Origin of the sequence: Wolbachia endosymbiont of Onchocerca ochengi, from assembly GCF_000306885.1 — a bacterium.
Classification (GTDB): domain Bacteria; phylum Pseudomonadota; class Alphaproteobacteria; order Rickettsiales; family Anaplasmataceae; genus Wolbachia.
The window spans coordinates 230,685-346,027 of the sequence record NC_018267.1 but is presented as its reverse complement, the minus strand read 5'-3'; the positions used below and the strand labels follow the sequence as shown (position 1 = coordinate 346,027).

85 protein-coding genes, 5 tRNA genes and 4 pseudogenes are annotated in these 115,343 nt (G+C 31.8%); 37 read left to right on the top strand and 57 right to left on the bottom strand.

What is annotated here, in order from left to right; all coding sequences use genetic code 11:
- The first annotated feature begins 2,378 nt into the window (after positions 1-2,378).
- Positions 2,379-2,451 (top strand) — tRNA-Val (locus WOO_RS01315).
- A 24-nt stretch (positions 2,452-2,475) separates the two neighbouring features.
- Positions 2,476-3,372: a cation diffusion facilitator family transporter gene (locus tag WOO_RS01310; protein ID WP_014868895.1), complete on the top strand. Its 897-nt coding sequence runs from the start codon at positions 2,476-2,478 to the stop codon at positions 3,370-3,372.
- Between the two features lie 1,755 nt (positions 3,373-5,127).
- On the opposite strand, the gene WOO_RS01305 is transcribed toward WOO_RS01310, so the two are convergent.
- The 7 genes from WOO_RS01305 to yajC form a co-directional block, all read right to left on the bottom strand.
- On the bottom strand, positions 5,128-5,937 hold the full coding sequence (locus WOO_RS01305; protein WP_014868894.1) for a P44/Msp2 family outer membrane protein: 810 nt from the start codon (positions 5,935-5,937) through the stop codon (positions 5,128-5,130).
- Between the two features lie 52 nt (positions 5,938-5,989).
- On the bottom strand, positions 5,990-7,216 hold the full coding sequence (mtaB, locus tag WOO_RS01300; protein WP_014868893.1) for a tRNA (N(6)-L-threonylcarbamoyladenosine(37)-C(2))-methylthiotransferase MtaB: 1,227 nt from the start codon (positions 7,214-7,216) through the stop codon (positions 5,990-5,992).
- 182 nt (positions 7,217-7,398) lie between these two features.
- Positions 7,399-7,752 carry an Asp-tRNA(Asn)/Glu-tRNA(Gln) amidotransferase subunit GatC gene (locus tag WOO_RS01295; protein WP_014868892.1) on the bottom strand — a complete coding sequence of 118 codons (354 nt, stop codon included), beginning with the start codon at positions 7,750-7,752 and terminating at the stop codon, positions 7,399-7,401.
- Positions 7,742-8,668 carry a ribose-phosphate diphosphokinase gene (locus WOO_RS01290; RefSeq protein ID WP_044135396.1) on the bottom strand — a complete coding sequence of 309 codons (927 nt, stop codon included), beginning with the start codon at positions 8,666-8,668 and terminating at the stop codon, positions 7,742-7,744. Before WOO_RS01290 ends, WOO_RS01295 begins: the two co-directional genes overlap by 11 nt.
- Positions 8,669-9,234: 566 nt before the next feature.
- Entirely contained in the window at positions 9,235-10,059 is an 825-nt protein-coding gene (locus WOO_RS01285; protein ID WP_014868889.1) for a 3'-5' exonuclease, read from the bottom strand.
- Entirely contained in the window at positions 10,052-10,936 is an 885-nt protein-coding gene (gene era / locus WOO_RS01280; protein ID WP_014868888.1) for a GTPase Era, read from the bottom strand. Before era ends, WOO_RS01285 begins: the two co-directional genes overlap by 8 nt.
- Before the next feature lie 2,087 nt (positions 10,937-13,023).
- Entirely contained in the window at positions 13,024-13,449 is a 426-nt protein-coding gene (gene yajC / locus WOO_RS01275) for a preprotein translocase subunit YajC (protein WP_014868887.1), read from the bottom strand.
- A 165-nt stretch (positions 13,450-13,614) separates the two neighbouring features.
- On the opposite strand from yajC, the gene WOO_RS01270 reads away from it, so the two are divergent.
- The 3 genes from WOO_RS01270 (at position 13,615) to WOO_RS01255 (ending at position 16,644) form a co-directional block, all read left to right on the top strand.
- On the top strand, positions 13,615-14,199 hold the full coding sequence (locus WOO_RS01270) for an L-threonylcarbamoyladenylate synthase (protein WP_014868886.1): 585 nt from the start codon (positions 13,615-13,617) through the stop codon (positions 14,197-14,199).
- Between the two features lie 22 nt (positions 14,200-14,221).
- Positions 14,222-15,052, top strand: a complete 831-nt coding sequence (locus tag WOO_RS01265; protein ID WP_014868885.1) for a DNA polymerase III subunit delta' — start codon at positions 14,222-14,224, stop codon at positions 15,050-15,052.
- A 911-nt stretch (positions 15,053-15,963) separates the two neighbouring features.
- Positions 15,964-16,644, top strand: a complete 681-nt coding sequence (locus tag WOO_RS01255) for a VirB8/TrbF family protein (RefSeq protein ID WP_014868884.1) — start codon at positions 15,964-15,966, stop codon at positions 16,642-16,644.
- Between the two features lies 1 nt (position 16,645).
- Here the strand turns inward: WOO_RS01255 and WOO_RS01250 are convergent, their stop codons facing one another.
- From WOO_RS01250 to WOO_RS03785, 4 genes are all read right to left on the bottom strand, one after another.
- Positions 16,646-17,242 (bottom strand): ribonuclease HII, encoded by a 597-nt coding sequence (locus tag WOO_RS01250; protein ID WP_014868883.1) that lies wholly within the window; start codon positions 17,240-17,242, stop codon positions 16,646-16,648.
- A gap of 6 nt (positions 17,243-17,248) precedes the next feature.
- Positions 17,249-18,229 carry a phospho-N-acetylmuramoyl-pentapeptide-transferase gene (mraY, locus tag WOO_RS01245; protein WP_014868882.1) on the bottom strand — a complete coding sequence of 327 codons (981 nt, stop codon included), beginning with the start codon at positions 18,227-18,229 and terminating at the stop codon, positions 17,249-17,251.
- A gap of 68 nt (positions 18,230-18,297) precedes the next feature.
- The gene (locus tag WOO_RS01240) at positions 18,298-20,421 is read right to left on the bottom strand and encodes an FtsK/SpoIIIE family DNA translocase (protein WP_014868881.1); all 2,124 of its coding nucleotides are present in this window, start codon (positions 20,419-20,421) and stop codon (positions 18,298-18,300) included.
- 4 nt (positions 20,422-20,425) lie between these two features.
- Positions 20,426-20,701, bottom strand: coding sequence for a YggT family protein (locus WOO_RS03785; protein ID WP_014868880.1), 276 nt, complete (start codon positions 20,699-20,701; stop codon positions 20,426-20,428).
- A 310-nt stretch (positions 20,702-21,011) separates the two neighbouring features.
- Between WOO_RS03785 and dnaN the strand changes: the two genes are divergently transcribed.
- Positions 21,012-22,169, top strand: a complete 1,158-nt coding sequence (gene dnaN, locus WOO_RS01235; RefSeq protein ID WP_014868879.1) for a DNA polymerase III subunit beta — start codon at positions 21,012-21,014, stop codon at positions 22,167-22,169.
- Position 22,170: 1 nt separating this feature from the next.
- On the opposite strand, the gene truA is transcribed toward dnaN, so the two are convergent.
- A complete protein-coding gene (truA, locus tag WOO_RS01230) occupies positions 22,171-22,908 on the bottom strand; it encodes a tRNA pseudouridine(38-40) synthase TruA (protein ID WP_014868878.1) in 738 nt (245 codons plus the stop codon).
- A 200-nt stretch (positions 22,909-23,108) separates the two neighbouring features.
- Here truA and WOO_RS01225 point away from each other — a divergent pair.
- Positions 23,109-24,119, top strand: a pseudogene (locus WOO_RS01225) (recombinase RecA family protein).
- A 2,052-nt stretch (positions 24,120-26,171) separates the two neighbouring features.
- On the opposite strand, the gene WOO_RS01220 reads toward WOO_RS01225, so the two are convergent.
- Entirely contained in the window at positions 26,172-26,384 is a 213-nt protein-coding gene (locus WOO_RS01220; protein WP_014868877.1) for a hypothetical protein, read from the bottom strand.
- A gap of 973 nt (positions 26,385-27,357) precedes the next feature.
- Positions 27,358-27,430 (bottom strand) — tRNA-Lys (locus WOO_RS01215).
- 161 nt (positions 27,431-27,591) lie between these two features.
- Here WOO_RS01215 and WOO_RS01210 point away from each other — a divergent pair.
- Positions 27,592-27,665 (top strand) — tRNA-Ala (locus WOO_RS01210).
- Positions 27,666-27,842: 177 nt separating this feature from the next.
- The gene (locus WOO_RS01205) at positions 27,843-29,495 is read left to right on the top strand and encodes a 30S ribosomal protein S1 (protein ID WP_014868876.1); all 1,653 of its coding nucleotides are present in this window, start codon (positions 27,843-27,845) and stop codon (positions 29,493-29,495) included.
- A gap of 489 nt (positions 29,496-29,984) precedes the next feature.
- Here the strand turns inward: WOO_RS01205 and WOO_RS01200 are convergent, their stop codons facing one another.
- Complete coding sequence (locus WOO_RS01200) at positions 29,985-30,257, bottom strand: succinate dehydrogenase assembly factor 2 (protein ID WP_014868875.1); 273 nt, start codon at positions 30,255-30,257, stop codon at positions 29,985-29,987.
- Positions 30,258-30,355: 98 nt separating this feature from the next.
- Between WOO_RS01200 and rseP the strand changes: the two genes are divergently transcribed.
- The 12 genes and pseudogenes from rseP to WOO_RS01140 all read left to right on the top strand — a co-directional run bounded on the left by rseP (position 30,356) and on the right by WOO_RS01140 (position 48,347).
- The gene (rseP, locus tag WOO_RS01195; protein WP_044135476.1) at positions 30,356-31,480 is read left to right on the top strand and encodes an RIP metalloprotease RseP; all 1,125 of its coding nucleotides are present in this window, start codon (positions 30,356-30,358) and stop codon (positions 31,478-31,480) included.
- A gap of 7 nt (positions 31,481-31,487) precedes the next feature.
- Positions 31,488-33,833 (top strand): outer membrane protein assembly factor BamA, encoded by a 2,346-nt coding sequence (gene bamA / locus WOO_RS01190; protein WP_044135394.1) that lies wholly within the window; start codon positions 31,488-31,490, stop codon positions 33,831-33,833.
- On the top strand, positions 33,834-34,394 hold the full coding sequence (locus WOO_RS01185) for an OmpH/Skp family outer membrane protein (protein WP_014868872.1): 561 nt from the start codon (positions 33,834-33,836) through the stop codon (positions 34,392-34,394).
- 17 nt (positions 34,395-34,411) lie between these two features.
- Complete coding sequence (gene fabZ / locus WOO_RS01180) at positions 34,412-34,852, top strand: 3-hydroxyacyl-ACP dehydratase FabZ (RefSeq protein ID WP_014868871.1); 441 nt, start codon at positions 34,412-34,414, stop codon at positions 34,850-34,852.
- A 46-nt stretch (positions 34,853-34,898) separates the two neighbouring features.
- Positions 34,899-37,838: an FAD-dependent oxidoreductase gene (locus WOO_RS01175; protein WP_014868870.1), complete on the top strand. Its 2,940-nt coding sequence runs from the start codon at positions 34,899-34,901 to the stop codon at positions 37,836-37,838.
- A gap of 891 nt (positions 37,839-38,729) precedes the next feature.
- Positions 38,730-40,277, top strand: coding sequence for a proton-conducting transporter transmembrane domain-containing protein (locus tag WOO_RS01170; protein ID WP_044135393.1), 1,548 nt, complete (start codon positions 38,730-38,732; stop codon positions 40,275-40,277).
- A complete protein-coding gene (gene ffh / locus WOO_RS01165; protein WP_014868868.1) occupies positions 40,262-41,605 on the top strand; it encodes a signal recognition particle protein in 1,344 nt (447 codons plus the stop codon). Before WOO_RS01170 ends, ffh begins: the two co-directional genes overlap by 16 nt.
- A 1,056-nt stretch (positions 41,606-42,661) precedes the next feature.
- Positions 42,662-43,357, top strand: coding sequence for an isoprenoid biosynthesis glyoxalase ElbB (gene elbB, locus WOO_RS01160; RefSeq protein ID WP_044135391.1), 696 nt, complete (start codon positions 42,662-42,664; stop codon positions 43,355-43,357).
- A gap of 120 nt (positions 43,358-43,477) precedes the next feature.
- Entirely contained in the window at positions 43,478-43,843 is a 366-nt protein-coding gene (locus WOO_RS01155) for a hypothetical protein (RefSeq protein ID WP_014868866.1), read from the top strand.
- Positions 43,844-44,711: 868 nt separating this feature from the next.
- Positions 44,712-45,445, top strand: a pseudogene (locus WOO_RS04145) (4-hydroxy-3-methylbut-2-enyl diphosphate reductase).
- A gap of 313 nt (positions 45,446-45,758) precedes the next feature.
- Positions 45,759-47,033, top strand: a complete 1,275-nt coding sequence (locus WOO_RS01145; protein WP_044135474.1) for an APC family permease — start codon at positions 45,759-45,761, stop codon at positions 47,031-47,033.
- Positions 47,034-47,060: 27 nt separating this feature from the next.
- Entirely contained in the window at positions 47,061-48,347 is a 1,287-nt protein-coding gene (locus WOO_RS01140; RefSeq protein ID WP_044135473.1) for an APC family permease, read from the top strand.
- A 40-nt stretch (positions 48,348-48,387) separates the two neighbouring features.
- On the opposite strand, the gene WOO_RS01135 is transcribed toward WOO_RS01140, so the two are convergent.
- Positions 48,388-48,774 carry a hypothetical protein gene (locus WOO_RS01135; protein ID WP_014868863.1) on the bottom strand — a complete coding sequence of 129 codons (387 nt, stop codon included), beginning with the start codon at positions 48,772-48,774 and terminating at the stop codon, positions 48,388-48,390.
- Positions 48,775-48,914: 140 nt separating this feature from the next.
- Here WOO_RS01135 and WOO_RS01130 point away from each other — a divergent pair, with 140 nt between their 5' ends.
- Positions 48,915-49,943: an aspartate-semialdehyde dehydrogenase gene (locus tag WOO_RS01130; RefSeq protein WP_014868862.1), complete on the top strand. Its 1,029-nt coding sequence runs from the start codon at positions 48,915-48,917 to the stop codon at positions 49,941-49,943.
- Position 49,944: 1 nt separating this feature from the next.
- On the opposite strand, the gene WOO_RS01125 is transcribed toward WOO_RS01130, so the two are convergent.
- Complete coding sequence (locus WOO_RS01125; protein WP_014868861.1) at positions 49,945-51,006, bottom strand: 5-(carboxyamino)imidazole ribonucleotide synthase; 1,062 nt, start codon at positions 51,004-51,006, stop codon at positions 49,945-49,947.
- Between the two features lie 96 nt (positions 51,007-51,102).
- Here WOO_RS01125 and apaG point away from each other — a divergent pair, with 96 nt between their 5' ends.
- A complete protein-coding gene (gene apaG / locus WOO_RS01120; RefSeq protein WP_014868860.1) occupies positions 51,103-51,507 on the top strand; it encodes a Co2+/Mg2+ efflux protein ApaG in 405 nt (134 codons plus the stop codon).
- 26 nt (positions 51,508-51,533) lie between these two features.
- On the opposite strand, the gene WOO_RS01115 is transcribed toward apaG, so the two are convergent.
- Positions 51,534-53,132: an ABC transporter permease gene (locus WOO_RS01115; RefSeq protein ID WP_014868859.1), complete on the bottom strand. Its 1,599-nt coding sequence runs from the start codon at positions 53,130-53,132 to the stop codon at positions 51,534-51,536.
- Positions 53,133-53,253: 121 nt separating this feature from the next.
- Here WOO_RS01115 and trhO point away from each other — a divergent pair, with 121 nt between their 5' ends.
- Positions 53,254-54,066: an oxygen-dependent tRNA uridine(34) hydroxylase TrhO gene (gene trhO, locus WOO_RS01110; protein WP_014868858.1), complete on the top strand. Its 813-nt coding sequence runs from the start codon at positions 53,254-53,256 to the stop codon at positions 54,064-54,066.
- A gap of 294 nt (positions 54,067-54,360) precedes the next feature.
- On the opposite strand, the pseudogene WOO_RS04325 reads toward trhO, so the two are convergent.
- The 4 genes and pseudogenes from WOO_RS04325 to WOO_RS01095 all read right to left on the bottom strand — a co-directional run.
- Positions 54,361-54,435: pseudogene (locus WOO_RS04325) on the bottom strand (hypothetical protein); the annotation flags it as partial.
- Between the two features lie 733 nt (positions 54,436-55,168).
- On the bottom strand, positions 55,169-57,619 hold the full coding sequence (gene topA / locus WOO_RS01105) for a type I DNA topoisomerase (protein ID WP_014868857.1): 2,451 nt from the start codon (positions 57,617-57,619) through the stop codon (positions 55,169-55,171).
- Between the two features lie 2,100 nt (positions 57,620-59,719).
- Positions 59,720-61,438 (bottom strand): monovalent cation:proton antiporter-2 (CPA2) family protein, encoded by a 1,719-nt coding sequence (locus WOO_RS01100; RefSeq protein WP_014868856.1) that lies wholly within the window; start codon positions 61,436-61,438, stop codon positions 59,720-59,722.
- A 12-nt stretch (positions 61,439-61,450) separates the two neighbouring features.
- A complete protein-coding gene (locus WOO_RS01095) occupies positions 61,451-62,014 on the bottom strand; it encodes a thioredoxin family protein (protein WP_014868855.1) in 564 nt (187 codons plus the stop codon).
- Between the two features lie 112 nt (positions 62,015-62,126).
- On the opposite strand from WOO_RS01095, the gene tmk reads away from it, so the two are divergent.
- Entirely contained in the window at positions 62,127-62,741 is a 615-nt protein-coding gene (tmk, locus tag WOO_RS01090; protein WP_014868854.1) for a dTMP kinase, read from the top strand.
- A 34-nt stretch (positions 62,742-62,775) separates the two neighbouring features.
- Here tmk and WOO_RS01085 read toward each other — a convergent pair.
- Together WOO_RS01085 and mnmE are read right to left on the bottom strand one after the other, a co-directional pair.
- Positions 62,776-62,863, bottom strand: a tRNA-Ser gene (locus WOO_RS01085).
- Positions 62,864-62,910: 47 nt separating this feature from the next.
- Complete coding sequence (mnmE, locus tag WOO_RS01080) at positions 62,911-64,275, bottom strand: tRNA uridine-5-carboxymethylaminomethyl(34) synthesis GTPase MnmE (protein ID WP_014868853.1); 1,365 nt, start codon at positions 64,273-64,275, stop codon at positions 62,911-62,913.
- A 232-nt stretch (positions 64,276-64,507) separates the two neighbouring features.
- On the opposite strand from mnmE, the gene WOO_RS01075 reads away from it, so the two are divergent.
- Positions 64,508-65,656: a SurA N-terminal domain-containing protein gene (locus tag WOO_RS01075; protein ID WP_014868852.1), complete on the top strand. Its 1,149-nt coding sequence runs from the start codon at positions 64,508-64,510 to the stop codon at positions 65,654-65,656.
- 50 nt (positions 65,657-65,706) lie between these two features.
- Here the strand turns inward: WOO_RS01075 and petA are convergent, their stop codons facing one another.
- Together petA and gyrA are read right to left on the bottom strand one after the other, a co-directional pair.
- Positions 65,707-66,306 carry a ubiquinol-cytochrome c reductase iron-sulfur subunit gene (petA, locus tag WOO_RS01070; RefSeq protein WP_014868851.1) on the bottom strand — a complete coding sequence of 200 codons (600 nt, stop codon included), beginning with the start codon at positions 66,304-66,306 and terminating at the stop codon, positions 65,707-65,709.
- A 108-nt stretch (positions 66,307-66,414) separates the two neighbouring features.
- Complete coding sequence (gene gyrA / locus WOO_RS01065; protein WP_014868850.1) at positions 66,415-69,120, bottom strand: DNA gyrase subunit A; 2,706 nt, start codon at positions 69,118-69,120, stop codon at positions 66,415-66,417.
- Positions 69,121-69,265: 145 nt separating this feature from the next.
- Here gyrA and WOO_RS01060 point away from each other — a divergent pair.
- The 4 genes from WOO_RS01060 (at position 69,266) to WOO_RS01050 (ending at position 71,038) form a co-directional block, all read left to right on the top strand.
- Positions 69,266-69,338 (top strand) — tRNA-Val (locus WOO_RS01060).
- Between the two features lie 586 nt (positions 69,339-69,924).
- Positions 69,925-70,098 carry a hypothetical protein gene (locus WOO_RS04010; RefSeq protein ID WP_155981154.1) on the top strand — a complete coding sequence of 58 codons (174 nt, stop codon included), beginning with the start codon at positions 69,925-69,927 and terminating at the stop codon, positions 70,096-70,098.
- Positions 70,099-70,407: 309 nt separating this feature from the next.
- Entirely contained in the window at positions 70,408-70,722 is a 315-nt protein-coding gene (locus WOO_RS03675) for a hypothetical protein (protein ID WP_052307033.1), read from the top strand.
- Between the two features lie 127 nt (positions 70,723-70,849).
- Positions 70,850-71,038, top strand: a complete 189-nt coding sequence (locus WOO_RS01050) for a hypothetical protein (RefSeq protein WP_044135390.1) — start codon at positions 70,850-70,852, stop codon at positions 71,036-71,038.
- Between the two features lie 90 nt (positions 71,039-71,128).
- On the opposite strand, the gene thyX is transcribed toward WOO_RS01050, so the two are convergent.
- The 13 genes and pseudogenes from thyX to WOO_RS04245 all read right to left on the bottom strand — a co-directional run bounded on the left by thyX (position 71,129) and on the right by WOO_RS04245 (position 83,919).
- The gene (gene thyX / locus WOO_RS01045) at positions 71,129-71,992 is read right to left on the bottom strand and encodes an FAD-dependent thymidylate synthase (RefSeq protein WP_014868849.1); all 864 of its coding nucleotides are present in this window, start codon (positions 71,990-71,992) and stop codon (positions 71,129-71,131) included.
- A gap of 9 nt (positions 71,993-72,001) precedes the next feature.
- Positions 72,002-73,282, bottom strand: coding sequence for a UDP-N-acetylglucosamine 1-carboxyvinyltransferase (murA, locus tag WOO_RS01040; protein ID WP_014868848.1), 1,281 nt, complete (start codon positions 73,280-73,282; stop codon positions 72,002-72,004).
- Positions 73,283-73,339: 57 nt separating this feature from the next.
- Positions 73,340-73,717, bottom strand: a complete 378-nt coding sequence (locus WOO_RS01035) for a holo-[acyl-carrier-protein] synthase (protein ID WP_014868847.1) — start codon at positions 73,715-73,717, stop codon at positions 73,340-73,342.
- The gene (gene proS / locus WOO_RS01030) at positions 73,714-74,991 is read right to left on the bottom strand and encodes a proline--tRNA ligase (protein WP_014868846.1); all 1,278 of its coding nucleotides are present in this window, start codon (positions 74,989-74,991) and stop codon (positions 73,714-73,716) included. The genes WOO_RS01035 and proS overlap by 4 nt, the downstream gene beginning before the upstream one ends.
- Positions 74,992-75,091: 100 nt before the next feature.
- Positions 75,092-76,282 (bottom strand): hypothetical protein, encoded by a 1,191-nt coding sequence (locus WOO_RS03670; RefSeq protein ID WP_014868845.1) that lies wholly within the window; start codon positions 76,280-76,282, stop codon positions 75,092-75,094.
- A 95-nt stretch (positions 76,283-76,377) separates the two neighbouring features.
- Entirely contained in the window at positions 76,378-77,952 is a 1,575-nt protein-coding gene (locus WOO_RS01020) for a penicillin-binding transpeptidase domain-containing protein (RefSeq protein WP_014868844.1), read from the bottom strand.
- Positions 77,953-79,500: 1,548 nt separating this feature from the next.
- Entirely contained in the window at positions 79,501-80,397 is an 897-nt protein-coding gene (gene folD / locus WOO_RS01015) for a bifunctional methylenetetrahydrofolate dehydrogenase/methenyltetrahydrofolate cyclohydrolase FolD (protein ID WP_014868843.1), read from the bottom strand.
- Positions 80,398-80,400: 3 nt separating this feature from the next.
- On the bottom strand, positions 80,401-81,027 hold the full coding sequence (locus WOO_RS01010; protein ID WP_014868842.1) for a UbiX family flavin prenyltransferase: 627 nt from the start codon (positions 81,025-81,027) through the stop codon (positions 80,401-80,403).
- Between the two features lie 80 nt (positions 81,028-81,107).
- Positions 81,108-81,284, bottom strand: a pseudogene (locus tag WOO_RS04320) (GapR family DNA-binding domain-containing protein).
- A 9-nt stretch (positions 81,285-81,293) separates the two neighbouring features.
- Positions 81,294-82,580 (bottom strand): HlyC/CorC family transporter, encoded by a 1,287-nt coding sequence (locus WOO_RS01000; protein WP_014868841.1) that lies wholly within the window; start codon positions 82,578-82,580, stop codon positions 81,294-81,296.
- Positions 82,581-83,043: 463 nt separating this feature from the next.
- Complete coding sequence (locus WOO_RS04250) at positions 83,044-83,340, bottom strand: aminotransferase class III-fold pyridoxal phosphate-dependent enzyme (RefSeq protein ID WP_255325507.1); 297 nt, start codon at positions 83,338-83,340, stop codon at positions 83,044-83,046.
- A gap of 13 nt (positions 83,341-83,353) precedes the next feature.
- A complete protein-coding gene (locus tag WOO_RS04315) occupies positions 83,354-83,554 on the bottom strand; it encodes a hypothetical protein (protein WP_369336059.1) in 201 nt (66 codons plus the stop codon).
- Between the two features lie 128 nt (positions 83,555-83,682).
- Positions 83,683-83,919, bottom strand: coding sequence for an aminotransferase class III-fold pyridoxal phosphate-dependent enzyme (locus tag WOO_RS04245; protein ID WP_255325506.1), 237 nt, complete (start codon positions 83,917-83,919; stop codon positions 83,683-83,685).
- Positions 83,920-87,231: 3,312 nt separating this feature from the next.
- Between WOO_RS04245 and lepB the strand changes: the two genes are divergently transcribed.
- On the top strand, positions 87,232-87,987 hold the full coding sequence (gene lepB, locus WOO_RS00990) for a signal peptidase I (protein WP_014868840.1): 756 nt from the start codon (positions 87,232-87,234) through the stop codon (positions 87,985-87,987).
- A 4-nt stretch (positions 87,988-87,991) separates the two neighbouring features.
- Here the strand turns inward: lepB and hscA are convergent, their stop codons facing one another.
- Genes hscA through iscU form a run of 4 tightly spaced genes read right to left on the bottom strand, consistent with a single transcriptional unit; the run spans position 87,992 to position 91,000 of the window.
- Entirely contained in the window at positions 87,992-89,767 is a 1,776-nt protein-coding gene (hscA, locus tag WOO_RS00985; protein ID WP_014868839.1) for a Fe-S protein assembly chaperone HscA, read from the bottom strand.
- Positions 89,745-90,203: an iron-sulfur cluster co-chaperone HscB C-terminal domain-containing protein gene (locus WOO_RS00980; RefSeq protein WP_044135388.1), complete on the bottom strand. Its 459-nt coding sequence runs from the start codon at positions 90,201-90,203 to the stop codon at positions 89,745-89,747. The genes hscA and WOO_RS00980 overlap by 23 nt, the downstream gene beginning before the upstream one ends.
- Positions 90,196-90,600: a HesB/IscA family protein gene (locus WOO_RS00975; protein ID WP_044135472.1), complete on the bottom strand. Its 405-nt coding sequence runs from the start codon at positions 90,598-90,600 to the stop codon at positions 90,196-90,198. Before WOO_RS00975 ends, WOO_RS00980 begins: the two co-directional genes overlap by 8 nt.
- 7 nt (positions 90,601-90,607) lie before the next feature.
- Complete coding sequence (gene iscU, locus WOO_RS00970) at positions 90,608-91,000, bottom strand: Fe-S cluster assembly scaffold IscU (protein ID WP_014868836.1); 393 nt, start codon at positions 90,998-91,000, stop codon at positions 90,608-90,610.
- A gap of 186 nt (positions 91,001-91,186) precedes the next feature.
- Between iscU and ftsY the strand changes: the two genes are divergently transcribed.
- Positions 91,187-92,101, top strand: coding sequence for a signal recognition particle-docking protein FtsY (gene ftsY, locus WOO_RS00965; protein ID WP_014868835.1), 915 nt, complete (start codon positions 91,187-91,189; stop codon positions 92,099-92,101).
- Positions 92,102-92,354: 253 nt separating this feature from the next.
- On the opposite strand, the gene WOO_RS00960 is transcribed toward ftsY, so the two are convergent.
- Positions 92,355-92,741 carry a hypothetical protein gene (locus tag WOO_RS00960; RefSeq protein WP_025264333.1) on the bottom strand — a complete coding sequence of 129 codons (387 nt, stop codon included), beginning with the start codon at positions 92,739-92,741 and terminating at the stop codon, positions 92,355-92,357.
- Between the two features lie 933 nt (positions 92,742-93,674).
- Here WOO_RS00960 and rpsP point away from each other — a divergent pair.
- Genes rpsP through trpS form a run of 4 tightly spaced genes read left to right on the top strand, consistent with a single transcriptional unit; the run spans position 93,675 to position 96,627 of the window.
- Entirely contained in the window at positions 93,675-93,995 is a 321-nt protein-coding gene (gene rpsP / locus WOO_RS00955; protein ID WP_014868834.1) for a 30S ribosomal protein S16, read from the top strand.
- Positions 93,996-94,004: 9 nt separating this feature from the next.
- On the top strand, positions 94,005-95,036 hold the full coding sequence (locus tag WOO_RS00950; protein WP_014868833.1) for a polyprenyl synthetase family protein: 1,032 nt from the start codon (positions 94,005-94,007) through the stop codon (positions 95,034-95,036).
- A 10-nt stretch (positions 95,037-95,046) separates the two neighbouring features.
- A complete protein-coding gene (locus WOO_RS00945) occupies positions 95,047-95,616 on the top strand; it encodes a nucleotide exchange factor GrpE (protein WP_014868832.1) in 570 nt (189 codons plus the stop codon).
- A 12-nt stretch (positions 95,617-95,628) separates the two neighbouring features.
- Positions 95,629-96,627, top strand: coding sequence for a tryptophan--tRNA ligase (gene trpS, locus WOO_RS00940; RefSeq protein ID WP_014868831.1), 999 nt, complete (start codon positions 95,629-95,631; stop codon positions 96,625-96,627).
- A gap of 988 nt (positions 96,628-97,615) precedes the next feature.
- Here the strand turns inward: trpS and WOO_RS00935 are convergent.
- From WOO_RS00935 to WOO_RS00895, 13 genes are all read right to left on the bottom strand, one after another.
- Positions 97,616-98,866, bottom strand: coding sequence for a pyruvate dehydrogenase complex dihydrolipoamide acetyltransferase (locus WOO_RS00935; protein ID WP_014868830.1), 1,251 nt, complete (start codon positions 98,864-98,866; stop codon positions 97,616-97,618).
- An 856-nt stretch (positions 98,867-99,722) separates the two neighbouring features.
- A complete protein-coding gene (locus tag WOO_RS04135) occupies positions 99,723-100,061 on the bottom strand; it encodes a hypothetical protein (RefSeq protein WP_232500387.1) in 339 nt (112 codons plus the stop codon).
- A gap of 49 nt (positions 100,062-100,110) precedes the next feature.
- Positions 100,111-100,350 carry a hypothetical protein gene (locus WOO_RS04130; protein ID WP_232500386.1) on the bottom strand — a complete coding sequence of 80 codons (240 nt, stop codon included), beginning with the start codon at positions 100,348-100,350 and terminating at the stop codon, positions 100,111-100,113.
- Positions 100,351-100,502: 152 nt separating this feature from the next.
- Positions 100,503-100,664 carry a hypothetical protein gene (locus WOO_RS04125; protein ID WP_232500385.1) on the bottom strand — a complete coding sequence of 54 codons (162 nt, stop codon included), beginning with the start codon at positions 100,662-100,664 and terminating at the stop codon, positions 100,503-100,505.
- Positions 100,665-100,746: 82 nt separating this feature from the next.
- Positions 100,747-101,085 carry a hypothetical protein gene (locus WOO_RS04120; protein WP_232500384.1) on the bottom strand — a complete coding sequence of 113 codons (339 nt, stop codon included), beginning with the start codon at positions 101,083-101,085 and terminating at the stop codon, positions 100,747-100,749.
- Positions 101,086-101,124: 39 nt separating this feature from the next.
- Entirely contained in the window at positions 101,125-101,535 is a 411-nt protein-coding gene (locus WOO_RS04115; protein WP_232500383.1) for a hypothetical protein, read from the bottom strand.
- A gap of 204 nt (positions 101,536-101,739) precedes the next feature.
- Positions 101,740-101,997, bottom strand: coding sequence for a hypothetical protein (locus WOO_RS04110; RefSeq protein WP_232500382.1), 258 nt, complete (start codon positions 101,995-101,997; stop codon positions 101,740-101,742).
- A 543-nt stretch (positions 101,998-102,540) separates the two neighbouring features.
- Entirely contained in the window at positions 102,541-104,898 is a 2,358-nt protein-coding gene (locus WOO_RS00920) for a VirB4 family type IV secretion/conjugal transfer ATPase (protein WP_014868829.1), read from the bottom strand.
- A gap of 55 nt (positions 104,899-104,953) precedes the next feature.
- The gene (locus WOO_RS00915) at positions 104,954-105,331 is read right to left on the bottom strand and encodes a hypothetical protein (RefSeq protein ID WP_014868828.1); all 378 of its coding nucleotides are present in this window, start codon (positions 105,329-105,331) and stop codon (positions 104,954-104,956) included.
- Between the two features lie 917 nt (positions 105,332-106,248).
- Entirely contained in the window at positions 106,249-107,289 is a 1,041-nt protein-coding gene (locus WOO_RS00910) for an NAD(P)H-dependent flavin oxidoreductase (protein WP_014868826.1), read from the bottom strand.
- A 6-nt stretch (positions 107,290-107,295) separates the two neighbouring features.
- Entirely contained in the window at positions 107,296-107,817 is a 522-nt protein-coding gene (locus tag WOO_RS00905) for a cytochrome b (RefSeq protein ID WP_044135385.1), read from the bottom strand.
- A 195-nt stretch (positions 107,818-108,012) separates the two neighbouring features.
- Positions 108,013-109,284, bottom strand: a complete 1,272-nt coding sequence (locus WOO_RS00900) for a M16 family metallopeptidase (RefSeq protein WP_014868824.1) — start codon at positions 109,282-109,284, stop codon at positions 108,013-108,015.
- A gap of 1 nt (position 109,285) precedes the next feature.
- Positions 109,286-109,885, bottom strand: coding sequence for a superoxide dismutase (locus tag WOO_RS00895; protein ID WP_014868823.1), 600 nt, complete (start codon positions 109,883-109,885; stop codon positions 109,286-109,288).
- 3,444 nt (positions 109,886-113,329) lie between these two features.
- Here WOO_RS00895 and tsaB point away from each other — a divergent pair.
- Positions 113,330-113,923, top strand: a complete 594-nt coding sequence (gene tsaB, locus WOO_RS00875; protein WP_014868822.1) for a tRNA (adenosine(37)-N6)-threonylcarbamoyltransferase complex dimerization subunit type 1 TsaB — start codon at positions 113,330-113,332, stop codon at positions 113,921-113,923.
- Positions 113,924-115,343 lie beyond the last annotated feature (1,420 nt).

Genomic DNA, 115,343 nt, shown 5'->3' with positions numbered 1-115,343 from the left:
TAAACTTTTTATATTCATCATTATAAATTACAAATTTACTGTTTTCAGAACAATATTTGTCCTCTGACAAAGTACCAAAACTTTAACACAAATTGCTTCTCCGCTTCTTTAGCTCATCATACAAGGCTTTTGTATCATTATAAAATCTATTATAATACTTACCTTATACTTTCCTTCTAAGACTTAATCAGTATTTTTTTTCTCTTTTCAAGATTGTGTCTTTTAACACTATTTGTTTTTGCTCTTCATCTTATTTTAATATTGCTGGTTTTTAAGTGATTTTGAACCATGAACTGAATCAGTAAATAAACTTTAACTCTATCCTCAACTTGCCTTTTTAAAATATAAAACTGCACTTTGTCCTCTTCATTAGCTATTTCTATTGCTCAAATTAAGCATAGTTTAGTCTGATAGACTAATCTTCGGCGTTTAAGTTGGTTTTGGCCAAGTTAGAACCACCTTTTCCTTTTTAGTTTTTCTCTACTTTAATTTGATAAACCTTTTGCATCATTTTCTCGAAACAAAAATGACCATTCAGAGTTTCTTATCTTCCGCTGCCGCACAAAGCAAATTATCAATGAAATTTAAATACGTTTCTTCGATATATGCAACAACTGCTGCACTTACTGTAATGATTAATAGTTTTTTAATTATCTCCTCTGGAGCAAGACTTTTGTATTTATTTATCACTAGCTAATTTTGCAAAATCAGTAAGTCCTTTTCCTTCTATTAGTTGTGTAGCATACTCTGCTAAACAGCTTCCATTAATATTTTACCGAGACCTAAGTTAGAAGTCAAATAGAATGTTAACGGATGGATAAATTCATACTTAATAACATAATTATAATATAATGGTTAACTTCTCCGTCATAGAATAAAATCGCTATTATTTCTGCCGTTTTCAGCGTAGGAATATATGCTGCTAATATAATTCGTTATTAGAAGATTGTGTGATACCACCACCTGATATATGAACATCATACTAGCACTTGAGTACTTTTAGTAGCTTTCCTTATCTCAAACAGGAATAGTATAAAGTTAGCAACGTTCTTATGTACTAAAAATGGATTGTTATCTTTCTTCTTTATTCTAAAGATTTCATTGAAAGTTTTTATAGTATCCTCTAATTCCTTGAGAAGATTTTCGTTATTGATAATGCCATCATTATTTTGATCAGTAGGACCTTCAAAACTTTTGTTCTAGAGTAAATCAATGTTCAGATTAAACTCAGTGTCAATATTGCTCTCAGTAACTTTTAGATTTATTCTACCCTGAAATGTTAACCATATTTTTTGTTCATGATACTTGCTGAATTTCGTTTTTTTCTGAGCTTTTCTCATTTTTCCGAATTCATTTTCTGTTGAAATATTATATCATATTAGTTGTACGTTCTCTTAATTTGGTCAATATTCATGCTGGTATAGACAAATTTTTCGAAGATCTTTTCGTATAATACATTATATTCTACATCTGGATATTCTTTTATTTGTTGGATCACTAAATCACTTTTTCATTCTTCTTGAGAAGCTTCTTTAATAATTTCTTAATTTCTTTTCTATTAATATTACTCAGACTTTTTCTTGTCTGTTCTTCAGTTTGACCTCTCTTAAGCCTTTGAAAAGCATGCAATATAATAAGTTTCTTATATATGAATCTATGATATGTGTCAGAGTCTACTATGTAGTCTTGATAACTTTGGTAGTTGACTGAGACTGCCTTCATATATGAAGCTGTAATATTAATTTTATCAGACGTGTATTTATAATTATGGTTCCTTACTAAGTTTATTTATAATTTACATAACATTTTGTATTGTCCTTTGGTCAAAAGGAAGTAACTCATTTATTGTAGATAAAGGAATGCCTTTCTCTTTGTAAAAGTTATTTATTTTCTTAGTAGTGAAAGTTTCTTTATTGTCTTTTTAGAGATGTATTTATATAATAATTTAAACTGCTTTGTTAAAAAATCACTGTAAGCTTATTTACGCAGATTGGTTTGTAAAAAGCATGGTCATTTATGATCTTTACATTTTCAGAAGTTGATAGTTGTTTGCTTTAACTTTGTTTATTATCTATAATTTGTTTTTTATGACTCTAGTCCAACTGTTTTACTTTGATATGTAATTAAACATTTTATTATCCGTTTCATATTTAATTTTCGAATATATATTTCGATCTTAGCGTAATCTTCCTAGAAAAAGAATAAATTTTTATTTTGGAAAAAAGATATAAATAATTAATTAATTCTATAAAATTATAGAGTATAGTTAAGGTTTTATACAGCTAGATTTCTGAATCATGTTAGGTAGAGCGACAAGCACAATAATTTAAAAGCAAATTGACTTTTATTTTGCTGAAGCACTATACTGAAGCAACAATGGGTAACTAGCTCAGTTGGTAGAGCATTTGCTTGACGTGCAAAAGGTCACTGGTTCGAGTCCAGTGTTACCTACTTTTATCCATGAGAAGGTTTTATATGACAGCGGTGCACAACGGTAAACATTCAGCAGCAGAGTCCAGGCGTTTAATTCATTCCATAATAATAGTAGCAATAACCATGTTTATGGAGGTAGTAGGTGGAATAATTTCACATTCGCTTGCTCTATTATCAGATGCAGGGCATATGTTTATTGATTTCTTTGCCTTAATTTTAAGTTGGATAGCACACAAATTTTCAGCTAAGAAATCTGATCTGCAAAGATCATACGGATATCACAGGTTGCAGATAATTGCAGCATTCATCAATGGTTTAACTTTATTCTTTATTTCAGTAATTATTATTATTGAATCAATAAAGAGATTTATTTTCCCAGTCAACATTGAATGGAGAATAATGTTAATTATTGCTATACTTGGGTTGATTGCTAATGTTATAGTCTTTTTTATATTGCATAGTAAATGTGAAAGCAATATAAATATAAAAAGTGCCGTATTGCACGTTATAGGGGATATTTTAAGCTCTGTAGGTGCTATATTTGCATCTATAATTATTATGTTAACTAAATGGCAAATAGTAGATCCTGTTTTATCGATATTTGTTAGCGTAGTAACCTTAAATAGTGGCTATAAGATTCTTAAAAATTCTTGTCATATCCTTCTTGAAGGTACCCCTGAAGGAGTATCTGCTGAAGGGATAAAGAGCGGGATTGTGTCTAAGCTACCTGAAGTTGTTGATGTGCATCACATACATACATGGTCACTGTCTGATAATTATTTTATAATTACCATGCATGCTAAGGTAAGGCAAGATGCACATCATACTGATATTTTGTATGGGATAAAAAAAATACTATTAAGTGAGTTCGAAATTGCACATTCTACAGTTGAGATCGAGTACGATGAATGTGCGGATGATAAGATATTGAAGATGTAGTTTGATATGCTGCTGATATCAGCTGTAAAGCTTAAAGCAAAAAAGGTTTATGTAGCTTCTCAAGAAAGGTTTTTCAAGTAGTGAAAACAGAATCAATAGTTGAGTTAATATTGGATCAAAGGCTTAGCAAAGCTTTTCTTGTGATTCTGCCAAGTGGGAACAAAGTTAAATCATTTTTAATATTTTTATAGAAATCCATTAGAGTGGTTTTTGTACGCTTTTTTCTAGTGGTTATTTCTTGGCATTTAGTGCTTCTTTTTATTGTTTCTTGTACATGCTCAAGGACGTAATTAAGAAAAGACCTTACCAAGATAAACTACAAAGAAAGATTATTATAATGCAAGTAAGCATGGCCACTTAATGAGTTTGCGCAAAGACAAAATGCCTATTTTGGAGAATGTTAAACTAGCAGTACTAGAAATTGTGCCTTACCAATAAAATTCCCTGATCTTACGCTAGTAGTTAGCTTATTTGGATCAACGTTAGTAAAAAAGCCCTGCAAGGGTTTGCTGATTGAGATAGGAAATTTTCTGACATTAACTTGAATGTAGGTCTGAAAATGTCAGGTAATATTGTTTTAAAACTAGAAGATAAAAATATAAATGAAGTAAATGTAGTTGACAGCAATAAACTGAGCTGTCAAAGAATAATAGTTCAGTTAAAATTGAGCAGACTCACTATATGCACAGAATTATTATGCTAACTTTGTTAATAGTCAACACTTTGCTCGAGGTAGCTTTGTTGTTGATAGCAGCATTACTAGTAGTGATGGGAGAGCAATGTTGATGAGGATTACAATAGTGTTATTGAAATCTCTCAATATAGCAGTGATTTGTAGAATTCATTGGAAAATAATTTGAATACAATAATAAATGTCAATGGCGTAGATGATGGAAAATTACTTTGTTCAATAGAGAAGAAGCAGTAGTATTATTTTGAATGTTAGAAAAGTAGACGCAAAATTGTTGAAGAGTACCTTAATAAGGTTAAGGAGTTAGTATTTTCAGGTAATGATAGAAGTAAAAATAGTTGAATTTATGCTAAACAATAAATATCTTTTTGATATCAACTTCAGTGATTTGCTTAATGGAACCAGATCTATAATGGATTAGGATAGACTTTATTGTTAATTTAGCAATAAGTTTGGTGTAAGTGATCTAGAAAATTTAGTAAAAAGTTTAGACAAACTTGATCTCCAAGTATGCTTCTCAAATTCTAGAATATATATTACAAATAATCAATAAGCAATGATTTCTTTCACTGAAAATCATGTTTATTTTATTTCTGATATACAAAAAGATACTAAAAATTTAACTATGCCTTAGTTACCGAAATAAACAGTGTTCCAATAGATGTTGTGTTAATAGCTCAAGTATCAATGTTGATGCTAGCGAAATATTTATGGATATATATCCAACTTTATTAAGAGTTAATAGTTACATCAAAAATTCAAATATGAAGTATATAACACAGTAGAGTAAATAAAATTAAAAGTGATGTTAATTATTGAAATCGGGAGAATGAACTCTATATTAAAGGTTAAAAACGGTAAGGTTATAGTAATTAAGTCGACTTATAGGATATAGAGAAGATAAACAGAGCTTTAATGCTTTTAAGGATATATTTATCAAAAATCGAAAAGAATAGCGGATAACGTGAAGGTGGCAGAAGCTGTCATCTTTCTAAAAGAAACAATTGTGTCACTGTTTGGTTTATTAGGTAAAAAAGGCAATATGTGTATATATTAAATTATAATTAAAAATTGAACATCAGGCCGACCTCAATACTATGGGTTGATATATCATCTGCAATAGGTATTGGGATGCTGAAGTAACGATAACCAAGGGAGGGCTTAATTTCTGGGATTATTGAATAATCAACACCAAGTTTCACTTGATAAGCAAACCAAGGAACATTTAGTGGCATTGAATTTTGTGACAATCCATTGATCTTTCTTAGCTTAAAAACTGCTGGTCCTATACCAAGACCAATGTATGGAGCGATTTGTGTATCTTGGATACTAGGGTTATAATAAACATTTAACAAAAATGCAAATATACCAGCCGATCTATAAAATATTGGAGGAGAATTACCGTTTTTAATATCAAACTTAGAGTATGTAGCTTCAAAATCAACTCGGCCGTTTCTTCCAGCATAGTAACCTAAAGATAGGCTGTGTAACCACTGAAAATCGATTTCACCATTAAATTTTTTTACACTTTCAATTTCATCTGCAACTATATTTTTTATTATAGCATCATAACGGCTTTCAACTAATGTGGAGACTCTCTCTCCAATTGCTTTTATGCCGTTCACAAATGGCTTTGAATTATCAAAATATATCTTACCGCTATTAGCGCTGACATAAAAATTAAGTTTTCTGTCTTTAACTAATGTAGGCTCTTTTTCATTATATTTTCTCGATTCATGGCATATAGATTTTTCTATAAGAATTAAATTTTCTATGAATTGTTCATTATTTGAACAACTTTTATTAGCCTGAGCAGAAAAAAAGCCAGTACATAAGATTAGCAATACATCAAGAATAACAGATTTTCTAATCATGAATAAGCTTATAATTTTTGATATTACTACACATTTCTCTTGTATTAAAAAGTCAAGAAAGAATACTTCCGATTAAATGATTTTTTTCTATTCCTATAACATTAGCTTCCACAATACTTTTGACCTGAGCCTTTGATAAGAGCTTTACTGGTGCAAAATTTTCTGCTCTGCCAATATTATTTTGTTCAACCAGAACACTTTGTTTAGTACCTATCAAAGATTGATAAAAATTGTCTATCATTTCTTTATTCGTTCTTCTCAAGTTCTTTATTCGCTCTTTACGCACATTCTCTGGCACTTGTGGCATCCGTGCTGCAGGTGTGTTTTTCCGCTTTGAATATGGAAAAGCATGCAAGTAAACTATGTTTGCTTCCTTTAAGAGATTCACTGTATCCTGAAACATTTCATCAGTTTCTGTTGGGAACCCAGCGATAATATCAGCACCAAATGCCATGTCAGATCTTAAGTTTTTTACTTTATGGCAAAATTCTATCACTTGTTCCCTGCTGTGACGACGTTTCATTCTTTTTAGGATTAAGTTATTGCCAGATTGTAAGCTTAAGTGCAAATGTGGTGTAAACCTTGGTTCGTTGACTATTAAGTCCATTAATTCATCGTCGACTTCAGCAACATCAATAGAAGAAAGTCTAAGCCTTCTTAATTCTGGAACATCCTTTAAAACTTTCTTGATCATTGAACCAAGCGAAGGTTTGCCAAATAGATCTGTACCAAAATCAGTAATATCAACTCCTGTGAACACTACTTCCTGATAATCATTTGCTACAAAAATCTTGATTTGCTCAATAATACTGCTTACTGGCATAGATCGGTTATTTCCTCTTGCTTTAGTGATTGAGCAAAATGTGCAACTATGATTACAGCCGTTTTGGATTTTAATAAATGCTCTTGACTTATCTTCAAATTTATTGATTAAAAGAGTACTTGGTTGGTCACCATTGACTAATATCTTATCATTATTTAGCAAATAACTTGAAGCTTTTAGCTTATCTTGATTGTTCAATACTTTGCTTACACCAGGGATATTACTATACGATTCAGGATCTAATTGAACGGCACAACCAACTACAATAATCTCTTTGTTTGGATTATTTTTATGAATCTTACGTATTTTTTGCTTTACCTGACGTTCTGCTTCATTTGTTACTGCACAGCTATGTACTACAATGATATTTTCTCTTTTTGCTTTTCTTAGTTCTTCTTTGATTAGTTCGCTTTCATAAAAATTTAGACGACAACCAAACGTTATTACCTCATTCATGCTAGACTTTAATAGACTTTATAATTTTATTATATCAAATGTTCAAGCAAAGTCATTGAACCTTTCAATTATAATAAACAACTCTATATTTTCATTGACTAAGTTATATTTTTGGTTGAGATTATATTCAAGGCCGTATAGATTTTTACTGTTTTTTTAGAAAGTTTAGTGCCGGCCTTATTTTAATCGTTTATAGCCTTTGGCACTACAAAATATCCATGTTCAGATTTTGTGTTGGATAATATTTCTTCTTTAATATTTTGAGAATCGACAACATCATCGTGCACGTGAATGACCTTGTCTATAGCACCATAGCGTACAGGGGAAACACCTTCAGTATTAACTTGCAATAAAGTATCATGTATCCAATTCAACATTGTTAACTCCTTGGAGTAATGCTCAATTTCATCATTTGATAATTTAATTCTTACAAGTTGTGCAATTTTAAGCATTTCTTCCTGTGTAATTGTTACTTTTCTCTTATTTACAAATTCTATTAGTGAAGTGATTACATCCTCTGTTGACTTAATTGGCATCTTTATCTCCTTGAATGAAACGAGTTAAAACATTTGCGATCGAAACAACTTTTATTTTACCAGTTTTTTCGAGTTTATGAAGTATAGTATCTGTAATTACTAATTTATCTAGAGAAGAGGAATAGATTTTTTCAACTGCATTTCCTGAAAGGACGCTATGTGTTACGCATGAAATTACAGATCTTGCTCCGTAACTTTTTAAAGCAGAAGCTGCATTACATAATGTTCCACCAGAATCAACTATATCGTCAACAATAACACAATTTTTACTTGTCACCTCTCCTATTATGTTCATTACTTGAGATGTGCCTGCTTTCTCTCTATATTTATCTATTATAATGATCTCATCACTCAATTTTATCTTATGCTCTTTCTCTAAAGTCTTTGCAAAAGCACGTGCTCTACCGATTGCTCCAACATCAGGTGCAACTATTGCTAAATTTTCTGTGTGTGTAGATTCAACAAATACTTCAAAGCAGCTCAAATTGGTTATTGGTACATCGAAAAACCCTTCGATTTGATTTGAATGCAAATCGATAACTGCGACACTGCTTGTACCTGCAGTTTGAATAAGGTTTGCGGCTAATTTAGCACCTAAAGCAGATTGCATATTATTATTTTTAATAGTCCTATCTTGTCTACTATATCCATAATAAGGAATGATTGTTGTTATTCTTTTAGCTCCTAATCTTTTTACTGTATCAATTGTAAGCAGAAGCTCCATAAGATTATCATTTGCAGGAGAAGAAATTGACTGTATTATATATACCTCTTGATTATAGACATCGTCTTTTACGTGTACGTTCATCTCACCATCTGCAAATCTTGATACCTGAACAATGGATGATTGAATATTTAGCTTGTTAACTATTGATTTTCCTAATTCTTTACTAGCACTACCTATTATTATCTTCATAATTTGCCGATCGAACTTATAGATTATACAAAAATTGTAAGATAATAGAAATATGATTAAGTGCAAAATCCTCTTAACAAAATTTCCTCTAATGATAGAAATATTCATTTTCCTTCAATCTGTGCAGAATTCAGTGAAGTGACTATTGTATAGCAATTAGGGTTTCTTTTCCCTTTTTTCTCTATTTGATAAATTTTTTGGGTGTTTATAAGTTAATTTCAATTATGAATGAACATTTGCTATTTATAATAGGAGACGCTATTTTGACGCGTAGCACTGAAATCTAATCTTTATTATACAACCACTTAATTGAAAGTGAGTTTCCTAAGTTCTGGGAACAAGGAAGTACTTGGAGATGCTATTATAAAGTGGCATTGAATTTCCAGCATCACGTACTAGGACGTCATCATAGGTGGCTACTTTCATTACGTCAATCGTAAAAAGTGTTAGTGCTTGGACTATATTCTCCTGGTAGACTTAAATTATGGTATTCATACAATTGCAGTTTTTGTGTATAGAATAAAGCTATAGTAAGAATAACATATAATTTGAATCTACTAGTTACTTTAGAATTTAATATAAAACTTTCCATCACAGATCATTTTCCATTCTTCTTTAAATTTTTTTAAGTGTGCCTTTTTTTCACATTCCGAGAGCAGCTCTTCTACACTTTTGTTATAACTTTCAGTAGTGATTCTTCCTTGATGATGCATAAATCGTAGGTAAATCAGGTAAGTGTTAACTACATCTGTTTCACAATAATTTCGAATTTTTTGTATCTTACCATTGTCATATAAGTCCATAACTTGTGATCCATCAACTCCAGTTTTACCAGGGAGATTAAGTACTGCACAAACTTCATTCATTTTTACTTTCGCAGAAGCTCCGAAATCAGAGAGAGACTCAAGTAGATCACAGTGCCAATCACTACTATATCTTTGATTGTAGCTATTCCACTTGTCGCCAGCTTTATAAAAGTATTCTGCTTGAATGCCATGGACCATGGCACGGTATTTTAGCACCGGCATATCAAAAGTACGTCCATTAAATGAGATCAATCTCGGTCTTTTCTTTGATATGTAACTGAAAAATTCTTTCACTAGTTCTTTTTCACTGGAATTTAGTGTACCACCAGAACTAATTTCTTGTAGTTTGAATGTCTCATAGCCATTCCTGTAGCTTATACTGCAGGATAAAAAACTGATAACTACAATATGATGAAGAAGCTGATGAAGAAAAGGATTGTGTCCATTTGTTATTTCGAGATGATACTTTGTCAATGCATCTCTTTTTTCTTTCACACTACTACCATCACTGATATTAAGGAGATTCTTGCAGGAGTTTACATCTGGTATAGTTTCAATGTCAAACACCAGTAAGGAATTAAGCATTACTTATATATTCCTCAGGGTGGTCAGTCCAAGACCGTACTTTTACAAATAAAAATAAATGGACTTTGCGCTCAAATAATTTTTCTAGTTCAGCGCGTGCATCGATGCCAATTTTTTTAATACAACTACCATTTTTTCCTAGCACTATTTTTTTATGACTGTTCTTTAGCACAAATATGATCTGTTTTATGACTAAACTCTTATCTTTTTTTTCTTGAAATTGTTCAGTTATGATAGCTATAGAATATGGTAATTCCTCACGTAAATTCAGGGATAATTTTTCTCTTGTGGTTTCTGCTGATAAGAAATTTGCAGAAGAATCAGTTACTTGATCTTTCCTATAAAACCAAGGGCTCACTGGTGCAATTTCGGATAAGTAATTCATCAAATTAGAAAGTCCATTACTTTTTAGTGCTGATATTACAAAAATCTTTTCAAATCTATAAAGCAAACTCAAATCTTTACAGGCCATCTTTATCTCAGGCTTTTTTACCAGATCAACCTTATTGATAACCAAAATGCATCTTGCTTTTGTGTGCTGTAATTGTGTGAATATGATTTTGATTCTCTCCATACTTTTAAAGTAATTGCTTACATCAACGAGTAACAAAGTAATATCATCACTTTTGATTGCTGACCATGCAGATTTAACTAAAGCTTTTTCAAGTTTTGTTCCTGCTAAAAAGATTCCTGGAGAATCAGTAAAGATAATTTGTGTTTCATTAAATATTGTAATACCCTTTATTTGTGTCCTGGTTGTTTGCACTTTTGGAGTAACAATTGCGATCTTTCTGCCTACAATGCTGTTAATTAGTGTAGACTTTCCAGCATTCGGTAACCCGGCTATAGTAACAAATAAACATTTTTGTTTTTTCACGAAACAGATTGTAAAGAAAACTGGAGTTTAGTGTCAAGCATACAACAGTATAGATTTTCTATAAGGAGTTGACCATGGAATGAATGGGGTTCACTAACTGACTTAAGTAGTATTATTTTTTTGTTTATTAGAACCTTTTGACTTAATTATAAAGGTATAATTCAGAAGAGTTTATTTATGACAGAATAATTTGATGGATATGAAAGTATTGTATTATAGCTAACACTGGATGAATTGTTCGGCAATAACAGACTTAGTTAAATTTCTTGAATAATCAGCATCTAATACTTTTTTTATTGCAGTTGAGTAAACAAGGAATTATATAGCTATACTATATAGATTACTTAGGGATAAAACAACTATCAGTACCTAGGAGTTTTTGGACCACTATCTATACAAGCTTCTCTTTAAAATGGTGCTTCTTGCTTGTCGCTTAAGCAATCACTTTACTTTTTATTGTAGTAATTTCTTGTATATTGGATAATATCTTAAAAAATAAATTATCGTGTAGGATGCTTATTATAACAAATACAGATGAATCTGTTAAAGCAATTGACTGTGTTTATCTTTCCTGCTGTGATGCAGGTGATATTAATATGTGAAAGATCTTTTATCTTTAACGTATCTTCCATTGTAACTCCGTATGAGCTTTTCTGTAGATTAAAATAATGCTGCTGTGCTCTAGTATACTGCCTGATACAGGTTGTACTTTTGCTATGTTTAAAACATGCTTAATATATTTGGGGATAGAGTTAATAGTATTACTTAACTGCTTTATTCTCTTCTTACTTAAATGTACCTTTTGTTTTTGTAAACTTTAAAACAAAGCATGCTAAAACCAAAACCGTGAATTGTGCAGAAAGAGTTTTTGTTGAAGCGACATCAATTTCTGGTCTAGTACGAGTATGTAATACAACATCTAAAATTTTTTAGCGTTACTGTTTAATGTATTAGTTATGCTAATGGTTATTTATTCTGTGATTTTCCATAGCGTAGCGCTTCTATGATATCTGTAGTTTTGCAGATTAAGATAAATAACCTTAGACTTCTTTCTTCTAATCTTATGTTGCTATGTCTAAATTTTGATATGAAATTTCTAAGTATACCAGGACTTGAGCAACACCTTTCAGGTAATACTTCGCTATTAATATAGCGAAATAAGATGATTCACGTTCGACTATAGTAATATGACTCAGCTTAGAAAATAGTTTTTCGTTGGCAAATATTGATTCTGTATACTTTTTATAAAATTGATTTTGTTGTTTTATTTAATGTGCGAGGTTGCTTGAAAATTTCTTTTAACGTGAAGCTAGGGGTAACCATTTTTGCTAATTAAAAAATTGCTCGAACTATTACTTTCTGTGTTACGTTCAAACCGTACATCGTTATTATATATGACAACTATGCTGGAATTTATTACTGCAATGTCACCATCTTCCGGATGGGATATTCTTTTTAAGTGTGCTTAAAGTATTAGAATCTGACGTAGTAAATAAAGTATTATAGTTATAGCTTATTGTTAAAGGTAGATTTCTTTTTGCAACAAGTAAAGCATCTGGGTATTCTACAAATAATAAGACTAAAGCGAATGAGCTATGCAAATTGCTTGAGCTCTTAGATAGAGAATCAATAGGCAAAAGCCCATTATTAAGATATATAGTTAATATATTTAGTATAACTTCCGTATCAGTGTCAATATGAAACTGTATTTCCTTTTTTCTAAGTTATTTTTTAGCAAGTTACAATTTTCAGTTATGCCGTTATGGAAATAACAATATTATTTGTATAGATAGGATGAACCTTTTTAAGGTCTGAACTCTGTGCCCAGCGAGCATGTACTATGCTAACTGTGTATCGCTGGACATTTTGCTATTATCAATAACCTCAATAACTTTTCAACTCTGTCTTTTGATTTTTAACTTCCATCTTGCTTTATTGTTTATATTACTATGCTTGAAAAAGAATACTTGCCATATTCAAATCTCCGCAATCCGATTAGCAAAGTTGGTATTATCAAATTGTCATCACTTACTACACTAAATATCCCACACATAACAAAGTTTTAGAGTTACAAAGCGTTTTTACTTTTACTTTGTTTTATCCCTTTTTACTTTTATCTGACTGACTTTTATTTTTTTGTCTTCCTTCTCGATTTTATTCTTTTCAGTTGGTTTGACTACTACTTTTCGAACTTCTTTATTTAAAACTTCAGATATAGCAGATTTTAGAACTTTTATTTCGACCTTTGGCGCTATTTCTATTACAAACTGTGCATTTGCTTCGTCAAGCTTGTTGACTTCGCCTATTATTCCACCGGAAGTAACAACAGTATCACCACGCTTTACTTGATCTATCATTTTTTTAAGTTCTTTTAATTTTTTGTAGTGTGGGCGAATAATAAAAAAATAAAACACTACAACTATTAAAATCAGTGGGATAAGATTAGCAAAAGATGCACCAATGCTTGATGCATTGCTAGCTTTATCTGCTGCAAAAACTTTAGAAATGAACATATTTAATCCTAGTTTATTAGTGGTAAATTTAAGTAAGCCTGCTTGAGTATTAACTATAATATCATTTCGTGTCAAGTTTGGTAGAAGAAAGTAATATTGTAAAAGTTACGTAAAATTGTTTACTTCATATAAAAAATAATTACTGTGGATGTAAGTTTTAACTATATGATACCTAGAATAGTGAATGCTGTACGGAATAACTTGTTGGTATGTTTTCCAACAGAAACGATTTATGCTCTTGCTTGCAATGCACTAGATAGCAGAGCTATAAAAAAAATATACCAAGTGAAGAAGCGTTCTCAAAATAAACCACTATCTATATTCGTTAATGATATTTCCAGTTTGGCGAGAATAGCAAAGCTAGAGGAAAAGTATACTAATTTAGTAAATCATTTTTCTCCTGGGCCAATTACCTATATTTTACCGCTTAAAAATAACAACATATTGCCAAATGAATTCTTTAAAGGTAGCGTAGGTATAAGAATTCCTGATCATCCTATTGTAATTTCAATATTAAATGAACTGAAAACTCCACTAGTTGCAACTAGTGTAAATATTTCAGGAGAACAAGGTGCATATAAAGCTAGCGGTATACCTAAATCTATTAAACAACATTTATCAGCAGTAGCTGAAGATGATAAATTAGTTTCTGGTATAGAGTCTACTATTATTGACTTAACTCAAGATAAGATTGAGGTTATAAGGGAGGGTATGATTTCGCTTCAAATGATAAGTGAGATATACTTTTGAGTAGAAATATATTGAAAGAAGAATGAAAAAGGTAATAGGGCACGATCAAGCTAAGAAGAAGTTAATGAGTAACTTATCTGTTCAATCTTGGTTAATCTGCGGTAAAAAAGGTATAGGAAAAGCAACACTAGCAAAATCTTTTTCTAATTGGTTTCTTGTGGGAGATTGCAATGAGGTAGCGTTAGATTTGCACATTGTTGAGGGTGATATAATAGGGGTAGAAATGGTGAGAGAAATGAAAAATTTTCTGCACTTAAGCCCTATTCAATCGAAATACAAGGTTGCTGTAATAGATGGTTTAGAGGTGATGACAAAGAATGCTAGAAATGCAATATTAAAAATTCTAGAAGAACCGCCAGAAAACTCTAAGGTATTTATAGTGAGCCATAAGCCATACAATATACAAACTACTATTAAGTATAGGTGCTTTCAGCTAAATTTACTGCCACTGACCTACGATGAAACAAAGCAAATTGTTTCATCTCAATGTAAATTTGATGATCAAACGTTTAATGAAATTATTACTTTATTTCCTGGGATACCGGGAATGATAATAAGTGCAATAAGTAGCGATAATTATGAATCGTATAGGTCCTTTTATAAATTTCTTCCTAATTTAAATAATCCTGAATTGATTCATAAAGTAATTAATAGCAAAATTGAGCTGGAATTAGTATCATATATGATTCAAACCTTCATTTTAGAAAGTATAAAGAAAGGTGTGAGTGATGTTGGAGTTCTGCTAAGTCAATGGAAAAAAATAGATGAGCTTTTTGTTGCTGCTAAGCAACTACACTTAGATAGAAAGCATGTTTTAGCTAATGCAATTAATATCATAACATCAATTTTATGAAAATATAGTATAGTACTTTTAATTTGAATTTGTGGTTAAATCCTGTTAATTTGGTGTTTGAGGTGCCCAATTTAATTGGGAATAGATTAAGTATATGGTAATCAGTAGAATTTTTAGCGGGTGTTATGTTGGGGTATATGTAAAAAGAATCAAACTTGGTTAAAAATATAGTTGCAGGTTAAGGAGTAACATTAAATGAAAAAGGGGAAGTAGTTGTTAAATGGTATATTTACGAGGTTAGCTTTGAGCTAATACTGCAATCAGTGTATTTATCTTGCCCGAAGGGTGTTCGTTGTTATATACTCGGTGATAGGTTTGTTATACGTAATCATATTATAAAGAAAAAATAAAAATTCCTGATGGTTTCCATTATTTAAAGATTATTAAGTTAAATGATAGTAATTGATGTTTTGTAATATCATAAGTTATGAGTTTTTTGAATATAAAAAGTATGGTCCACAATGTTTCAATTTTTTAGATGAATATAAATTCGTAGATTTTAGTAATGTAAAAAAGATTGTAATTTAAATTTAAGGAATATTTTGGTTATGTACTTAAGTTTTTGCTACATGGGGGCTTATCAAACTTAGGTTACAAGATTGTATTATTGGTTTTATTTGAGTCAATCAAAGATAGATAGTAATAAAAGCTGGAATCCTTGTTAATGAGTTTGTTATTTTGATGATCAAGATAAGTTACGTTATTATAATTGCCACAAAAGAGTGTAGATGATAATATCTCTGATCTTGGAAGTTTTGATGCAAAAATGATAAATATAGATATTAGCAGAATTGATAAATTTTATCTTATCGCAGAACGAGGTAATATAATCATTTATTTTTTAAAAAAATTAGATATGATTCAAATTTTTTGAATTTTATTATTGTAGTAATTAAACTTAATTCTTTATTATGGAAGACAGACTATTTAAATCAGTAAAAAACAAGAGTTATTTTAATAAAGCAGTTGAATGGTATTGTCATAGATATCTGTTTTGTGTAGTAGAAAGGTCTTGGATGGCGGTTATGGTATTATTTCTTTTGGTATGCTTATGTTTATTACTACTGAATATATACTTGTTGTTTCCTGTTAAAAAAGATTTAAACTTTGTTAGATATGCAACTCACACAGAAGGTGAGTTTTCTGTAATGCATAAGCTGAATTCTAATAAGAGGAAAGACGAATATATTTCTACGGCTAAGTACTTAATAAGTAAGTATATTAAGGTATATGAATCTAATAAAGATGTTGAACCAGAATACCAAAAAAATTTTATAAAAAACAATTCTACACATAGAATCTATCAAAGTTTTCAAGAAAAAGTGGATAATGAAGCTAGTGATTTGTCTTTGTCTAAAAGAAAAATTACTAATATAAATGTGATAAAATTATCTGTTAACCGATCAGTTGAAGATGTAGTAGTATTCTCAGGAAATGCTACTGTGGTTTTTATAATTGAGCAAAATAAAAAGGCGAGAAATCAAGTCGTTGATATCAGCTTTATTTTGTCCAACATAAAAGCAACTCTAGATGGTATAATTCCATTTAAATTTATTGTTGATGGTTATAAATATGAGGTAAACGCATATTAGTTTAGCGCAGTTTTAAAATGGGCATGAAGCTTTCTCTATGATGTTCTGTAATACCATATATCTTGATGGTTTCTATGTGCTCTTTTGTTCCATATCCTTTATTTTTATACCAATTATATTCTGGGTACTGATGATGCAATTCTTGCATCAGTTGATCTCTTGTAATTTTTGCAATGATCGATGCTGCCGCAATCGATATACTCAAATTATCACCGTTTACTATAGACTTTGTTTGCCATTTTATTTTAGGTGGTTGGTTACCGTCAACTAGCACGTAATCTAGTTCTAATCTTAAGTCCATCAACGCACGTTGCATTGAAAGTTTTGTTGCTTGCAAAATATTATATGAATTTATTTCCTTCACACTTGCTATCCCTATACCAAGTTTTGCAGTAGATGTTATTTTTTCATACAGAACTTGCCTACTTTTAGCAGTCAATTTTTTTGAGTCATTGATTCCTCTAATGATTGTATTTCTGTCGGTGAATACTACTGCTGCGGATATTACTGGACCAGCTAGTGATCCTCTTCCAACTTCGTCTACTCCTGCTACTATTCCTGATAACTCATTTTCTAATGTAAAGTCTGGGTATGTCATAAGCTTCTATAACAAGAAAGCTACAGTAAAGGTTGAACAAGTAATAGCAATTATCCAAAATTTTACAACTATTTCATTTTCTAACCACCCATTCTTTTCAAAATGGTGGTGTATTGGTGTCATGAGAAAAATTCTTTTCCCTTTTCCATACTTAAACTTTGTATATTTAAAGTATGATATCTGAATGATAACAGACAAAGTTTCCATAACAAAAATTGCTCCGATAATAGCGAAAAGCACTTCCCTTTTAATTAGAACACTAATCAATCCTAAGGCTGCACCGATTGATAAGCTGCCAACGTCACCCATAAATATTTTTGCTGGGTGGGTATTAAACCACAAGAAACTTAAAATTGCTCCTATAAAAGCAATACAGAATAAAATGATGCTCATACTTGCTTGAGTTATGTGCGCGATTAATCCCAAAGAAACAAAAGAAGTGATAGATTGAGTTGCAGCAAGGCCATCGAGGCCATCTGTGAGGTTTACAGCGTTAGCAGAACCGACAATTACAAATGTAGCGAATGGGACATATAGATAGCCAAAGTCAATTGTTATTTCCCTAAATAAAAACGTTTTTGTAGAACCTTCAGCAAGATATGGCTTAAATATAAACATAATAACAAGAACAACTATAAATTGGATAAATATTTTAGTTTTCGCTCTTAGACCTTGGTGGGTGTATGCTTTTAATTTTAAATAATCGTCAATAAATCCGATCAGAGCAAAAAAGAAAATCATAAATACCAGTAATAGAGTTTCTGGCGTTAATTGAGTCCAAAGTAAAACTGGTAATGAAGTAGAAATCAGTATTATTATCCCACCTATAGTAGGAGTGTTTCTCTTTGTGATTAAATGACTTTCTGGTCCGCATGACCTAATCGGTTGTCCACCTTTGCTAATTTTTTTTAGAAACTTTATAAAGTAAGGGTAGAAAATAAACCCAAAAATGAACGAGTTAAAAAATATTTTTGTAGGCAAACCCATTTATTTTGCTTCAATTAGGTATTATATCACCTACTTATAGGTCCCATAGTGGGATGGTTTGAAGGGAGTCATTCTGTTAATATTTCTCTTTTTCCTGAGTAATTTGGAGCGCTGACAACGCCCTCTTTTTCCATTCTTTCAACAATACTTGCAGCTCTATTATATCCTATTTTAAGCTGTCTCTGAATGTAACTAGTTGAGACTTTTCGATTCCTCTGGATGATAGCCACTGCTTGTTTGTATAGGTCATTTTCTTCATTATCTGTTTCACCATTAAATTCTGCAGAAGAATTTTCATCTTCTTTTATGATTTCCTCCATGTAACTTGGTTCACCTTGCTTTTTTAGATGATTGACTATATTTTGCACTTCATCATCGCTTACAAATGGACCGTGAACTCGAATAATCTTACCACCAGAGGCCATATAAAGCATATCACCCATACCGAGCAATTGTTCAGCTCCTTGTTCACCAAGTATTGTACGGCTATCTATTTTAGAGGTAACAGCAAAACTGATTCTCGTTGGAAAGTTTGCTTTTATCACACCTGTTATTACATCTACAGATGGACGTTGTGTTGCCATTATAATATGTATTCCTGCAGCACGAGCCATCTGAGCTAAGCGTTGAATAGAGCGTTCTATATCCTTACCAGCAATAAGCATTAAGTCTGCCATTTCATCTACAATCACTACAATGTATGGAAATGTTTCTATTTTAATCGGCATTTTTTCAAATAGAGGCTTACCTGTTGTTGAGTTGAAGCCAATTTGTACAACACGCTCTAGTTCTGTTCCACTATTCATTGCTTCTGTAATCTTTTTGTTATAGCTTATTATATTGCGCACGCTTAAATATGACATCATGAGATAGCGATTTTCCATTTCTTTTATTATCCACTTAAGAGCAATCACAGCTTTTTTTGGCTCTGTTACTACTGGTGTTATTAGATGCGGTATTTTATCGTATATTGAAAGTTCAAGCATTTTAGGGTCAATCATTATCATCTTACACTCATTAGGATTTAATCGATAAACGAGTGAAAGAACCATAGTATTAATCGCAACTGACTTACCTGATCCTGTGGTTCCAGCAATAAGCAAGTGTGGCATTTTTGCTAAATCGACAATAATTGGTTTCCCGCTTATTTCTTTACCGAGTGCAATTGGAAGATTTAAGTTTGTATTTTGATACTCTGGCGATTCAAGTAAGTCACGTAGCATTACAATCTCTCGTTTCTTGTTTGGTAATTCTATTCCCATGGCATTTTGTCCACGAACTATTGAAATTCGTGCAGAGACTGCACTCATTGAACGTGCAATATCATCTGCAAGACCAATTACTCTTGCAGATTTTGTACCAGCTCGTGGTTCAAGTTTATATAAAGTTATAACCGGTCCATAACACACATTGATAATTTTTCCTTGTACACCAAAATCATTAAGAACTTGTTTCAATAAAGATAAGTTCTTATTGCTCTCCGTTTCATTCAGCTGATTTCTCTGTAAAGATTTCTCTGCTTTGGAAAGTAAATGAACACTTGGAAATTCAAATTTACTGAGAGGTATAAAAATCTTTTTGGTGGCTTTGTTCTGTCTTCCTTTTAGTTGTTGTTTAGCAGTAATTTGAGATCTGTGTTTTTCTTCTATTACTGATGGAGTAATTAAATATTCAATAGTTTTATGTAATCTGAAAAATAAAACCTTTGCAGAGAGATATGCTACTTTTTTATATAAGAAGAGTAAAAAGTTAGTCATTCTCTTCCAGCCAATTAACCCTATTATACCTATTGATGCTGTTATTGTAAATATATAAAACGGACAACTACTAATTAAAGCATTTCCCACTATCCCACTGTGCATGTACTTTGCAGTAATGCTGAGTGAAAGTTGTGATAATGTAGCGCATATTCCTAGGTTGATTAATGTTAAGTAGAGAATTTTTGATAACTTTTTTGATGGCCTGAAGAGCAAAAAATAAACTACAGTTGTAACTACTGTAATACTAGCTAATCCAAGAAATTGAACTAGTATATCAGCTGAATATGAACCCACTACCCCACCCAAATTTGTTACTCCTTCATCTGTGACTGTGTTTAAAGATGAGTCTTTATAATTATAGCTAAGAACTGATATATATATATATATTAGCAACAATAGATATATTACTGACTTCAGGCATTTTTTTAGCATCTACTTAAAAGTAGTAATTTATTGTATATTTTACAAAGTGAATTGTTAACAGCAATATCATTACAGATAAATCTAATCCGTTAAACGGCCGTATGTATCTTCTGATAATCTTTAATGGTGTGTGGGTGAATCGGTTTAAGGTTTGCATCATGCTGTTTATGGTCTCATTATACATGTTGACTATATTAAACTTAATCAACCAGTTCAAGATAACCCAGCATATCAGAGTAAGACTGTAAAGATCAAGTAGCAAGTTAAGTAAATATATAATTGGATGCATACACCGCCTATCACACAAGAATTACATATAAAGATAAATATTTATGAATTCTAAATCAATTCCCTTTCTAAACTCAAAATTTTGTTTTCGTTGCTTTTATCTTTGGTATATTATAATCTGTTATATAACAAATTCGCCCATAGTTTTATACTTAAAAACGTTCATACAGTTGTATATAGCATTTAAAGTAGGTTTTTTTACTAATGAGTAGCAGAGTTCTAGTTTACCATCTTGCCATAAGTCTTGATAAATAGAACTTTACTTTAAGTAGAATGTGAATATCATTTAGAACATATTTTTGGGAATTAGTATGTCAGAGGTTGCAGGTATAAATGTAGAAATCAAAGAGCAGAGTTTTGTCTGTGGGCAAATACGTTTTAGCGTGGGTCGTACAGACCTTTTAAATACGTTATCCAGAATGAGTGGAGTAGTTGAAAAGCGCAATGCAATAGATGTTTTGGCGTGTATAAATATCAAAGCGCAACATAGCAGCATAAAATTAAAGGCCACTGATCTTGATATTTCAATATTTGCCTCACTTGCTGCAGATGTGTTAACGGAAGGAGAAGTAAAAATCTCAGCGCATACTTTACATAATATAGTAAAAAAGCTACCATCTAATTTAGATGTTCATTTTGAAATGAATGATCAGGAGAAATTATTGATATCTTGTGGAAATGCAAACTTTTCCTTACCGAATATAATTTCAAACAACTTTCCTATCCTTGAGGAAGGCAGTCATAAACATGATTTTACTTTACTAAATACGGATCTAGTAGATCTATTAACTAAAACAAAGTTTGCAGTATCACTAGATGATACAAGGTACAATTTAAATGGAGTATATCTGCATACAGATAAACAGTTTCTATGCTGTGTTGGAACTGATGGGCATCGATTGTCATGTGTGAGAAAACCAAAACCTGAAAATATTAATAGTGAACTTGGTGTAATCATTCCACGTAAGGCTGTTATGGAGCTGCTGAAAGTATTAGATGATTGCAATGAAGTTAACATAAAGCTTTCAGATAGAAAAATTAAATTTACGTGTGGTGAGTATATTCTAATATCAAAATTGATAGATGGAACTTTTCCAGATTATAAGGCTGTTATTCCGGCATCTCAAGATAAACAAATGATCGTTGAAAGCAGTAGGTTAGCTAGTGTCATAGATCGAATTTCTGTTGTCGTATCTGATAAAATAAAGTTTATTAAATTCTTGTTACAAGAAAAACTATTAACGTTGCACTCAAATTCTCAAGAATGTAGTGATGCAACTGAATCTATAGAGGTAGATTATAATGGAACCCCTGTAGAAATAGGGTTTAATTCGCGTTATTTGCTTGATGCTTTATCTTGTATAAAAAATAAATGTAAATTTAGCTTAGCTGATGGTAACAATGCTGCAATTATTACTGATGAAAATGATCCAAGTGCATTATATATAGTAATGCCAATAAGGACTTAAGCTAGTAATCTATCTTCACCAAGTATAAACCGCAAGGCGGTGCAGTAACGCCAGCAGCTTTTCTTTTGTGTTGGTTTAATATATTTAACATTTCTTGTGGATTAGTTTTATTTTTCCCAAATTCGACTAAAGTGCCGACAATGATCCTCACTTGTTTATGTAAGAAGGAAATAGCAGATATTTTAATGTATATATGACTTCCATTTTGGATTATCTCGATATCATCAATTGTTCTTATCGGATTTTTGGCTTGACAATCTTTTGAGCGAAAACTTGAAAGGTTATGCTTTCCGAGCAGGTGTTTAGCGGCCTTACGCATAATGTCTACGTCGAGTGGATTAAACACTTGCCACACATAACCAGCTTCTAAAGCTGCAGGGGCATAGCGATTAATTATTCTGTACTCATAATGTCTTTTTTTTGCTGAAAATCGTGAGTGAAATGCATCATTTACAGTTTCTACATTAAGAACAACTACAGGAACTGATTTCAGATGATAATTTATTGCAGTCCTTATTCTATGGAGCTTGAATTCTCTTTCCATATCAAAATGAGCAACTTGCTCTAAAGCATGAACTCCTGCATCAGTTCTTCCACCGCAATGTAAGGTGATTTTTTCGCCGCTGAAATTAAATATTGCGTTTTCTATGGTTTCCTGAATTGAGTTAGAAGAGTGCTGTTGTTTCTGCCAGCCAGAAAAACTGCTACCGTTGTATTCTGTTGTTATTTTGTATCGCACTATAAAGTCTATCTGATTTTCTATTTTAATATAATTTAAGGTAGCTAATTTTTCTATAATAATGTTTTTTCGTTATTAAAAAACCCTTGGTAGATCATTACTATTTAATTAGTATAGGAATTATATAAATTAATAAATGTTCTATGATAAGCGACTCATGAGAAAGAAATAATGATAAGCGAAGAGTATTAGACAATACGATAAGTCAAATTGAAAAAGTATTTAGTAGGGGTGTAATAATGAAACTGAAGCAAAACCTTGTGGAGGAAATAGATCAGTGTTATATAGGATCAATTTCACTTGATTTAGCTCTTTGGTATTAGGTTTACTAAAGGGAAGTATAATTGAGATACTTTGTTCTAAGAGTTCCGGTAAGGCCACTCTTGCTTTGCATGTAATTGCTGGATTCAAGAAGAAAGGAGGGTTATGTAAGTTTATTGATGCGAAGCATGTATCATGATCATGTATTTGAATGTCATATATGCTCGTAAACTTGGAATAAACGCTGGTAGTTTAGTGATTTTATAACTAAAAACTGGAGAACAAGCTCTATATGTTGTTGAATGTTTGGTGTGTTCTGTTGCAGCATTTACTTTAAGAAGTGAAATTAAAAGAGATATTGGTGATTAACGTATGGGGCTACAAACAAGAGTTTTAAAGTTATGGTCTGCAAAAATTTACCTCTGCAGTTTCAAAAGTAAACCGCATATTAATATTTATTAATCAAATTTATATGAAAATAGGAGTAGTGTATGGGAATCATGAAACTACCATAGGCGGAAATGTATTGAAGTTTTATCTTCTGTAATGCTTGATATCAGGAAGGTTGGTGTAATAAGGGATAAGGAAAATGTTACAGTAGGAAACGAGAGTTAAAATTATAAAGATAAAGTTGCTCCTCTATTTAGAGAAGCAAAATTTTACATAATATATGATGATAGCATATCAAGACTTAGGGAAATACTAGATGTAGGAGTGAAACTTAGTGTGTTCAAAAAACTGGTACTTATTATTCATACAATAATACGTGCCTTGGACAAAGGAAGGGAAATGTAAAAATTACCTCAAAATGAATAAAGGAGTTGTAAATGAAATAGAAATCAAAATCAGGGATTTATTTAGAAATTTAGGGTGACTCTGTTATAGTAAAAGAGGAAAGCGAGCAACTTTTAGAAAATCAGTATTCTAGTTTTACCTATTTACAGAAGTAAGTGGGTTTACAAAAGCAACAAAAAAGCGCGAAGATAAAGAAAGATAAATATAAATAGGTAAATGACTTTATCCGAAAAAACTCCTTTTTCTTCCTATTTTTAACTGATCTAAGTTTCTGTTTGTGCTTATCCTTTTTTTGCTTTATTCAATTAAGTACTAAGTTTTAATGTTAGTATATAATACTACAACTGTCAATGCAGAGATGTTATCGCTACACTAATTATTGCCTAAGATAGCTAACCTAGTTGTGAAATTGAACACAAAGTACTAATTGTGTCAACTTGCTAGCAAGACCAGCACAAATAATAGCAATGTACAGTGTTAATGTTCTTTTAGTAGATCATCTTTTCAGTAAATTTTTTGTTTTTTTTTACTTTTGTAAGATTAGCATTTTCGCGCATTAATCTATAAGATTTATTTTCTTATCGATTTTGTGTGCTTATTTATCTGATTTAAATTACTTTACTAATGGTTGTTTAATATTGCCTTGCAACTTTACTTATTAATTTTGTCTTTTTGTTTTAGAATTTTTTAATTTTTCTGGTATATGATATTTAGTTCTGCTTTCTTATATAACTATTGAATTTCTTTATCTTTTTCTTGTGACAACTTTTCTACTCAATTAATAAATTTTACTACTTTTTTCTTTTAACCTTGTTGTTGCTTTTCATATCACTTTTCTGAATGGTAGTAACGTTGTTAATTCTACTTTTACTTACTTTTTTTGATGTTATTATTGTATTTACTAGTTTTGGCTATGTTGATAATATAGCTTTTATATTTTCTAACGTTTTGATACTTTGCCTACTGATGTAGCTAATATATTATTAGGCTTTGTTGCGCTACTATTTAATACAACACCTTAAAAAACCTGAAATCAAGTAATATTTTTACTGTGGCACAAAAAAATTATGTTAGCACACTCACAAATAAAAGTTTTCAAATGAGTAAGAAGACTGCTTGATAGAACATTAGGTGTATGTTTTGCTTTAAATGGAATATAATGTTCTGTCTTTAAAGACTTACTAAAAGCTTTACTTTAAGTAACTTTGGATTTACCTTAACAGTACTTTAGCCTCACTACTGGCTTACCTTTTCTGTAGCGGATGTATTGCTTTACACAAGGCTCACTATTAGTAAAATTTAAACTTTCACTATTGCTTTGACTTTTTTGAAGCCTGTTTAGGTAGAATAATTTTTTCAGAAGGTTAGTGTAATTTTCCTATCTTCTAATTTTTTAGTTTTTCTTGATTTTTTACTTCTACTATTATTTGGTCTTTATTTAATCTACTGGGATATAATTTTGTCTTTCATTTCTTAAATTAGGGTAGAGGAGGAAGTTAATGTTATATTATTACCATTTGTATAAGGTCAGTATAGTGGCTTATGCACTGCTATTGTAATTTCTATTTTACTCTTGTCTATCTTTATTATGCTTCTACTATGGTTATGTTTCTTCTTGAGTTGATCTTTTTTACTCCATTAATAATCTTTATAACATGTATTGTACTACCTCTCATGAGTATTCCTGAGTAGATAGTAAAATATCATATTATGCATTTTTTATCCCTGCAGTAACTACATTTTTATAGCTTTTGCAAACTCTTTAATGTAATTCATATACTCTGAATGAACTTTCTTCATATTGTCTTTGTTGCCCTTGAACTTTAATTCTAGTTCATTGATTACATTTATACTATTTAATCCATAAAAGATTACTCCTCTTAGTACTAATTTATATATTATATATTAATAATTTTAGGATTTTTTTCTGATTTGAATTTGCTAATTTTTTTTGTTTTTTACTACATAATCCATGAAGTTATATCTACTTTTGTATACTACTTCATGTAAATGGTCATAAGTTAGAAAAATTAAATCTTGTTCTATATTCTATAGTTTTGATTATAATCTATTCTAATTTTATTTATATTTTGACTTTATTCATTTTACCTAAATACTTCTCTTCAGTCTTTTCTCTTGGTTTAGTACTAAATTAGTCTACAGAACTTCAAATTTAGTGAATAATCTCTTTTATCTAATCCTTTTTATTATGTTGATCCAACATCTAATAATAAGCTCTCTGTTCTTTTGCAAATGGTTCGATTATTGCACAAAACTTCTATAGAATGTTGATGAACCTTTGATTTTTCTTTATCCTCTAAAGAGCTAAACCCTTTTTTAGGATCCTGATTATTCTTATGTTTGTTCAACAACTCTTTCAATTTATTAGAATCTGTTAATGTATTATATAATTCTTCCATTAAATTCTCTTGTTCCTTACTTGAAAAGTGCACTTCAGCGTATAGTAGTTATGGTTGGTGAATTTATAACATCTAGTAAATTTTCCTGTTTCTGTCAGATGTATTAAAAATTCTTTACTTAGAAGAGTAATCTATAATATTATCACAACCGGAACGAGCAGCATGACGCAAAGGTGTTTTTCTGTATCAATCTCTTCCTATATGTTAGGATTAGCACATGTTCCTATAGGTGAACTTGTACATTCTCTTACTTCATAAACTAATCTATACCTGGTATTACATATAATATTATTAACTTAGATTCTTCTCTTTAAAATTTAAGAATTTTACAGATCTTAATTATTTTTGTTCTCACATAAAGAATTATTCAGTTTTTAAAATGTGGCCTTCGTGATCTCTGTAGGCAAGATCTTTGGATTTCTGAAAATTCCTAGTAATTTCTTACTCAACTCCTTTTGATCATCTGTTAAATCAGATATATCGGAAGACCATATATATTGATTATCAAATTTGTTCTCCTCCAATTTCTCATATATGTTTTAGCATTCTATTTTTAACTTCTAATTTTTCAATCATGTTGCTTTTGTTTAGATAATTTTTAGTGCTTGTTGTATGTGAAGTTTCTGATAACTGTTTATATTAGATGATTTTTATCATGCTATAATAAAAATATTAGTTCCATAAGAAGATAACATATCGTTACTAACTTAGTTAAGTTAATTGTATCATGCAGGAAATAGGTCCTCTTTGGCGCTACAAAAATTCATTTTGTTAACTTATTTACTTTTTTAAAATTATGAAAAAATATTCACCTTTTTGAGAAAAATACTCAAAATTAACAGATTATTAAGAAGTAAGAAGAAAGTGAGAATTTTAAGATAAATAATTAAAAGCAAAGTTAATGATTATAGGTAATTTATATATGCTGTTATGCTAGAACTTTCATAGAAGGAAGCCTATAAGATATATCTGATGATCCCGGCGCGGATTGAACGCGCGACCTACTGATTAAAAGTCAGTTGCTCTACCGGCTGAGCTACGGGATCGCTTCATTTTTTAGCTGTACCAAACGTCAATACATCTTTTGTCTATTTTAATCAAACTAAAATTTTCATACATAATATATGTACTATAATATAGCTTCTTGACAATAGCTTAGTACTTCTTGTACTCTAGAGTATAGGTTAGTTTATTCTCATAGACAACTGGGGGCATAGCTCAGCTGGGTAGAGCATCTGTTTTGCACGCAGAAGGTCAGCGGTTCAATCCCGCTTGCCTCCACATCAAAATGTTATTTGGGTGTATTGCAAGCTACTATAGTATCTTATTTGACTAGTTGTGTCTTGTGTAGCTCAGGTAATCCTTTACAATACATTAATGAGTTAATAAAAAACTGCTTGTAACTAATTATTAATATTATATAGTATATTATTTCTAATTAAATTTAAATGAAAAGGTATGAATAATAATGATCCAGCTGTAAATCTATCAACTAGTATTAAAAAATTATCGTCAAACAGGTTCGTAGAAGAGGTGTGTCAAAGTCAGTTTGAAGATCAAGGTAATATTTTATTTGAAGGTTTTTTTGTCAAGAAAGTTAAAGAAGGAGATGTAGTAGAAGGTGTAGTTACACAAATAAATCCTAACGACGTTGTAGTTGACGTTGGCTTAAAGTCTGATGGGAGAATTTCAATTAAAGAACTCGGTTGTAGAGATGAGGTTGGTGTTGGTTCTAAAATTAAGGTGTATGTAGAAAGAATCGAAGATTATTATGGTAACGTAGCTCTTAGTCGTGAGAAAGCAATTAGAGATGAAAAATGGCATAAGTTGGAAGAAGATGCAGCTACACAAACTGAGGTAAGTGGAATTATTAAACGTTCAATTAAATGCGGCTTTATTGTTGATCTTGGCGATGGAATAAGTGCTTTTTTACCGATGAGCCATGTGGACTTAAAGCAAGCGAGAGATGCTAAGCATCTTATTGATACTGAACAAAAATTTATTGTGCTTAAAGTGGATAAGAAACAGGGTAACATTGTAGTATCAAGAAAGCTGGTATTAGAAAAATTGCATGCTGGTGAAAAAATTAAATTTTTAGAATCCTTAAACGAAGGTGATATAATAGAGGGAAAAATAAAAAGCATTACTCATTACGGTGTATTTGTTGGTATTCATGAGTCAGACGTAGTTGGGGTTGTGGATGGGTTATTACATATTACAGATATTTCTTGGAGTAGAGTGAGCCATCCATCTGCAGTTTTTACCTGTGGTCAGACTATAAAAGTCAAAGTTATAAAAATAGATAAAGAAAATGCGAAAGTTTCTCTAGGTATAAAGCAATTAGAGGATAACCCTTGGCATGATATAGAATTAAGATATCCAGTTGGTAGTGTGTATAAAGGTCATATAACAAGTATAGAGGATTATGGAATATTTGTTGAACTTAAACCTGGAATTGAAGGTTTAGTACACTCGTCAGAAATAACTTGGGTTAAGAATAATTTACCAATTAGTAATCTTGTAACCAGAGGACAGGAAGTGTTTGTTAAGATTCTCAGTATTGACACTGTTAAAAATAGAATGAGTTTGAGTATTAAGAGGTGTGTAAGTAATCCTTGGCAAGTATTTATTGACAAATACCCTCCTGGCTCTATTGTTTCTGGTAAGATTAAGAATAATACTGGATTATATATATCTATTACCTTTGATGATTATGAAATAGATGAGAATGTGGAAGGGACAATTTATGCACAGGATATAAGTTGGTCTAAGAATGGTTTAGATCAAATAAAAAAGTATAGTGTTGGTGATATAATAGAAGCAAAAGTAATAAGGGCTAATGTAAATCGAGCAAAAATTTACCTTGGTATAAAGCAAATAGAGCATGATCCTCTTATAGAATTAATAAAAAAAGTAAAGGTAGGTGGCAAAATGCAGGCTATTGTGAGTAAGAGGGAAGATAGCGGGTTAGTTGTTAAAGTTGAGAATGATGTGACTCTCTTAATAGATCAAGAGCATCTACCAGAAAATAAAAAGTTTTCTATGTCAGAAGAAATAGAAGTGGAAGTGTTGGGCATTGAAGCCTATAATATAATACTATCTGCTAAATAATTAGAGTTTTAGCTTCGTATAAGTGGTAACGAAATCTAATCTAATAATAAAGATGGCAAAGATATATTCTTTCCTAGATGAGATAGTCATCAAGGCTTACACAGTTGATAGGTTTTTGAGGTACTTTTAAGTTCCATAGTAGAATTGAAATTATGGTATTTGTTTTTTTAATTAGGAGTTATAAGTCAAAAAAGGTAAACCATTTGGTGCATAGAAGTTTACAAAAAGTCAATATCTCAAAATATATTTTCTTAGCAGTAAAAAGTTGTTTAACTTGATAAGTGAGAAGAATTTATATTGTTAATAGAATAAAAATGATGGTTAAGTTATTGCTAGGGATTTTTATGTTATATGTAAGTATTAGAAGTAGTTATATGGATAGTACACAAAATATCTTATGAAAGTGAAGAGAAGAATCGATAGCGTGAAAAGCACAAAAATGAAAAAAAACAGGATATACTGAAGTACTAAATAGGGTAGATAAGATCGTTAAACGCATAGGGGATTAGCTTCAATAAAATAAATAATTAAATTCATTATCTTACTGCTTACATTAGAAGGGAAGTCTACTTTACGAGTCATGTAATAATATAATTCATAGTCATCAAGATCAACTATCCTCTCATATTCAATGAGTTCGTTTAGGGAGAATTTATCAAGATGCTTCAGTGCAAAATACCCCAAGAGTATATCAGTTTCTTTGCACCCTCTGTGCCAGCTTCTATACATCAATTTTCTTCTTAATAAAGAGATATCCGTCATTGGTATTAAATTTTCCTTGATTTAAAGGTAAAATTAAATGCTTGTCAAGCGAGCACGTTTTAATATACTTAATGTTTTGTTCAAGATCTGAGATACAAGTGGAGTTAGTTTCTAATCTTATTCATCAATTTAGTGATGGAATATATTATTTTGTGTCATTTTCCTTAATTATCTCTATTATAATATTTGTGCATGAGTATGGGCACTATATTATCGCTAAGGCGTGTAAAGTTAAGGTTGAATCTTTTTCCATAGGCTTTGGCCCTGAAATTTTTGGTTTTTATGATAAGTTTGGAACTAGATGGAAATTAAGTGCCATCCCACTGGGTGGGTATGTTAAAATGCTAGGAGATAATAATACAGCAAACGTTCCAGTTAGTCAACAAGAGCTAACTGAGGAAGAAAGGTTATATTCGCTTCATACAAAACCACGATATAAGAAAACAGCAGTAGTTTTTGCAGGGCCACTTGCAAACATGATACTAGCTGTTATAGCTTTTACGGTATTTTTTAGTATAACAGGCTATTATCGTACTCCACCAGTGATTGGGAGTGTAATCGAGGGTAGCGTAGCAGATCAGGCTGGTTTATTGCCAGGTGATATTATTACACAGATTAATGAATATGGAATAAAATATTTTGAAGATATTTCACGTGTGATGATGTTAAGCCCAGAAGCCAAAGTGGAAATTAGATATAGTCGAAATAACAAGGGACATAAAACTACCCTAACTCCATTAATAACTGAGGATAAAGATATTTTTGGTGATGAAATAAAAAGAAAGACTATAGGAATTACTTCAGTTAACATAGCGGGGCTAAAACGGTCATCTTTTCTTGGAGCTGTGAGTCTATCAGTAAGTGAAACTTACCACGTTATGTACTTGACAATTAAAGCTCTTTTTCAAATTGTTATTGGTAAGAGAAGTATAAATGAAATAGGTGGACCAATAAAAATTGCGAAGTACTCAGTACAATCAACTAAAAAGGGATTTGTTATGGTTTTATATTTTATGGCGGTCCTTTCAGCTACTTTAGCTGCAGTTAATTTGCTACCAATTCCACTACTAGATGGTGGACACTTATTTAATTATATTATAGAGGCAATTATACGTAGAGATTTAAGTCCGAGGTATCACAAATATGCAGCTACTTTTGGTGCTACCATATTATTTTTGCTGATGGTAATTGCAATATCGAATGATATAAGGCATCTTTTTTAAGATAAACATGAAAAGGCTGTTTTGCATGCTAATAGTAATTTTTATTTCTGTTCCTGTTCTACTCGTTGCTTTAGAAAACGATAACAAAACTAAAATAAATGATATTAAATGTATTGGTAATAAGCGAGTTGGTAATCAAACAATAAGGTTTTATACAAAATTAGAGCCTGGTAGTTATGTAAATGATAATAGCCTAGACTCGATTATAAAAGATTTATATAAAACAAAGTTGTTTGCTGGTGTTAACGCTTACATTGATGATGAAAAAAATTTAGTAATAAAAGTTCAAGAAAATCCACTGATCAATAGGATAACATTAAAAGGTAATAAGCTATTTAAAAGCAAAGAACTGCTAAATAATGTAATTCAGTCAAAACCTTTGACCATTTTTGCTGAAACAAAGTTACAAAATGATCTATTGAACTTAGCCACAACTTATAGAAATAGTGGTAAGATTGGTGCTAAAATTGAGTATGCACTAAACAAGCTTGATGGTAATAGAGTGAATTTAGTTTTTAAAATAAAAGAGGGTAAAACATCTAGAATTAGGGATATAAGATTTATAGGTAATAAAAACTTCTCTGAGAATGAGTTGAAGCAAGCTGTTAAAATGCAAAGTGATGATATATTTAGTAAGTTATTTATGGTCTTTTTTAAAGGTAAAAATCATTATTCACCACAATATTTGTTGATCAATGAAGAGTTGCTCGATAGTTTTTATTCCTCTAAAGGTTATATTAAAAATAACATACAGCCAATTGTTGAGATCGATAACAATGATCAAGTTGTTTTAACTTTTTTAATCGATGAAGGAGAGCAGTACTTGTTTGGAAACAATAAAATTAATATTAAAGCTAGAATCCAAGACTCGATCATAAAAGAGGAACTATTAGGGCTGATAACTAAAGAAGATAATAAAGTATTTGATAAGATTAAAGTTAATAGTGTAGTAGAGAAGATAAACAAATACTTAAGCGAGAGAGGGTACATATTTGCAGAGGTTAATCCAGAATATACACAGCGTGGTAATGTTATAGATGTAACTTACAAAGTACTGCCAGGCAAGAAGATTTATGTGAATCGAATCATAATTAGTGGTAATGACCGCACTTTAGATAAAGTAATCAGAAGTAAGCTTAGTATAGCGGAAGGTGATGCATATAATACATCTAAGATCCAAAAGTCATATAGAAAACTGGTTAGTAGTGATTTTTTTGAGACAGTAAAAATAGATAGCTATGCGATTAACGATAATGCGGTGAATCTTGACTTAAATGTTAAAGAAAAAAATACTACTTTGTTATACTTAGGAGGAGGAATATCTTTCCCTGGTGGAGCATTTTTAAAAACTGATTTTAAAGACCGTAATTTGTTTGGTGGTGGAAAAGAACTCTCTTTTGCCCTTGAGAAAGGCCAATATTCATTTTCAACTGATTTAGAAGTTATCGAAAGCAACTTTAACGACTCTGATACATCACTGGGTGTAGGTATATTTTATGAAAAGCAAGATAAACCAAACACTACTTTCAATAGTTGTGATATGGGTTTTTTTGCAAAGTTATCATATAAAGTTACAGAAAACTTAACTAATTTTCTCCGCTATTATTATAAATATAACCATATACGGATGGATAATAAGGGTGGAAAAGATAATAGCGGTATTTCTAAAATAATACTTGACCGAGAAGGCGAGCATCACATTTCATCACTGGGGTACACGTTAGCTTATAGTAAGCTGGATAACCTCTACTCTCCAAGAGATGGGTATTTATTAAGCTTAAGCCAGGATATTTCAGGGCTAGGAGGGAATGTAAATTTCCTCAAATCTGAGTTTTTGTCTTTTTATATACATCCTATATTAAGGAATATTGATGATGATACAATACTACGCTTTAAAATAGCTGCAGGTCATGTTTTTTCTTATGCTTCTAAAAAGCTAAGTATTGGCCAGCACTTTTTTAAAGGTGGTAATGAAATTAGAGGATTTGACCTCTCTGGTATTGGACCAAGGACAAAAGATAAAAATGAAAGCTTAGGAGGTAAAACTTATTTCAACTTAACACAGCAAGTGGATTTTCCACTGCTAAAATTATATGATTATGTTGCTATTAAAGGGTCATTATTTGTTGACTACGCAACGCTTTTTGGCCTAGATGATAAAAGTAAGGAATCTGGGTATGAGAAGGACTATTATGACAGTAAGCTTGTGAGGATATCACCTGGTTTTGGTTTTTCAATGCCTTCTCCTTTTGGTGGTAGATTTAGATTAGATTTTGGTTTCCCTCTAGTTAAAGAGCCATATGATATAGTACCATCGTCAAATATTAAGTTTTCTATTGAAGCGGGAGTTTAAATGAAGTACACACAATTGCTTATATCAGTTATTGCCTTAGTTATTTCATTGTTTGCAAGTTATAAAGCTGTAAAACAGCAACCTCAGAATGCATTCAATGCAAAAATTGTGATTGTTGATAGTGATAAAGTTATCAATGAATCTCTTGCTCTACAAAATATACAACAACAAATAAAAAAGCAAAGCTCTAAACTGCAGCAAGAGTTTGAGAGTGAGCTAGAAAAATTTAAATCCTCAAAAGAAGAATTTGAACTTTTATCGGAGGAAGCAAGAAAGGAAAAAGCCGATCAATTTAACAAGTATGCTGTAAGCGCTAGAGATAATTACGCTAAAAAAATGTCACATTTAGAAGAGAGCTATAGAGATGCAGTGGAGGATATTTTTAATAAGATGAAAGAAGTTGCTAGAAAAACTGCAGAAAAAAACAGCATAGATTTGGTATTCTTTCTCCCAAAGAAAAACCAAATTTTATACTCTATGGATAAAGTTGATTTATCAGATGTATTATTAAAAAACATAAACAAGGAAATGCGCGAGTTTACTTTGAAAGGCGTTAATTAAGCTTGCTTTCAGGTACCATGCAGTTTAATATCAGTGATATTATAAAAATACTGCCACATTCTTATCCATTTCTCTTAGTAGATAGAGTGATAGAGTGTAATCCTGGTAAAAGTATAAAAGCGATCAAAAATGTAACTTTCAATGAGCCATTTTTTGTTGGTCACTTTCCTGGTTATCCAATAATGCCAGGAGTCTTGATAATTGAATCTCTAGCTCAGGCATCTGCAATATGTGTTCTGAGTAAAGAAAGTCAAAGCACAGTGAAAAATAAAGTTGTTTACTTTATGTCCATTGAAAATGCAAAATTTAGGAAGCCAGTTACTCCAGGAGATGTATTGATTCTTCAGGCTACTATTAAAAATGCACGTTTAAATGCGTGTAAATTTGAGTGTGTTGCATATGTTAGTGAAAAAAAGGTTGCAGAAGCAATAATTTTAGCTATGTTGCAGAGTATATAAAGTTTTCGTCTGTAAAAAACAGTGTATACACTGCATAATATATGCAATGCAGCTAAATTTTAACATTTCGTTTTCAAATTTATATACCCGCGATGGGTTAATAAAATTAGATAAAATATTTTTAGATTACATCAAATCATGCAATGAAAATTTATTTTTTTCATTGATTGAAGCGAGAAAAAAAATAGCTTCTTCTTTGATGTCACTCAGATTGATTTCAGCTAACTCTCCAGTGTCATCCCAGTGCTCCTTGACACTAGAAACTAAGAGACAACTAGTATCAACTATACAAATGACTGATAGTCAACTAATTATAGACCTTTCGTATTTACTTGATGAATTTATCACAAAGCTTTTTAACATCGAGAAAGAAATAGAAGAGCTGAGAAAAAAGCATGATGACTTTAATGTAATATATAAATGCAAAAGATCATTTGTTCAGCGTTATGCATTGAATAGATATGCTGATATAGCGAGTATTGACATTGATTATGTTACTAGTGAACTAAATCGCTTTTTCACTTTGCCGATAACAGAGAAAAGCTTTGCCGAACAGGTGATATTCTGGTTAGAAGATAGAGAAAATCATGAAAAAGAAATAGAACTTGCGGCACAATATGCAGCGTGGAGAGTGAAAAATAAACAGAGTATACTTTTTAGTATTCATAGAAAAACTGACTACGAAAATCTTGTATCATTTTCTAGAAAAAAAGTAGAAGAAGTTGAGGTTCTGTATTCAAAAAAAATAAAAAGACGATATGGTTTTGACCTAACAAGTGAAAAGGTAAACTTGAGCAAAGGATTAGATAATGCTCACTATTGCATATTTTGTCATAAGCAGAATAAAGATAGCTGCTCTAAGGGGTTAATTAATGATGATAAAACATTCAAAACTTCTCCACTTAGAGTCGAACTGCACGGCTGTCCACTGGAGCAGAAAATATCAGAAATGAATCTGGTAAAAAGCAAGGGGTACAGCATAGCCAGCCTTGCAATTGTAATGATAGATAATCCACTATGTGCGGCTACTGGATATAGAATATGCAATGACTGTACAAATTCATGCATATATCAAGAAAAGCAAGAACCTGTGGATGTACCGGTGATCGAGACGAAAATTTTGGATGACGTGCTTAGTTTAACATTTGGTTTTGAAATATATTCTTTGCTTAGTCGTTGGAATCCTTTAAATTTTCAGCGGCCACTACCAAAAGAAAACACTAGCAAAAACATTCTGGTTGTAGGTCTTGGTCCTGCAGGATTTAGTTTAGCTCATCATTTGTTAAATGATGGGCATAACGTTATTGCTATTGATGGATTAAAGATTGAACCTTTGATGGATAGTTTTGAGCTGATTAAAGATTTTAAACATGAAAAATTAAGTAAGCGTTCTGCCGGTGGGTTTGGTGGAGTAGCAGAATATGGTATTACTTCTCGGTGGAATAAGAATTACTTAAAGGTTATCAGACTATTATTGGAAAGACATAAGAATTTTGCCATTTATGGAGGTATTCGCTTTGGTGGTACAGTAACTGTTGATGATGCATTCAGTTTAGGGTTTGATCACATTGCACTAGCGCTTGGCTCTGGTAAGCCAAGAATGATTAAAGTAAAAAATGTATTAGCTCGTGGAGTACGCATGGCGTCAGATTTTCTAATGTCATTACAGCTTACTGGTGCCCTTAAATTTGATTCCATAGCGAACCTGCAAGTTCGTATGCCGATAGTTGTTATAGGTGCAGGACTCACTGCAATTGATACTGCCACTGAAGCTTTATCATATTATCCAGTTCAAATAGAAAAGTTTCTTCTTCGCTATGAAACATTGGTTGATAGATACGGAAAAAGCTACATTGAAAGGGACTGGACAGAAGAGGAATATGAAATCGCAGATGAGTTTATATCGCATGCACAATTGATTCGAAAAGAGCAAAAATTAGCAAAAAAAGAAAATAGGGAAACAAAAATATTGGAGTTAATGCAGAACTTTGGGGGGATAAAAATTATATATAGAAAACATCTGAAAGATTCGCCAAGTTATCGACTAAATAGTAAGGAGGTGCAAAATGCATTATTAGAAGGGGTTTACTTTATTGAGAATTTAGAGCCGGTTGAAATTGTAACAGATAAATATAATCATGCAGAGTCGATAAGACTGAGAGATATAAAATCTGGAGAAATTAAGCATATAAAAGCGCGCTCTATCTTTATAGCAGCAGGTACTGAACCAAATATAGTTCTTGCAGAAGAAGATAAAAAAAACTTTAAATTGAGCAATGGATATTTTACTCATCTAAATTCATCAGGGAAAGAAGTAGATCAAATATTTTCTCCTAAGATGCAAGATAAAGATAGAATATTAGTATATAATCAAGGTGGTAAAACGATTAGTTTCTTTGGTGATCTTCACCCTTCGTATAGAGGTAGTGTTGTGAAAGCTATGGCAAGTGTTAAGAACGGCTATCCTATCATTTCTCAGCTTTTGAGTGGAGTTGATGCTCCTCTAGCTGAGGTTTCAGCTTCGTGGACACGATTGTATGAATGTTGTAATGTAAGAGTAACTCTTACAAAAAAAGGTATCATCCAAATGGCAGGTACTAAGATTCGGAAAAAATTTGGAGACCAGTCTCACGAAGAATTTTTCAACAAGATCAAAGAGCAATTTACTGCAAGGGTTATGAAAGTTCAATATTTAACTGATAAAGTGCTAGAAATAGTGATTAAAGCACCTCTTGCTGCAAAAAATTTTCAACCTGGACAGTTCTTTAGGCTGCAGAACTTTGAAACCAATAGTAGGAATAGTAGGAAAACTAACCTTGCTATGGAAGGCATAGCTGTAACTGGCACTGAAGTAGATAGGAAAAAGGGAATTATTTCTACGATTGTTCATGAAATCGGTGGTTCCACTAGTTTATGTAAATATCTCAAAGAAGGTGAACAAATAGTTCTTATGGGTCCAACTGGGTGTCCTACTGAAATTTATTAGATCTATCTAACATTAGTTGTACTGTGATGTGTGTTATTTATTAATAAATTTATGTTATGATAATCTTTTTATTAAGATAATATTATGATATATTACTTAGTACTTATCTTTCCAAAGTAACAATATTACTAAGCGAGGGTAATAGTGCATTTTCAGCAAGAGATAAAGAAGGTAATAGAATAGATATTATAGCTGAGAGTAGTGCAAAAAAGGAAATTTTCTTTCTGGCGTTGATAAGTGTTAACTGCGTAAATGTTGTTATGTGGAAGACTTATAGTAAGGCTATTTTTTCATAGTAGGGTATTAAGTATGTTAGATGAGTGTAATATGGTTATCTGTCTGGGTTGACGGTAGAAATGTAAAGAAACGTCAGTATTCTGTATAGTCCCTTAGAACATGACATAGAGGAATATCAACATTGCTGTACAGTTTTCTTCATTCTAGTGCTAGTTGGAATGGCACAATTATCAGACTTGCTATTACTCAGTACTTCTTCACCTATTATTTTAGCACACGTGTATTATTGGTAACTTTATATTGCAATAACCATTTTAATATAGATAACGTAAAGTTAAGAAAATAGTTGACTTTACGCTAGTGATAAAAGGGCAATACTAAACTTTGTTTTAGAAAGTAAATAATTTACTAATTCTCGTGCATAAATTTAAAATGAATTACGCACGAGTATAGTACTATAGAGTGAACATGTTATAGTGAAGCTTACCTCACTATTAAAACTGCCGGTTAGATTAGATCTAATCTGACCGGTTTTCTATAACTCTAATATAATTATATGATAGTTAGTTTAATTAGTAGTTAAAAGGTGATTGCATAAAGATTGGTTTTTGTCTATTCATTTAGATATAATAAACCATGTTAGCTTAGATCATCGTGCAGTTTTACAAACTTTCACTGTTACTTCTTCTAGCTATATTAATAAGTATAGTACTAATGCTACCTGAAAGGTTGGGTGCAACATTAAACTTGTCTCATCCAGTTCTAAATTTTAATTTATCTTTTCGCGTCATATTAATATCTTTTTTGTTAACTGCATTTCTAGTTGTTCTACCAGCAAGTAACTTGAGCTTTTCAGAGATGCTATCTTCATTTGCTTACACTGTTAGTTCATTGTGTGTAATATTATCTAAGCAGGTAATATTGGTTATCATATTTTGTGAATTAATGGCCATTAGTGGATCTTTTATTATTGCTGGTAGTAAAGATAATGAGCCTGCGGTAAGATATGCTTGTATACACTTTTTTGCTGGAGTTATGTTAACAGCAGGATTGGCAATTCAAAGTTCTAATCTAGTAATAATAGGTTTACTAATAAATTGTGCTTGTTTCCCTTTCTCGTTTTGGGTTGTTGATGCATACCCTGCTACATCGTTACATGGTACTGCATATCTTTCTTTATTTACTACTAAAGTTTCTTTTTTAGCTATGCTTTTGCACGCTTGTATCATGCATACTGAAACTTTGGCGTTTTTGGGTTCTATAACTGTAATTTATAGCATTATATTTGCCTCTCTCGAACAAAATATTCGTAGATTTTTATGTTACGGTGTTATAGGGCAGATGGGTTTACTTATTATTGCAGGAAGCTTGCTTAGCTCTTCGGAAAAAGCAGTACCGATTTTAACGCTGCACATAATCTTCTCTCTTGGTTACCAGTCATTACTATTTGTAGTTGCTAATTCAGTTATTTCACAAACAAAAATGGTTAGTTTCAGTGGATTGAGCAAACTTATATCAGCCGAAAGTATGTGTGCTTTAATTGCAGTACTTACAATGGCTGGATTTCCTGGAACTGCTGGGTTTATTAGTAAGTCATGTATTGTAGCTGAAATTGAAATGAATGGTACTAATTTAGAGTTGTACAAAAATTTGTACAAAGCTCTGAATTTATCACTTTATTTAAGTGTGGGGCTTAAGTTTCTCTATTATACATTTGTTGCTAAAAGCAAGTTGAAACTTTCGGGAAAAAGGGATAGTAAAATAGCAATGACTATTTTAGCGTTTATGTGTGTGATCACTGGTAATCCTTACTTGCCTATTTACAATAAACCTTTGATCTTTAACTTTGTATATAACACAGAGAATATTTGGTCGCAATTTAATTTACTATTATATACCACCTTGTTGTTTATTCCTTTGCATAAGTTCTTTTTGCCAAGAATGAATTTTAAAATGGATGTCGATTGGACTTTCAGAGCTCTTATGCCCTATATTGTTCTATTGCTTAATAAATTAGTTTTTAAGGTAAAGAAAACATCTGCTAGCATGCTGCAAAACTTGACTAATTCACTTATTGGTTTATGCTTTAATAGTGCTACTAAACTCAAAGAAGTGCTAAATTGTAACTCAGTGAGTTTTGTTTCTGCTTTTTCTCTTTTTTTAATGAGTGTTCTACTAATGCTATTATGTTTAAATCATTAACTGAAAATTTAAATTCTGTATTTAATAAGCTTAAAGGGAAATCAATCATTTCTGAGGATGATTTTAATCTTGCTATGCGTGAGGTACGCATAGCCCTAATTGAAGCTGATGTTTCTCTTGAAGTTATTAAAAGATTTATTAGTGATATTAAAGATAAAGTAGTAGGGGAGCAAGTTATAAAAAGTGTTTCTCCAGTGCAAATGATAATTAAAATTGTGAAAGATAATTTGGTTGCAATTCTTGGATCAAAGAAAAGCGAATTAAATCTAGCAGTTAAGCCTCCCGCTGTAATCATGATAGTAGGTTTACAGGGTGCAGGTAAGACAACTACTTCAGGGAAGCTTGCTTTAAAGCTAAAAAGACAAAAGAAAAAAATAATGCTTGTTTCTTTAGACGTTTACAGGCCTGCTGCCCAGAAACAGCTTGAAGTGCTTGGAAAACAAATAGACGTACAAACTTTGCCTACAGTAGTGGGTGAGGGGCCTATTGCAATTACAAAAAGAGCACTGGCGGCGGCAAAAAACGGTAATTATGATGTGTTGATATTAGATACTGCAGGTAGGCTTCATATCGACAACAATATGATGAATGAGTTGAAAGCTATAAAGGAAATAACTTCACCTACAGAAGTTATTTTAGTGGCTGATGCAATGATTGGCCAAGATGCAGTGAATATTGTCAAATCATTCAATGAGAGAATAGGTGTAACTGGTATTGTTCTTACACGTGTTGACGGTGATGCCCGTGGTGGTGCCGCCCTTTCTATGAGAATGATAACTAATTGCCCAATTAAGTTTATTGCTTGTGGTGAAAAATTAAGCGACCTTGACGACTTTTATCCTGATAGAATAGCAAGAAGAATACTTGACATGGGTGACGTTGTTTCGTTGGTTGAAAGAGCTGCTGAGATAGTTGGTCAGGAAGAAATTAATAAACTGCAAGAGAAAATAAAAAAAGGTAGATTTGACTTAAATGACTTGATAAGGATGCTAAAAACCCTAAAAAAAATGGATGGTATCAGCAATATAATTAGATTCATCCCAAGCTCGTTCACAAAAAAATTAGGCAGTGGAATACCAGATGATGGCAGAGTGAAAAAATACATAGCTATTATAAATTCGATGACTAAAAAAGAAAAACGAGATCCAGATATTTTAAATGGTAAGAGAAGACTTAGAATTGCCAAAGGTTCTGGAACGAATGTAATGGACATCAATCTTTTGATTAAGCAATATGATCAAATAAACGCAATAGTTAATAAATTTGGTAAAGTTGATTACAGTAAACTCAAAGAATCTGATTTAATAGACATGCTAGGTAGGAAGTAGAGCAACTTTTTTCAAAAAAATTGTATTATTAATAGCTTACGTAACAAGGTTATTTAAGGCTGATGCTTTTCGCTATATCTCTATACTTCCTCGGAACTTGGATACCTACCTAAGAAAATTTGGATGCACTTCATTTCACTTTTTCGTTAGCCTTTTCATATCCTTTTCTGAAGAACTTTGAATAGTTTCATCCTTTGTTAGCCCATTTTATAATTAACTGTTGCTTTTTATTTGAAACATGTCTATTATTTTTACCATTCTGACTACACATCTTTATATAATTGATTAAAATAATTCTCTCTTTTTTAAGTTTCAGCTTTAGGAATTTTATCAAGTATATTTTCTCTATAAAATGTTTAGTTTTTTTTCCTCTGTTAATTGCTTCTTCTTTTATTTCGTCTTTATGTTTATATGTAACTAACCTAATACAGTTCTATAGTGCTATTGTTAAAACAATCTTGCTAAATACTGTGTGCTTCACTATCTAAGTAATAACATCAGTTATTTTTTTCTTATTGCTAAAATAAACTATTAATGTGCTTATCAGTGTTATAAATGCTGCTTTATGTTGCTTTCTCAATAGTTTTTTTGAATTAACAATCATCGGTTATACTTTAAAATTTTGAGTTTTTCTAATCATTGTCTGATCTTTATCAACTTATTTAGCTAGTTTTTTGAGTTTTTCTTTTTCTGATGGTTCTTCTAATATAGTTTTTAAGAACCCATCACTTTTATTATTGCTTAATAAATTAATTATATCTTTCGCTTTAGTTAAAGCTAAATCTTTTAGGTCTGTATTCTATTCAGAAGTTTTTTTGTTTCTTCTTTTAAACTGTTATTTCTTTAAATTAATTTAATTGAATCTTGGGTGAAGTACTCATTGTTGCCAGTATCTGTTATGTCACCTTGTACCATATTTAGTTTCTGTTAGTTATAAATATAACTAATTATACATAATAATTATCAATTATATTTGAATTGATATAAAATAATTACCTCTTTCCAAATATAGAATTTGTATTACAATACCTAGATTATATGGAGATAAGGTATTCTATGAGTGAGAAAAAATTAAAAGCTGCTGTGGTTTTGTCAGGGTGTGGTCACCTTGACGGTACTGAAATAAGGGAAGGTGTCTTAAGTCTGCTGGTTCTTGATCAACAGGAAGTTGAGGTTAAATGTTTTGCGCCTGATATTGATGTTACACAGGTCATGGACCATAAAGCAAAAGAAGCAGTGAAAGAAAAAAGGAATGTACTTGTAGAAGCAGCAAGAATCACGAGAGGTGAAATATATGACCTAAAAGAAGCAAAAGCTGAAGATTTTGACATGTTAGTTGTACCTGGTGGATATGGGGTTGCGAGGAATTTGTCTAATTTGGGTGAAAACAGAGATGCGGTAACAGTACTACCTGAATTTGAAAGATTAGTTTCTGAGTTTTTTATTACAAAAAAACCAATAGGAGCAATATGTATATCTCCAGCAATAATTGTTTTTATTTTAAGTAGTAGGATTGGTAAGGAAAAGAATAGAATTAAGGTAACAATAGGAGATGACAGGGAGAAATTGATAGAAAAGCTAGGTGGTGAGCATATAAAGTGTGATACAGAATTATCAATAGAAGATGAAGAGCATAATGTATTTTCCTGCTCTGCTTATATACGTAGTGACGAAGGTACGTATTCTGTATATCAAGGAATAAAGCACATGATTGATGGTATGGTAAAAAAGTTAACAAAAGGAATTAAGTAGCTGCTTAGATTTCTTACGCAACAACTAGTTGTTGAATTTTATGTTTTGGGGTGTATTATAGCTAAATGTACTTAAAAATATACATAGTTTTTTTAAATAGTAAGTGTAAAGGTGGTCTATATGTCAGGTGATTTGTGGGATTTTCTTGTGGATGTTCCTAGTGAAGGTTATGTAGTTGAAAGTTCATACTGTACGAGCGGTAAGTGTAATTATTATACGGGAAATATAGATCCGAATAATATTTGGGAGTTTGATTTGATTTCTCTAGATGGAAAGGCAACAAGGAAAGTTGGAATTGACGTAATTAACTTTTCTGAGCCAAGAGTTCGTTTTAGTATGGACGAAAGTGGTAAAAAAATCAATTTAGATATTGCTCCTGAAAACTGCAAAATAACAGAAGATGGATTTCTTTGTATCAATAAGGATAAACAAGATTATAGACTGAATTTTTTGATAAAGAAAATACAGTTTACATCTCAGGTGTGATATTTAAATATAGGTGCTATTTTATTTATAGCATTTTTAGCTATATGTGCAAGCGGTCATTACTCCGATGTGTGTATATTATGAAGCTCATTAATGAAAATTAGTACTGTGTATCTTAAGTCAAGCATAGTTAACTCTTTTATAGATGGTGCTATATTTGCATCTTTGTTATGTTTACTTTGTTTTTCTGCTGATCAATCTTACTTTTTATCAAATATACTTTTATGTTTGCTTTTCTGTCTGTTCTAATCTGTTACTGTTGTACTTAGTAATTTTCTTATCTTACTACTGGAAGTAGCTTCTTGTAATAGTCTGTTCTCTAATACTTTTCCTTTATTCAATATTAAAATTACGTTGTAAAATATCCCATTGTTGTCTCTACTGTGGCTACGGTTTATACAATATGCGTAGGCAGTTACAGCTATTTTATAACTGTACGTAAGCACTGCGATTTAGTTTTATTTACATATGCTTTAACTCTAGCAATGTTTTTATCATCTATGCACATCGGTATTTTTTGTTATCAATACCTTCTTTGAGATTGAGTACCTTTTTATCTAGGTAAATTTTTTTTCGAAGTAAGTATTTTGTACAAACTTTCATATTCAAGGCCATTTAAAATGGAATACAGTTGTATTATTATAATCTCTGGTTTTCTTCTACTTTGGTATATATAATGTTGGTCTATCTGTTCGTTTTGGAGAGTGCTCTTTCTTAAATCTTCTGTAGTATCAAACTGATTAAACGTCAAAGAAAATATGCGAAAAATGACTATTATATAAAATACAAATGATGGTGCTATAAGATATGATGAGCGGAGCTTGTTTTTAAGCAATGTTTGCTTGCATACCAATCTAATTTGGAAAAAGTGAGAATTATTTTATCTGAACCGCGCGGGTTTTGTGCAGAAGTTAAAAGAGCTGTAGCTATATTAGGCTATTTTTTAAAAAAAATATAAAAACGAGCGCCGAGTTTATGTTCTACATTAAATTGTTCACAACAAATATATAGTAAAGAACTTTTTAAGAGACAAGGAGTAGTTTTTTATAAGTAGTGTTGAGGATATTGATAAATATAGTAGAATATTGATTTTCAGTGCATACTGAGTGCAAAAAATGTAGAAGAGGAGGCGAAAAAAAAGGGTATTTAAGTGATTGGCGCAACATGTCCCCTAGTTAATAAAGTGCACAAAGAAGTAAAAAGGTATGAGGATAATGTAAAGAATTAATTCTGATTAGGCATGAAACTTACCCAGAGGCTAAGGAAATTAGAGGAAGAGTAAAAATCCTATTGCTTTAGTGTAAACCATAGAAGATGTACGCGATTTAAAGGTTAATGATCTAGATAATTTATCTTACGTCACACAAACCGCTTATTAGATCTGTGTACTGCGAGAGGAAGGAGAGCTTGTTTGATTGATAACTACAGCTATGTGAATAAAAATTGGTTACAGGGCATAGAAAGAGGGTAGGAATTACCGTAGAGGGGGGTATCCTCTCTGCTCCCGCGAATATATTGGTTGATGAGCTAATAGACTACTTAAGAATAAGTAAAGGCACAAAGGTTTCAGTTATGTCAGGTGGTATTACTGAAAGTGTTTAGTTTAAAATATTAGATTTAATGTAAAGTACATCTTGCTTACTAAACTCTGATTATTGTGATAAGTGTAAAAGTTATTGATAGTCAGGTGGTTCTCAGCTGAAGAGCAAAAGTTGAGTATCTAGAATCCTAAACAATAAGATTTCCTACATGAAGATGAAATTAAGTGTGCACTTTTACACTGCTTGCAAATAAATTTTTTGCTGAGTTTGATTATTTAATAGAAAAGCATAAACATGAACCAGCTACTGAGCAACAGAATGACTTGCGCGGACGGCAGAAATTGTTAATCTATTTACTAAAATCAGAAAACATTGTGTCAGATAAAATGGGTTTTTTGGCTATCTTTGCCTTAGTTGTCAGTAGTCAAATTGGCTCGGGAATTTTCATGCTTCCAATTAGCCTAGCTCCATATGGCATGTATAGTCCTATAAGCTCGATAATATCGGGATTTGGCGCTATATCTCTTGCTTTGGTTTTTGCTTTGCTCTGTGCAAAATTTCCAAGAACTGGTGGTCCTCATGTTTATGTAAAACATGCCTTTGGTTCTACAGTGGCTTTTTTTGTTGGTTGGACGTATTGGATAAGCTCATGGATTAGTTCAACAGCTGTAACAATTGCAAGTGTCGGTTATCTAGCTCCTCTTTTTCATGATAATATACAAAATATACGTTTGCTTTTAGAGATGGCATTAGTTTTAGCTATTATGCTAATAAACTTGAGAGGGGTAAATACTGTTGGGCGTGTTGAACTTTTATTAACCGTCATTAAAATTGTTGTGCTGCTTGTAATACCTGTGGTAGCGTTGTTTTTTTTTGATAGAAATAACTTTATAATAAGTGAGGAGGTATCAAATTTTACAACATCGCAGATTCTTGCTCATTCTACACTTCTTGCTCTCTGGTGTTTCATTGGACTTGAATCAGCAACAGCATCTGCAGGATCTGTTGATAATCCAGCTAAGACAATACCAAGAGCCATAGTACTTGGTACAATCTGTGTTGCTATTATATATTTTATTAATAATTTTGCAATTATGGGACTAATAAGTGGTAGTGAACTAGCTGATTCAAGGGCACCATATGTTGATGCAGTAAAAATTATGTTTCCAGGTAATTGGCATGTAATAGCTTCTGTTGTTGCTTTTATTGTTTCTGTAAGTAACTTAAATACTTCGTTCTTGACTGATGGACAAGTTACCTTAGGTCTTGCAAAAGATAAGTTAATGCCAAAGCTCTTTGCTAAAAGAAATAAGTACAATGCTCCTTTTTATGGAATAATACTTAGTACTTTAGGAGTGCTAGTTTTGCTTGTTCTAACATCAAACAAAAATTTTGCTGAGCAAGTAACTTCAATGATTAATATCTCTATGGTTTCGTTCTTATTTATCTACTTGGTATCTAGTTTTGCCTTTCTTAAGATTGCTATGCAAGAGAAAATATATTACAAGTTACTGATTGGAAGCGTGACTATACTTTTTTGTTGTTGGATAATATATGAAATTCCTATCAGTACATTGTTAATGTCAAATTTATTCCCCTTAAGTGGCACACTTATTTATTTATTTTGGTACCGCAAGTCTATAAGGTGACCATTTTTAATGGAATCAAGGAGCATTGTGTCAAATAAAATAGGTTTCTTAACTGTTTTTGCTTTAGTTATTAGTAGTCAGATTGGCTCTGGAGTTTTTATGCTTCCGATTAGCATTGCACCATACGGTATTTATAGCCTCATAAGTTGGCTAATATCAGGAGCTGGTGCTGTGTCTCTCGCTTTAGTATTTGCTACACTATGTACAAAGTTTCCAGAGACTGGAGGTCCTCACGTTTATGTAAAACATGCTTTTGGTCCCACAGTAGCCTTTTTTGTTGGTTGGACTTATTGGTTAATCTCCTGGGTTAGTACAACAGCTCTAGTGATTGTAGGTGTCGGTTATCTTACACCACTTTTTTATAAGGATATTCAAAATATACGTTTGCTTTTAGAGTTGCTATTGCTCGCAATTATTACGTTAGTGAATTTAAGGGAAATAACTACTGCTGGATGTGTTGAGCTTCTGATTACAGTTATAAAAGTTTCTGTGTTGCTTGTAATACCTGTGGCAGCGTTATTTTTTTTCGATAGAAACAACTTTATAATAAGTGAAAAAATCTCAAATCTTACGATATCACAAATTCTTGCACGTTCTACACTTCTGACTTTATGGTGTTTTATTGGAGTTGAATTGGCAACAGCACCTGCAGGATCAGTAGATAATCCAGCTAAAACCATACCAAAAGCTGTAGTACTTGGTACAATCTGTGTTGCTATTATATATTTTATTAATTGTTTTACAATTATGGGATTAATTAATGGCAATGATTTAGCAAATTCAAAAGCGCCGTATGCTGATGCAATAAAAATTATGTTTTCTGGTAATTGGCATTTGATTATTTCTATAATTGCATTTATTTTCTGTGTCGGTAGTTTAAACGCATGGGTTTTATCCAGTGGACAAGTTGCTTTTGGTCTTGCAGAAGATAAACTTATGCCACAATTTTTTGCTAAAAAGAATAAGCATGGTTCTCCTTTTTTGGCAGTAATAATTAGCTCAGTTGGAACTGCAATTTTGCTAATTCTTACTTCAAGCAACGATTTTGCTAAGCAAATTACATCAATTATTGATTTTTCTGTAGTTTCGTTTTTACTTGTTTACCTTACATGCAGCCTTGCTTTTCTAAAGATTATTATAGAGAAAAGAAATTATTACAAACTTTTAATCGGCATCGTAGCAACAACTTTTTGTTGTTGGGTGATACATGAGACTCCTGTGAACACTTTGCTAATCTCAAGCTTATTTACTGTAAGTGGTATACCTCTTTACTTATTTTGGTATCGTAAAGTTTCTGTACAATTTGATAGCTAGAACTTTAAATGATCGATATTCATGTTTTTTTCTTCTTTGTTCACTTGTTTGGCATTACTCTTCTTAAGCTTGCTCTGCCTACTTCTTCTATGTATTTATTATTTATGTGAGTCTCATTTTTTGCTTTACTGAAGTGATCTGTTTGTAATCTTAGTTTGTATATTTTTCTTTTAGGTGTAGAAATTTTTGCTAAAAACTTTCTTATTACTGGTATTGATTTTGAGAAGCCTCTTGGTTTTGAAGGTTGTTGTTCTATTTTTGCAAGCTGTGTTTTAATAATTTTTATAGCATACTTTCTATCGTTAAAATTTGTCTTATATTTTTTTTGCAAAAGAGCGTTTTGGATTCTTGATTCATTAATTTTTTTAGTTTTTTGAGGTATAGCTGATATAGATTTTACCTTAGTTTCATTATATCCTTTATTCATCTCTCGCTTTATTGTGTAATATTATTAATATTGTGTAATAATAACTAAGTTATAGTTAGTTTCAAGGTAAAGATATTAAAATAATTGTAAACTTTATTAGTAAGAATGTAATATGCATTTAAAGTTAGAGGTTTATCTGTATGAAACATAAGATTGCTGTTGTTGGAGCAACCGGAAGAGTAGGACGTGAGGTACTAAGTATACTAGCTGAGTTTCAGGACAAAAAAAAATTTTCAATAGATTTTATTATTGCATTTGCGTCTAAAAAATCAGAAGGAAAAAAGGTAAGTTTTTGTGATGAAGAATTGACTGTTTCATGCCTTGAAGGCTATGACTTTGTTGGGGTTAATGTAGCTATTTTTTGCGCTGGATATTATGTTTCTGAAAAGTACGTACCAGTTGCAACAAAGGCAGGGTGCATTGTAATAGATAACGGCTCTCACTTTAGAATGAAGGAAGGCATACCACTGATCATTCCGGAGGTTAATAAGGAAAAAATCGCAGAATATAAAAATCACAACATAATATCTAATCCAAATTGTACTGTAATACAGATGCTGTTAGTATTACATCTATTACACCAAAAAGCAAAAATAAAAAGGATTGTTGCTTCAACTTATCAATCAACTTCTGGTGCAGGTAAGGCAGCAATGGATGAACTTTATAATCAGACAAAAAAAATATTCATGAACGAAACTAAAAAACCCGAGATATTTCCTAAGCAGATAGCATTTAATTGCATTCCTCAAATAGGAGAGTTTATGAAAAATGGTTCTACAAAAGAGGAATGGAAAATGCAAGAGGAGACAAAAAAAATTTTAGGTGAAGATATAAAAGTAACTGCAACTTGCGTCAGGGTGCCTGTTTTTATTGGTCATGCTATAGCAGCACATGTTGAGTTTAATCAACACATAACTGAGGAGCAAGCTCGTGAAATACTCAGTAAGGCTGAGAATAATGGAATTTTAGTGCACGATAGGCGTGAAGATGGCGAATATACAACTCAAATTGATGTAGTACAGGAAGATGCAGTATACATATCACGTATTAGGCAAGACAACACTGTCAGACATGGATTAAATATGTGGATAGTAGCTGACAACTTGCGCAAAGGTGCAGCACTAAATATAGTGCAGATTCTAGAGATTTTAACTAAGGAATACTTATAAATTAATAACTTAAATCTATATTAACATGTCCCATTTTACGCTTATCTCTAACCTCTTTTTTCCCGTATATGGTTAAACTAGCTTTTTTATCGCTCAAATACCTATTAGAATAGTATATATTATTACCTATTATGTTTTTTGTCATGCAAGGAAAGCGCAATACTATTTCTTGCATAGGCAATCCGCATATCACTCTGACTAGCTGCTCAAACTGACTAATGTTACATGCATCTAAGCTCCAGTGGCAAGAATTATGAGGCCTTGGAGCAAGTTCGTTAACTAGCAGCTCATTATTTTTGGTAATGAAAAATTCAATAGCTAGAATTCCTATTATATCAAGTGCATGTGCTATTTTTCTTGCGACTTGTTGTACCTCTTGAGTTAACTTGTTGTCTATTTTAGCTGGTACAATTGAAGTATCGAGTATCCCATTAACATGATGATTCTCTGCTATAGGGAAAAGAGCCATTTTACCTTTTCTATCTCTCGCAATGACTATTGAAACCTCTTTTATTAAGTCAATACTTGCTTCAAAAATATATTGTTTCTTCCAATCAAAAGAAGCAAATTGCTTTACTTCAGAGTCGTTTTTGATTACAAATTGTCCTTTTCCGTCATAACCCATTTCTGTCGTTTTTATCCTTATTGGATAGGCAAAAGTGCTTCTGCTTTCTAACATCTCATCATAATTTTGTATGCTTTTATAATCAGCAGTTTTTATACCTAAATCTCTAATAAAGTCTTTTTCTCTAAGTCTGTTTTGTGAAATATATAGTGCTTTTTTACTAGGATAAAACTTTACATATTGAGATATAATATCAACTGCATCACATGGAATATTTTCAGATTCAATAGTAACTAAATCTACATTACGTGCAAAAGATTCAAGCGCCTTTTTGTTGGATAAGCTTGCTACCGTTAAGTTATTAGCAACAAAGCAGGCTGGATCATCCTTAGCATTGGCAAAAATATGTATTTTTTGTCCAAGCTTTGTTGCAGCGATAGCAATCATTTTACCTAGCTGTCCACTACCTATTATTCCTATCATCCTTTTGCTAAGCATCTGTTCATATTATACTGCTAATTAGAATACGACAATATGCTTGAAGAATCCATGAGAATAGTGTACAACTAAAGTATTGTTTTCTCTATTGCAATAATGACTCTAGAATATACGCTTACTACTAATTCTGTTGAAGTGACAGTTCTACCAGTTTATATTGAGGAACAATCGATCCCTTATGAAAACTGCTATGTGTGGATGTATAATGTTAAGATAAAAAATAAAGGATCATCAGCTATTCAATTGCTAAGCCGCCATTGGCAAATAATAGATTATAAAGGAAAGGTGAATGAAATTGCAGGTGTTGGTGTTATTGGAGAGCAGCCTGTGATTAAACCTGGAGAAGTATTTAAGTACACAAGCGGAACGTATCTAAATGCACCATCTGGAATAATGCAGGGTAAGTATGAGTTTCTAAATGAAGAAAGCACAAAAACTTTTGAGGTTATTATACCACCTTTTTCTTTGGATAGCCCATATATAAATACTAGACCACATTAAGTGGCTATTAATTTCTGCAAAAAGTTTTATTTTTTGTTTTCATCATCAAGCTTAAACAAAATTATTATAGAGATTAAACCTATTATAACTATCATCAAAGAAAATGGGGCAGCTTCTCTGTAACGTTCATCGCTTACAAGCTCAAATATTCTAGTTGATATAGTCTCAAAGTTAAATGGTCTTATAATGAGTGTTGCTGTGAGTTCTTTAATAGTATCCATGAATACGAGTAAAAATCCTGATATTATACTTTTTTTGATGAGAGGAATATGAATATTTAAACATGTGGAGATAGGTCCATGACCCATAGCGTGTGCAGTCCACTCAATTTCGTTTGGCGTTTTTTTGAGTCCTGACTCAATTGCTCTAAAAGATATAGCAAAAAAACGAAATAAATATGAGTAAATTAAAGCGCCAATGGTTCCTACTAAACTAATTTCCTTAATATATTGAGTAGCAAAAGAAGATATTTTGCTTAAAAATATTATTATACTAATCGCAATAATTGCGTTTGGAATTGCATAACCTAAAGAAATGAGACGTGCGATACTATTAATTACCCTATTTTTTCGTGCCGTATACCCGATCATTATTGCGATGTTAATTGAGATTAGTGCAGTAATAAATGATAAACTAAAACTGTTTGCTATTATGTTATAGAATTTTGACTCATATATGAGAAATCCATTTTCTATACTCCAATATATGAGTGGAATAATTGGAAAAATGAAGCCTATTAATATTGGCAGTACACATATGATGTAGGCAAAAATCAATGGTAAGGTACCGCTTATACTTCGCTTATTGTGGTAGTCTGCATTAGTATTGATTGTAGAATAGGATATTCTCCTTTTTTGTAGGATTTTTTTAATAGTTGTTAGTACTATAATGAAGGTCAATTCTGCAATTGCTAAAATAGTTGCTGAATATTTATCATGTAATAAAAACCAAGTGCGATATACTCCTGTGGTGAAAGTGTCAATTGCAAGAAACTGTGGTGTACCAAAGTCTGTAATCACTTCCATTAATACTAAAAATAGTCCACCTATAATTGATGGGCTTATAGAGGGTATTATGATGGAAAATAGGCTCTGTAATGAGGAAACTCCAAGTGTTGATGCAATAGTAACTGAGTTGCTAACATTTTTTAGATTTGAGCGGACTAGTATGTAAACGTATGGATACAAACTGAATCCCATCACCAATATCCCACCACCTAAAGATTTAATTTCGGGAAACCAATAATCGCCTTTGTTCCAGTGAAAAATTTCTCTTAACAAACTTTGTATTGGACCTGAAAACTCCAGCGTATTGACGTAAACAAACGATACTATATATCCAGGAATTGATGTTGGAAAAAATAAAGCAACTTCAAAAAGTCTACTTCCGGGAAATGAAAAAAAAGTAGTTAGCCAGGCCGGCACTACTCCAAATATAAAAGATACACTTCCAACTCCTATTATTAAAATTAATGTATTTAGTATGTATTCAGGGAAAAGTGTACTGATGACCCACACGGAATTTGCTGATTCTGTAAGTAGGATTGATATTAATGATAATATAGGACAAATAAATAGTATGCTTACTAGAAATAAGAATATATTTTTAAATATTCTTAAAGGCATTAAATTCAATTCACGCTTAATATTAAAATGTTATATACAAAAACTAAAGATATCCAGAGAAGATCTATTGAATGCTTTTGTAACTTTATATATTATGCTTTAAATTTGTGGATTAATAGTTATGAGTTTTGTTGTTGCAACTTTTTATCACTTTGTAGAACTTTCTAATTACTATGACATGAAAGATACAATAAAAGCTGTATGCAGCGACCTTAAATTAAAGGGTACTATTCTTCTTGCAGAAGAGGGTATCAACGCAACTATATCTGGTGAAAGAAATGCAATTGATAAAATGTTTGATTTTCTACGTTCTGATTACAGGTTAAAAAACCTTATGTGGAAAGAAAGTACAGCAGAATTTCAACCGTTTAATAAGATGAAAGTAAGGTTAAAAAGAGAAATTATAAACTTCGGTATAGGTAATCTTGATATTTCTCTTAGAGGTAAGTATATTGATCCAGAGCATTGGGATGATTTTATCTCTCAACCTGATGTCTTAGTGATAGACACACGAAATAAGTATGAAGTAAAATTAGGTAAGTTTAAAGATGCAATCGACCCAGATACTCAATATTTTCGTGAGTTTCCTCAGTGGGCAAAGTCTTTCTTTAAGAACAAAGATCTGAAAATAGCTATGTATTGTACAGGTGGAGTTAGATGTGAAAAATCTACGGCATATATGAAAGAACTTGGGTTTAACAATGTGTACCATCTTAAGGGTGGTATTCTTTCTTATCTTGAAAAGACCCATAATAAGAATGATAATTGGGAAGGTGAATGTTTTGTTTTTGATGATAGAATTGCTGTTAATAGCTCACTTATTCCGAGTGACAAAATAAAATGTATGTTCTGCTCAAATCGAGTTTTAACGAGTGGGCTAAAATCAGTCTCACGTGGTCAGGTGATTTGTTCTGATTGTGAACTTCATGATTAGAAGAAAGTTTCTGTGATGAGGTATTTCTGTTTTCTGTATCTTCTTTGGTAAACCCAAAATTGGGGTTAAATGTATTTCAAAGGGTAGGATAATTTTCATCTACACCATTACTGGTACATTATTGGAGTATATCAGAACCTCAGTTGCACGTTAAATCACTTTACGTAAAGAGCTTGAAAAAAGTGCTAAAAGCTGATTCTAACATAGAAAGGTATATCTAGCTGGCAGGCCGCGCTAATTATTTCCTTATTCTTAGCAGAGAAAGCAATTTTTGTTCTATTATTATCTTTTATATTATTTAGCTACTGCTTTGAAAAGAAGTTTTACTATATTAGGCTTATTGGAAAAAGCAGCATAATGCAACGCAGTTTTTTCTCACCCTATTTAATATTCATATGGATACTCTGTGAAGAGATAGTACATTTCTGCCAAAGGTAGTATCTTACAATGGTGTAGACCCCTCTGTTTGCTATTAACATTAGCGCTATTATTTAGGTTTTAGGTATTGGGCATGATTAGAATAATTATTCTCAATTGCTCAAATAGATTTGAGAAAGTTTTTTGCTTCATCAATTCTTTTTTATTATTGTCTAATAATCTACCTCAATCTTTATTGGATACTCCTATAATTTAGGTTGTATTATTTAGGCTTGCTTTTTTCTAAGCGGATAAAACTTTTTTATCGATTTTTTAGTATATGGACATATTGCGTTGTTTTCCTTTTTTTATATCCATTGTGAAATTGCATGGTATCCATAGATATTCTTTGATGTTGAATTACCGCCATGCATTATATTTTTAGTAGGTTTTAATATTAAGTTTATTATTTTTTCCCTATCGAGGAAAAAATGTTTCTTTCCTCAAGGTAATTATTGTTTCTTTCAATTGCCTTTTCAGTATGTTAACCTATTAAATGCTCGTAATTTACTGGTCTATTTTTATTATCAGGATACTCCTTTAAGGTTTTATAAGTCATAGCTTCTGATACCATTTAACGTAATTTAACTTTTATATATATTAATAATTGATAATTATTTTTAATTAAAAATTTGATATTTTAATTCTTTTTATGAAGAACTGTGAACGTATACTCTTTAAATATTTACTTTTTATTCTTAATCAAATCTAAGGCCTTCTTCAGGTCTATGCCTTCAATATCTGCATTCTTGCCTAAAGCGACTTTTGTTTTACCACTCTTTATATAAAATCCGTACCTACCATTGTGAATGAGAACTTCTTTTCCATTTTCATTAAGCCCGAGAGATTTTAGCTCTTTTTGTGGGCTGTTTGCTATAATTTGTACAGCTTCATTCAACTGCGTTTCCAATACTTCTTTTAAGTTCTTTTTAAGAGAGAAGTATTTACCATCATGGAAGATATAGTACCCGAATCGTCCAAGGCCCATTTTTACTTCTTTTCCAGTGTTTGGGTGTTCTCCAATTACTTTTGGCAAGGAAAGTAACTGTGTTGCGGTGATTAGATCAATATCATTAATATTTATGTCTTTTGGTATAGACCTCGTTTTTTTCTTTTCTGACTCATTATTGAATTCTAAATAAAATCCGAAAGGACCTTTTTTAATTACCACTTCTTGCCCTGTCACATTATCTATACCTAAACTTTTTGGGTATTCTAAATTGTCATTGCTACCAGTAATTTTTTTTGTATGATTACATATAGGGTAGTTAGAACATCCAAGAAACACTCCAGCTTTTCCAAATTTCAATTTCAATGAGCCATCAGAACAATTAGAACATTTTTTATCTATTTCTTCCTTTTCTTCTTCAGAACAAAACCAATCAACTACCAGGTCGTGAATGCCATCGAAAATTTCATCATGTGTCATTTGTTTAACAGAATTTACAAGGTTAAAAAATGGTATCCAGAAATAGCTTAGTTCTTTTTTCCAATCTGCACGTCCATTCGAGATTAAATCAAGCTTTTCTTCCATTTGTGCTGTAAAATTATATTCTATGCAATTCTGAAAGAAAGTTTCTAAAAATATGGTAACGATTTTACCGCGGCTGCTTGGAATAAATCTTTTGTTATTCATTGCAACGTACTTACGGTCCTGCAGTACAGAAATAATTATCGCATAAGTTGATGGACGTCCTATGCCGATTTCCTCCATTTTTTTTACGATACTTGCTTCACTGTAACGTAGTGGCGGTTGAGTAAAATGTTGTTTTAGGTCAACAGAAATCAACTTGCATGTCTCACCTTCTTTCATGGTAGCTAGAAGGCCTTCATCCTCAATATCTATATTATCATTATAAACTTTATAGAAACCATCAAAAAATATGTTTGATCCACTAGCTCGTAAAATTATTTTCTTATCAGTAGAGCTAATCTCAACTGCCACCTGATCGATGATCACTGATTTCATCTGACTTATAATGGTTCTTTTCCAAATCAAATCATATAATTTAAATTGTTCTGGTGTTAAATAGCTCTTAATGCTATCCGGCGTTCTATTTATGTCGGTTGGGCGAATTGCTTCATGTGCTTCCTGAGCGTTTTTGACCTTTTTTACATATTGGCGGGGAGACTTTGGTAAATATTTGTTGCCATACAATGATTTAATCAACTCTCTAATTGAGATTATAGCCTCATCCGCAATGTAGAATCCATCCGTACGCATATAAGTTATCAGTCCTATAGTCTCACCGCCAATATCGATACCTTCGTACAAGTTTTGTGCTATGCGCATAACATTTTTCACATTAAAATGCAGCTTATTTACTGCATCTTGCTGAAGACTTGAAGTAATAAATGGAGGCAGAGGACTTCTCTTAACTTGCTTGTGCTCTACTGTTCTTATAGCGTATTGTTTTGATTCAATATCTCTTACTAAGTTTTTTGCTTCTTCTTGATTCTTAATATCAAATTTTTCTAGCTTTTTATTGTCATAGTAGCTCAGCATAGTAAAAAATGTTTTGTCTTTGCTATTTTGCATTTCTGCCTTTATGCTCCAGTATTCTTGTGGTATAAATTTGTTAATTTCATCTTCTCGTTCGCATATAAGCTTAAGTGCAACAGATTGCACTCTTCCCGCAGATTTGCTTCCCGATAATTTCGTCCATAGAAGTGGTGATAAGCTAAATCCAACTAGATAATCCAAAGCTCTACGTGCTTGCTGTGCACGCACTAAGTCCATATTTATTTTGCGTGGATTCTTGATAGCCTCTTGCACCGCCATTTTTGTTATTTCGTTAAGAACTACTCTATGAATGTTGCTTTTGTTATTGATTGCTTTTCTTTCTTTTAATGCTTCTACTACATTCCAGGCTATTGCTTCTCCTTCTCTATCTGGATCTGTTGCAAGGTATATATCCGATGTCTTACTCGCTTCCTTAACTAACTCTTTTACATACTTTTCTGCTTTTTTGATAATCTCATACTTTATAGCAAAATCATTATCTGGATCAACAGAACCGTTCTTCACTGGAAGGTCTCTTACATGTCCAAAAGATGCAGCTACTTTGAACTCTTTGCCCAAATACTTACCTATCGTTTTTGCCTTTGCAGGCGACTCAACTATTAATAATGCCATATTATTATATTAGTACTTAAAGATAATATGTTGAGGAATATACGGTGAAAAGTAAAAAAATATTTTAATTGTTATTGTGAATTGTATACAATGAATTATTGACTGTTATCAAAATCTTGAACATTGCTGTTTTCAAGTACTTTCGAAGTCTTACTACAACAATATTGCTTGCGGCGTCAGCCAGATAACTAATTTCAACTTGCTGTTCCAGAGACTAATATTTCTAGGTAAACTAGAATGGCTATTTTTCTGAAATAGTGCTAACTACTGTTAACATAGAAGCAGCTATGATAGAAAATTTGCTACTTTTTGTGTTTTGTGAACAGATCCTTTGTTAGCCACCGTCCTTGAGGAACTTAAGTCGTTTTTCTTCCTTATCACTTCAGTTAGTAAGCTCAATAATTTTACAGTTGTAGCTATTACTGTTTTAATGCTTTAATGGATATTCTACTCTCTTTTTTCTTTAAATCACTTTGACTTAATTGATATCTTTACATTTTTTAGAACAAATATTCAGCACTTCCGAGTGTCTTTTTGTCACCTATATCCTGTATGATAAAATTGTGAATTCCAATACTTAACGGCTTCTTTTTTAGATACTGATTAAGAACAATATTGCCTCTTTACTTATCTGGAAGAAATCCGTAATTATCTAAGTAACATTTACTTGTCTGAATTAGATAACTCATAAAAAAATGCAATTTCGTATGCAACTAACGACATCTAATAATTATCATTTTTATTAAAAATGAATATTAACACTTATTTATATCGTTTTTCTATTTATTCAGTGCTTTAAATAGAATTGTTCTGTTTTTATAGCATACTTATAATTCCAAAACTGCATCATTGTTGTTGGTCCGTTTATAGAGATGCTTTCTCTTATTCCATGAAATTGTTATTATCTAACTGGATTCTATAATTTTTTTCTAAGGTTTCATGAGTGTAATCTGTACTTGTAGAAATATTATTATTAAGATCTAAATAAAATTTAGTAACTAGGTTACTTATAGATACACCGGAAGATATAAACTTACTTAAAGCTTTTTTGCTTTCCTTATCAATTTCATTATTAAGTAAGTTAAACTATTCGAAGTTTATCAGTCAGATATTAGCTAAAATTTTTATATCTTCATTACTAATATTATTGTCTAATAAATTAAGAAAAGTAACTTCTGTGAGGTTACGGTTTGTTAGAACCATTTGTTCATTTATTGTTAATATTATTACCATGCACAGATCAAGTTTGGTAAGCTTAACTAATCCTTTTTTGTATCTTCGTCATTGATTTACAATGTTTAAAAAGAAAGCTCTGTAGTGCCCTATTTAACTTTATAAAAACTTACTAGATTGCTTGTGTTAAATTACTACATAGCCAACATAGAAAGTCTATAACTATCAATATGTTCCTTAGAATTGATTCTTTCTACTTATCTAATATCATCTAATATCGTATAAATATACTAGCTAATACTTCAAAAATATCAATTGTGTAAAAACTTATAAGAGAATACCGGACTTTATTGTACCATAAAAACAGTTATTTTCTGTATTACTTCTTTGTCATCTTAGTATCCTTTTTCTTTTGTCATCAAGTAGCTATACTGTGCGATATAGCTTTTTATGGACTTGTTAAAGGTGTTTTAGTATAATACAGCTCTTTTTATGCTCATTATCTTGATGTGCTTGCTGATAAATTAAACTCTGAATGTCAGTTTAATCATATTTATGATACCTTTCTGAGTTACTTGAATGATACCTTTTTACCAGTTCATAAGTTGCTTTAATATTTAAGGAATTTACTAAGTAAAAAAAAGATAAAACCTCATAAACTAGCATCTATTTTCAGTATTAGTGCTTCTATGCTGTCTTAAATGCTATGTAAGCGTATTTCAGATTTATAGGTCAAAACTTAAAAATTTTATTAAGGCATAAAAAGTCAACTAAATGTTTTAATTATTATGCTAGGAAAGTTGGCAAAATTTATCAAGTAAGTTTCTCATTTTTAATGTTGCAGTGTTTGTATAGTTGTCTGTGTACAGCTAGTGTTGAAATTAACCTAGCTATAAACTGGAACAGTAGAGGAGAATTGAACAAATATCACTCATCCATATCGCTACTAATATCCTTTATCATACTGTAATTGCCTTTTCTGAACCTATTTTTTAAAGATGCAACTCCACTTTCACTAATTCCACTTAAGCTCAACGCTGCACCACCTAATTGTAGTCCCATTTCGGATGTTTCAGGGATAATTTTACTAGCTCCTAAATCTCTGTAGATCTCTACATTGCTCAGATCTGGCAGGCGTATTATAATACTTACATGCGGGAAATTTGCTGCAACTAGAGAGATTATCTTTTTTATAGTCACTTCGTTCTTTATTGAGATCACAAGAGCCTGGGCTCTTTCTATTCCTACTGATTTTAAAATTTCATATCTTGTAGCGTCTCCAAGATATATAGGAAAGCTATCATTTTTTCCTTCTTTGACTATTTTTGACTGAATGTCTACAACAACGTAGCTTAAATGCTCTGCAGTAAGCATTTTTGTTACCATATATCCTACCCTGCCAAATCCAGCAACTATTACATGATTGTAAAGATCTTGTGTGTCTGTTTCGACAGCTTCGTCGTCTAATATTACTTTTTCAGTGCTAAATGAATTTGCTATCCACTCTCCAAGTCCTGATAAAAGAGGAGTGAAAGCCATAGTTACTGTAGTTAACATCATGAGTACCTGAGCGATTTCACTTGGTAGTACATCTAGCTCATCTGCTAGACGGAATAGAATAAATGCAAATTCACCTCCTTGGGCAAGCAACAACCCAGCTTGTATAGCAAGTGCACTTTTAAATCCAAAGAATCTACATAATACATATATCATGGATGTTTTTAAAACAATAAGGATGACTGACAATAAAGTGATTAGCGGTAGTTTACTAAGCAAAAGATCAATATCGATAGACATACCGACAGTCATGAAAAATAAGCCGAGGAACAGATCTTTAAATGGTAACACTGCGTGTTCTACTGAATGTCTGTGCTCTGTTTCTGCGACTAATAATCCAGCAACAAATGCACCTAGTGCCATTGATAAATGAAATTGCTCAGTAATAAATGCTGCTCCTAGTATTATTAGGAGTGTTGTTGATATAAAGACCTCGTTGCTTTCCATTTTAGCAATAACCGAGAATAAGGGCCTAAGCAACAACCTACCAGTTATAAATATCAATACTAGTGCAATAGTTGCTTGTATTAGTGAACCTACTAGTGAGCTTATCAGGCTATTTTCAGAGTTACTGGTAAGTAAGGGCACTAATACTATTAGAGGTACTACTGCGAAATCTTGCATTAGTAGTACTGCTATTGACAACCTACCAACTTGGCTTGCTTGAGAACCTTTTTCCTGCAAAACCTGCAACACTATTGCTGTTGAGGACAATGCAAGTCCGCCACCAATAACTGCTGCCATATTTGTATTCACTCCAAAAGCAAGAGCAATGCACCATATTGCTACCATAGTAACTATCACTTGAAGAGAGCCAAATCCAAATACATGAATACGCATGGCGATAAGGCGTTCAAATGTTAATTCAAGACCTATGATAAATAATAGAAAAACTACACCAAATTCTGCAAAATTATCCATTGCTTTAGCTGAGTGTATTAGATTAAGTCCATGAGAGCCAATCAATGCACCTGCAACAAAATAACCGAGCACTGGACTGATATTCATTTTCCAAAACGCTATAACTATAAATACAGCAGCGGAAAGTAAAATTATAATATCAAATAAATACTGAGAGCTGCCGTGCATGAGATGTTTAACCTATCGAGACCACTTAATTGAACAACCGATACTTGGCTTTTGGTTAACTGGAGAATTACCAGTTTCTGCGATAAATTTCATAGCTTGAAATAAATCACTACTACCTATTTTGTAGTTTTGAACTTTTTCTTTTTTTGCATTATTGAAGCGTCCGCGATAACGAAGTTTCAAATTAGCGTTAAGGCCAAAAAAGTCAGGAGTACAAATAGCGCTATACTCTTTAGCTACTTTTTGTGTACTATCAATTAGATATGGAAATGTAAATTTATTTTTCTTAGCAAAATTAATCATATTTTTAAAGGAGTCTTCTGAATATTCATTTACATCATTTGGCATTACTGCAACAGTGTTAACCTGATAAACTTTTTTTAATAAATCAACATCGCTTACCAGATCACTAATGATTGATCGAACGTAAGGACAGTGGTTGCATATAAACATTATAATAAGACCATTTTTGCCGCGACAGTCGTTTAATGTATAGTATTTGTTATCTACACCTAAAAGATTAAAATCCTTTGCAGTAAAGTCTAAATCTACCTTAGGAGTATTCAGTGCAACCATAGCCTAAAGAGAGTTATATATTATATGTAGTTTATGATCTTATTGCTTAAATGTCAAATAATTCCTGTGTATACTGTTTACATGTTTTTTTAGCATTTCAATTGTAGAACTTATGTTTATAACATTTGAAGGAATAGATGGCTCTGGCAAAACAACACAATCTGAGTTGCTTGCAAATCGTCTTAAACAAATTTGCGGTGAAAATTATGTGATATTGACTAGAGAGCCAGGTGGGAGTAGTTTCGCAGAGAAGGTAAGAGGAATACCTTTGAGGGACAATATTGATCCTATTTCTGAACTTCTGCTATTTGTTTCAATGAGGTATGAGCATATGAAAAAATTAATACTACCAGCTCTAGGAGAAGGAAAAATAGTAATTTGTGATCGGTTTATTGATTCAACGATTGCTTATCAAGGATATGGGTTAGGTATTGACTTAAAACTGATAGAAGATCTCCATGAGTTACTAAGAATTAGATGCCCAGATATCACGTTTATTCTAGATATTGATGTTCAAGTTGGATTAAACAGGGTAAATTATAAAAATAAATATGAAGAGATGGATATCTGTTTTTATGATAAGGTTAGAAGAGGATTTCAAGAAATAGCATTGAAGAAGACCAATAGGTGCCATATTGTCACTCAAATTGAAGTTAAAGACAATAGCCAAGTATATAGTGAAATCTATGATAAGGTTATCATTCCAAGGATTAGTTTTTTAAAGTAGAATCTTGATTTATATGGGTAACTAAAAGAATATACGGACGGAATGGGATTCGAACCCATGGTACGCTTGCCGCGTACGTCAGTTTTCAAGACTGATGCCTTAAACCACTCGGCCATCCGTCCATTTTTTTTTTACCATAACATTCGATTTCAAGCAATCTATAAAAATTTCACTTGCCTACACAAAAATTGTTAAATATATTACTCAATATTTCTTCAACATTGATAATTCCTGTTATCATACCAAGTTCAGAAGCAGCAAGCCTTAAATCTTCGGATATTAGCTCAATTGGATTGTCTATACTAAAACGTTGTAAATGTTCTATAGCTTTCTTCATGCAATTTCTATGTCTTTGTCGGGTAATTACAGGTGTATCTTTATCGTAACCAAATTTTTCCTCTACTTTTTCTTTAATCACAGAAATTAGTCTCTCTGTACCTGTTCCTTTTAAAATAGAAATAGGTAAGAAATCTATACCATCAATTTTTATATAATGATCGTTGCTGATATCATCAGCTTTGCTCAACACGTAAATAGTATTGCCTTGACTTGGTTTCATAAGAGTGGTTGATATTGAAATGCATTTCTGGACTTCAGTTTTAATGACAGTAGAACTATAGGGGAATAGCTCTATTTTTAAATCAGCTTCACAAGACTTCTTTCTTGCTCGGCTTATACCTTCTGATTCTATTGGATCTGAACTTTCACGAATTCCAGCAGTATCAGAAAGGATAATTGGATATCCACCAATGTCAATATGAGCTTCAAGTACGTCTCTTGTTGTGCCTGCATATTCAGAAACAATAGCGATATCACGTTTAGCAAGGAAATTAAATAGTGCTGATTTGCCAACGTTTGGTTTACCAGTTATTACGATATGTAAACCCTCACGTAACCTTTCACCTCGCCTATTATCATTTAAATGATCTTGTATTGACTGCATAAGAGCTTGCACTTCATTATTAATTTTTTCCAGTTCATTTTTTTCTATTGTGACATCTTCTGGAAAGTCTATATATACTTCGATTTTTGATTGTATCGTTATTAATTTCTTCCTCCAACTGTTGGATAGCTTTTCTAGTTCTCCTGACATCTGCCTAATTGCTTGTTTAGCTTGCATTTTTGTCTCAGAATTAATCAAGTCTGCGATTCCTTCTGTTTGCGTTAAATCAAGTTTGCAATTTAGAAAAGCCCTGAGCGAAAATTCTCCAGGTTTGGCCATAACAAAAATTTTTGATAATTCCTCCAAGATTATTTTTATAACTGCCTTGCTTCCATGCACTTGCAGCTCTATAATGTCCTCACCTGTAAAGCTGCTTGGAGCAGGAAAATAAATGATTATTCCATTGTCAATTAATTGACCTGAATCGTCGTATAAATCGACTAAAGTAGCAAACCTTGGCTTAATATCTTTCTTAATATGAAAATGACTTAAAGCTTTAAGCGCATGATTACCTGAAATTCTAATTACTGCAACACCTGATTTACCAAATACAGTTGATAAAGCGAAGATAGTTTCATCTCTATTTGTCATACATGAACTAGTTTATTTCTTAGCAATGTTACATATAAGAAATCAAAATACCTAATTTGGGAATACTGAAAGTTTTCTTACTCTATTAATTTATACTAATGTAATATTGGTATGTTAAATAAGTTGAAATGTTTATCAATATGTTTATGAAGAGAATTTTTAAAAATTATTTATTAGCTAGTATCAATTTTATACTTATAATAAAATTAGTTATTAGTAAATAATCTTGTTTATGTGTAAAACACTAATTTTGTTGTTGGTGATCTTGCCAATTAAGTTGCTTGCAGTTGAAATTGAAATTGTTGCAGATGTAAATGGTGAGCCAGTTTCAAATTTAGATGTTGAGAAACGCATTAACTTAATAAGTTCATTGTTTGGCACCAAAGATGGAAGGGAACTGAAGCTTCAAATTCTTAAGCAGTTAATAGATGAAATTATCATTATCAATGAAGCGCGAAGGTTAAATATAGAATTGAGTAGTGAAGAGTTAAATAATGCTACCATACTATTTTTAATTCAAAACTTTAAGATTAAGACTGATAAAGTCGATCAATATGTGAAAAAATATAATATAGACCTTAATCTTTTGAAAAAGCAGATAGAAGGTCAACTGTTGTGGGGTAAGATCATTGAAACGAGAATTGTACCATTTATCAATGTAGGCGATAAAGAAGTAAGTGATGCACGAGAGCAAATAGAAAAGCCGGATTATCTTATTATGCTTCAAGAATTTATAGTTCCTAACCGGAGAGACGAGAGTGTTTATAGTACAGCTGAAGATTTAGTGAAGAAATTACGCAATGATAGTAACAACTTCGTTCCAGAATCTACAATAAAAATGCGTAAAACAACAGTTAATTTAAATCAGCTGAAAGGTAACCTCAAGGGCATTCTGGAAAGATTAGAAACTGGTGACGTAGCAGGTCCAGTCAATCTCAGCGAAGGCTATTCCATTATAAAAGTAATAGATAAAGTACAACTTGATTATGCGCTGTTGGAAAGTACTTTAGAATTGAAACAGATTATAGTTAAAGACTCAGAAGATTTATTGAACAATCTCAAGAAGCAAAAGGTAAATTGTTTAAATTTTGATGAATTGGCAAGTAATCTTAAACTGCCAAATTCAAAGGAATTTAAAATAAAAGTACGGAGCTTAAATCCTCATTTACAGGCTTTGTTTAGTAAAATAGGTATGGATGAAATAGTAGAATTGAGAGAAAATGGCACCACAAGGTTGATGATGTTATGTGGCATTAAAAACAATACGGTAGATATAGAAGCAGTTAAACGGCAGATATATCAACAAAAGATTATGACACAAAGCAATTTGTTACTAGAGGTTATGCGTAAAAATGTAGCTGTTAGTTATCAATATAGCTAAAGTATGGAGATTATTCGAAATAGAGTATAGTTTGGTTATTAACGTATCAATTAAGCTTTTTTGCCAATTACCACAACATTTTCACTTAGAAAAAAGTAATTAGGTATAGCCATATTTTTCGGTGCAGGGCCTCTAATTACTCTGCCTGATGTATCATAATATGAACCGTGACAAGGACAGAACCAACCATTACCATCTTTTGTAACATGATTAACTGGTACACATCCAAGATGGGTACATATTCCTATCATAATTAACCATTCATTTTTTCCCTTGTATACTCTTTGCTCATCTGGCTCAGGGTCTCTTAGACTTTCTACATTGGCAGCTCTTGCAGCGTCAATTTCTTGCTTTGTACGTCTGCGAATAAGTACTGGTTTACCTTGCCATTTTACTTTCTTTTCTTGTCCTTCTTGAATATTAGATAAATTAACCTCAACTGTGGACATTGCTAAGACTTCAGAGGAAGGGTTCATAGACTTAATCAATGGCCAAAAACTACTTGCAGCTCCTATGCCTGCCATAGCGCATGTAGTTAATATTATGAAATCTCTTCTACTTTTATCTTTAGTAGAGTCTTTAACAGGAAATATTTTTTTATTTTCCTTGCTTACCGGTGGTTTTTTACTTTTAGTTAATTTCTTGTTCATTAATCTCTATTTTGCTGTATAGTCTATATTTTAATCTAAATGCTGTAGATTAATCAACAAAAACTTGCATTTTTTGCTTTTAGCTACACCTGCCGCATTACTACAAAATCAAAAAGAAATAGAGCCTTCAACTTCAGAAATGCTGTCTTCAGTGGAACCATGATCTTCAATCTTTGCTGCTGACACCACCTTCTCTTTACTTTTTGTTTTAAATAGAGTGACACCTTGAGTGCTACGTCCTGTAATTCTGATTTCATTAACCAAAATGCGAATTAACTTTCCTTTGTCTGTAATGAGCATTACATTATCACCATGTTCAACTGGAAAGCTGGCGATAACATTACCGTTTCTACTAGTAGTAAGAATATTGGTAATACCAACACCGCCTCTATTGGTTACCCTATACTCATATGCAGAAGTTCTTTTACCAAAGCCATTTTCAGTTATAGTTAGTATAAACTCTTCATTAATTGCGAGCTTTAAGAATAATTCATTATCTATTCCTAAATCATTCAAGGTCTTTTCTAATTTAGGATTGATAGAGTTACTAACTGCAGATTCCAGCCTTTTTGCGAGTGGGATTTTTAAGTAAAGCTCTTTTGTTTCTGTTGCGACGCCTATGCCATTTAGTATAGTCATGGATATCACGCTGTCATGTTTTGCAAGTTTTATACCTCTTACGCCGTCTGAATTGCGGCTTTTAAATTGGCGCACATCGCTTACGACAAATCTGATACCTTTTCCAAGCGTTGTTGAAAGTAAGACATGATCAATTTCATTACATACTTTAACCGATATTAGTTTATCTCCTTCATTGAGTTTTATTGCTATTTTCCCATTATTTGGAATATAATCAAAGTCCGCTAAAGAGTTGCGTCTTATGTTTCCATGAGCAGTAGCAAAGACTATATTCTGATTTTCGTCACTCTCACTTGGCAACGGCATTATATTGGTGATTGTTTCACCATCAGTAAGAGGAAATATATTAACAAGCGCTCTTCCACGTGCAGTTGGTTCTGCGAGTGGTAACTTATAAACTTTTAGTCTATAGACTCGACCAATGTTGGAAAAGAATAGAAGACTAGTGTGAGTATTTCCAACAAATAGTTTTGTGATTACATCTTCTTCTTTTAATCCTTGTCCTAATTTCCCTTTTCCACCACGACGCTGAGTTCTGTAGTGAGAGAGTTTCACGCGCTTAATATAGCCATTCATAGTTACGGTTACTACCATATCCTCTTTTGGAATGAGATCTTCGGCTTCAATATCTGTATCTGATTCTTCTATTGTAGTTTTTCGTGATACGGCAAATCTGTTCTTTATTTCTTGTAAATTATTTTTTATTTCTTTCATTAATTTTTTTTCTGAACCGAGAAAAGCGATATATTCTTTTATCAAGTTGACCGTTAAATTTAGCTCAGATTCTAATTTACTTTTTTCAAGGCCAGTTAAACGCTGCAATTTCATGTCAAGAATAGCTTTTACCTGTAGCTCGGTTAATCTATAATACACTCCATCTTTTAAAAAACTCATGCTATCTGAAATTAGTTCAATAATTGTGTTTATTTCAGCTGAAGTTTTCCATTCTTGATTCAAAAGCTCTTCACTTGCTTTTTCAGGATCTTTTGCACCACGAATAATTTTTATTACTTCATCTATATTCAAGACCGCAATGTAGAGCCCTATATATATATGAGCTTTTTCTCTAATTTTTCTTAGACGGAATTCTGTTCTTCTTGTTAATGCTTCTTTTCTAAAATCAACAAAAGCTGCTATGATTTCTTTTAATGACATTAAAGCAGGTCTGTTATTATTGAGAACTAAAGTGTTAACACTAAAACTACTTCTTAAGGGAGTAAGTCCCAGCATTTGATTGAGTACGAAGTCTGCTGCAGTGTTTTTTCTAAGATCAATCACTACCCTAATGCCAGTCTTATCAGACTCGTCTCTAATTCCTGTTATACCATCAATTTTCTTTTCTTTTACGAGCTCACCTATTTTCTCAATTAGTTTTACTTTATTTACTTGATAAGGTATTTCATCAATAACTATTGCTTGTTTATCCTGTGGTAGATCCTCTATATGGGTTTTGCCTTGTACGATAATTGAACCTCGACCTGTGGCAAACGCTGACCTTATTCCAGACTTGCCAAGGATCGTTCCTCCAGTTGGAAAATCCGGACCAGGTATCACTTCAAGTAGCTCGTCTAGAGTAACTTTAGGGTTATCTATATATAATATACAGGCATCGATTATCTCGCCAAGATTATGGGAAGGAATATTAGTTGCCATGCCAACTGCAACGCCACTTGCACCGTTTACTAATAGATTTGGAAACTCTGCAGGTAATACTACAGGCTCTGTTTCATTTCCATCATAATTTGGCCTAAAGTCAACCGTATCTTCATCAATATCATTCAATAGAAAGTGTGACATTCTATGAAGCCTTGCTTCTGTATATCGCATCGAAGCTGGTGGATCTCCATCTATTGAACCGAAGTTACCTTGTCCATCAATAAGTGGTAAAAGTAGAGAGAAATCTTGGGCCATTCTAACTAAGGAGTCATAAATAGCCATATCACCATGTGGGTGATATTTTCCCATTACATCCCCAACTATACGAGCGGCCTTTTTATATGGCTTACCAGCGTCATATCCGGCTCTTGACATCGCATACAATATGCGTCTATGGACTGGTTTAAACCCATCTCGCACGTCAGGTATAGCCCGGCTTATAATTACGCTCATTGCATAGGAGAGATAAGAATCTTCTAACTCTTTTACTATTGAGACTGGTACTATATTATTTTGCATTTTTTACATTTTTTTGATCAAAGCAATTTCAATATTAACATTTAGTTAAGTAAATGGTCAACTAGGAACCAGGCTGCGTTTGATTCTACTTTTTGTTTACAACAATAATATTGAGTTATAGAATAGTATTTTAATGTTATTGAAGGGGCAATTAGCTCAGCCGGTAGAGCATCTCGTTTACACCGAGAAGGTCGGCAGTTCAAGCCTGTCATTGCCCATTAGTGTTGATTTTGGATAACTATAATATTGTATAAATGCATTTTACTTAGTTTTATTATTACTATATATTATAGTATCTACTTAAGCTAGAAGGTACAAAAATTCCTAGGCACTGAATGATACCTTTTGCTTATGCGAGTTATCTTAATAAAAGTAAATGTTTATGAAATTATACGGTGTGTGCTGAAATGATAAATTGTAATTACCTATACTTAGGTATAAAGAAACTTAACTTTAACATATTTTTCATGTACACGTTATATAATTAATAGACTTATTCAATTTATAGAAAACACTAATGATTAAAGATACAATTATTTTGAACTTTGAGATAAAAAAAGGCAAGCCTATAATATTACTTTTTGAAGTATGAAGCTTGCGAACGAAAGCAAAAATCTTTTGCGTGAGAGACTTAACAGTATAGTTCAATTTGATAGCTTAGATAAGCCTGAATCTTAATCGTGAAAATTCTATATCTATTATAATAAATATAGTGAATTTAATGGCAGAAGTTAACTGTATATTAACAATGATGATGGTAGATATTTAATATTTAATCTTCCACTCAATTATTACAAGTTCTCAATGGAGATATCATTGGATGAAGGAAAGATAGTAGACTATGGATTTTACCTATGGTATGCAATTTATAACCCTAACCTCTATAATAAGGTACAAGAAAGAAGTTTTGATGACGGAAGTGAATTGTTACCGATTGCATTGAATGTGTTAGATACTTTTCTAGGTAACAAGAGTTGATTAACCACACAAGATATATTTTTACAGATGCAAAAGAAAATTGCTGAAGAAGAACTAAAATTGGTAAGAGAGGAAAGATAAGCAGAAGAAGGGTTAGATCGAAAGAGTAAGAAGTTAAAGGCTTATAAAAAAAGGTAAAGTTATTTTGTTTAAAGTAGAAAAGGCCATAATATGAGCAACGCCTGCTCCACAGCAGTTTTACAGCTTGACAAAGGAAGTATTAGATAGTCCTCGATGCAAGTAAGTATTATATAACAGAAGTATGAAGATAACAAATATTTACATTGTATCAGCTCTAGTTATGACATATTGCTTGACTACAGAAATTTATTTTTTATTTTCAATAAAAGCTCTTATCCTGAACTTGAAAGCGGGTTTTATTCAATATATGAATTGAATTATGATAACTATGCTAAGCATTTAAACGGTGGACCATCTTTTAGTGATAATCGATTATCTGAAAGATTATCTGACGGATTTAAAGAAGGTAACAATCAGGTGAATGTAGAAGTTGTACTTAGTGATAGTTTTATGAACGAAGAAGTTTCAATAGAAAGCAAAGTTAAGCTTGGGAGAAAAGAGAAGTTGAAGAAGATAAAAACGAACAGAAAGAAGCTGCTATAATAGTATTATCAGAGATATGAAAGATGATAATATAGAAAAAAATTTAACCCACGATTTAAAAATCGGAGTAGGAAGTCCTATTGAGATGGGAAAGTGTCAAGCAATACTGTAAGCTCAAAATCAAGGTATGGATAATTTTTATCAAAACTTAAGTAGTCAGTATATTACTGAAAAATGTGATTGCGATAAAATGACTGCTCTATATAATAAAGTTTATGTACAGGGTTCTGAGCTTGATAAAAAGCTGGTTACTCTTTCTGAGGCTTATGTTGCAAATAATCATTTGTTTATTAAAGGCCAGGATTTGGGAATATAAGTAATTTTAATGAGGTGTTCTATAAAAGCGATGATTAATATAATATAAAAACAAACGAGAATTAATGGTAAAAAAGCTGATGCATAATCTTCAAGATTGCTTATAAAGCATGGACATTAGCTCGTTCCATTCTCTTTTGCTGATTCCACTTTCTTCTCTAGTAACATTTTCTCCTTTAATCAGCTTGCGAATTACTTCTAGGCCAGATCTTGGAATGTAAGCTGACTCTAAGCAATATTCAATGAAAGCACTGTGAGCTATCGGTACCCACTCCTTTATTATATCTAACATAATTTCTGCATAGACCCTGATTTCGTATTGAGCATGTTTGTCAATTCTGAGCTTCAAAAAGTGAAAGAGGTTATGTAGATCTACTTTCCAATAAAATTGTGTGTAGTAATTAAGCGTTAAATTAGTTCGAGCAATTTCCCTTGCAAGCCCTTGTTCAATAAACTTCTCATAATGAGAATATGCTAGATTAGAGTCATTTATTAAAGAATCTATTATTTTTTTTGAAGTGTTTAAGTCAAAAGCTTTGCCTCTGCCTTGTTTGTTATTATCAGATTGTTTTGCGATCTGTTCTGCTTTTGGTATATAAAACTCATGATCGAGTATTGAGTATCTTGCAGAATATTCATTCACATTTGCAGTCCTATGTCTTATCCATTGTCTTGCAACAAAAATCGGGAGTTTCACGTGAAACTTAATTTCACACATTTCAAATGGAGTTGTATGGTAATGTCTCATCAAATATTTTATAAGTGCTTCATCTTGATTTATCTGTTTTGTTCCTTTTCCATAAGAGATACGAGCAGCTTGTAGTATAGCACTATCAGAGCCCATATAATCTATTACCCGAATAAATCCATGATCTAATACTTTGTATTTTTTGTATAGAATTTCGTCCATTTCTTTCACTGTAGTTCGCTTAGTTAAATAACGTTTCTCATTCATAACATGTTTTTAAGATAAAATGGAAATATCAGCTCCGCATGAATTGAGTTTTTCATGCATTACTTCATATCCCCTCCATAAGTGATCTGAATTACTTATCGTAGTTTCTCCTCTAGCTACCAAAGAAGCGAGTATCAGAGCCGCTGTTGACCTCAGGTCAGTAGCATATAGATTATTAGCTCCGTATAAGCTTTTTATTCCGTTTATAGTAGCTTTGTTTTTCTTTATGTTTATGTTAGCACCTAATTTTCTCAACTCACTTGTATGTGTGAACCTGTTCTCAAAAATGTTTTCTTCAATGACAGATGTTCCATCAGCAATGCACATTGTGGACATAAGTTGTGGTTGCATGTCACTGGGAAAATTAGGGTACGAATCTGTTGCGACGTTGATAGATTTAATAAAACAGCTTTTTCTAGAAACAGTAATACCTTGATCAAGTAATTCGATCTTAGCTCCTATGGTTTCCAACTCATTTGCAATGCATCTTATATCAGATAGATTTATTCCTTCTAACGTCAACTCACCACCAGTTATTATAGCAGCTAGTGCATATGTACCAGCTTCTATACGATCTAATATTATTTTATGGACACATCCATTTAATACCTCAACTCCTGTTATTGTAATTTTTTTATTGTTGATTTTAATATTAGCTCCCATTTTCTTTAGAAATTCTATTAAATCCACAATTTCTGGCTCTGTTGCAGCATTGTTTATTGTTGTCACCCCTTCTGCAAGGGTTGCCGCCATTATTATATTTTCTGTTGCGCCAACGCTTGTCTTCTCGAATGTAATCTCTTTCCCTTTTAGTTTTCCTTTCACTGCTACAATTATATTACAACCATCAATTTCAATTTCAGCTCCCATTGCTTCTAATGCTTTGATGTGCATATCAACGGGACGTTTTCCAATATTACATCCACCAGGGAAGACCGTTGTAATTTTACCAAATCTACTGAGAATTGGACCCAGCATTAGAAAAGATGCTCGTAGCTTACTTGCAGTTTCATGTGATACTATGTAATTATTGATATTGCTACAATCAATTTCAAAAATATGGTTTGCTTTATAGCCTTTATTGTACATAAAGTTTACCTTCGCTCCAAGCTTTTCGAGCAGTTCAGACATCAGATGTACGTCAATTAGATTAGGTACGTTATGTAAAGTTACTGAAGAACTGCTTAATAGGCTTGCCGCCATTATCGGTAAAATAGCATTCTTTGAACCGTTAATCTTAATTTCTCCAACCAAGGGCTTACAATTACTCTTTACTAATATTTTATGCATTCAAATAAGATAAACCTTACCGAATAAGTATAGTAAATCGATAGTAAAAGGCAAACTTTACCTATCATTGCAGATTATAACAAACGCAATAGCGTAATCTCCATCATCACTTAGAGAAAGATGCAATATGCAGTCTTTGGAAATAAAATCCTTGCTAATGGTAAGATATGGCTTCCCTCTTGAATCGCTATATATTTCTATATCTTTCATTGTAATGCCCTGGCTGAATCCACTACCTAACGCCTTAACAAAAGCCTCCTTTGCTGCAAAGCGCTTAGCAAAATATTTTGCACGTATTTTTTGACTTTTGTACTTTCTGCTTATCTCTATTTCCTGCTTAGTGTAGATTTTATTGAGGAATTTTCCCTCATACTTCTGCAGTATCTTCAATATTCTTGATATATATACTATATCAATACCAATACCACGTATCATTCTGTGGTAAAGCGATTTATTGCTTCTTCAATCTGAATTTCTTTCACTTCTCCAGTTACTCTATTTTTTATTTCAACTAAATTTTCACTTACTGCCTTCTTTCCAACAATTATCTGCCATGGCAGGCCTATCAGATCCATTCTAGCAAATTTCACTCCTATGCTTTCTTCTGTATCATCGTAAAGCACTTTATCGCTTTTCAAAGTTTTGTATATTTTGTTTGCAATCTCTACACATTTACCAGTTTTTATTTGTAGGTTAATTAAGCCAATTCTGAAGGGAGCTATCGCTTCTGGCCAGATAATTCCTTTATCATCATGGAAAGCTTCTATTATCGCACCAACAAGCCTTGAAACTCCAATGCCGTACGAGCCCATATGTATATTAACATTTTTTCCATTTTGTGTAGTAACTTTTGCGTTCATTGGCTTTGAATATTTATTTCCGAAGTAAAAAATATGACCTATTTCGATACCTTTGCTAAGGCTTAACTGTTCTTGTGGTATAGGGCAAGTTTTAGTATGATGTATATTATCTGCAACTGCGTATATGCTCTTTAAACTTTCAACATCTTCATTTTTCAGTAATTCAGGAAGTTTATTGTCATAATATAAAGTGCTTTCACCTGTGCTTGCCAATATATGAAACTCGTGGCTTAAATTTCCTCCAATTAGTCCAGTATCTGCCCTAACTACAATTGGAGTGAATCCCATGCGCTTGAAAATTTTTATATAAGTTTTGTACATTGAATTATATGAATTCAGTGCATTTTTATAGTCTGTATCGAAACTATATGCATCTTTCATCAAAAATTCCCTACCTCTCATAATACCATAACGTGGTCTTACTTCGTCACGAAACTTCCACTGAATTTGATATAAACAAAGTGGCAAATTTTTGTAACTCTTTACCATGCCTCTAATCAAATCAGTTGCTACCTCCTCATGAGTTGGACCAAAAAGCATATTGCTCTCATACCTGTCCTTAATACGTAACATCTCCTTGCCGTAATTATTGTAACGTTCTGACTCTTGCCAAAGATTTGCCGGCTGTACACAAGGCATTAATACTTCAATGGCGCCAGACTTATTCATTTCATCTCTGATTATACCTTCAATATTTTTAAGCACTAAAAGGCCAAGTGGCAACCAAGAATAAATGCCAGATGCTATTTGCTTTACTAAACCTGCGCGTATCGAATATTGATGAGAAGTAATCTCAGTATCAGTAGGAGTTTCTTTTAAAGTTGGTAAGTAATATTTAGATAAGCGCACTTAATAGATTTGATTATATTAGATAATCTTAATACGATCAGATTTGTAAGTAAACTTATTTTAAAGATAAGAAAGTGTGTTATATCTTTTTTCTTTTCTTCTAATTTCTGAATCGACTCATACGTTCTTTGAAAGAAAGAGTAGATGGATCTTGTACCTCACTATTCACTAGATCTGTATTACTCTTTTCCTTTATAAGAGAAATTTTAGATCTCATTTGTAAATTGGTTGGCTTTGGTGACACAGAAGGCTTATCTGTTTTTAGTGTAGAGTGTAATAATGATGCGAGTTCAGGCTTGATGTCGTCACCGGACCTATAACCACTTTCGGGAGTTATGTTTCCTTTTTCATTGTCTGATGGGAGAGCTTGAGGTGTATACTTTTCCTTGTGTTTTGTTAGCCTCTTTTTTTTCGGTCTTTCTTCATCTGTACTCCAACCTGAACTACTGTTAAAACTAGAACACTCACTTTCACTGTCTGAGGATTTGATTGCTATTCTCCTCCGTGCAAGTGCGATATTAAGAATCAAAACCATATCTTGATTTTGATCAGTAGTACCAGACTGCTTTTGCTGTACATTTGTGTTTTTAGTGTGCCTTAACTTAACTCCTTTTTTTATCTGCTCGAGTAAAATATCTTTACTGCTTCCTTGTTTGGTATCATTACCAATTCCAGCTTCAGGCATGTTAGAGCCATTAACTTTTTTTGATGAAAGGATTTCACTTAAGCTTGAAGTAAGAGAAAACTGCGTAGCAGCACTGTGTGGTGATCCTGCAGTATCAGTTTGTGAAACAGCTGTGTCAGGAGCTAATGAAAGCTGTGTAGAAGTGTATATACTTGATTTATTCTTCAAATCAATATCACTATCAACTTTTATTTGTGATTCACTACTTTGCCTCTTAATAGTTTTATTAAAACTTTCTTCAATTGATCGCTTTTCAAGCAATGATTTTTTTATCATTTTTTTTGTTTGCTGTTCCTCTTTGAAGGTTCCTCTACTGAGACTTACTTCTTTTTTATTACTAACTTTAGAAATACTGAGTTTGATAAGGTATGCTACTAAAACCAGTGTAGCAACTGCAAAAACAATAAAAATTGTTAAAGGAGCTACTGTATTGACATTAGAATTAGAAATTGTTGTAGTGATGCAAGGAAGATATTGACCAGCTGTAAAACTTAATGCAGATGATGCTAAAATAGTAATTAAAGGTTGAAATACAGTTAACTTAGTTTTGATAAGTTCCCAGTGATTTGTACTACCTTTTGATAGCGTAGTAGTGGATATATACATTTTCTCTCACTATTAACACAATGCTAATGATAACAAAGCTATAAACAGTTGTCAATGGTTTATAGATAAGTTAAATAAGTTAATCTTTGTAAAAATCACTTTTTAAACATGTGTTGTAATATCTCATTAGCTATAGTAATATCCTGGCGTGGAGCTTTACCATATTCTGTAAATACAGAGACTGCGTAGCGTGGGTCATGATAAGGGCCATAAGCGATAAATAGTTTGTGACTTTCACCCTTGGAGTTTATTTCTGGTGTACCAGTTTTACCGGCTATTTGTATATTGCTTGTAAGTACAAGCCTTCTTCTATAGACTCCAATTTTAGAATTCACCATATCAGACATAGCTTTTTGAACTATTCTAAGATGCTCATAATCTATATTAATATTAGGAAAATCTCGTATCGTTTTACTTGTTTTAATGTAGGGAATTACCTTTTTCCCTGTTGCAATTCTTGCTGCAAGGACTGCAAGCTGCAGTGGTGTTGTGAGCAAATATCCTTGTCCTATAACTAAGTTTATAGTATCGCCTAAATACCATTCTGAGTATAGCTTTCGTGAACGCCAATCTCTATCAGGCAACAATCCTGGAGCTTCTTCCTTAAATGTTTCAATTAGTGGACCACTACCAATACCAAATTTTCTGGCCATTTCTACTAGAGAGTCTACACTTATTTTTTTCCCTATATTATAAAAGTAAGTGTTACATGAGAGAACCATTGCTTCATTCAAAGACACACATCCATGAATTTTACTTTGCAAGCAACGGAATCTCCGTTCACCTATTTTCATATAACCATTACATGAAAATTTTTCTTCTGGGATAATTATTCCATCTTTTAAACCTGCAAGTGCAACTATTATCTTAAATATTGAGCCAGGTGGAATTTGGTATGATAGTGCACGATTTATAAGTGGTAATGAAGGAGCATTTAGGCTTTCCAAAGTTTCATTCGATAATTTGCTAGTAAAGAGATTATTGTCATAAGAGGGTGAATTATATAACGCTAAAATTTCTCCATTATTTACGTCGATTACAACTACAGAGCCATTGTAATCTTTAAATATTTCTGCAATTTTTTTTTGCAAATCAATGTCAATTGTCAACTGTACATCTTGACCGTCCTGCTGTGGTATATTCAACAATTCTCTCATGACACGGTTTTTAGAATTGACTTCCTGCTCAGACTTTCCTGGCTCACCTTTTAATATATTATCGTATGTATATTCAATACCACTTACTCCTGTCTCACTCGTGCCTTGCTGTTTTTTTGTATACCCTAGTGTATGAGAGCATATTGAACCGAAAGGATAATAACGTTTATAAAAAGCGGTTACTTTTATTTGTGACGACTTTGCTATCTTAGATTCAATTTCTGATAATGTTTGCAAATCGACTTCTTTGTTAGAAGCCTTTTGCCCATTAAATGAAACAACATAAGAAATTTTGTTTGCTGCAAGCTCAATGCCATTCCTATCTAAAATTCTGCCTCGCATAGGTACAATAGTAGCGATTCGTATCCTATTATTGTTAGATAGTGCTTCATATTTTTTTCTGTTTTGTATTTGTAAATTATATAATCTGCAACTGAAAATCGCAGAAATGGTAAGTTGGATACCACCTAGTATAAATGCCCTGCGGTTAAAGACTTTGTTTTTTGTTTGCATAGAATCTCTTCAAACATAGCTTTGTGGTACGAATACAAAAGAACGAAAAACTTCGATACATAACTATATGATTTATAAAGATAGTGTATTGAATATTATAGCAATGAAGTACGAAGATGTCATTTGACGTACATCAACTATAAGCTAAGTAGCTCATAGGAGATGCAAAAGTTACTTAACAAGTTTTTACAGTCTTCTTAAGAAGAATTGAAGGTGTTTAGTTATCTTCAATCTGTGAGGTAAAATGACAAAAATATTAAGTAGTTAATATTCTATGTTTTTATTTTTGAACTATGTGAATCTTATATCTTTACGGATCCATAGGTTTTTACCTACATAAGCTAAAACATGTTTTATAAAGTGTTTAAGCAGCAATGCCGATTTGTAAGATTTAGAGAAAGAATAACTATCTACACAGGGTTTCTTTTGCTGTTTTTTTTTGAAAAGTAAATTTCTTAAGTATCTTTAAATGCAGCTAAATTGCGGTTATTAAACATTTAAAACATAAAAAAAATGCTAACGTTTTAAAACGAGTATCAACCTTATTCTCTTTTACTTTTTTCATTCGTTAATCTTTTTAACATTTATAACTAAAATAATTAATGAATTGGGTAGAAAGTTGTTATTCCGGTACATGAATGGAGTTCATTTTTCTAGGTTATATCTTTTTAAGAATCAAAAATAAGCAGGGGAAGTAATATTATATCTAGGTATATCACATTCTAACATCTGTACACTATCTAATTTAATGAATCATAAACTATGATTTCTTTTGATATACTTTTAGTTTTAACTACACTACAAGCCCTTTTCCCTCGCTTACTTAAGGTGACAAGTTCTAATTAGACTTGTTAATATCTGACTATATAAGATTGAACTTTGATTATATTTGATTTATTGTTGTGATAATGGAGCAATTGCATTGCTCCATTACGTACATTCTGATAACTCTTTTGCTAATATCTTTGGTTTATTGCTTTTGTTAATTCAGGAAATTAACTATTCATGATATCAAATACATACTCAATTAATCGGTGTTTTTAATTAAATTATTGTCATGTTATTCATATGGCGGACAAAACTATTTTATATTATTCTGCTCTATTATATTTTTTAATTGCCATGTTTGTCTTTTAAAACACTTGAATTATTTCTCACTTGCGAATAACATCAATTTTCTATGTGACCAAGAATAGCTGCCCAGCTCATGACTTGCTTTATGGATTTTTCTACTATTTCAGATTTATACGTTCATAAAAGAAGAAGTGTTGCTTTTGCTTCATAGATAGAACATTGGTAGTATCACATATTCTGTTGTTGGAGGTCTATTATCAAATGTAAGTACAACAAATTTGTTATTGCTACTCAGCAATTTTTTTATATTGCTTATATTATTTATATAATAAAATTATAGATTATGGTTGGATCCACGGTGCGGTAAATGAAAATTATAATCATAATAGAAGTTTGTACTTGAATGTAGTAAAAGAAAGATTGTTATTAACCATATTTTCAATTTTATCATCCTAACTAATCATATTACTGCAGCTATAGGTCTTGGCATATAAAGCTAGAAGCATCAATTCCCTTCTGCAAACAAGTAGCAATAATAGTGTTTACCATCAAAAATGCGATAGTCATTGGGCCAACGCCTCCTGGTACTGGAGTAATAGCTTTGGCTTTTTCTTTTATCCCATCAAAGTCAACGTCACCTATGAGGCTTGGTTGCCCTTCTGTGTTTACACTATTTATGCCAACGTCAATTACTATTGCGCTTTTTTTTATCCAGTCTTTTTGAACAAATCTTGGCTTTCCGACTGCTGCGACTATTATATCTGCCCTAGAGCAATATTTAGCTAAATTTCTACTCTGTGAGTGCAAGATGGTAACAGTGCAGTCTTCTTGTAACAATAGGTGAAACATTGGCTTACCCACAATATTTGATCTCCCAATCACAACAGCATTTTTACTAGAAAGGTTTTTTTCAATTGATTTAATCAAATATAAACAACCTTTAGGGGTACAAGGTATAAGACAATTTTTTTCACCTTTAACTAGTCTGCCGACATTTTCATCATGAAAGCCATCTACATCTTTTTCGACATTTATTATGTTAATTACTCTGCTTGTATTAATATGACTTGGTAAAGGCAATTGTACTAAAATGCCATGAACAGATAGATCTGTATTTAATTCATTAATCTTTGTAACTAATTTATCTTCTGAAATATTGTCAGATAAAACAATAGTTTCAGAACTTATACCTATTGATTCTGCTTTTTTTTGTTTATTGCGAACATAGATCTGACTTGCTGGATTGCTTCCCACAAGGATTACTTTAAGGCAAGGAAAAATGTTGTGTTCTCTCTTTAAAACATTAATTTTTCGTGATAGCTTTTTATGTAGATTACTTGCTATTTTTTTACCGTCAATAATAATTGACATTTGCTACACTCCTTGCCATTCTTTGAGGTTAGGTAATTTAATATCAAACAAATTTAATACCTTGCCAATAGAGTGATTGATAATATTTTCTAAAGATTTTGGCTTAATATAGAAAGCTGGCACTGGTGGAGCAATTAATGCTCCCATCTCTGTTAGTTTTAACATGTTTTGTAAATGGCCAAGATGCAATGGTGATTCTCGCACCATAAGAACTAATTTTCTTCTTTCTTTTAATGTTACATCTGCAGCTCTTGTTAATAGGTTGGAAGTAATACCTGATGCAATTTCAGACATTGTTTTTATAGAACATGGAGCGATAATCATTCCTAAAGTTTTAAATGAGCTACTTGCTATCTTTTCTCCTATTTTTTCCTCAGAATAGTAAAAATCTGCAAGTGATATGATATCCTCAAGTTTTTCTGTAACTTCATGATTTATGGTTATTTTTCCAGCACTACTTATTACTAGATGAGTTTCGTAACTTGATTTAGTGTTATTCGAGTACGTGATGCTGGAATATGTTGTAGCAAGTTCAAGAGATTTACTGACCTTTTTTAATATCTCTAGAATACGTACACCATAAATAGAACCAGATGCTCCACTTATTCCAATTACAATTCTGTTATTCATTTAATCTTCTTCGTGACTCATTTCTAATGTACGCTTATAAGTACCAAGCAATATTTCCTATTTTTCTCTATTATCATTATTCATTTTTTTAGTCTAACAATCTGTCTCATTACTTTTGTATCCCAAACTTTATCTGTAGCTTTTGCATACATGTCACAGATGTGGTTTTATATGTCTTTCTTTTCTTGTTCAAGTTTTTCGATTCTCTTTATGTAGCTTTTTAGCTTATCAGCTATTATTTTTACTGTGCTTTTCATAAAACCAAATTAATTAATTGCTGTTACAGTATTATCAATTTTCGCTCGTACTTCAATAGCAGTAATAGTGTTTTTATCTTTTTTTAAAATCTTAAAATAAAAACCATACATGGAAAACTCTTCACCTTCGTCAGGAATACGCTCTATTTCATTTACAATCATGCCTGCCAAAGTTGTAGCCTCTTCATCAGGAAGATTCCAATGTAACTGCCTATTAATGTTCCTAATAGTAGATTTTCCTTCTATGTGATACATATTATCAGATATTTTCTTTATGAAATTCTCTGTGATTAAATCATGTTCATCAGAGATTTCTCCAACTATTTCTTCTAGTATATCCTCAAGAGTTACGATTCCTTGTAGGGCTCCATACTCGTCAACAACAAACGCAAGGTGTTTCCTGTTTTTACGGAAATTATGCAGTTGCACGCTAAGCGGCGTACTTTCTGGTATAAACCAAGGTTTTGACATAACTTGAGTAATGTTAACCTCTTCTGTTCTATTATCTTTTTCACGCAAAGCGTTTATTAGGTTTTTTACGTGAACTACTCCGATGATGTTATCAGGTTCTTTTTGCCATAATGGTACCCTACTGTGACTGCTGGTTAAAATTTCTCTTATTAATTCTTCCTTATTTCGATCTATATCAAGAGAAAATAGGTTTCTTCTGTGGGTCATGATTTCTGATATTTCTGTCTCAGCTAAATCAAGTATGCTGTTTAGCATATCTAAGTCCTGTTTTAACATGGTTCCTTCACTGCGATGAAGAACAATAATATTACGCATTGCATCTGCTGCAGATATTACCTCCCTGTCTTTGTTAGGACCACATAATTTTAGAATGAGATTAACAATAAACTGAATACCTGACGTCAATGGAGAAAAGATCTTGACAAAAAACAGTACAAAATAAGCAGAAAATGATGTAAACTTCTCAGGGTTTTGCATGGCGTAAGTTTTTGGTAATACCTCACAGAATAGCAAGATGCAGAATGTCATTGTAATTGTTAATAGAAAGACGCCTTCGTTCCCAAAAAAGTTTATGACTATTGCTGTAAGTAAAGCGGAACAGGTAATGTTAATAATTGTGTTGCCGAGTAATATTGTACCTATTGTTAATTCCTTTTTATTTAATAAATGGTCGATTACCTTGGCTTTTTTGTTACCGTCTAGCTTTAATTTATTTACTCGGGAGCGGCTAATAGAGGTTAATCCTATTTCTGCTCCTGAAAATAAAAATGATAAAATCAACAAAACAAAAATTATTGATAATACTAAAATCAATAACTGACCCATTAAAGTGTAATATTACTGTGATAAAAACTAGAGTTAATTTTGTCTACTATAAGAAGCATTTGCAAATTTGAAGTTCTGTATGGCTAGGTTTTATATACCTAAAACATTTACATATTTTTAACCTCAAAAAATAAACTATGGAGTATATCGCATGCTGCATCTACATGTTTACCCTCAGTAATAAGTGGAGGGGGTTATTCTTATCACTCTATTATTTAATAACTCTAGTTATTATTAAACCTTTGTCAAGAGATCGGCTAACAATTTTATCAGCAAAAGGTACTTTGAGCTCTACTCCTATCAATAAACCTTCTCCACGAATTTCTGAGATTATCTTTGGAAATTCTTTAGCTAAAGTAGCAATTTCTCTTTTAAATATTTACTAACTCTTCTAATATGATTAAAAAAGCTTTCTTTCAGCATTATATCAAGCACTGTGTTACCGACAGTAATAGCAAGAGGATTACCGCCATAAGTTGATCTTATGAGTTCCTAGGGTAATCGCTTCTGCTACATAACTTTTTATTAAACATGCAGCTATAGGGAATCCATTGTCCATAGCTTTCGCACAAGTTAACATGTCAGGCTCAATTTCTATGTTCTGATAATAAAATAAAGAACCGATACGTCCATATCCATATTGCACTTTATCAAAACACAAAATTATTCCTTGAGCTCTTGTTATTTCTCTCACCTTTTGAAGGTACTCTACATCTAGAATATACACTTTCCCCTCGCTTTGTATAGGTTCTAAAAACAAAGCAGCTGTCTCATTACTGATCTTTTTCTCTAGTGCTCTTTGATGTCATTTCTTGGCACTTTATCGAAACCAGGAAGGAGCGGAGCGAAGCCTTCGCGTAATTTCTTGCTTCCTCAGCAGAAATTGCAGCAATACTACGTCCATGAAAACCTCCTTCGATTGTAATAATGCGATAACGCTTTTCCTCACCTTTTAAATAAAAATAACGACGAATAAGTTTGATTGTAGCCTCTGTTACCTCAAGTACGCTTGAGCAAAAAAAACTTTATCTGTAAAAGTAAGTACTGTTAAACGCTCAGCAAGCCTTTCCTGTTGAGGGATAATGAAAATATTAGAGCAGTGCTACAATGAATCCAATTGTTCCTTCAACTTATTTATAATATATAGATGGCATTGTCCCAAGGAAGTTGTGGAAATACCTGCAGGAAAGTCTAAATATTTTTTACCATCTCTATTAAAAAGGTATACTCCTTTTCCTCTGACTATAGGAATGTTAAACCTATTATGTGCATTAATAATATAGTTCATTTTAAGTGTTGCAGTATTATCAACAATTTTGTAACTATACTTGTGTGTCATTATCAACAAATAATTAATGTTTGTAAATTAATTACATCTAAGGTATAGATTATGAGGGAAGATGGAAATATGCTTTAATTTAGAGTAGGAAAATGTTACTGTGGATATGGTACGTGTGATAAGAAGTTTTATCACTAATATAACTTCTTTTACTGATTTTAAACTATAATCAGAAAGTTATCTGCTGCATAAGGTAACAAAACTACTGAAGTAGGCTTTAGTAGAAGTAGTATAATATTTAAAATAGATAATAAAAACCTATTCTATAAGAAGCTGATTAAGCTTTCTACTATGTATTGCAGATTAAAGAAAAATGGTAATATATGTGTTATTAACTCATACGTTGGTATGGTTGAGTGGGGGAACAATATTAATGGTTTAAGGTTACAAAAAGAGGGATAACAAAGTAATTTTATATTATATAAAGGAAACTCGCTTCTAAAGGTGAAAATATGTGATAAAAATAATAAACTTATTAGAAGAGGCTTTATCATAAAACAAGAGGTTATCAAAGTGAAAACAGGGATAGTGTTGTCGAAACACTTGAATCAGATAAAGTGATAGAAACTTTGCTTAAAGATATAATAGATGATCTATATTTTTATATTAAGTTATATATTTTTACATATAATTTAGCATATGAAGTGCTGAAATTTATTAATTTTTATGATAAAAATGATCTAGTGCTATAGAAGATCATAAGAGAAGAAGGTAACTTTATTCTGTAATAGAAGTTAGTGATACAGATCATTTATATCGGATAAGAATGAAGTTCTTCTTCCAGCATATGATGACTATTAGTATCAGTATGCATAAAATATATCTGATGTACTGACAATGAGCGAAATAATAATGGATAGCTTTAAAAAAGCTATAATGCAAAGAAGGAATTTACTTTGTAAAAAAAGGGAAAAACTATTGGATAGTATCTATCTATGATAGCAAATATTGTCTTGAATAGTGCTGCTAATAGCTACTTTGCCAAAATAGATTGATGTAATACTTGGCTGGAATTGGTCATATGTAACCATATTAAAAAAGGTGGTTACTCTTATAGAGATTGGTGTCTAAATATCTAAAGGTTGTTAAATCTGATAGTAGTAATTATAAGCTAACTTTTTGTAATATACTTGATACTAGGTAGGTAAACAGCAGATTCTATCTCTCACAAAGGTGCTATAATGTGATTCTTTATACTGTAGAGTTATTTTAATAATGGCTTTTCTTATATGGTCTAGTATATTTGATCAGTAGATAAAGAAATGTGATAAGTTAAAAAAAAGTATCTGTTCAAGAAGCGCAAAATAAGCTAGGTGAGGTATCATGAAAAGATAAACATAAGGGTAGTAAAAGGTGAGTTTACACCAAATGGTGTAATCTTAACGTGTGATGCGGGGTTTATGTTTCTTTTTTCTAGATACTAGTGTTAGAGCTATTTAGATGGTAGTCTTAACAATCTTTACCTTTTTTAGCTTTTATTTAAGAATATTGTAGCTAAATAAGTTTTAGTGTAAATGTGACTTCTTTAAAATTTTATAAAGCCCTATTTGAAAGGGTTGATTTCTTTTTTAGAGTTTATATGAAGGTGGGTTGTAAGGGTTGTAAAGTAGCATAGATAGCGTTGCAGTATCTCTTATAGACAAAAGAGCATCTAATCTTACTGATTCTTAATATAAATGTTTGTTATGTAGAAAATATTTTATTAGAGGCTTTGCGAAAAGTTTCTATGAAGACGATTATAAAAAAATGGCTAATTGTTTTGAGAGTATGTGCTATTTTTTAATAGAATGGAAATAATGATTTGTGAAATAGTGTGGGAACTTTTGTATAGTTTCTGAAGACAGTAAACATGTTTTTCACTTGTCTTTAATGATGAAAACTAATTTGAGAATTAGCAGAGTAGGAAAACGTCTTGCTTAAACAATTAAAGAGGAATGGAAAAATTGTGAATACAATTTTGCGTCATCAGCAGCAAGGAATGTTTCTTCGGCTCAGCCTTTATATGTGTAAAACGTGACTTTGAGTAGGATACTATGCAATAAGTTACTAAATTCCATCAATAACAAGAATATAATTTCTACACTAGTGCAAGGTATCAGTACTGGTTATATGTACCTAAGCTTAGTAAATAATTTGGAGTAGTTTTTCATGGTTAAAACGAGATGGTACTGTTGTAAGTATGTATAAGATACTCGAAAACCAGAGGAGTTTTTTAAAAATTATAGATGCTTTCTATGAAGCTTATTTTTATGGTGTGCCAACTTTAGCTTGCTGTAAGTAAACAATACAGTTTTACTTAAAAAGTAGCAGCTGCTAACTTTAAATGTAGATTTACTTCATTAACGTTTAGGAATTGAAATTTTAGAAGGTGTAGGTGGTAAAATAAATTTTAATTAGTTGATAAGTAAAGTTTTATCAGAATATTTAAAATAAATTGATTTTATTATACCTGAAATTATGGTGTGTGATATGTTTTGATTTCTTGATTTGCGTGAAAGGTCTAGTCCTAAAGGAGGGTAATTGTGGTGAACTTAGCACAAATCAAGTTACTTAAGGAAATGGCAATATTTTAGTGTTTGGTGATCTACAAGAAGCTTTGCTTTGTTTGAAAACTTGTTTCTGCTTTTAGCTTGATGAAAATGATGAATGAAAATGTTTACTAATGAGCTCTCTATGGGTTCAAAACTTTTAGTGGAGACTATTCCTAATTTCAGTACTAATGCTCATCTGTATGAGGTTTTTTGCTTTTCTTTACTGACTTTTTCATGAAACTTTCTGATGACTATAACCTTCAATTCTATAACTATGTGGCTGTAATAAATACTGCAATAGTAGTGGTAGCTGAGGTTTGAAGTAAAAAAATATTTCTATTAAGATTACGCTGTATCTAAAATTAACTAATGAGTTAGAGTAAACTGTTATGATAAACAGTTTACTCTAACTCATTAGTTAATTTTATTGTTACCTACAAAAGAAGCTCTATAGTATGCCTGTTTTTTTACAGAAACTTTCTACTAATTCTCTTGATATCTACAACTTCAGGTAATTGACGATCTAAAACATAGCCTTTAATATACTGGTTAAGAATCTATTAAGTTTCCTTATTAAGGGTAATTTGTAAATTTTAGCTTTTATCAAACTTCAAATATTTGCTCTCTAGAGCAAATAACAAAAACTTCGCGAAGTGTAAGTAAGCGGTGAAGCTAACTTATGTAACTCGGATTTAGTAGTGAAAAACAATGTCCACGAGTAAAGTTTTATGTTGTTACTTTTACGTATTATAATAAGCTATAATTTATAGGAAAAACAAAATTGAAAAAGTTAGAGAGATTAAGAAAAAACTTGGTAGCAAGAACAGGAAGGTTTTTATCTTCATTATTTTTTTTGCTGTTGATTGCACTATCAATACGTAGTTTTTTATTTGAACCATTTCATATCCCTTCTGGGTCAATGAAAAGCACTCTACTTGAAGGAGATTATATTTTCGTTAGTAAGTATTCATATGGTTATAGTAGGTACTCTTTTCCGTTTTCTCCGAGAATCTTTAGTGGCAGAATCTTTTATACTCCTCCAAAGCGTGGTGATATAATCGTTTTTAAACCAACAAGAAACGACAGTATCAGGTTCGTTAAACGAGTAATAGGGATACCAGGTGACAAAGTGCAAATTATAGAGGGAGAATTATACCTCAATAATCAAAAAGTAAAGCGAAAGCAAATTGAGGACTTTTTTGATTATGAATCAAATCGTAGCATACCAAGATACATAGAAACACTTTCACATGAGAGGGAACACGAAATTTTAATAGATAATATTTTCAATGAACTATCATATGATAGCCCGACTTATTGTGTGCCTGACAATCAATTTTTTGTTTTAGGGGATAACAGAAATAATTCTTTTGATAGTAGGTTTCCTGAAATCAGTTTTGTACCAATGGAAAATATAATTGGGCGTGTAAGCATAGTTGGTTTATCGTTTAAGTTGGGAAAGGTTAATTGGTTGCCATTTAATTTCAGAATACCTATTGCTCTGCGGTTGAATAGGATATTGCACAGTATCGTATAAAACTCTATCTATTTATTAATTTACACAACTTTAAAGAGGAATTTTTCAATTCAGTGATAGCGTTATTAATTTTGTTCAAGTCGTTTCCCTGTAAAGCATTTTTTGCGTTTTGCAATAGTTTTTTTAACCTTTGATTAATAGAAAGACCATTGTTGCTTTCAATCAGATGTATAAATTTACTTCCATTAACTTTGGCTTCTGCAAGAGAACGAGCTTTCATATCTTTATCAAAGTTATTTATTGATTGGTTAACCATGTCTTGAATATCGGTTTCACTTAAGCCAAAACTTGAATTTATTTCAACCGTTTGTTCAATGCTAGTGCTTTTTTCTCTTGCAGTAACAGTCAATATTCCATCAACATTAACTGTAAATTCTATTTCAACTTTTGCAGAACCTGCAGGTAATGGCGGTATTCCTTTTAGTTCAAACTGCGCTAGAGACTTGTTATCTTCTATCATTTCGCGTTCTCCTTGACAAACGTGAATTTTCATTGCCGTTTGCCCGTGAGCGTAAGTCGTAAACTCTTTTGTTTCTGAAACTGGTAGTGGTGTATTTCTTGGTATAATTTTTTCAACTATTCCTCCCATGGTTTCTATGCCAAGTGATAAGGGTAAAACGTCGAGGAGAATATTCCTATCTTTTAAGCCCGAAGTTAAAACATGAGCATGTAAAGCTGCTCCAATTACAACTGCTTTGTCTGGGTCTACATCACTTAATATTTTATTTCCAAAAAGTGTGACTAGTGAGTTTTGTACTAATGGTACTTTAGTTCCACCGCCAACTAAAATTACTCCTTTTATGCTATCAATTTTAAGATTTATATCGCATATAGTACGAGTGGTTATGTTGATAGTCTTGTTAACCAATGGGGTAATTGCCTGTTCGAATTCTTCTTTAGTAATTTTGCATTTAAATAATTCACCGTTAATATTGAAGCCAAAAATGCCTGATGTATTTTCGCTTAGGTATTCCTTGACAAGGCGTGTGTTATGAATTCTAATGTTACTAAGGTATGTAACATCGGGACGTTCTTCACTTAAACTTTCCTTTTCTCTATACTTAGAAAGCACAATTGAACTTAGTAGGCGATCAAAATCATCACCACCAAGTTCGGTATCACCGCCAACCGCAAGGACTTGAAACACTCCTTGATGTAACTTCAATATTGAAATATCGAATGTTCCGCCACCTAAGTCATAAACTGCGTATATTCCACTGTTATTATTCTTTTTAATCGAATGAGAAAATGCAGCAGCAGTTGGCTCATTAATTAAACGAAGAACCTCTATACCAGCTAATTTTGCTGCATATTTGGTTGCATTACGTGCTGAATCGTCAAAGTAAGCTGGCACAGTGATTACCGCTTTTTTTACTTTTATCCCTGTGGATTTTTTTACTTTTTCGCACAAAGCTTTTAATATCTCGGCAGAAATTTCAACAGGAGTAAGATATTTATCTTCTGCACATTTTATCCTAATAACTTTTTCACTTTCCTCATCTATTTCAAAATTGATACTTTCTTTATTTAAATCTTTGACATTTTTACCCATTAAGCGTTTTATGGAGTATATTGCACCTGGACCAGCATCATATCCTATTTTAAATATGTTATTTTCATATGAAATAACAGAAGGCAGTAATTCTCTCCCCTGCTCATCTTTAAATATTTCTACGTCACCAGCTTTATTGACTGCAGCAATTAAAGAATTGGTGGTACCAAGGTCTATGCCAAACACTATTTCATTTGAATTTGGTTCAGAGACTTGAATTGGACGCATTTTTCTTTACCTCTTCAAATGACTTATATAGATACTTCAATCTTAAAACTTGCATTACAGCTTCATCAAAATTTTTTACAGCAAAAGCATCAATTAAGTTTTTAGTGCAATTTTTTATCTTTTCATCAATTATCTTACTTGCAAATTGCAGGTTATCGCAATCTAGCAAGTACTCTCTTATTTCTATTGATTCATTTAGTATCTCGGAATTTGTATGATTCTCTTGGATTTTCACGCCAAAAAGATCCAATAAATGTTCGGCCCGTTTTAGTGGAGATTTTAGCACTTGGTAAGCTTTGTTTATACTTTTCATGTTTTTGGACTTTCCTTTATTTATATCAGTCTTGCTTAGTTCAATATATTTTTTCTCTAGCTCATCAAAGTTGATATTGAAAACTGGCTCAATTTCAAGCAATGAAAAGTGGTTTCTAAACATGAAAACTTTCTCCGCAACCACATTTTCCTTTCTCATTAGGATTTTTGAAAATAAAACCTGATGAGAATTTTTTCTCTACATAATCTATTTCAGAGCCAAGGATAAACATGATAGATTTCGGATCGATTAATACCTTGACTTTTTGACCGTTACTGCATCTTTCTTCAATTACCGACTCTAAAGGACGAGTATCATATGCATATTCGATGTCATATTTTAAACCGGAACACCCTTTTTGTTTAATTAGCACTCTTATTCCTATTGCTTTTTCTGATTTTTTAAAGTTATCATGCTGTTTTTGATCCAATAAATATCTTATCCTTTCTACTGCATTTGTAGTGATGGTGATAGGTTTTTTATCTTTCTTTACAGCATTTACTTCTTGATATTCGTCCATAACTTTTTTAGTTATTACTTTTACTTTGTTTACTTTGATAATCATGAATAGCAGCTTTTATAGCATCTTCAGCAAGTACTGAACAGTGTATCTTTACTGGAGGTAAAGATAATTCTTTCACTATTTGAGTGTTCTTTATCTGTGTTGCATCTTTAATAGCTTTACCTTTAATCATCTCCGTGAGTAAAGAGCTTGAAGCAATAGCAGAACCGCAACCAAAAGTTTTGAATTTTGCATCTTCAATAACACCTTTGTCATTAACTTTTATTTGTAGCTTCATGACATCTCCGCATGACGGCGCGCCCACTAAACCAGTGCCAACGTTTGGATCATTTTTATCCAAGGAACCAACGTTCCTTGGATTTTCATAATGATCTAAAATTTTTTTGTTATAACTCATAGAATTACCCCCATAAACCACTATTTTACATTATAGCACATTTAGTTTAAAGACTAAAGAAAAACACACTTGTGATTAGCATATTTTATTCACAAAAGATGACACACGCAAGTATATTTGCTTTACAAATACATGTAGTACATGTAATTTTTTACATTAAGTTTAAATTTTAAAAGGAGTATTTACTTGAGTTTGTTTGGTAACTTTTATAAAGGCTTGTTAAAAACTTCTTCTCGCTTTAGCAACGGGGTGAAAAATATTTTTTCTGGCAAAAAAAAAGAAATAGATCAATTCCTTTTGGATGAGCTAGAAGAGCTTTTAGTGAGTATGGATGTTGGTCATAAAACTTCTAAGTTAATTATTGATAAGCTTGCGAGTATCAAGTGTGATAAGGAAGTTGAGCATAACGTTGTCACGCACCAATTAATCAATGAAATAGAAGCTATGTTGAGTCCTGTTATGCAACCGCTTATTTTGAATAAGAAACCACATATAATAATGGTATGTGGGGTAAATGGTAGTGGTAAAACCACAACTATAGGCAAACTCGCGTATAAATATAAAAAAATGGGAAAATCTATTGTACTAGTTGCATGTGATACATTTAGAGCTGCTGCTAGTGAACAGTTAAATATTTGGGCAGAGCGTTCTGGTTGTCCTATCGTTATTGGAGAATACGGCAGTGATTCTGCAAGTTTAGCATATAGAGCTGTAAGTCAAGCTATAAAAGACAACATTGATGTTGTTCTGATTGATACAGCAGGCAGGCTACAAAATAATGTAAACCTTATGGAAGAGCTATCAAAAATATATAGAACAGTAAAGAAATTAGATGATACTGCCCCTCATGATGTTATTTTAATTCTTGATGCAACCACTGGCCAAAACGCTTATAGCCAATTAGAAGCATTTAGCAAGATGGTGAGTGTGACTGGGCTAATTATAACGAAGCTAGATGGCACTGCTAAGGGTGGAGTAGTTATTGGACTTGCAGAAACTTATAAAGTGAAGTTGCTGGCTATAGGAATTGGTGAAAGTATAGAAGATCTAAAGGAATTTACTGGCAAAGAATTTGCTAAGGCGTTGTTTAACTGTGATTGAAGATTTATCTCAGCTCTTTTATATGTTTAAACTTAATTATTTTGTTATTATAAGATAGGTAGTTGCTGTTTTAGGTATAGTATAGTTTTTAAAGATCCATAATTTTTTACTTTTTTAACCTTTAGATTAGCATGTGGGATATTCTTAATTAATTTTGCTTGAAAGTATAACTTTATCATAGCTTCTTAAAGAAGCTGTTAATACTAAATTAACTAACTTTTTAAAAAAGGTAAGCAACATCAGCTGATAATTCCTATGTTTTTAGTTTTTCACAAGACTCAGGTACACTTCTTTTTTGTGCAAAAATATTTTGCAACAAGTATTTAACACTGTAATGATTATAGCTAATCGATATTAATATCCCATTTAATTGCTCTCTTCTTGGGTTTCCGTATTTGTTCCTGTTATCTAACTCTTGGACTTCTAGTAGAGTCAGTCTAGAACCATTAATTTTATAAATATAGCATTGCCGACAGCTTTTTTGCCATTGGTATTGCCTATTAGAAGTGACGCTGATGGATGTCAATGGAGGTATTAGTTCTACTTCAGATATTTCAAAAATGGCTAACTTCATTTCTAGGGGCAGACCTGTTTTAAATAACATACGAAACGTGGTATTGATTGCTATTTCTGCTTTCAAAATACAATACCGTATTTACCCTATGTGTTCTAAAGTTTTAAGGTCCTGCTGTTTTGTCTATTCTTGGTTATATGGCCAATCATTAAAAAAAATATCATACTATTTTGTAAGAATGATCAACTTATGAGCTCAGGTGCGAACCTGTATTATAATGCTTAGTTCTAATGTAAATTTAGCTTCACACATTGTTTGTGAGGATTGATAATTAGAAATTTTTGTGTTTTTATTTTTTTATTGTCATTATTAGATCAGCTAAAGATACTATAGATTAAAGCTTAATTTTTTGGTTTCTTTATCTTAGGAAGCTTTGCTCTTAGGTTGCTCTAAAGACTTTTCGCACAATAATAAAAATTATTGAAAGAAGAAAGTTATCCAATATTAGCTGTAATTCTAAGCGAAAGGGTAGACTTTCCAAGTTAAGTTTAGGTTCGCCATCACAGTTGAAATGCTTGGTACCTTAAACAGTATCTTCAATAGAAACTCTATCTGACTTTTTTATTCTTATTAAAAGAAGTTTGGAGGGTAATAATTTTGCATCTGGTAACGACTTTTATTAAAAGTGGTATGGATGTATTGCTTACTTCTGTTTTTACTACTATTTCTTTAATAACTATAGTTCAATTGTCATATGCGATGAATCTTTTACCCACCTACAGTATACTTTGACTGCAGAACTAACATATGTGTACAGCTCTCATAAAAGCCAGGTTACTTTCCATAATTACAATAGGGACTAGCTAAATAGGTAAAATAAGTTTAAACAGCGAAACCTAATAAACCTTGTAATATTAAGATAATTTTCATAAATTGAGCATGATGCACTTCAGACACTCTTCATATGTGCATTGTAAGGTGCAAAAGTTGTATAATAATTTATTTGACTTGAACTGCTTATTATATAAAGTTATAAGTAACATATGAATAAAGGTTAACATGGCAGTTAAAATAAGGTTAGCAAGATTTGGTGCAAAAAAACGCCCTTTTTATAGAATAATTGTAGCTGATTCGCGTGCACCAAGAGATGGACGTTTTATTGAAAGAATAGGGCAATATGATCCAATGCTAGCGAAAGACAATAAAAATCGTGTTGTGATAAAAGCTGATAGGTTAAAATATTGGCTAAGTGTAGGTGCGCAAGCAACTGAAAGAGTATTATGGTTCATCAAAAAAGGTCTTTTAGATTTAGAAACAGAAAAGAGAAAAATGGAACCAAGGGAAACAAAAAGGAAAAAAGTAAAAGAACAAGAGGCGTAAGTCTCTTTAATGCTGTCAGTAAATAATAATGATATATTAGATAATGTTGTATCTTCTGATTTGTCAGCTATGAAAGATTTTATCTTTAATAGTGTTGATAATGAAGATATTAAGCTTGCTGCTGATGTTATATCTCACCTTGTTAAGTCAGGTGGAAAAAAAATCAGGCCTAAACTCGTCTTTGTTATATGTAAAATGCTTGGCTATTCTAGAGAGGATAGAATTAAAGTTGCTGCATCGGTAGAATTTATACACAATGCTACTTTGCTTCATGATGATGTGCTTGATGAAAGTGAAGTGCGTCATGGAGTTGAAACAGCAAATAAAATTTGGGGGAATAAATCAAGCATTTTAGTCGGTGATTTATTATTGACTCTGGCATTTAGATGGCTTATAGAGTGTGAGAATTTAAACATTATTTCTATCCTATCTAGGGCATCGCGTTCACTTGTGAAGGGTGAAATAAAGCAGATGACGACATGCTTTAATCCTAACACTATTAGGGAAAACTATTTTGATATCATTGGAGAAAAAACAGCATCTTTATTTTCTGCATGTTGTGAAGCTGCATCTGTAATATCTGGTGCTACAAGTGATGAGATAGAGAGATTAAAGAGTTTTGGATTTAACTTTGGCATGGCATTTCAAATAATTGATGACATGCTCGATTATACTGCTAGTCAAAGTGCTTCTGGAAAGCAAGTCGGAAAAGACTTTTTTGAGGGTAAAGTTACTTTACCTGCTATTATAGCGTATGAAAAAAGCAGTACGGTGGAACAAAAATTTTGGGAAAAATGTTTTTCTTCAACTGAACGCGATTTTGATCAAGCATTGTACTATATTAATCACCACAATGCTGTTGAGCTTTCTATAGAGAAAGCAAGGCATTATATTAGCATAGCACAAAATAATATTAGTACTTTTTCTGATTCTCCTTATAAAACTGCTTTGATTAACTTTTTAAATGCGAGTATAGAAAGACAAACTTGGCTAGTTCTTGATATTTTTAGATTAATTGCTATATATTTATTAGGTTCTTAGGGGTAATGGTATGTCAAGTGGTAGTAAAGAAAAGGGGAAGAAGTTTACCGGTGTGGTAAATAAGCAGAAGAGTGAAGGTCAGCAAAATGATAGCAACAACCAAACTAGTGATTTGAACGAAGATCTCAGTATATTAAAAGAGCGCGCAGCTCAGCTTGAAGATCATTTACGCCGTGCTGTTGCAGATAACGAGAACGTCAAACGTATAATGCAAAAGCAAATCAGCGATGCAAGCGATTATGCAGTTACACAATTTGCACGTGATATAATAGACTCTTGCGATAATTTGAAAAGAGTAATGGAAAACCTGGAAGATGGTGATCCTGTTCATGAGGGGATTAAAGTAGCTCATCAAAAAATTATGAGTGATCTTAAAAAATATGGAATAAAAGAAATGGATCCAATTGGGGAACTCTTTGATAGTAATTTGCATCAGGCTATTGTAGAGAGAGAAGATAATGAAAAAGAGGTTGGTACTATCATGGAGGTTTTACAAACTGGTTATACTATTAAAAGTAGGTTACTTCGTCCTGCAATGGTTGTTATTTCCAAGAGATCTGCTGATTGTGAAAACAATTAGTAAAATAAAATAATGTGTAATATTGTTTTTTCAGGTGTTCAACCGAGTGGTATATTACACTTAGGCAATTATCTTGGTGCAATTAAGCAGTGGGTAGATTTACAGAATAAATATAAATCTTTTTTTTGTATTGTTGATTTACATGCAATTACAACCAATAAGCTTTCTGCAAGCGAATTAAAAGGTAATATTTTAAAAACAGCAGCAGCTTACATTGCGTGTGGAATAAATCCAGAAAAGTCCATTATTTTTAGTCAGTCCACAGTTAGCGGCCATACTAAGCTGGGTTGGCTGCTTGGGTGTTATACGCCAGTTAGTTGGCTTAACCGTATGACTCAATTTAAAGGTAAGGCTGGTGATGGCAAACAAAGAGCATCTTTGGGGTTATATAGTTACCCGGTACTTATGGCTGCAGATATATTGCTGTATCGAGCTAAATACGTTCCTGTTGGTGATGATCAAAAGCAACATTTAGAGCTCGCACGTGATATCGCGTTAACTTTCAATAATTACTATAAAATTGATCATTTTATCATACCTGAAATCCTACTTTTAGATTATACATCGAGGATAATGAGCTTAAGGAGTAGTGCAAGTAAGATGAGTAAGTCTGATTCTTCAGAAGGTTCATGCATTAACCTTGATGACACCGATGATCTAATTATTAAAAAAATAGGAAAGGCAAAAACAGATTCAATACTAGGCTTTGATTTTGCTACTTTAAAATACCGCCCGGAAGTAAGTAATTTATTAAACATTTATTCAGCACTCGGTAGTTTTGATGTAAGTAAAGTGTGTGAAGAAATGAATAAACATGATATGAAGTACTTTAAGAAAGAGTTAGCTGATTTAATCATCAGTGTCGTATCACCCATACGTGAGAAGATTAATGATCTCTTAAAATACCAATCTTATTTATATGAAATCTTAAAAAGAGGTACAGAAAAAGCAGCAGAGATTGCAGATCATAGCATAAAAGAAGTTAAGGATATTATAGGGCTTGTTCAATAGTTGAGTATTAGAGGTTTAAAGTACAAAGAATATAGATGTATTCTGTTTTTTATGTGGTTACTAACACTTAAATTTATCAAAAGCTTGAGCGAGTTATAAACTGATTTTAGGTGCTAGATTTGGTAGTTCTCTTCTAAATAAGAATTCAGAAAAAATGTAGGATATGTGTACATCTATCTGTGTATATTGAAGGTACGCTATATTTTTTTACTGAGTTTTGGTTGTTTGATAGAAAAGCCTGCAGATGAAGGTGGATTTTTTGAGTTCTCTAAATATCTTTGCCCTCAGTATAATGAGAGTATGAGTATGCGGAAGTAATTTTCCTGTAGTTAGCCAAAACAAAATTAAGTAAAACTTATTTTTTTATCGAGGATTTAATATTACCATCTTGTCGTCTATTTTGAATTTGTAGAATAAACATTGATATAAAAAATTTAGTTCATGCTTTTTCTGAATTGCCCAGTTTGAGGCCATCATTATCACGCAGGTTAGTTATATATCTCAGAACAGAGAAAAGGTGTTATGCTGCTACTTGCACCCTTGATTAAAGATGCTAGTGCATCTTATAATAAAGTGTGAGGTCTGCAGAAAATCTAGATAGTATAAGGTCACCTTGTCTATTTGTATCGATTCAAAACGTGACAATAAATTAATATGTGTAATAGAAGGATTGGTTGATATATAGGCGTTTGAAAAGAGAAACATATATTCTAGTATCTAGTATCTTACACCATGTTTTGGTAGATTATCTGCAATAAACATAAACAACTGGCTTAGTGCTAAAAGGACTTAGCTTTAGTGCTATTCATAAAAGAGTTGCAGAATCCAAGATTAAAGAGGTTAAATTTTAATCTTGTAGTAATAAAGGGTATATTATATGTTAGTGCGTTTTTGTATCAATATACTTTTACCTCTAAACCATTAACTAATATGATTGTAAATTTATGGGCATTAATTCAATAATAATAATGTTAAGTAAATTAAATACTTATGTAACTTCAATAAGTATTGTTAGAGGATTCTCTATATAGTGCTTAAAGGTATTTAAAAATTTTGCTCCCATTGTTCCATCAACTGTTCTATGGTCAGCTGAAAGTGTTACTATCATTATCTCTGCAATCTCTACTTTTTCATTTATAATAATCGGTTGCTTTTTGGATGCACCAACGGCCATAATGCAAGACTGCGGCGGATTAATAATAGCACTGAAAGCTTTTATACCAAACATCCCTAAGTTGGAGATAGTGACCCCTTTTCCTTGAAATTCTTCAGGTCTTAATTTTCCGGATTTCGCTCTGTTTACTAAAGTTTTCACTTCTCTTGATATAGATAAAATACCTTTTTTGTCAGCATCTTTCACTATAGGAGTAATTAGGCCATCTTCAAGTGCTACAGCAACTGAGATATCTATATTTGAATATCTTACTATCTTGTTATCTATCCACGAGGAATTTATGTCAGGAAATTTTTTTATGCTAAAAGCCGCAGCTTTAATAATTAAATCATTAATTGTTACTTTATTGTTTTCGTTTGCTGAGTTGATCTTATTTTTGAGCGATATGAGGTTGTCAACCTGGCAGTCTACAGTTAAATAAAAATGTGGAATATTCTGCTTAGATTCAACCAAGCGCTCTGCTATCGTCCGGCGCATGTTACTTACTTCGATTATAATGTCTTCACTTAACTTTTTACGGCTTTCAATTTGTGTACTATCATCTAAAAGTTCTAATACATCAGCTTTAACGATACGACCATGCGGGCCTGTACCTTTTAGGTGCGTTATGTCAACACCTTCACTTTGAGCTATTTTTTTAGCTAATGGGCTTATTTTTATTCTATCTTCTACTACTACCTTGTTGGTATCTTCTTCTTTTCTAGGTCTTAGTGTTAAGCACTGGGATGATGTTGGAAGATTAGTTTCAATTTCCTTTTCAGGTTTGATATTAGTAACAGAAGCTGAAACGTAGTTATCAAGTGCATTCCAATCTTCCTCCTCTTCCAGCATTATAGCTATCGGTTGATTCACAGGTACACCGCTTACTCCTTCTGACACTAAAATTTTTGCTAAAACTCCTCTATCTACAGATTCAAGCTCCATTATAGCTTTGTCGGTCTCTATTTCAGCAATTATATCACCTACTTCTACTTTGTCTTGTTCTTTTTTGTACCATTTTACGATTTTTCCTCCTGTTTTACTCATTGTCGGTGAGAGAACAGGCATTAATATTTCTATGGGCATTAACTTTGTATTTAAAGATCTATTCAATTTTTAATTTACTCTTTATCTTGTGTCAATCTAATCGTGAATTATTATAAATGAGTTTGTTATAACAGAAATAAAAAAGTGCAGTGAAAGGTGATGTTGCCATTTTTTTCCCGTGATGCTAAAGCATGGGTACAGAGAGGATTATGTGAGAAAGTTGATTCAGTTAGTAAAAGGTTTGAATTAACAGTAGTTTTCAAGCTTTCTGTAGCTATCTCTTTGAACAGAGTAGAAAAAAAGTGTACTAATTTTTTTGATGCTCTGGGTAATCTTTTTTCTCCGTGGTGCTGTTGTATTTTCCACAGAAACTATTCACCATTTCTTCGGTAAATGAGCTTATAATTCTTGTATAGTATCACTTCATTCTCTTAGCGATTAGTTCGCTTTGAAAATTAACCTAAAAATTTTGCTATTTTCTTTTTTAACTTCACTTTTTGTTTTACTTTCTATGCCTGTAATATCAATCTGATCGACTTTCTCTTTTATTGAGTTGATATGTTTATAATGTCTGATATTTGGATCTTGCAACTGCACTGTTAGTTATGCAAAGGGTAATTAAAATCAGATATTTAACTTGCAGCACGCTTATGTATAACCTAATCTAAGTAACTTAGTATGGTATTTAGCATTAAACTCTATTAACTCAGAAGTTTTGTTTTTTAGCGACATAAAATACTTTTCTCATTTACATTAGTTACACCTTTTTATAAAGTACAGCAGTTAAACTTAAATAGTAAATTTATACGTAGTTATTTTAATTAGTTACTAAAATGAGAAAAAAGCCTGAATTTTAGCCATTTTAAGTGATAGTTAAAATTTATGACTTATTATGTTATGACCCTAGCAGTTCTTTTCTGACTTTTTCTTCGATTTTTTTTCTTATATTTACATTAAGGCTCCCTACCGAAGAATTAGTTATAGTTCCGAGACTATAGAGATTTTTTATTGTTTTTTTAATGAAGTCACTTATTTCTTTTTTGTTGAATTTCTCAATAATAGGTTTAATCTTCACATACTCTGGAGAGCCTTTGCTATAAACCCCTTTGCTTTTGTCAATGCAGCCACCTACACCAGGTATACTGCTTCTAAAATCACTGGTACAACTTACCGTTTTATACTTGATTTCACCATTTTCTATATATGCAATTTGATTATCTTGTATAGATTTCAATGTATTTGCTGTTGTTATCTTTTCTTCTAGTCTTAAATTTTTCTATAAATTACTGTTTTTTTGTAGCTTGTATTTTCAGGACATATCTTTTATGTTTACTTTCGCCCGCAACGGTGATTGATTTCTCACGATCTTGCTTATCTAAACTACACATTTTTATAAAAGTGGATTTCCCGTTTTTACTTGAAATGTGGTTTTCGTTATTACTTCTTTCCTCTATAGCTCTAATTTTAATTAGAGGATAATCAGGATCAATTCTTAGTTTAGTCTTAATATAATCTCCTGGCATTCCTGATCTTCTCTTAGTAGAACATACATGAGATTTACAGTTAACAGATGTGTCTGCTATATGACCTGCTTCACCACTTTCCCCATGCTTCTATTTCAATAGAATCAAACATTATTGATAAATCATCTGTATAAATATCTTTATTTTTCGAATCATAGAATTTTTTCACTCTTTTTCTCAAGTTCTTGCTTCAGTTGTTTCTTAGTTATTTCTTCCAATCTCTTTTTTGAACCTTCCAAGTCAAACCTACATAATTTATTAGCATAAAAAACCTCTGTCGTGTCTGCTTTGATTGGCTGGTCTTTTAATTGCATACACTTCTATGTTTCTTGGTGCTCTTGTCTTTGCATTCCACTTCCTCATACTTCAAGTAAAATGGATTATTATCCTTTTTATTCAAGTATTGTGTTGAACGAGTACATGTTCCATTAACGCAGATGCAGCCATAATTATCCTGGTTACAATTTTTTCTTCATGCTTTCCATCTATTAGTTTGTATACTACTTTCAGCCTTTTACCAGATGCAAATGCTTCATCTATCTTATTATTTTGATTTATATAGTAGCTGCATTCTACCTTCTTTTGCTTATTTTTATCAAGAAAGAAAATATACCCTTGCCTGTTAAATATATATTCTATCCAACTCTTCTTGAGGTTTTTGTAGAAGGTTGACTGTTTCTTTTTCTTTGCTTGGAAGATAATAGAACTGATTTGATTTTTTTGAATAAACAGCATCGTATTTAATATATTTTGTCTCCATTAGCTTTAATGGTATTATCTCACTTTCTCTTTGAAGTGCATATTCCTCTGGTTCTGGCTTCTAGCCAGAAAGACAGAGTATTTTGCTTTTGGTATTTTTTTGTACTTTACTTTTACTTTTGGATGCCCTAAGTTATCTAATTTGCACTTACCTTCTGTATTAAACTCTTCACATTCTTCTTTAGTATCAGGAACATAACCATATTCTTTCAGAACTTTAAATTGTTGCATATTATTTTCTAATATACCTTTTATAATATTGTCAACATTACTTTTATTATTAGTTGTTTTCGCTACTATTGCTGTCTTTATTACTGTTAAAGACAGAGGGCTAATGTTTGTAGTAGAATTAGTATTAACATCGAAAGTACAGGAACCATTTTTATATTTTTTATTTACTTGACTTATGCAATTTTTTCTGTTCATCTTCATTCTTATCTTTAACGTATTACTCTGTTTTCCTTGCATGTTACTTTGTACTATCTCTACTACCTCAGGTTCCGGGGCTGGTGGTGCTGGAAAACAATGGACGAACTGCGGATTTTTTTCATTTATGCCTTGAGTTCCATAGTATTCAGCGCAGAGCTTACCTTTTTTCTATATGTTATAAAGTAGTATGTAGTGCTATCTTTAATCTTTATTTAAAATAAAATGTTTCTTAATTTCATCTGTAGTAGGAAGCTTATCATTATTATCTTTTTTGTACTTTCTAGAAAAATCTAACTCTTTTTCAATTTTTCCATCTTCTATTGTTAGATCACTGACTATTACCTTAACCTTAGGTTCAAAGTAATCATTATTTTCATTCGTTATAGGAACAATTTTCACCTTAGGAGGTGGGATCGTAAGTTGTTTGCAAAATAGAGGCGGACTAGGAGCAAGTGGCACGGGAGTACATCTCACTTTTGTTTGATAACAAGTGTCACAAAGGTTACTATAATCTATAATGCTAAAATCCCAAAATTTCGTAAATCCAGATTTACGAGCACCTTTTTGACTACAAGCACATATTTGGGAAGTTTGGCAAGTCTCTCTTTTTCTTCATCAGATATGTTACTGTCAATCACACCATCTGCCATTCCCATTCAAGGCCTTTCCCAATTTTTGTTCTAACGGATGTCTTATCTCCTTCCCAATCGATAAAAGCTGCTGCTGACACTCTGGCTCCTATACTTTGTGTTCCATATATTTGCAGTAGGATTCTCCGCTTTGTAAGTCATAACAGTAACTTTTTCCGTTATAAGCACATACTCTAATTTTAGGATTAAAGTAGCCATTTACTCCTTGATCTTTTATTGCTATTATCTTAATTTCTTTTACCTAATTACTAGCAAGCATTCCTTCAAACCAAGTATTGCTCTTTACAAAAGGTGGACAATCAGCATACCCTTGATACGAAAGACTAAATATCAGAGAAGCATGAATGAAAAATTAAATCTTACACTTTTCATAAAACACCGGTAACCATTTATTAACTTTGTCGCCTTTTTCCTTTATCGCTTCATACATATACTTTATAGTCTTTTTATTAGCTGAGAGGACGTACATTTCTTGTATATTCTTCAAGTTTAAATTTAAAGTTATTAACCCTTTATGTTGCTTTATTAAGAATAAACCTTCCTGTGTTGGAGTTTGCAAAATTGTATTCAGTTCCTCTTTCGATAAAGAAAATGCTTTCATGTATAATCTATTTGCATTGATATTTGGCATCAAAATTCTTGTATCGACATGCTTATCTAAGTATTGAGTAAATTTGCTAGTAAATGCTAAATTTAGGTTTTCAGTACTTGAAATTACCACGACATTTAATTTTGTCATTCTTTGCATCCAGTTATCAAACTCTTTCTCTGTGGAAAAAATATTGCTTATTTCCCATGCTTCATCTAAAACAAGTATTACAGGTGAGCCATCACATTTTGCTTCGAAAGAGTATAAAAAATAGTAAAGTATCACGGACATACATTCCTTTCGTTTTGTGAGGTTTGCAGTATTGAGAGATATAGTTTTTGTTTTCCAATCGATATCGGATTCACCACCTTGAAGTAAGTAAGCAAACTCACCATCACCACACCATTTACTTATTTTACCCCCGAGGGGTAAAAGCATCTCAGAAATTTTAGAAATAGAACGCAATTCTCTTGGTACAGTAAATATAGAATCTACAATTTTTTTTATCTTTTCTTCTATGTTTACTAAGCTTGTATCATCTATCATCTTTTTGATTAACTTAATCAGCATATTGCGATTGGAAGCGCTATTTTCAATATTTAATGGGTTAAATTTTAGGCTTTTATCTTTATATTTTGGGTCAATTATGTAATATTTACCACTCACTGCTTTAGTAAAGATTATTGATTTTCCAGTGTTATCCAGTATAATAATTTTAGGATTAAATTTTCTTGACTCAGATAGTAAGAAATTAATTAATGAAGTTCTGCCAGAATTTGGAGCTCCAAGTATTGTAGTGTGACCATTGTTTTTCTTCCCATGAAAATTAAAAAAATAAGGGCTTCCTTTTTTTGAAAAAAAGATCGTCACTGCTTCTTTCCATCTTCCTCCTTTTAATGTACCTGATGTAAAGTCATGTAGCATAGCAAAGCTGCAAGCGTATTTTGCTAGTATACTTTTTGGTTGCGTAATAAAAGTAAAATTGCACGGAAGTTGTGCCCAAAAATGATTTTCCATATGTAAATCAGTTCTAAACATCATCAAACCAATTGACGACATTACGGAGGATAGGCTGCTAATATTTTCAATTAATCTATTTCTATTATCTGCAAAGATTGCAAAAATAATTTTTTGTTGACAAAAGTTAATAGCAGAAGTTTGTCCAAGTTCTATTATTTCCTTTATTCCTGAATTTTGAAGTAGAGTATTGTCCTCACTGATTTGCAGCATATCAATTTGATTTTTAAATTCTTTAACTGCTTTATTGTTACTAGTAAATATTATTATTTCTGTAATAATAAACTCAGAGTCAAGCTGTAAACACCTGTCTATATTCTCTAATGGAATTTCCCGATATTCTTTTATGCAAAAGATAGAGCCAAACTTTTGTTGATTTTCAAATGTTGTTTGAAATGTATTAAAGCCAAAAGCTACCTTTAAATCTTTAATGTGTTGCGACAGATCTATTTCACGTATTGGATAATCTTTGTGTGTTAACGTAACGATGTAATGGAGAAATTCTGTCATTTCAGAATATACTCTACCCTCACTAAACCTAAGACCAAGCTTCTTGGCCCCGAAAGGTTTTAAATCACTTTGAATTAAATCAGTTACCTTCCTTAATTCGTGATGATTTTCTCTTAATGACAGCTTATGCTCATTCTTTATTCTACTGAGAAAAAACGAACTATTAATATACTTACCGAAATTGCTAAACACTAGTACAATATATAGCTCATTTATATAATGTAATTTGCTGTCAGTGAGTTTATTAAACCAAGTTGAATGTAATTTATCAGAAAAGTCTCCAGTTTTATTCCATTTTAAGCGGAATTTGTTACGCTTTCTAACAGTATGAACCCAAACGGTAAAATATAGGCTATTGATATTTTTTGATATACTTTTTCTAATTTCAGTTCTAAGGTCACTATAGTTCTCAGCAGAGAAATAGTCTTCTAACTTGATTATTTTTAATAATTCTCCCTGTTTTGTTAATATGGTTTCTTCATTATAATGGCAGGAGTAGGGGATAAAATCTAAATCAATACTTTTTAATAATGCTAAATTTAATTTATTTTTTCCACCAAGCTTAGGATTAATTGTTAGTATTTTTGGTTGCATATAACATCGTGTACATTTAATAAATAAAAGGTAACTAAAATGCTGCAAGTGATACTTAATAATCTTTGTCTTTTTTGCTATCGGATTGTAAGCTTGTACTTTTTGAGAAGTTAAATTTCTCTTTCAGGTAATCCGTTGCTTTTTCTATGCTACCAAGCATCATAACCAACATGCCAACAAACATTATTATGAAAAAGATTAAGCCCCTGAACACTATTGCAAATATCACTGCAATTATACATAACCCTATAATTGTTGAAGGACTCATATTCTCTATAATATCTTTAACTGAGAATGAAAAAATAAAGTTTTTTATTATTTCTTGTATATCCTTTAATTCAGTACTTGCTAAACTTGCTTTGCTAGAGTATGATGCGAAACTGAAGCTCAGCAAGGCTATGAAAACTAAAACTCTGTTCAATTGAATATGCATCAGCTAAATATTTCTTAAATATCTTTTAATTATAGCAACTTCCACATCAACGAGCAAGAACTGTATTTACTTGTTTACTGCAAGTGTAATATATATTTGGTTTTTATCATTATTTATTGATGTGTTGATATTAACATGATGATTCACATTAATAGATATTAACTTGTTTGATAGAAAGCTTAAATGCAATCCGGATGCTGTTATAGCAAACACTGCAGTCATAAAACAAATAACCCTGCTTTTATCAACCCCAATGTTATTTCTCTTGTAACAATGTGCTATTCTTACTGAAAGAATACGACTTCTGCAAGAATAATGTAAAGATTTTTATTATTCAGTTATTTTTCAGGTAATGTACTTTTACTATTGTTTTTGTTTGTATGAGGTTTTACTCAATGAAAGAGCTATACTTTTTTATTCTTTTTTTCTTTAGATTGTAATGGATTACTATGATCATCTGTAATCCCAGTGTCAAGCACTGGGATTTAAAAGGAGAAAAATATAGGTTCAGGTATCACACATTGGAATAACACCATTGATTGTAAAAATAAGTGTTTATGCATAAATTGCTTTAATATGCAAGAAATTTACCAAATAAAAAAGGTAAAAGTAACTTTGTGATAGATAGTATCCTCTAATCTTGCAGATTGGATTCTATGATGTCTTAAAGGCTATATGAACACATTTTGGCTTATATAGGTAAAAACTAGAAATTTTTGTAGAGACATAAGGTATATATAATGTAAAAAATTAAGCATTAAGTATAAAATACCAAACTACGTAATATTTTTGTTATTTTGATCCGCACAAATTAAAGATAACTAAATACCTTCATTCTTGTGATGAGAAAGCTGGTAGAATTTGTCAGGTAATTTTTAGTTCTATTTTTATAGCTAGAAAAAATCTGAATCTATTGGTTAACTATTTGCTTTCCTAATTGCTGGGTTTTCTGCTTCCGCAGATTTGCTTTCAATATAACTATCTGCTTGTTGAATTAACATATTCACTACTTCTTTTACAGGCTTTTCTCTATCAACCATGCCAACACTTTGACCGGCCATTAAAGATCCCGTTTCAACATCTCCTTCAATCACTGCTCTTCTTAGAGCTCCAGACCAGAATTTTTCTATCTCAAGTTGCCCATCCTCTTTTGAAATCTGTCCCTTTTGATATTTATCGATAATTTCTTTTTGATGTTTCATAAAATCGTCACTTGCTTTGTTGGCTATAGCTCTTACTGGAATTACAGGAAAATCGGCACTTATCTGTACAGAAGATACTGCATTACGTGCAGCTGATTTTATAAACACTTCCTTAAAATTTTTATGAGCAATTGATTCATTCGTGCAGACAAACAATGTACCTATTTGGCAACCACTTGCTCCTATTTCTAGATAATTAACTATCATTTCTCCTCTCCCTATCCCACCTGCAACAAATACTGGTGTTTGCTTATTTTTAAAATGAGGCAATATTTCTTGTACGAGAACGGAAGTACTAACAGGGCCTATATGCCCACCTGCTTCCATTCCTTCTATTATTAACGCATCTACTCCCATTTTTACTAACCTCTTTGCAAGGTTTAATGATGACGCAAAGCATATTACCTTTATGCCCATATTCTTGATTTTTTCTATACTAGCCTTCATTGGCAATCCACCGGCAAGAACTATGTGACTTACTTTTGTTTCAATGCATATATCTATCAACTTATTCAAATTTGGGTGCATAGTAATTAGATTTACACCAAATGGCTTGTTAGTTAGTTTTTGTGTCTCCATGATTTCTTTTTTCAGTAAATCAGGAGACATCGCACCGCATGCAATTACACCAAAACCACCGGCATTTGAGATTGCTGAAACCAGGCTTCTTTCTGAAACCCAGCTCATGGCACCACCCATTATTGCAAAATCACTACCAAGGAAATTCGCTCCTTTTTTCCAGAGGCTGCTTAACATAATAAGCTATATAATGCGTTTAAAAATATTTTGTTTATCTACGAATGTGTGCTTTAAAGCACCAATTATATGTAATGTTATAAAAAATAACATAAGGTATGCAAATATTGAATGTAGCTTGTTTGCTACATTAGTTAGCTCTTTATTTTTACTAATTAATAAAGGGATATGGAAAAAGTATTTGATCTCTATGCCAGAAGCAGAGGACATAACATAACCAGATAATGGCATCAGTACCATTAGAAAATATAAAACAAAATGTACCACTTTGCTTACATTGGCTTCAAATCGAGAAAGATTTGCTGAAAGTGGTGGAACATAACTAAAGGCGCGAAAAAACGCTCGTATTACAACCAATTTAAGGACAGTAATTCCGCAAGCTTTATGAATAGTATATATACTGGATTTAATTTTATTGTTAACTGGTAAGCTTTTTATATAGAACATAGGGCAAAGCATGCTGATAATGAAAGCAGCCATTAACCAATGGATAATCCTTAAACTTAAGCTATATTTATTATTTTCCACTTTGACTACTTAACTTGATTGCCTTAAATTAGCATTTATATAGTAAAAAAACTATTTTTCAATTAAAATTATTTGCTTACTGCTTTGATCAATACTTGTACAATTATTGTAGTATGACATGAAATTATATGAGTATTGTGTTTTAAAAGTAACCATAACAGGAAGGAGGCAGCATCTGTATCTATATTTTGATGTCTAAGTTCTAAGCATAGAGACTACTTTATCATAGCTTGGCAATGACTTAATTTCTCCAATTGCGGCTAAAGTGGTTTTCTCATGTTGAGATAATAACTCCTTTGCTGCTTCTTTTACATCAGTAGTGGTAACTACGCTAATTTTTTCTATTAGTTCATTTTTACTGATATACTTATTAAAGGTGCTATAGTAGTGGCCCAACGCTTCAACACGAGAGCTAACGCTCTCACGTGACATCAAAATTTGTGATTTTACTCGCTCTTTTGCTCTGTTTACTTCTTCTTCCTTTAGATCACTTGTAGACAATTTTTTCAACTCCATCGTTATAGATTTTAAAAATTTGCTTAAATTGCTGCTGTCTGTACCAGCAAAAATGGAAAGCATTCCTGTGTCAGTATAGCTAGAATTAAAAGAATAAACTGAGTAAGCTAATCCCTGTTTTTCTCTTACTTCCTGGAATAAGCGTGATGACATCCCGCTTCCTAGTATGGAATCAAGTATTTGAAATGTGTGATACCTATCATCATGATAGGAAACGCTGGGGAAACCTATTATCAAGTATACCTGATCTAATTTACGATACTCTAAATATTCACCACCAGTGTAGCTTGCATTTTGTCTTTTCTTCAGGTCTTTTAGGTGAGTTTTTGAGAGAAAATCTTTAATTGACTGAGCAACTTCCTCATGTTCAATATTTCCTGCAGCAGCAAATAGTATATTTCTGTTAAAGTAATGCTCATTTATATAGTTATTTAGATCTTCTCGACTAAAAGACTTTACAGTATCTTGTGTACCTAAGATTGGTCTACCAAATGGTTGATTTTTATAAGCTACCTCAAAATATCTGTCAAAAATAATATCACTTGGTGAATCGTTAGTCTGAAAAATCTCTTGTATTACAACACTCTTTTCACGTTTCAATTCGTCTTCTGGAAACGTGGAATTCATTAATATATCTATTAATATATTAATGCCAGTTTTTATATCTTTTTTAAGAATCTTTGCATAGTAATTAGTGCTTTCTCTACCAGTACTAGCATTGAAAACTCCGCCTATGTCGTCAAAAGCTTTTGCAATTTCAAATGCAGTTCTGGTCTTTGTTCCTTTGAAAGCCATGTGTTCTAGAAAGTGGGATATGCCATTTTGATTTGCGCTTTCAGCTCTACTCCCAACGTCAACTCGTATATTAAAAGCTATGGGATCAACATTATATACTTGCTCAGTTATTATGCGCAAACCATTATCTAATCTTGTTACCTGTGGTGCATTCATTTTATATGTTCTTTTTCAAGTTTTCTTCTGCAAAGTCCCAGTTAATCAAATGATTAAGAAAAGCTTTTATATAGTCAATTTTGCGGTTTTGGCAATCTAAGTAGTATGCATGTTCCCAGACATCCATAGTAAGCAGTGGCACTTGATTATAGATTAATGGCAGGTCAGAATTTGGAGTTTTGGTGATTTTGAGTTTTCCTTTTTCAAGCACTAGCCACACCCACCCACTACCAAACTGGCTTACTCCATAACTTAAAAATTCTTCATAAAATCTATCAAAGCCACCAATATCATCTTGAATTTTTTTTGCGAGAAGACTGTCATCTTTAGGCTTGCTGCCGCCATTTTTTTTCATTGAGTTCCAATAGAAAGTGTGGTTCCAAACTTGTGCTGCATTGTTAAATATAGAAATTTTGTTACTATTGCCATGGACTTTCGTTATTAATTCTTCAATTTTCATGTCCGTATTTTCAACTAGCTCATTGAGCTTATTTAAATATCCTCTATGGTGCTTATCGTAGTGAAAATTCAAGGTCTTTGCAGATATGTAGGGCTCTAAAGCTGTTTTATCATATGGTAACTCAGGTAAAGTAAAACTCATACTAACCTCTTTATTCTTAACCTCCTACGATAGTATCGTAATATATGCTTTTGTACAACATGTAATTAATACATTTTAAATGATGCAACAATAATTGTATATTCATTGAAAATGAAAATGTCAGAGATTTATAAGAATTTTAGAAAAATGCTAAATATAGAAATATTTCTCTGTAGAAAAAATAATAGCAAGATTATATAAAACTATTCCTATAAATTTATCCACTGTATTGATAGTGTCGTGGTCTAAAGTGAAATTTGCTTTTAGTGTTTGCACAGTTTTAAAAGTGATGAAAAGTATGCCTATTATGTATCTTATAGTAGAATTGATTATAGTGCACCACTTTTATAGTTCTACAATCTTTATATTTCAATATTTGTATATTTGTTATATTTAATAGTAAAGAGATTAGTTGATAACAAACAACTATTACTTGGGTTATTCGAGCTTGTTGATACGCTACTTGGGAAGTGTACCAGGCAAAGCAGAAGATCATAGTTGCAAGAATAGCTAAATTTGTTAATATAATTTTTAATTATATTTATACTGCTTTTATTTGGGTTGCTACATTAATTAGCACATCAGTTACTTTGGCTGTTGATAAAATGTCAGGTAAATTGAGTAAATGGAAAAGCTTGAAAGGCTCTATTTCTATCAAAAGATAGTAGCAGGTTTGTAGTTTATGTTTCTCACATAATAAGTGCCGTGGTTTAACATTTAGCTATAATTCCATTATGCTTATAAATTTGCTGTATAGAGTATAAAGTGTGGAAGATTTTATAACTGTAAAAAAGAAAGATGATTTAATGATATCTATTCGTCAAGATAAAGAAAAAAAACTTTATCAATTTTAGGATTCAATTAAGGTGCAAGAGATTTACCGAAACATAAAAACGAGAGTCTACTTGATAAGACATTAATCAGTGTTTTAAGTGCAAAAGTAGCTGATGATGTAAGGAGTTGTTTAGGAAAATATGGCTTAGAAACTGGCAGTAAAGCTTAACATTTAGCCAAAGTAGCCTTCTGGAAGTTGTTTTTTATCTATGTTGAGCTTAAACTTATGTTTTTATATAAAGACTTAAGTTTATCTGTAAAGTTGAGTTATTGCTTAGCTGTACTGCTTTTGGTATTGTTTTCACAAAATGGTATTAATGCTAGAGTAATTCTGGACAAGGGAATATTTTATGTGGACTAGATAAAAAAATAGATTTGAGATTTAGTGATCCTTTTAACAAGGATTCTTTTAATATTCAGCCTAAAGATAAGATTTCGAGTTATTTGTACTTCTCTTTCTTTATTTACAGCAAGTTTATTCAAATACTCAAATGGGTTTTAATGTTGTAAACCTAAAAATGTTAGACATAGGAAAATTAGACATGAAGAATAGTATTTATCATTAAAAGTCTGGAACTTGGGTTGATTGAATATGGTAAGAAAGCTTAATTAGCTAGAGTATACTAACCAATACTTCAAAAAATTATACAGCTGCTTGTAGAGTAAGTGGTTGCCGGATAAACTATGCAAATTTACGTGATGATGAAAAGAAGAATAATAGTGTTAGGTATGATAAAAACATGATCTTTTAGATTAAACCCAATATTTATTATGGTTATAATAGACTTAAATTAAAGTTAAAGCAACAGATAATAAGCTATATATCTCCTGTGATTTAATAGCTTTTCAACTGAGACTTAATTATGTACAAGAGAAAATGACTTACAACATAGCGATCTAGTTGCTGCTAATCTTTCCTGTAAAAATAGTCTATCAGATGATATAAATTTTACTGCTGCTTAACTAGTAAATTTATGAGGAAAAATCTAACTGATTGTGCAAGTGAAACTCCTAAAGGGTGTAAATGCTGTAATCAACTACTACACTGAAATTTTAGCTTGAAATTAGAGTTGTTTGATCTTGATTGCATTTTTTTTATATGGTAGTGGTAGTAAATTTGGGGAAAAGTATGATCATGAAGTAAACAACACACATTACACAAATGCAGGTATTACTTACTGCTCTGGTTCTCACAGGTTAAGCTTGACATGTTTTAATAGTGGTTAAGGTGTTGTACGAACAAACTAACATTATATACTCTAAGCCTTGAAAACTCTCTTTTTATAAGCACTTCATGCTATTCGATATAGTAAAATTTAATTCTGAAGGAACCATTAAAAAGTTCAAAACTAACTCTGATTACATGGTTTTGATTGATTAAAGTTAAGTTTTTAATAAGTATATATAGTGGTTCAGGTAGTTTTGTTTTACTTAATGGCTGGTTTACCCATTATCTCCTTAATAATATTGCTATATTAAGAAATGTTGTAATTGTTAACATTACTTGCTGATATTATTTTAGTTATGTTTTTTGGTTATTTAGTTCTAGTAGAAGTGAAAACCCTTTTGTGCTTGTTAAATTTAAGCATCAAAGGAATTTTGCTGTTTATGATGCCTTTTATTGTCTTTACGTTAATATTAGCAGTGCTAACAATCTTAGTAATAAGCTATAAGATTTATATTGTTGCTTATTATAACGATTTTCATGTTGAATCTAGCTTCAAGTTTAATCGCCTACTTGATTAGGCGTTTTATCTACAAAACACTTATTTTATATAAAATATAATATATAAAAACAATTACTCTTCATGGTCGTTTAAGCTACCCGTACTGCTTTCTAACTTTTATGTTCTTGTTTATGGATTTATATACAGCATAGTGATATTTGTATTTCTATTGAGGATAAGTGAAAAACTTTCATACGAAATATCAGATTTGATTTAGTTTATTTGAAAGTGTTTTTGACTTCAGTTATTCAGGTATTTATACTCGGTCTTACTTTAAAAGGCAGCATGACCAGGTTTTATCTTGTAATCTTCAAAAGATTACTCAGTAATTTTTGTTATTATATATAACATTTGTTTACTTCTATATTTTTCTCTTGTGTGGAGCGGCAACTTCATTCAAAATCCCAAGTTAAGTAACTAGTATAGGCAATATGATGCTTAGAGCATTTATTACTGCAATGAGTACTGTTTGGTAATACAATCTTGCCGCTTGCTCTTGCCAGAGAGTAAAAAACGTGAAGCAATTTGATATAGTATTATTTATTGTGTCGATAACTACTAGCTTTTACCTGTGGGTGGGTTGCTTTCTTTTATTATAATATAATTGATTATAATTACTTCTGGTTGTGCGTTATATAATAGACTATGTGACTTTCCTTTTCTATTTTTATTTAAGTTTGCTATCGTTGCGGTTCAGCAGGAGGAATTATAGTAATGTTATCTATTTCTTGAGGAGAATCCTAAGTTTTCTCAGGAAATGCTCTTGTTAATTACTGCATTATATGTAGCGTTTGATTTGATAATAATTTTAGTGAATGTTATAGTTATAGATGAATGGTGCCTTTACTGTAATATTTGTAAAGCTCTATAGTAAACTTAAATAATGTCCATTTTAGCAATTGATACTGTAGGTTCTAGTAGCTCAATAGCGATAATCGATCATGGTGGTAAGTGTTTAGTAGAACACAATTCCACCAGCAATAATCACGTAGAGTCGTTTTTTCAAGTTTTAGATGCTCTGTTCAGTAGGCATAACTATACTTATAATGAAATAGACCATTTAGTGGTAGTAGTTGGACCTGGGAGTTTTACTGGAATTAGAGTTGGTATATCAGCTGCAAAAGGCATAAATCTTGTTACAGATAAGCCATTGTATGGAGTTAGTACACTAGAAGTTCAGGCATACGCAATATCATTGCTTCGTACAAATAGTAAAAAAAATATTAGGGCTATAATTAAAAATGCTCAAGGATTTTATACACAATTATTTAGTTTCAATTTATTACCATTATCATACCCAACTGTAGTACGTAACATTGCTAAATCCCAGTGTCTAGATACTGGGATGATAAACAATAACTGCACTACATATATGGATTGTAGTTTACCTGTATTAAATGCTAGCCATGCAGGACTATTAGCCCATTATAGGCTGGAAAATAAACAGAAGCTAGGTGAAGTTAAAGCTCTCTATTAAAATGAGCCTAGATATATGAGCCTATTGTAAGTTAACCTTTTATGTAAACTCTATCAATTTGGCTAAGTCTGTGCACCTGATATGTTATTTTCTCAACTACTTCCCTTATACTCATGTTTGAATTCTCTATCTCTATGACATTAGGTGATGGTATAAATAAATTATGAGTTCTAAATTTTTTTATAACGCTACTTATATTGGTTGCTTTCCTATTTTTCCTCTGTCTTTTTAATTTAATGCCCTTTTGTAGTATATATATAGCTCACATTTGAGCACTATAGGAAGAATTCTTGTATTCATTCTTTTGTTAAGTTCTATTACTGAGTTATGTATTTTTGTGTTGTATTTACTATCTTCCATCAATTTGTCAATAAATATATAATTTTTTGATGAATTGGATAAGCTTCTATTGTCTGAAGCATAATTTGTCCAATATTATATATTCTGTCTTGTGCTTCTTCATGGATTTGGTTGTGTTCGAAGATATTATCATATATAGAATGAACTTGAGTGTTATTCGAGAAGTTGATGTTTATAATCAGTGCATCTATTATATTAGATAATTTTATTGCTGTAGAAAGCTTACCTACTTTCTAAAAAGGCAATAATATAGAAGCGGATTTTGTAATTCTACCTGATTCTGTATGAAAATTTCTGTTGTTTGTTTCTTTGTGTTAATGTTTATTATATTTTATAATTTTAAAATTTATATTCATAATAACATCAAGCTTAAGCTTTAAAACGTTTAAAATATTATATAGTAAGGTTATTTTTGCGATGATATTATGTAATTTGAAAATATAAATTTGCGTGATCTTTGTAGGCTACTATATAACAGCTACTTTTTTACTAAGAATTGACAACTCTTCTTTCCCTGATTTACTCTTGACTTTAAACTGGAGGTTAGTTTACTATGAGCTTCTTTTCTTGATATAAGCTTTCAGGAGATTTAACTAGGAGTTATGTTATTAGCAAAGAGCAAGGTAAAAAGGGAAGTAGTTTATACTTATTAAGATTTTCTGTTTTACCTTAAAATGGGTGATTGTACATACACTCATCTGTTAGTGTGTTCTGAAGATCAAGGGTCATTCTACATTTATCCATTTGGTATATGTTTTAGTGAGGTGAATGAAAATTTATTGATGTTAAATGTTATTTGATGGGAGTGTGGTTGAAGATAAAGAATATTGGTAGGTAAAAAGCTAGTTATATAATCCACGATTTTATTTATCAAGCAAGAGGGGATATTCAGAGTAATTTTTCACCTGTATGAGCCTTCTATTGTGGTAGTTTTTTCCTTAAAGATGGATAAATTGCTTCCATAGGTATGTGGACACTGGATTTTATATGATTAAACATCTTATCATGATAATAGTTTTTCAGTGTTTGATAATGTGAAAGAGAGAAGATTAATAGTTGA

Coding starts and splice junctions, on each gene's coding strand:
- WOO_RS01310 (WP_014868895.1), top strand. CDS start 2,476: ATGACAGCGGTGCACAACGGTAAACATTCAGCAGCAGAGTCCAGGCGT.
- WOO_RS01305 (WP_014868894.1), bottom strand. CDS start 5,937: ATGATTAGAAAATCTGTTATTCTTGATGTATTGCTAATCTTATGTACT.
- mtaB (WP_014868893.1), bottom strand. CDS start 7,216: ATGAATGAGGTAATAACGTTTGGTTGTCGTCTAAATTTTTATGAAAGC.
- WOO_RS01295 (WP_014868892.1), bottom strand. CDS start 7,752: ATGCCAATTAAGTCAACAGAGGATGTAATCACTTCACTAATAGAATTT.
- WOO_RS01290 (WP_044135396.1), bottom strand. CDS start 8,668: ATGAAGATAATAATAGGTAGTGCTAGTAAAGAATTAGGAAAATCAATA.
- WOO_RS01285 (WP_014868889.1), bottom strand. CDS start 10,059: ATGCTTAATTCCTTACTGGTGTTTGACATTGAAACTATACCAGATGTA.
- yajC (WP_014868887.1), bottom strand. CDS start 13,449: ATGTTCATTTCTAAAGTTTTTGCAGCAGATAAAGCTAGCAATGCATCA.
- WOO_RS01270 (WP_014868886.1), top strand. CDS start 13,615: ATGATACCTAGAATAGTGAATGCTGTACGGAATAACTTGTTGGTATGT.
- WOO_RS01265 (WP_014868885.1), top strand. CDS start 14,222: ATGAAAAAGGTAATAGGGCACGATCAAGCTAAGAAGAAGTTAATGAGT.
- WOO_RS01255 (WP_014868884.1), top strand. CDS start 15,964: ATGGAAGACAGACTATTTAAATCAGTAAAAAACAAGAGTTATTTTAAT.
- WOO_RS01250 (WP_014868883.1), bottom strand. CDS start 17,242: ATGACATACCCAGACTTTACATTAGAAAATGAGTTATCAGGAATAGTA.
- mraY (WP_014868882.1), bottom strand. CDS start 18,229: ATGGGTTTGCCTACAAAAATATTTTTTAACTCGTTCATTTTTGGGTTT.
- WOO_RS01240 (WP_014868881.1), bottom strand. CDS start 20,421: ATGCTAAAAAAATGCCTGAAGTCAGTAATATATCTATTGTTGCTAATA.
- WOO_RS03785 (WP_014868880.1), bottom strand. CDS start 20,701: ATGCATCCAATTATATATTTACTTAACTTGCTACTTGATCTTTACAGT.
- dnaN (WP_014868879.1), top strand. CDS start 21,012: ATGTCAGAGGTTGCAGGTATAAATGTAGAAATCAAAGAGCAGAGTTTT.
- WOO_RS01220 (WP_014868877.1), bottom strand. CDS start 26,384: ATGGAAGAATTATATAATACATTAACAGATTCTAATAAATTGAAAGAG.
- WOO_RS01205 (WP_014868876.1), top strand. CDS start 27,843: ATGAATAATAATGATCCAGCTGTAAATCTATCAACTAGTATTAAAAAA.
- WOO_RS01200 (WP_014868875.1), bottom strand. CDS start 30,257: ATGACGGATATCTCTTTATTAAGAAGAAAATTGATGTATAGAAGCTGG.
- bamA (WP_044135394.1), top strand. CDS start 31,488: ATGAAAAGGCTGTTTTGCATGCTAATAGTAATTTTTATTTCTGTTCCT.
- WOO_RS01185 (WP_014868872.1), top strand. CDS start 33,834: ATGAAGTACACACAATTGCTTATATCAGTTATTGCCTTAGTTATTTCA.
- fabZ (WP_014868871.1), top strand. CDS start 34,412: ATGCAGTTTAATATCAGTGATATTATAAAAATACTGCCACATTCTTAT.
- WOO_RS01175 (WP_014868870.1), top strand. CDS start 34,899: ATGCAGCTAAATTTTAACATTTCGTTTTCAAATTTATATACCCGCGAT.
- ffh (WP_014868868.1), top strand. CDS start 40,262: ATGTTTAAATCATTAACTGAAAATTTAAATTCTGTATTTAATAAGCTT.
- elbB (WP_044135391.1), top strand. CDS start 42,662: ATGAGTGAGAAAAAATTAAAAGCTGCTGTGGTTTTGTCAGGGTGTGGT.
- WOO_RS01155 (WP_014868866.1), top strand. CDS start 43,478: ATGTCAGGTGATTTGTGGGATTTTCTTGTGGATGTTCCTAGTGAAGGT.
- WOO_RS01135 (WP_014868863.1), bottom strand. CDS start 48,774: ATGAATAAAGGATATAATGAAACTAAGGTAAAATCTATATCAGCTATA.
- WOO_RS01130 (WP_014868862.1), top strand. CDS start 48,915: ATGAAACATAAGATTGCTGTTGTTGGAGCAACCGGAAGAGTAGGACGT.
- WOO_RS01125 (WP_014868861.1), bottom strand. CDS start 51,006: ATGCTTAGCAAAAGGATGATAGGAATAATAGGTAGTGGACAGCTAGGT.
- apaG (WP_014868860.1), top strand. CDS start 51,103: ATGACTCTAGAATATACGCTTACTACTAATTCTGTTGAAGTGACAGTT.
- WOO_RS01115 (WP_014868859.1), bottom strand. CDS start 53,132: ATGCCTTTAAGAATATTTAAAAATATATTCTTATTTCTAGTAAGCATA.
- trhO (WP_014868858.1), top strand. CDS start 53,254: ATGAGTTTTGTTGTTGCAACTTTTTATCACTTTGTAGAACTTTCTAAT.
- topA (WP_014868857.1), bottom strand. CDS start 57,619: ATGGCATTATTAATAGTTGAGTCGCCTGCAAAGGCAAAAACGATAGGT.
- WOO_RS01100 (WP_014868856.1), bottom strand. CDS start 61,438: ATGCACGGCAGCTCTCAGTATTTATTTGATATTATAATTTTACTTTCC.
- WOO_RS01095 (WP_014868855.1), bottom strand. CDS start 62,014: ATGGTTGCACTGAATACTCCTAAGGTAGATTTAGACTTTACTGCAAAG.
- tmk (WP_014868854.1), top strand. CDS start 62,127: ATGTTTATAACATTTGAAGGAATAGATGGCTCTGGCAAAACAACACAA.
- mnmE (WP_014868853.1), bottom strand. CDS start 64,275: ATGACAAATAGAGATGAAACTATCTTCGCTTTATCAACTGTATTTGGT.
- WOO_RS01075 (WP_014868852.1), top strand. CDS start 64,508: ATGTGTAAAACACTAATTTTGTTGTTGGTGATCTTGCCAATTAAGTTG.
- petA (WP_014868851.1), bottom strand. CDS start 66,306: ATGAACAAGAAATTAACTAAAAGTAAAAAACCACCGGTAAGCAAGGAA.
- gyrA (WP_014868850.1), bottom strand. CDS start 69,120: ATGCAAAATAATATAGTACCAGTCTCAATAGTAAAAGAGTTAGAAGAT.
- WOO_RS04010 (WP_155981154.1), top strand. CDS start 69,925: ATGGAGATATCATTGGATGAAGGAAAGATAGTAGACTATGGATTTTAC.
- WOO_RS01050 (WP_044135390.1), top strand. CDS start 70,850: ATGGATAATTTTTATCAAAACTTAAGTAGTCAGTATATTACTGAAAAA.
- thyX (WP_014868849.1), bottom strand. CDS start 71,992: ATGAATGAGAAACGTTATTTAACTAAGCGAACTACAGTGAAAGAAATG.
- murA (WP_014868848.1), bottom strand. CDS start 73,282: ATGCATAAAATATTAGTAAAGAGTAATTGTAAGCCCTTGGTTGGAGAA.
- WOO_RS01035 (WP_014868847.1), bottom strand. CDS start 73,717: ATGATACGTGGTATTGGTATTGATATAGTATATATATCAAGAATATTG.
- WOO_RS03670 (WP_014868845.1), bottom strand. CDS start 76,282: ATGTATATATCCACTACTACGCTATCAAAAGGTAGTACAAATCACTGG.
- WOO_RS01020 (WP_014868844.1), bottom strand. CDS start 77,952: ATGCAAACAAAAAACAAAGTCTTTAACCGCAGGGCATTTATACTAGGT.
- folD (WP_014868843.1), bottom strand. CDS start 80,397: ATGTCAATTATTATTGACGGTAAAAAAATAGCAAGTAATCTACATAAA.
- WOO_RS01010 (WP_014868842.1), bottom strand. CDS start 81,027: ATGAATAACAGAATTGTAATTGGAATAAGTGGAGCATCTGGTTCTATT.
- WOO_RS01000 (WP_014868841.1), bottom strand. CDS start 82,580: ATGGGTCAGTTATTGATTTTAGTATTATCAATAATTTTTGTTTTGTTG.
- WOO_RS04245 (WP_255325506.1), bottom strand. CDS start 83,919: ATGACACACAAGTATAGTTACAAAATTGTTGATAATACTGCAACACTT.
- hscA (WP_014868839.1), bottom strand. CDS start 89,767: ATGCGTCCAATTCAAGTCTCTGAACCAAATTCAAATGAAATAGTGTTT.
- WOO_RS00980 (WP_044135388.1), bottom strand. CDS start 90,203: ATGTTTAGAAACCACTTTTCATTGCTTGAAATTGAGCCAGTTTTCAAT.
- WOO_RS00975 (WP_044135472.1), bottom strand. CDS start 90,600: ATGGACGAATATCAAGAAGTAAATGCTGTAAAGAAAGATAAAAAACCT.
- iscU (WP_014868836.1), bottom strand. CDS start 91,000: ATGAGTTATAACAAAAAAATTTTAGATCATTATGAAAATCCAAGGAAC.
- rpsP (WP_014868834.1), top strand. CDS start 93,675: ATGGCAGTTAAAATAAGGTTAGCAAGATTTGGTGCAAAAAAACGCCCT.
- WOO_RS00950 (WP_014868833.1), top strand. CDS start 94,005: ATGCTGTCAGTAAATAATAATGATATATTAGATAATGTTGTATCTTCT.
- WOO_RS00945 (WP_014868832.1), top strand. CDS start 95,047: ATGTCAAGTGGTAGTAAAGAAAAGGGGAAGAAGTTTACCGGTGTGGTA.
- trpS (WP_014868831.1), top strand. CDS start 95,629: ATGTGTAATATTGTTTTTTCAGGTGTTCAACCGAGTGGTATATTACAC.
- WOO_RS00935 (WP_014868830.1), bottom strand. CDS start 98,866: ATGCCCATAGAAATATTAATGCCTGTTCTCTCACCGACAATGAGTAAA.
- WOO_RS04130 (WP_232500386.1), bottom strand. CDS start 100,350: ATGCCAGGAGATTATATTAAGACTAAACTAAGAATTGATCCTGATTAT.
- WOO_RS04125 (WP_232500385.1), bottom strand. CDS start 100,664: ATGCAATTAAAAGACCAGCCAATCAAAGCAGACACGACAGAGGTTTTT.
- WOO_RS04120 (WP_232500384.1), bottom strand. CDS start 101,085: ATGCTGTTTATTCAAAAAAATCAAATCAGTTCTATTATCTTCCAAGCA.
- WOO_RS04115 (WP_232500383.1), bottom strand. CDS start 101,535: ATGAACAGAAAAAATTGCATAAGTCAAGTAAATAAAAAATATAAAAAT.
- WOO_RS00920 (WP_014868829.1), bottom strand. CDS start 104,898: ATGCAACCAAAAATACTAACAATTAATCCTAAGCTTGGTGGAAAAAAT.
- WOO_RS00915 (WP_014868828.1), bottom strand. CDS start 105,331: ATGCATATTCAATTGAACAGAGTTTTAGTTTTCATAGCCTTGCTGAGC.
- WOO_RS00910 (WP_014868826.1), bottom strand. CDS start 107,289: ATGTTAAGCAGCCTCTGGAAAAAAGGAGCGAATTTCCTTGGTAGTGAT.
- WOO_RS00900 (WP_014868824.1), bottom strand. CDS start 109,284: ATGAATGCACCACAGGTAACAAGATTAGATAATGGTTTGCGCATAATA.
- WOO_RS00895 (WP_014868823.1), bottom strand. CDS start 109,885: ATGAGTTTTACTTTACCTGAGTTACCATATGATAAAACAGCTTTAGAG.
- tsaB (WP_014868822.1), top strand. CDS start 113,330: ATGTCCATTTTAGCAATTGATACTGTAGGTTCTAGTAGCTCAATAGCG.